115 protein-coding genes and 2 pseudogenes (1 of these 117 only partly in view) are annotated in these 110208 nt (G+C 70.7%); 59 read left to right on the top strand and 58 right to left on the bottom strand.

All coding sequences use genetic code 11. The features are described from left to right. The 4 genes from BSB02_RS14920 to BSB02_RS14905 form a co-directional block, all read left to right on the top strand. Nucleotides 1-412, top strand: the 3' portion of a protein-coding gene (locus tag BSB02_RS14920) for a glycosyltransferase family 4 protein (protein WP_084959393.1). 827 nt of this gene lie to the left of the window's left edge; only the last 412 of its 1239 coding nucleotides appear in the window; the start codon falls outside the window, past its left edge; it ends in the stop codon at nt 410-412. A gap of 13 nt (nt 413-425) precedes the next feature. Next, a complete protein-coding gene (locus BSB02_RS14915) occupies nt 426-1142 on the top strand; it encodes a class I SAM-dependent methyltransferase (RefSeq protein ID WP_143590672.1) in 717 nt (238 codons plus the stop codon). Next, a complete protein-coding gene (locus BSB02_RS14910; protein ID WP_084959392.1) occupies nt 1139-2179 on the top strand; it encodes a prenyltransferase/squalene oxidase repeat-containing protein in 1041 nt (346 codons plus the stop codon). The genes BSB02_RS14915 and BSB02_RS14910 overlap by 4 nt, the downstream gene beginning before the upstream one ends. Nucleotides 2180-2311: 132 nt before the next feature. Next, on the top strand, nt 2312-3367 hold the full coding sequence (locus BSB02_RS14905) for a DUF1702 family protein (protein ID WP_143590669.1): 1056 nt from the start codon (nt 2312-2314) through the stop codon (nt 3365-3367). Here the strand turns inward: BSB02_RS14905 and BSB02_RS14900 are convergent. Further along, nucleotides 3334-3951, bottom strand: a complete 618-nt coding sequence (locus tag BSB02_RS14900) for a class I SAM-dependent methyltransferase (protein ID WP_420855857.1) — start codon at nt 3949-3951, stop codon at nt 3334-3336. The two genes, BSB02_RS14905 and BSB02_RS14900, sit on opposite strands and share 34 nt — an antisense overlap. A 61-nt stretch (nt 3952-4012) precedes the next feature. On the opposite strand from BSB02_RS14900, the gene BSB02_RS14895 reads away from it, so the two are divergent. The 4 genes from BSB02_RS14895 (at nt 4013) to BSB02_RS14880 (ending at nt 6051) form a co-directional block, all read left to right on the top strand. Beyond that, a complete protein-coding gene (locus BSB02_RS14895) occupies nt 4013-4456 on the top strand; it encodes a pyridoxamine 5'-phosphate oxidase family protein (RefSeq protein WP_084959389.1) in 444 nt (147 codons plus the stop codon). Then, on the top strand, nt 4453-4644 hold the full coding sequence (locus tag BSB02_RS14890) for a ferredoxin (RefSeq protein ID WP_084959388.1): 192 nt from the start codon (nt 4453-4455) through the stop codon (nt 4642-4644). The genes BSB02_RS14895 and BSB02_RS14890 overlap by 4 nt, the downstream gene beginning before the upstream one ends. 8 nt (nt 4645-4652) lie before the next feature. Beyond that, nucleotides 4653-5738, top strand: coding sequence for a Zn-dependent alcohol dehydrogenase (locus BSB02_RS14885; RefSeq protein WP_084959387.1), 1086 nt, complete (start codon nt 4653-4655; stop codon nt 5736-5738). Nucleotides 5739-5832: 94 nt separating this feature from the next. Next, the gene (locus tag BSB02_RS14880; protein WP_084959386.1) at nt 5833-6051 is read left to right on the top strand and encodes a DUF2191 domain-containing protein; all 219 of its coding nucleotides are present in this window, start codon (nt 5833-5835) and stop codon (nt 6049-6051) included. A 55-nt stretch (nt 6052-6106) separates the two neighbouring features. Here the strand turns inward: BSB02_RS14880 and BSB02_RS14875 are convergent, their stop codons facing one another. After that, nucleotides 6107-6655 (bottom strand): DinB family protein, encoded by a 549-nt coding sequence (locus BSB02_RS14875; RefSeq protein WP_084959385.1) that lies wholly within the window; start codon nt 6653-6655, stop codon nt 6107-6109. Between the two features lie 63 nt (nt 6656-6718). On the opposite strand from BSB02_RS14875, the gene BSB02_RS14870 reads away from it, so the two are divergent. Then, nucleotides 6719-6931, top strand: coding sequence for a hypothetical protein (locus tag BSB02_RS14870; RefSeq protein ID WP_084959384.1), 213 nt, complete (start codon nt 6719-6721; stop codon nt 6929-6931). Next, a complete protein-coding gene (locus BSB02_RS14865; protein ID WP_084959383.1) occupies nt 6928-7362 on the top strand; it encodes a PIN domain-containing protein in 435 nt (144 codons plus the stop codon). Before BSB02_RS14870 ends, BSB02_RS14865 begins: the two co-directional genes overlap by 4 nt. 6 nt (nt 7363-7368) lie before the next feature. Here the strand turns inward: BSB02_RS14865 and BSB02_RS14860 are convergent, their stop codons facing one another. The 9 genes from BSB02_RS14860 to BSB02_RS14820 all read right to left on the bottom strand — a co-directional run bounded on the left by BSB02_RS14860 (nt 7369) and on the right by BSB02_RS14820 (nt 20580). Then, nucleotides 7369-8376 (bottom strand): sugar phosphate isomerase/epimerase family protein, encoded by a 1008-nt coding sequence (locus tag BSB02_RS14860; RefSeq protein ID WP_084959429.1) that lies wholly within the window; start codon nt 8374-8376, stop codon nt 7369-7371. Nucleotides 8377-8609: 233 nt separating this feature from the next. Further along, the gene (locus BSB02_RS14855) at nt 8610-10619 is read right to left on the bottom strand and encodes a ThuA domain-containing protein (protein WP_084959382.1); all 2010 of its coding nucleotides are present in this window, start codon (nt 10617-10619) and stop codon (nt 8610-8612) included. Then, on the bottom strand, nt 10616-13381 hold the full coding sequence (locus BSB02_RS14850) for a PQQ-dependent sugar dehydrogenase (protein ID WP_084959381.1): 2766 nt from the start codon (nt 13379-13381) through the stop codon (nt 10616-10618). Before BSB02_RS14850 ends, BSB02_RS14855 begins: the two co-directional genes overlap by 4 nt. A gap of 229 nt (nt 13382-13610) precedes the next feature. Continuing rightward, on the bottom strand, nt 13611-14759 hold the full coding sequence (locus BSB02_RS14845; protein WP_084959380.1) for a Gfo/Idh/MocA family protein: 1149 nt from the start codon (nt 14757-14759) through the stop codon (nt 13611-13613). Further along, complete coding sequence (locus tag BSB02_RS14840) at nt 14756-15817, bottom strand: ABC transporter substrate-binding protein (protein WP_084959379.1); 1062 nt, start codon at nt 15815-15817, stop codon at nt 14756-14758. The genes BSB02_RS14845 and BSB02_RS14840 overlap by 4 nt, the downstream gene beginning before the upstream one ends. After that, on the bottom strand, nt 15814-16827 hold the full coding sequence (locus tag BSB02_RS14835; protein ID WP_084959378.1) for an ABC transporter permease: 1014 nt from the start codon (nt 16825-16827) through the stop codon (nt 15814-15816). The genes BSB02_RS14840 and BSB02_RS14835 overlap by 4 nt, the downstream gene beginning before the upstream one ends. After that, nucleotides 16824-18323 carry a sugar ABC transporter ATP-binding protein gene (locus BSB02_RS14830; RefSeq protein WP_206184698.1) on the bottom strand — a complete coding sequence of 500 codons (1500 nt, stop codon included), beginning with the start codon at nt 18321-18323 and terminating at the stop codon, nt 16824-16826. The genes BSB02_RS14835 and BSB02_RS14830 overlap by 4 nt, the downstream gene beginning before the upstream one ends. Nucleotides 18324-18333: 10 nt before the next feature. Next, nucleotides 18334-19512, bottom strand: coding sequence for an ROK family transcriptional regulator (locus BSB02_RS14825; RefSeq protein ID WP_084959377.1), 1179 nt, complete (start codon nt 19510-19512; stop codon nt 18334-18336). Nucleotides 19513-19707: 195 nt separating this feature from the next. After that, nucleotides 19708-20580, bottom strand: coding sequence for an SDR family oxidoreductase (locus tag BSB02_RS14820; RefSeq protein WP_084959376.1), 873 nt, complete (start codon nt 20578-20580; stop codon nt 19708-19710). Between the two features lie 155 nt (nt 20581-20735). Here BSB02_RS14820 and BSB02_RS14815 point away from each other — a divergent pair, with 155 nt between their 5' ends. Next, on the top strand, nt 20736-21782 hold the full coding sequence (locus tag BSB02_RS14815; protein ID WP_084959375.1) for an NAD(P)H-dependent amine dehydrogenase family protein: 1047 nt from the start codon (nt 20736-20738) through the stop codon (nt 21780-21782). A gap of 3 nt (nt 21783-21785) precedes the next feature. Here BSB02_RS14815 and BSB02_RS14810 read toward each other — a convergent pair whose 3' ends face one another. From BSB02_RS14810 to BSB02_RS14780, 7 genes are all read right to left on the bottom strand, one after another. Next, the gene (locus tag BSB02_RS14810) at nt 21786-22277 is read right to left on the bottom strand and encodes a flavin reductase family protein (protein ID WP_084959374.1); all 492 of its coding nucleotides are present in this window, start codon (nt 22275-22277) and stop codon (nt 21786-21788) included. Then, nucleotides 22274-22780 carry an NADPH-dependent FMN reductase gene (locus BSB02_RS14805; protein ID WP_084959373.1) on the bottom strand — a complete coding sequence of 169 codons (507 nt, stop codon included), beginning with the start codon at nt 22778-22780 and terminating at the stop codon, nt 22274-22276. The genes BSB02_RS14810 and BSB02_RS14805 overlap by 4 nt, the downstream gene beginning before the upstream one ends. Beyond that, nucleotides 22777-24072, bottom strand: a complete 1296-nt coding sequence (locus BSB02_RS14800; protein ID WP_084959372.1) for an LLM class flavin-dependent oxidoreductase — start codon at nt 24070-24072, stop codon at nt 22777-22779. The genes BSB02_RS14805 and BSB02_RS14800 overlap by 4 nt, the downstream gene beginning before the upstream one ends. 2 nt (nt 24073-24074) lie before the next feature. Beyond that, on the bottom strand, nt 24075-24824 hold the full coding sequence (locus tag BSB02_RS14795; RefSeq protein WP_240506423.1) for an ABC transporter permease: 750 nt from the start codon (nt 24822-24824) through the stop codon (nt 24075-24077). Between the two features lie 197 nt (nt 24825-25021). Next, entirely contained in the window at nt 25022-25792 is a 771-nt protein-coding gene (locus BSB02_RS14790) for an ABC transporter ATP-binding protein (protein WP_084959370.1), read from the bottom strand. Further along, entirely contained in the window at nt 25789-26793 is a 1005-nt protein-coding gene (locus tag BSB02_RS14785) for an ABC transporter substrate-binding protein (RefSeq protein ID WP_240506422.1), read from the bottom strand. Before BSB02_RS14785 ends, BSB02_RS14790 begins: the two co-directional genes overlap by 4 nt. A 165-nt stretch (nt 26794-26958) precedes the next feature. Then, nucleotides 26959-28017 (bottom strand): MBL fold metallo-hydrolase, encoded by a 1059-nt coding sequence (locus BSB02_RS14780; RefSeq protein ID WP_084959368.1) that lies wholly within the window; start codon nt 28015-28017, stop codon nt 26959-26961. Nucleotides 28018-28212: 195 nt separating this feature from the next. Here BSB02_RS14780 and BSB02_RS14775 point away from each other — a divergent pair, with 195 nt between their 5' ends. Continuing rightward, nucleotides 28213-29307, top strand: coding sequence for a sensor histidine kinase (locus BSB02_RS14775; RefSeq protein ID WP_084959367.1), 1095 nt, complete (start codon nt 28213-28215; stop codon nt 29305-29307). 13 nt (nt 29308-29320) lie between these two features. Continuing rightward, on the top strand, nt 29321-29950 hold the full coding sequence (locus BSB02_RS14770; RefSeq protein ID WP_084959366.1) for a response regulator transcription factor: 630 nt from the start codon (nt 29321-29323) through the stop codon (nt 29948-29950). On the opposite strand, the gene BSB02_RS14765 is transcribed toward BSB02_RS14770, so the two are convergent. The 4 genes and pseudogenes from BSB02_RS14765 to BSB02_RS14750 all read right to left on the bottom strand — a co-directional run bounded on the left by BSB02_RS14765 (nt 29909) and on the right by BSB02_RS14750 (nt 31816). Further along, the gene (locus BSB02_RS14765; protein WP_084959365.1) at nt 29909-30484 is read right to left on the bottom strand and encodes a hypothetical protein; all 576 of its coding nucleotides are present in this window, start codon (nt 30482-30484) and stop codon (nt 29909-29911) included. The genes BSB02_RS14770 and BSB02_RS14765 overlap by 42 nt on opposite strands. A 28-nt stretch (nt 30485-30512) precedes the next feature. Then, nucleotides 30513-30722, bottom strand: a pseudogene (locus BSB02_RS43515) (MFS transporter); the annotation flags it as partial. A gap of 89 nt (nt 30723-30811) precedes the next feature. Beyond that, nucleotides 30812-31369, bottom strand: a complete 558-nt coding sequence (locus tag BSB02_RS14755) for a winged helix-turn-helix domain-containing protein (RefSeq protein ID WP_084959364.1) — start codon at nt 31367-31369, stop codon at nt 30812-30814. A 48-nt stretch (nt 31370-31417) separates the two neighbouring features. Beyond that, nucleotides 31418-31816: a hypothetical protein gene (locus tag BSB02_RS14750; RefSeq protein ID WP_143590667.1), complete on the bottom strand. Its 399-nt coding sequence runs from the start codon at nt 31814-31816 to the stop codon at nt 31418-31420. A 20-nt stretch (nt 31817-31836) separates the two neighbouring features. Here BSB02_RS14750 and BSB02_RS14745 point away from each other — a divergent pair, with 20 nt between their 5' ends. From BSB02_RS14745 to BSB02_RS14730, 5 genes are all read left to right on the top strand, one after another. Continuing rightward, nucleotides 31837-32487 (top strand): B3/B4 domain-containing protein, encoded by a 651-nt coding sequence (locus tag BSB02_RS14745; protein WP_084959362.1) that lies wholly within the window; start codon nt 31837-31839, stop codon nt 32485-32487. Nucleotides 32488-32671: 184 nt separating this feature from the next. Beyond that, nucleotides 32672-36349 (top strand): multifunctional oxoglutarate decarboxylase/oxoglutarate dehydrogenase thiamine pyrophosphate-binding subunit/dihydrolipoyllysine-residue succinyltransferase subunit, encoded by a 3678-nt coding sequence (locus tag BSB02_RS14740; protein ID WP_084959361.1) that lies wholly within the window; start codon nt 32672-32674, stop codon nt 36347-36349. A 115-nt stretch (nt 36350-36464) separates the two neighbouring features. After that, entirely contained in the window at nt 36465-36641 is a 177-nt protein-coding gene (locus BSB02_RS41085) for a DUF6104 family protein (protein ID WP_169729392.1), read from the top strand. Nucleotides 36642-36748: 107 nt separating this feature from the next. Beyond that, the gene (locus tag BSB02_RS14735) at nt 36749-37552 is read left to right on the top strand and encodes a DUF4097 family beta strand repeat-containing protein (RefSeq protein ID WP_084959360.1); all 804 of its coding nucleotides are present in this window, start codon (nt 36749-36751) and stop codon (nt 37550-37552) included. Next, nucleotides 37549-38238 (top strand): PadR family transcriptional regulator, encoded by a 690-nt coding sequence (locus BSB02_RS14730; RefSeq protein WP_084959359.1) that lies wholly within the window; start codon nt 37549-37551, stop codon nt 38236-38238. The genes BSB02_RS14735 and BSB02_RS14730 overlap by 4 nt, the downstream gene beginning before the upstream one ends. Before the next feature lie 28 nt (nt 38239-38266). Here the strand turns inward: BSB02_RS14730 and BSB02_RS14725 are convergent, their stop codons facing one another. From BSB02_RS14725 to BSB02_RS14700, 6 genes are all read right to left on the bottom strand, one after another. Beyond that, nucleotides 38267-39094, bottom strand: coding sequence for an oxygenase MpaB family protein (locus tag BSB02_RS14725; RefSeq protein WP_084959358.1), 828 nt, complete (start codon nt 39092-39094; stop codon nt 38267-38269). 68 nt (nt 39095-39162) lie between these two features. Continuing rightward, nucleotides 39163-40125, bottom strand: coding sequence for a zinc-binding dehydrogenase (locus tag BSB02_RS14720; protein ID WP_084959357.1), 963 nt, complete (start codon nt 40123-40125; stop codon nt 39163-39165). Nucleotides 40126-40134: 9 nt separating this feature from the next. Next, nucleotides 40135-41004, bottom strand: coding sequence for a hypothetical protein (locus tag BSB02_RS14715; protein ID WP_084959356.1), 870 nt, complete (start codon nt 41002-41004; stop codon nt 40135-40137). 24 nt (nt 41005-41028) lie between these two features. Next, entirely contained in the window at nt 41029-41457 is a 429-nt protein-coding gene (locus tag BSB02_RS14710; RefSeq protein WP_084959355.1) for a type II toxin-antitoxin system VapC family toxin, read from the bottom strand. Next, nucleotides 41444-41740 (bottom strand): ribbon-helix-helix protein, CopG family, encoded by a 297-nt coding sequence (locus BSB02_RS14705; protein ID WP_158088631.1) that lies wholly within the window; start codon nt 41738-41740, stop codon nt 41444-41446. Before BSB02_RS14705 ends, BSB02_RS14710 begins: the two co-directional genes overlap by 14 nt. Nucleotides 41741-41821: 81 nt before the next feature. Then, nucleotides 41822-43267: an acetyl-CoA synthetase gene (locus BSB02_RS14700; protein ID WP_084959353.1), complete on the bottom strand. Its 1446-nt coding sequence runs from the start codon at nt 43265-43267 to the stop codon at nt 41822-41824. Between the two features lie 285 nt (nt 43268-43552). On the opposite strand from BSB02_RS14700, the gene BSB02_RS14695 reads away from it, so the two are divergent. From BSB02_RS14695 to BSB02_RS14675, 5 genes are all read left to right on the top strand, one after another. Further along, nucleotides 43553-44656 carry a trypsin-like serine peptidase gene (locus BSB02_RS14695; RefSeq protein WP_084959352.1) on the top strand — a complete coding sequence of 368 codons (1104 nt, stop codon included), beginning with the start codon at nt 43553-43555 and terminating at the stop codon, nt 44654-44656. Nucleotides 44657-44838: 182 nt separating this feature from the next. Then, nucleotides 44839-45903 carry a trypsin-like serine peptidase gene (locus tag BSB02_RS14690; protein ID WP_084959351.1) on the top strand — a complete coding sequence of 355 codons (1065 nt, stop codon included), beginning with the start codon at nt 44839-44841 and terminating at the stop codon, nt 45901-45903. 86 nt (nt 45904-45989) lie between these two features. After that, nucleotides 45990-47198 carry a trypsin-like serine peptidase gene (locus BSB02_RS14685; RefSeq protein ID WP_084959350.1) on the top strand — a complete coding sequence of 403 codons (1209 nt, stop codon included), beginning with the start codon at nt 45990-45992 and terminating at the stop codon, nt 47196-47198. 363 nt (nt 47199-47561) lie between these two features. Further along, nucleotides 47562-49061: a trypsin-like serine peptidase gene (locus BSB02_RS14680; protein ID WP_084959349.1), complete on the top strand. Its 1500-nt coding sequence runs from the start codon at nt 47562-47564 to the stop codon at nt 49059-49061. 420 nt (nt 49062-49481) lie between these two features. Next, nucleotides 49482-50972: a trypsin-like serine peptidase gene (locus tag BSB02_RS14675; RefSeq protein WP_084959348.1), complete on the top strand. Its 1491-nt coding sequence runs from the start codon at nt 49482-49484 to the stop codon at nt 50970-50972. A 239-nt stretch (nt 50973-51211) separates the two neighbouring features. Here the strand turns inward: BSB02_RS14675 and BSB02_RS14670 are convergent, their stop codons facing one another. Further along, nucleotides 51212-52594 (bottom strand): NsdA family TPR-like regulatory protein, encoded by a 1383-nt coding sequence (locus BSB02_RS14670; protein ID WP_084959347.1) that lies wholly within the window; start codon nt 52592-52594, stop codon nt 51212-51214. A gap of 131 nt (nt 52595-52725) precedes the next feature. On the opposite strand from BSB02_RS14670, the gene BSB02_RS14665 reads away from it, so the two are divergent. Beyond that, on the top strand, nt 52726-53349 hold the full coding sequence (locus BSB02_RS14665; RefSeq protein WP_084959427.1) for a Uma2 family endonuclease: 624 nt from the start codon (nt 52726-52728) through the stop codon (nt 53347-53349). A gap of 87 nt (nt 53350-53436) precedes the next feature. On the opposite strand, the gene BSB02_RS14660 is transcribed toward BSB02_RS14665, so the two are convergent. After that, nucleotides 53437-54615, bottom strand: a complete 1179-nt coding sequence (locus tag BSB02_RS14660; protein ID WP_084959346.1) for an NAD(P)-dependent malic enzyme — start codon at nt 54613-54615, stop codon at nt 53437-53439. Between the two features lie 207 nt (nt 54616-54822). Here BSB02_RS14660 and BSB02_RS14655 point away from each other — a divergent pair, with 207 nt between their 5' ends. The 4 genes from BSB02_RS14655 to BSB02_RS14640 are packed head-to-tail and all read left to right on the top strand — an operon-like array spanning nt 54823 to nt 57714. Continuing rightward, nucleotides 54823-55671, top strand: coding sequence for an ABC transporter substrate-binding protein (locus BSB02_RS14655; RefSeq protein WP_240506420.1), 849 nt, complete (start codon nt 54823-54825; stop codon nt 55669-55671). After that, nucleotides 55668-56498 carry an amino acid ABC transporter permease gene (locus BSB02_RS14650; protein ID WP_084959344.1) on the top strand — a complete coding sequence of 277 codons (831 nt, stop codon included), beginning with the start codon at nt 55668-55670 and terminating at the stop codon, nt 56496-56498. The genes BSB02_RS14655 and BSB02_RS14650 overlap by 4 nt, the downstream gene beginning before the upstream one ends. Then, nucleotides 56495-57241, top strand: coding sequence for an amino acid ABC transporter ATP-binding protein (locus tag BSB02_RS14645; RefSeq protein WP_084959343.1), 747 nt, complete (start codon nt 56495-56497; stop codon nt 57239-57241). The genes BSB02_RS14650 and BSB02_RS14645 overlap by 4 nt, the downstream gene beginning before the upstream one ends. Nucleotides 57242-57300: 59 nt before the next feature. Continuing rightward, entirely contained in the window at nt 57301-57714 is a 414-nt protein-coding gene (locus tag BSB02_RS14640) for a CGNR zinc finger domain-containing protein (RefSeq protein ID WP_084959342.1), read from the top strand. A gap of 9 nt (nt 57715-57723) precedes the next feature. Here BSB02_RS14640 and BSB02_RS14635 read toward each other — a convergent pair whose 3' ends face one another. Further along, nucleotides 57724-58029: a S24 family peptidase gene (locus BSB02_RS14635; RefSeq protein WP_084959341.1), complete on the bottom strand. Its 306-nt coding sequence runs from the start codon at nt 58027-58029 to the stop codon at nt 57724-57726. 48 nt (nt 58030-58077) lie between these two features. Here BSB02_RS14635 and sodN point away from each other — a divergent pair, with 48 nt between their 5' ends. From sodN to BSB02_RS14620, 3 genes are all read left to right on the top strand, one after another. Beyond that, complete coding sequence (gene sodN / locus BSB02_RS14630; protein WP_084959340.1) at nt 58078-58479, top strand: superoxide dismutase, Ni; 402 nt, start codon at nt 58078-58080, stop codon at nt 58477-58479. A 152-nt stretch (nt 58480-58631) separates the two neighbouring features. Further along, nucleotides 58632-59069 (top strand): ATP-binding protein, encoded by a 438-nt coding sequence (locus BSB02_RS14625; protein WP_084959339.1) that lies wholly within the window; start codon nt 58632-58634, stop codon nt 59067-59069. Between the two features lie 17 nt (nt 59070-59086). Continuing rightward, nucleotides 59087-59866 carry an RNA polymerase sigma factor SigF gene (locus tag BSB02_RS14620; RefSeq protein WP_206184696.1) on the top strand — a complete coding sequence of 260 codons (780 nt, stop codon included), beginning with the start codon at nt 59087-59089 and terminating at the stop codon, nt 59864-59866. Nucleotides 59867-59875: 9 nt separating this feature from the next. On the opposite strand, the gene BSB02_RS14615 is transcribed toward BSB02_RS14620, so the two are convergent. After that, nucleotides 59876-60238 (bottom strand): hypothetical protein, encoded by a 363-nt coding sequence (locus tag BSB02_RS14615; protein WP_240506419.1) that lies wholly within the window; start codon nt 60236-60238, stop codon nt 59876-59878. A gap of 359 nt (nt 60239-60597) precedes the next feature. On the opposite strand from BSB02_RS14615, the gene BSB02_RS39595 reads away from it, so the two are divergent. From BSB02_RS39595 to BSB02_RS14595, 5 genes are all read left to right on the top strand, one after another. Beyond that, nucleotides 60598-61692: a hypothetical protein gene (locus tag BSB02_RS39595; RefSeq protein WP_143590665.1), complete on the top strand. Its 1095-nt coding sequence runs from the start codon at nt 60598-60600 to the stop codon at nt 61690-61692. Continuing rightward, nucleotides 61689-61943, top strand: a complete 255-nt coding sequence (locus BSB02_RS41445; protein WP_206184695.1) for a hypothetical protein — start codon at nt 61689-61691, stop codon at nt 61941-61943. The genes BSB02_RS39595 and BSB02_RS41445 overlap by 4 nt, the downstream gene beginning before the upstream one ends. After that, complete coding sequence (locus BSB02_RS14605; protein WP_206184694.1) at nt 61940-62512, top strand: hypothetical protein; 573 nt, start codon at nt 61940-61942, stop codon at nt 62510-62512. The genes BSB02_RS41445 and BSB02_RS14605 overlap by 4 nt, the downstream gene beginning before the upstream one ends. 28 nt (nt 62513-62540) lie before the next feature. Continuing rightward, the gene (locus BSB02_RS14600; RefSeq protein ID WP_084959336.1) at nt 62541-63476 is read left to right on the top strand and encodes a diacylglycerol/lipid kinase family protein; all 936 of its coding nucleotides are present in this window, start codon (nt 62541-62543) and stop codon (nt 63474-63476) included. Between the two features lie 279 nt (nt 63477-63755). Then, nucleotides 63756-64010 (top strand): WhiB family transcriptional regulator, encoded by a 255-nt coding sequence (locus BSB02_RS14595; protein WP_084959335.1) that lies wholly within the window; start codon nt 63756-63758, stop codon nt 64008-64010. Between the two features lie 179 nt (nt 64011-64189). Here the strand turns inward: BSB02_RS14595 and BSB02_RS14590 are convergent, their stop codons facing one another. Next, nucleotides 64190-65674, bottom strand: a complete 1485-nt coding sequence (locus BSB02_RS14590; protein ID WP_084959334.1) for a PAS domain-containing sensor histidine kinase — start codon at nt 65672-65674, stop codon at nt 64190-64192. Nucleotides 65675-65727: 53 nt separating this feature from the next. Between BSB02_RS14590 and BSB02_RS14585 the strand changes: the two genes are divergently transcribed. Genes BSB02_RS14585 through bioB form a run of 4 tightly spaced genes read left to right on the top strand, consistent with a single transcriptional unit; the run spans nt 65728 to nt 69357 of the window. After that, nucleotides 65728-66870 carry an 8-amino-7-oxononanoate synthase gene (locus BSB02_RS14585; RefSeq protein WP_084959333.1) on the top strand — a complete coding sequence of 381 codons (1143 nt, stop codon included), beginning with the start codon at nt 65728-65730 and terminating at the stop codon, nt 66868-66870. Continuing rightward, nucleotides 66867-67586, top strand: a complete 720-nt coding sequence (locus BSB02_RS14580) for a GntR family transcriptional regulator (protein ID WP_084959332.1) — start codon at nt 66867-66869, stop codon at nt 67584-67586. Before BSB02_RS14585 ends, BSB02_RS14580 begins: the two co-directional genes overlap by 4 nt. A gap of 33 nt (nt 67587-67619) precedes the next feature. Then, nucleotides 67620-68336 (top strand): dethiobiotin synthase, encoded by a 717-nt coding sequence (gene bioD, locus BSB02_RS14575; protein ID WP_084959331.1) that lies wholly within the window; start codon nt 67620-67622, stop codon nt 68334-68336. Nucleotides 68337-68361: 25 nt separating this feature from the next. Next, nucleotides 68362-69357 (top strand): biotin synthase BioB, encoded by a 996-nt coding sequence (bioB, locus tag BSB02_RS14570; RefSeq protein WP_206184693.1) that lies wholly within the window; start codon nt 68362-68364, stop codon nt 69355-69357. Here the strand turns inward: bioB and BSB02_RS14565 are convergent. Then, nucleotides 69354-69926 (bottom strand): hypothetical protein, encoded by a 573-nt coding sequence (locus BSB02_RS14565; RefSeq protein ID WP_084959329.1) that lies wholly within the window; start codon nt 69924-69926, stop codon nt 69354-69356. The genes bioB and BSB02_RS14565 overlap by 4 nt on opposite strands. 59 nt (nt 69927-69985) lie before the next feature. On the opposite strand from BSB02_RS14565, the gene BSB02_RS40570 reads away from it, so the two are divergent. Next, entirely contained in the window at nt 69986-70954 is a 969-nt protein-coding gene (locus BSB02_RS40570; protein ID WP_084959328.1) for a thermonuclease family protein, read from the top strand. Nucleotides 70955-70987: 33 nt separating this feature from the next. Next, a complete protein-coding gene (locus tag BSB02_RS14555) occupies nt 70988-72634 on the top strand; it encodes an acetolactate synthase (protein WP_084959327.1) in 1647 nt (548 codons plus the stop codon). On the opposite strand, the gene BSB02_RS14550 is transcribed toward BSB02_RS14555, so the two are convergent. Genes BSB02_RS14550 through BSB02_RS14535 form a run of 4 tightly spaced genes read right to left on the bottom strand, consistent with a single transcriptional unit; the run spans nt 72631 to nt 77338 of the window. Beyond that, nucleotides 72631-74076: a glycoside hydrolase family 32 protein gene (locus tag BSB02_RS14550; protein WP_206184692.1), complete on the bottom strand. Its 1446-nt coding sequence runs from the start codon at nt 74074-74076 to the stop codon at nt 72631-72633. The genes BSB02_RS14555 and BSB02_RS14550 overlap by 4 nt on opposite strands. A 28-nt stretch (nt 74077-74104) precedes the next feature. Continuing rightward, nucleotides 74105-75016, bottom strand: coding sequence for a carbohydrate ABC transporter permease (locus BSB02_RS14545; RefSeq protein WP_084959326.1), 912 nt, complete (start codon nt 75014-75016; stop codon nt 74105-74107). Continuing rightward, nucleotides 75013-75996, bottom strand: coding sequence for a carbohydrate ABC transporter permease (locus BSB02_RS14540; protein WP_084959325.1), 984 nt, complete (start codon nt 75994-75996; stop codon nt 75013-75015). The genes BSB02_RS14545 and BSB02_RS14540 overlap by 4 nt, the downstream gene beginning before the upstream one ends. A gap of 16 nt (nt 75997-76012) precedes the next feature. Further along, nucleotides 76013-77338 carry an ABC transporter substrate-binding protein gene (locus BSB02_RS14535; RefSeq protein WP_084959324.1) on the bottom strand — a complete coding sequence of 442 codons (1326 nt, stop codon included), beginning with the start codon at nt 77336-77338 and terminating at the stop codon, nt 76013-76015. A gap of 122 nt (nt 77339-77460) precedes the next feature. Here BSB02_RS14535 and BSB02_RS43510 point away from each other — a divergent pair. The 3 genes and pseudogenes from BSB02_RS43510 to BSB02_RS14520 all read left to right on the top strand — a co-directional run. Continuing rightward, nucleotides 77461-77601 (top strand): annotated as a pseudogene (locus BSB02_RS43510) (LacI family DNA-binding transcriptional regulator); the annotation flags it as partial. 206 nt (nt 77602-77807) lie between these two features. Continuing rightward, entirely contained in the window at nt 77808-78545 is a 738-nt protein-coding gene (locus BSB02_RS41440) for a LacI family DNA-binding transcriptional regulator (protein ID WP_158088629.1), read from the top strand. 110 nt (nt 78546-78655) lie between these two features. Further along, a complete protein-coding gene (locus BSB02_RS14520) occupies nt 78656-80830 on the top strand; it encodes an alpha-galactosidase (RefSeq protein WP_084959321.1) in 2175 nt (724 codons plus the stop codon). Here the strand turns inward: BSB02_RS14520 and BSB02_RS14515 are convergent. From BSB02_RS14515 to BSB02_RS14500, 5 genes are all read right to left on the bottom strand, one after another. Next, complete coding sequence (locus BSB02_RS14515; protein WP_084959320.1) at nt 80825-81760, bottom strand: PDR/VanB family oxidoreductase; 936 nt, start codon at nt 81758-81760, stop codon at nt 80825-80827. The genes BSB02_RS14520 and BSB02_RS14515 overlap by 6 nt on opposite strands. Further along, the gene (locus BSB02_RS41080; RefSeq protein WP_169729391.1) at nt 81757-81909 is read right to left on the bottom strand and encodes a hypothetical protein; all 153 of its coding nucleotides are present in this window, start codon (nt 81907-81909) and stop codon (nt 81757-81759) included. Before BSB02_RS41080 ends, BSB02_RS14515 begins: the two co-directional genes overlap by 4 nt. Beyond that, entirely contained in the window at nt 81906-82931 is a 1026-nt protein-coding gene (locus tag BSB02_RS14510; RefSeq protein WP_084959319.1) for an aromatic ring-hydroxylating dioxygenase subunit alpha, read from the bottom strand. Before BSB02_RS14510 ends, BSB02_RS41080 begins: the two co-directional genes overlap by 4 nt. A 72-nt stretch (nt 82932-83003) precedes the next feature. Then, nucleotides 83004-83816 carry an IclR family transcriptional regulator gene (locus BSB02_RS14505; RefSeq protein ID WP_084959318.1) on the bottom strand — a complete coding sequence of 271 codons (813 nt, stop codon included), beginning with the start codon at nt 83814-83816 and terminating at the stop codon, nt 83004-83006. Between the two features lie 22 nt (nt 83817-83838). Then, nucleotides 83839-84267, bottom strand: a complete 429-nt coding sequence (locus tag BSB02_RS14500) for a MarR family winged helix-turn-helix transcriptional regulator (protein ID WP_084959317.1) — start codon at nt 84265-84267, stop codon at nt 83839-83841. 112 nt (nt 84268-84379) lie between these two features. Between BSB02_RS14500 and BSB02_RS14495 the strand changes: the two genes are divergently transcribed. Beyond that, the gene (locus BSB02_RS14495; RefSeq protein ID WP_084959424.1) at nt 84380-85834 is read left to right on the top strand and encodes an aldehyde dehydrogenase family protein; all 1455 of its coding nucleotides are present in this window, start codon (nt 84380-84382) and stop codon (nt 85832-85834) included. 11 nt (nt 85835-85845) lie between these two features. Further along, on the top strand, nt 85846-86952 hold the full coding sequence (locus BSB02_RS14490) for an NAD(P)-dependent alcohol dehydrogenase (RefSeq protein ID WP_084959316.1): 1107 nt from the start codon (nt 85846-85848) through the stop codon (nt 86950-86952). A gap of 1 nt (nt 86953) precedes the next feature. On the opposite strand, the gene BSB02_RS14480 is transcribed toward BSB02_RS14490, so the two are convergent. Continuing rightward, on the bottom strand, nt 86954-88435 hold the full coding sequence (locus BSB02_RS14480) for a serine/threonine-protein kinase (RefSeq protein WP_240506418.1): 1482 nt from the start codon (nt 88433-88435) through the stop codon (nt 86954-86956). A gap of 234 nt (nt 88436-88669) precedes the next feature. Beyond that, nucleotides 88670-88849, bottom strand: coding sequence for a biotin synthase auxiliary protein BsaP (gene bsaP / locus BSB02_RS43870; RefSeq protein WP_084959314.1), 180 nt, complete (start codon nt 88847-88849; stop codon nt 88670-88672). Between bsaP and BSB02_RS14470 the strand changes: the two genes are divergently transcribed. Further along, a complete protein-coding gene (locus tag BSB02_RS14470; protein WP_084959313.1) occupies nt 88848-89231 on the top strand; it encodes a thioesterase family protein in 384 nt (127 codons plus the stop codon). The genes bsaP and BSB02_RS14470 overlap by 2 nt on opposite strands. Here the strand turns inward: BSB02_RS14470 and BSB02_RS14465 are convergent. From BSB02_RS14465 to BSB02_RS14440, 6 genes are all read right to left on the bottom strand, one after another. After that, entirely contained in the window at nt 89221-89433 is a 213-nt protein-coding gene (locus BSB02_RS14465; RefSeq protein ID WP_084959312.1) for a biotin/lipoyl-binding carrier protein, read from the bottom strand. The two genes, BSB02_RS14470 and BSB02_RS14465, sit on opposite strands and share 11 nt — an antisense overlap. 38 nt (nt 89434-89471) lie before the next feature. Beyond that, on the bottom strand, nt 89472-90860 hold the full coding sequence (locus tag BSB02_RS14460) for an acetyl-CoA carboxylase biotin carboxylase subunit (RefSeq protein WP_420855854.1): 1389 nt from the start codon (nt 90858-90860) through the stop codon (nt 89472-89474). 100 nt (nt 90861-90960) lie between these two features. Then, a complete protein-coding gene (locus BSB02_RS14455; protein ID WP_084959310.1) occupies nt 90961-92226 on the bottom strand; it encodes an HD-GYP domain-containing protein in 1266 nt (421 codons plus the stop codon). Next, nucleotides 92223-93548 carry an HD-GYP domain-containing protein gene (locus BSB02_RS14450; protein WP_084959309.1) on the bottom strand — a complete coding sequence of 442 codons (1326 nt, stop codon included), beginning with the start codon at nt 93546-93548 and terminating at the stop codon, nt 92223-92225. The genes BSB02_RS14455 and BSB02_RS14450 overlap by 4 nt, the downstream gene beginning before the upstream one ends. A gap of 235 nt (nt 93549-93783) precedes the next feature. Beyond that, nucleotides 93784-94047: a mycothiol system anti-sigma-R factor gene (rsrA, locus tag BSB02_RS14445; protein ID WP_084959308.1), complete on the bottom strand. Its 264-nt coding sequence runs from the start codon at nt 94045-94047 to the stop codon at nt 93784-93786. Continuing rightward, nucleotides 94044-94649, bottom strand: a complete 606-nt coding sequence (locus tag BSB02_RS14440) for a sigma-70 family RNA polymerase sigma factor (RefSeq protein WP_084959307.1) — start codon at nt 94647-94649, stop codon at nt 94044-94046. The genes rsrA and BSB02_RS14440 overlap by 4 nt, the downstream gene beginning before the upstream one ends. A gap of 211 nt (nt 94650-94860) precedes the next feature. Here BSB02_RS14440 and BSB02_RS14435 point away from each other — a divergent pair, with 211 nt between their 5' ends. Then, complete coding sequence (locus BSB02_RS14435; RefSeq protein ID WP_084959306.1) at nt 94861-95592, top strand: class I SAM-dependent methyltransferase; 732 nt, start codon at nt 94861-94863, stop codon at nt 95590-95592. Between the two features lie 16 nt (nt 95593-95608). Here BSB02_RS14435 and BSB02_RS14430 read toward each other — a convergent pair whose 3' ends face one another. Next, on the bottom strand, nt 95609-95941 hold the full coding sequence (locus tag BSB02_RS14430; protein ID WP_084959305.1) for a TraR/DksA family transcriptional regulator: 333 nt from the start codon (nt 95939-95941) through the stop codon (nt 95609-95611). A 158-nt stretch (nt 95942-96099) separates the two neighbouring features. Further along, entirely contained in the window at nt 96100-96846 is a 747-nt protein-coding gene (locus tag BSB02_RS14425; protein ID WP_084959304.1) for an SOS response-associated peptidase, read from the bottom strand. Nucleotides 96847-96941: 95 nt separating this feature from the next. On the opposite strand from BSB02_RS14425, the gene BSB02_RS14420 reads away from it, so the two are divergent. From BSB02_RS14420 to rsgA, 3 genes are read left to right on the top strand one after another with little or no spacing between them, the layout of a single operon-like run. Further along, nucleotides 96942-97592 (top strand): Uma2 family endonuclease, encoded by a 651-nt coding sequence (locus tag BSB02_RS14420; protein ID WP_084959303.1) that lies wholly within the window; start codon nt 96942-96944, stop codon nt 97590-97592. A 54-nt stretch (nt 97593-97646) separates the two neighbouring features. Continuing rightward, entirely contained in the window at nt 97647-98903 is a 1257-nt protein-coding gene (gene aroA, locus BSB02_RS14415) for a 3-phosphoshikimate 1-carboxyvinyltransferase (protein WP_084959302.1), read from the top strand. A gap of 1 nt (nt 98904) precedes the next feature. Then, nucleotides 98905-99921 carry a ribosome small subunit-dependent GTPase A gene (rsgA, locus tag BSB02_RS14410; protein ID WP_084959423.1) on the top strand — a complete coding sequence of 339 codons (1017 nt, stop codon included), beginning with the start codon at nt 98905-98907 and terminating at the stop codon, nt 99919-99921. A 351-nt stretch (nt 99922-100272) separates the two neighbouring features. Here rsgA and BSB02_RS14405 read toward each other — a convergent pair whose 3' ends face one another. Continuing rightward, the gene (locus BSB02_RS14405; RefSeq protein WP_084959301.1) at nt 100273-100728 is read right to left on the bottom strand and encodes a DUF4442 domain-containing protein; all 456 of its coding nucleotides are present in this window, start codon (nt 100726-100728) and stop codon (nt 100273-100275) included. A gap of 77 nt (nt 100729-100805) precedes the next feature. Here BSB02_RS14405 and hisN point away from each other — a divergent pair, with 77 nt between their 5' ends. Further along, nucleotides 100806-101600 carry a histidinol-phosphatase gene (gene hisN, locus BSB02_RS14400; RefSeq protein WP_084959300.1) on the top strand — a complete coding sequence of 265 codons (795 nt, stop codon included), beginning with the start codon at nt 100806-100808 and terminating at the stop codon, nt 101598-101600. Here the strand turns inward: hisN and BSB02_RS14395 are convergent. Beyond that, nucleotides 101578-102330: a fructosamine kinase family protein gene (locus BSB02_RS14395; RefSeq protein WP_084959299.1), complete on the bottom strand. Its 753-nt coding sequence runs from the start codon at nt 102328-102330 to the stop codon at nt 101578-101580. The genes hisN and BSB02_RS14395 overlap by 23 nt on opposite strands. Then, nucleotides 102327-102791: a low molecular weight protein-tyrosine-phosphatase gene (locus BSB02_RS14390; RefSeq protein ID WP_084959298.1), complete on the bottom strand. Its 465-nt coding sequence runs from the start codon at nt 102789-102791 to the stop codon at nt 102327-102329. Before BSB02_RS14390 ends, BSB02_RS14395 begins: the two co-directional genes overlap by 4 nt. Nucleotides 102792-102957: 166 nt before the next feature. On the opposite strand from BSB02_RS14390, the gene BSB02_RS14385 reads away from it, so the two are divergent. The 5 genes from BSB02_RS14385 to BSB02_RS14365 are packed head-to-tail and all read left to right on the top strand — an operon-like array spanning nt 102958 to nt 107319. Then, a complete protein-coding gene (locus BSB02_RS14385; RefSeq protein WP_206184690.1) occupies nt 102958-103962 on the top strand; it encodes a PstS family phosphate ABC transporter substrate-binding protein in 1005 nt (334 codons plus the stop codon). Continuing rightward, on the top strand, nt 103959-104903 hold the full coding sequence (gene pstC / locus BSB02_RS14380) for a phosphate ABC transporter permease subunit PstC (protein ID WP_084959296.1): 945 nt from the start codon (nt 103959-103961) through the stop codon (nt 104901-104903). Before BSB02_RS14385 ends, pstC begins: the two co-directional genes overlap by 4 nt. Then, nucleotides 104903-105793 carry a phosphate ABC transporter permease PstA gene (gene pstA, locus BSB02_RS14375; protein ID WP_084959295.1) on the top strand — a complete coding sequence of 297 codons (891 nt, stop codon included), beginning with the start codon at nt 104903-104905 and terminating at the stop codon, nt 105791-105793. The genes pstC and pstA overlap by 1 nt, the downstream gene beginning before the upstream one ends. Before the next feature lie 30 nt (nt 105794-105823). Continuing rightward, nucleotides 105824-106651 carry a phosphate ABC transporter ATP-binding protein PstB gene (gene pstB / locus BSB02_RS14370; RefSeq protein ID WP_084959294.1) on the top strand — a complete coding sequence of 276 codons (828 nt, stop codon included), beginning with the start codon at nt 105824-105826 and terminating at the stop codon, nt 106649-106651. Further along, nucleotides 106651-107319 carry a response regulator transcription factor gene (locus BSB02_RS14365; RefSeq protein ID WP_084959293.1) on the top strand — a complete coding sequence of 223 codons (669 nt, stop codon included), beginning with the start codon at nt 106651-106653 and terminating at the stop codon, nt 107317-107319. Before pstB ends, BSB02_RS14365 begins: the two co-directional genes overlap by 1 nt. On the opposite strand, the gene BSB02_RS14360 is transcribed toward BSB02_RS14365, so the two are convergent. Next, nucleotides 107294-108301 carry a serine hydrolase gene (locus tag BSB02_RS14360; protein ID WP_240506416.1) on the bottom strand — a complete coding sequence of 336 codons (1008 nt, stop codon included), beginning with the start codon at nt 108299-108301 and terminating at the stop codon, nt 107294-107296. The genes BSB02_RS14365 and BSB02_RS14360 overlap by 26 nt on opposite strands. Before the next feature lie 289 nt (nt 108302-108590). Further along, nucleotides 108591-109478 carry a phenylalanine 4-monooxygenase gene (locus tag BSB02_RS14355; protein ID WP_084959292.1) on the bottom strand — a complete coding sequence of 296 codons (888 nt, stop codon included), beginning with the start codon at nt 109476-109478 and terminating at the stop codon, nt 108591-108593. Nucleotides 109479-109599: 121 nt separating this feature from the next. Here BSB02_RS14355 and BSB02_RS14350 point away from each other — a divergent pair, with 121 nt between their 5' ends. Continuing rightward, a complete protein-coding gene (locus BSB02_RS14350) occupies nt 109600-110064 on the top strand; it encodes an Lrp/AsnC family transcriptional regulator (RefSeq protein WP_084959291.1) in 465 nt (154 codons plus the stop codon). Nucleotides 110065-110208 lie beyond the last annotated feature (144 nt).

Genomic DNA, 110208 nt, shown 5'->3' with positions numbered 1-110208 from the left:
CGAGAAGCTGGTGCAGGAGCTGTCGCTGGGCGAGCGGGTGCGGTTCGTGCACGGGATCTCGGACGAGGAGCTGGGCGAGCTCATCGCCACCTCGGAGATCTCGGTGGTGCCGTCGCTGTACGAGGGGTTCTCGTTGCCGGCCGTGGAGCACATGGCCTGCGGGACGCCGCTGGTGGCGAGCCGGACGGGCGCGCTGCCGGAGGTGGTCGGCGACGCGGCGATCCAGGTGACGCCGGGCGACGCGGAGGAGCTGGCGGCGGTGCTGCGGCGGCTGCACGACTCGCCGGAGGAGCGCGCCAGGGTCGGCAAGGCGGGCTACGACCGGGTCATGGAGCGCTACACGTGGCACGTGGTGGCCAGGCGCACGGTCGAGGCCTACCAGGAAGCCATCGCACGGTGGCAGGCACAGTGAGGGAGACCGGTAAGTGCTGACTGTCGACTTCGACCTGCTGTCCGTCGGCCCGGGCATGCGCGTGCTCGACCTGGGCTGCGGCGGCGGGCGGCACGCCTTCGAGGTGCTGCGGCGCGGCGCCGACGTGGTGGCCTTCGACATGGACCAGGCCGAGCTCGACAACGTCAAGGCGATGTTCCTGGCCATGGAGGAGGCCGGGGAGGTGCCGCGGGGCGCCACGGGCGAGACCGTCCACGGCGACGCCCTGGCGATGCCGTTCGAGGACGCCAGCTTCGACCGGGTGATCGCCGCCGAGATCCTGGAGCACATCCCCGACGACATGGCCGCGATGCGCGAGCTGTACCGGGTGCTCAAGCCGGGCGCGACGGCGGCGGTGACGGTGCCGAGCTTCCTGCCCGAGCGGATCTGCTGGGCGCTGGACGAGGCCTACCACACCGCGCCCGGCGGCCACGTCAGGATCTACACGCTCGCCGAGCTGCGGGCCAAGCTCAAGGCCACCGGCTTCCTGATCGGCCCGCACCACCACGCCCACGGGCTGCACTCGCCGTACTGGTGGATCAAGTGCGCGGTCGGCGTCAACGACGACGACCACCCGCTCGCCAAGGCCTACCACCAGTTGCTGGTCTGGGACATCATGAAGCGCCCCGCCGTGACGAGGATCGCCGAGTCGCTGCTGAACCCGCTGATCGGCAAGAGCGTGGTGCTGTACGTCAGGAAGCCAAAGGCGTGATCACGCGGGAGCAGGTCGTCCAGACCGCCGTCAGCATCGCGGCGATCCAGCAGGCCGACGGCGGCGTGCCGTGGCCGGAGGGGCACGTGGACGCCTGGAACCACATCGAGTGCCTCATGGCCATGTCCGTGGCCGGGCTCACCGAGGAGGTACGGCGCGGCTACGAGTGGCTGGCCAGGCACCAGCGCCCCGACGGCTCCTGGCCGTCGAAGGTCAGGGACGGCCGGGCGGTCGAGCGCAACGGCGAGTCCAACCACGCCGCCTACCTGGCCGTGGGCGTCTGGCACGAGCTGCTGGTCACCGGCGACGACGGCTTCGCCGCGAGCATGTGGCCGATGGTCAAGAAGGCGCTCGACTACGTGGTCGGCCTGCAGACCGAGCGCGGCGAGATCGTCTGGGAGCGCGACGCGGCGGGCCGGGCGGCCGACTACGCGCTGCTCACCGGCTGCTCCTCCATCCACCAGGGCCTGCGCTGCGGCGTGCTGCTGGCCGAGCACCTGGAGGACTCCCAGCCGCACTGGGAGCTGGCCGCCGACCGGCTGGCGCACGCGGTGGCCGCCCACCCCGAGGCGTTCGCCGACAAGAGCCGCTTCTCGATGGACTGGTACTACCCCGTGCTGGGCGGCGCGGTGCGCGGCCCGGAGGCGTTCGAGCTGCTCAACCGGGAGTGGACCACGTTCGTGGTGCCGGGGCTGGGCGTCCGCTGCGTGTCCGACCAGCCGTGGGTCACCGGCGCGGAGACGTGCGAGCTGGTGCTGGCGCTGGACGCCATCGGCGACCGCGGGCGCGCCCGGCTGCTGTTCGCCGAGGTCCAGCACCTGCGGCACGAGGACGGCTCCTACTGGACCGGCTGGCAGTTCGCCAACCGCAGGCACTTCCCGCACGAGCGCTCCGGCTACACCGCGGCCGCCGTCGTGCTCGCCGCCGACGCGCTGCTGGAGCTGACCCCCGCCTCGGGCATCTTCCGCGCCGCGGCGGCGCCCGCCGTACCGGCCGCCGACCCCTACGCCTGCGGCTGCACCCCCGCCCGGACCTGAGCGCAAGCCGCTTTGCGGTTTCTTTGCGCGCCGCGCCCGGAGTGCCGTCCACGTGGCCGCGCGTGCCGTGAGTAGGTTCTTCAGCGGCCGCAAACGTGCGTCTTCGGGGGAACAGTGGGCGCAAGATTGCTCTTGGACCATGTCAGGACCGAACCGGCGCCGGTGGCCCGGCGCGGGGCGCGAGGTCGCCACCGCATCTCCGGCGGGCGCCGGCTGCGAGGGCTCGGGGTCATGCTGACCGCGGCCGTGACGGCCCATCTGGCGCCGCACGAGACCACCCCGCCGGCCGTGGGCAGCGCAGGCGGCGCCGATCCGGCCGATCGCCGCTCCCGCCGCCCGCGCCGGCCCGCGCCGGACGTGCTGGAGGCGGCGGAGAAGTCCTTCGCCCGCGGCTTCGCCGCCGCCCTGTCGCGCACGCTGGACCGGCTGGAGGCCGTGCCCGCCGACCAGCTGGGGTTCGCCTGCGAGGGGGCCGCCGCCGCGAGCGCGATCCTCGACCAGATCACGCTGTCGCGGGGGCGGCGCCTCCAGGCGCTGCTCGCCGGCCCCGCCGTACGGCATTCGCACGCCGTCTACCTCGGCGCCGGGCGGGCCTACGCGCGGCTGCGCCTGCGTTCGGGATGGTCCAGGCTCCATCCGCTGCAGCGGTGGGCGGCGCTGGACGGGCTGGGCTTCCAGCTGGCCCTCACGCACCGCGCGGAGGAGCCGCGGTTGCGCTCACGCGCCGAGCGGGCCGTCGCCGACCAGGGGCTGGGCCGTTTCCTGTGGCACGAGGCGGGCGCCTCCCCTGACGCGGTCGCCGCCCGCATCGCGGCCTTCCCCGCGGCCCGGCGCGGCGACCTGTGGAGCGGGGTGGGGTACGCGGCCACCGTCGTGGGCGGCGCCGACGCCGCCGACCTGTCGGCGCTGTCCCTGCGCGCCCGCGCCGACGGCTTCCGCATCCGGCTCGCCCAGGGGAGCGCGTTCGCCGCCGCCGCGGCCCTGCGCTCCGGCCACCTGCCCCGCGCGACCGCGCAGGCCGTGCCCGTGCTGGCCGGGATCGAGCCGGAGGACGCGGCGGCGCGGGTGGACCGCGCGCTCATCGCGCTGGGGCACGACCCGCACGCCTGCCACGACTACCTGGCCTGGCAGTCGCACACCAGGCGGGCGCTGGGTCAGACCCTCTCCAGCACCCGCAGCGACCCCTGAACCCGGACCTCCTTGAACTGTCCCGACTCCAGCGCCCGCAGGTACACCCGGTAGGGCGCCTGGCCGCCGTCGCGCGGGTCGGGATAGATGTCGTGGAAGGCCAGCGCGCCCCCGGCCATGACGTGCGGCGCCCAGCCCTCGTAGTCGCGCGTCACGGGCTCCTCCGAGTGCCCGCCGTCGATGAACAGCATGGCCAGCGGCGTGTTCCACAGCCTCGCCACCTGCTCGGAACGGCCGACGACGGCGATGACCTCCTCCTCCAGCCCGGCGGCGGCGATCGTGGCGCGGAAGGTCGGCAGGGAGTCCATCTTGCCGAAGCGCGGGTCCATGAGCGTCGGGTCGTGGTGCTCCCAGCCCGGCTGGATCTCCTCCGAGCCGCGGTGGTGGTCCACCGTGACCACCACGGACCCGACCTGCCGCGCCGCCGCACCCAGGTAGATCGCGGACTTGCCGCAGTACGTGCCGATCTCGCAGAGCGGGCCGCGGGAGCCGTACCGCAGAGCCGTCTCGTACAGCGCGAGACCCTCCTCCGGCGGCATGAACCCCTTGGCCCGCTCGGCGGCCCGCCGCAGATCAGCCGGCATCTCAGTCATGGAACAGAACAATACTCTTGAACCGGGTTCTGGAACCTGTTCTACTTGGCTCGTGAATCAGCGCGCCCGCATCGCGATGTCTCCCGACGAGGTCGCAGCCTTCCTCGCCGGCTCGCGCAAGCTCCAGCTCGCGACCATCAACCCCGACGGCACGCCGCACCTGGTCACCATGTTCTACGCCCTGGTCGACGGCAGGATCGGCTTCTGGACCTACGGCAAGGCCCAGAAGGCGCGCAACATCGAGCGCGACCCCCGGGTCAGCTGCCTGGTGGAGGCTGGGGAGGATTACGACGAGCTGCGGGGCGTGCTGGTGTACGGCGTGGCCAAGCGGGTCGGCGCGACCCTCGATCTCGGCATGGAGGTCGCCAGGCGCATGACGCCCGGCGTGCCCGACGAGCTGCTCCGGCCGTACGTGGAGCAGACCGGGAGAAAGCGGGTCGCCTATGTGGTGGAGCCCACGAAGGTGGTCTCATGGGACCACAGGAGGCTGACATGAAGATCAAAGTGGACTACCTGGTGTGTGAGGCCAACGCCGTCTGCATGGGCCTCGTGCCCGAGGTCTTCGAGGTGGACGAGGAGGACCAGCTGCACGTGCTGCTCCCCGAGCCGCCGCCCGAGATGCTCGACCGCGTCCGCCACGCGGTGCGGTCCTGTCCGAAAGCCGCCCTCTCACTGGAGGAGTGATCCCCCGTATGCGTGCTGCGCTCGTCCACGCCGCAGGCGACGACAAGCTCGACATCCGTGACGACGTCACGCTGACCCCTCTGGGACCGACCGACGTCCGCGTGCGCATCAAGGCGACCGGCGTCTGCCACTCCGACCTGTCGGCCATGAGCGGGGTGCTGCCGCAGCCGATGCCGCTCGTCCCCGGGCACGAGGGCGCGGGCGAGGTGGTGGAGGTGGGCGACCACGTTACCTCCGTGCAGCCGGGCGACCACGTCATCGTCAACTGGCGCCCCTCCTGCCAGCAGTGCGACCTGTGCCTGGGCGGCCAGCCGTACCTGTGCATGAAGTACGTGGTGGAGTCCTTCAGCACGGCGCGGCTGCGCTTCGACGGCGACAAGCAGGCCTTCGGCATGGCCGGGTGCGGCACGTGGGCCGAGGAGACCGTCCTGCCGTGGCAGGGCGCGATCAAGATCGACCCCGACATCCCCTACGAGGTCGCGGCACTGATCGGCTGTGGCATCACCACGGGCGTCGGCGCCGCGATCAACACGGCGCGGATCAAGCCCGGCTCCACGGTGGCGGTCATCGGCTGCGGCGGCGTGGGCCTGTCGGTCATCCAGGGCGCGCGGATCTCCGGCGCCCGCGTGATCCTCGCGGTCGACCCGCTGGAGTCCAAGCACGCGCCGGCCAAGAAGGTGGGCGCGACCCACGCGGTCACGCCCGACCAGCTCATGGAAGCGATCGGCGAGCTCACCGGGGGTAGCGGGTTCGACTACGGCTTCGAGGTGGTCGGCAAGGCCGCGACGATCCAGACCGCCTGGCAGGTCACCCGGCAGGGCGGCACCGTGGTCGTCGTGGGCGCGGGTGCGATGGACGACATGGTGCAGATCTCCGCCTTCAGCCTGCTGTTCGAGGGCAAGAAGCTGCTGTCGAGCCTGTACGGCGAGGCCGACGTGCGGCACGACTTCCCCTACTTCGCCAAGCTGTGGAAGTCCGGCCAGCTGGACCTGGAGTCGATGATCAGCGCGCGGATCAAGCTGACCGACCTGAACGAGGCGGTGGCCGCCCTGCGCGGCGGCGAGGTGGCGCGGCAGATCGTGATCATGGACTGACACGTCCGTGCGCCAAGAGGGCCGGGGAGTTCCCCGGCCCCTTTTTGGCGTCAGGCAGTGTTTGCTGATGGCAGACGATGCATGAGGGGGTGCCATGGCGAGAATCGTCGTCGACCTGGATGAGCGCATGCTGGCCCTCGCGCAGCGCCGGCTCGGCACGAAGACCAGGCGAGACACGATCAACCGGGCTCTGGCCATCGCGGCGTCGACGAGCGCCGATGACCGCGCGCGAGGTTTGGCCTGGCTTCAGGACAACGCCGAGTCCATCCTCGACTTCGAGGTCCTGGAAGAGCGCGAGCGTCCCGGCCGGTGACCTGTCTCGCGGACACCCCGCCGCCGGATCGGCGATCCCTGGCCTCGCTGACCGGTCAGCGGCGCAGGTAGAGGTCGCGCAGCAGGGCTATCTCGGCGCCGTGGTGGATGACCTCACGGTTGATGTGGAGCACCAGCGCCGCCATGGGGTGGTCGGCGAACGCTCCCTCCGCCGGGCCGACCGGCCTGGCCAGGTCGTCGGCCGACAGCGAGCGCACGCCGGAGGTCCAGTGCGCGTAGCCGGCGTCGAGCTGGGCGAGCGCCTCCTTCGCCGTGCCGGCGTAGCGCTGCTTGTCGTAGTCGGTCTCGGGCGCGCCGAAGTGGCGGTGGGAGCGGGTGCCGAAGATGCCGACGATGATGTGGCCCAGGCGCCAGGCGATCGTGGTGACGGGCGGGGGCGCCGGCTCCGGCCATTCGTACTCGATCACGTAGTCGCCCGAGCCGTGGGCCTTGGCCGGGTCGGCCTCCTCGCGCCGCCGCACGTTCCAGCAGCCCGGGACGGGCTCCCAGAAATACTCCTCGTCGGTCAGGCCGTCGAGGCGCGGGCGCAGGTGGTTGGTCCAGTGCCAGTCGAGCTGGTCGAGCAGCTGGGCGGTCCAGTCCATGAACCATGTCTAGCGCAGGGCACCGACAGAATCACGGATGATGCCGCCGGTATACTCGCAGGTATGACCATGACGACGATCAAGGTGCCCAAGGCGGTCCGCGATCGCCTCCACCGCCTGGCCGCCGCCGACGGGCTGACCCTGGCCCAGGAGATCGAAAAGCTCATCGACCAGCATGCCCCACCCCCCAAGCCCACAGTCGGCGGCTTCCGGAGCGGAAGGCCCCTGTCGGCCGAGGAGATCGATGCCGAGCTTGCGGAAGGCTTCGGCGCATGAGCGCTGTCATCGTGGACACCAGTGCGATCCTGGCGCTCTTCGATGAGGACTACGCCGAGCACGCCACGCTGGCCGGTCTGATCGCCACCGCAGCCGGGCCGTTCGTGGTCTCGCCCTTCGTCCTCGCCGAGGCGGACTACATGCTTCACTCGCGACTGGGCCCGGCCGCGGCCAGGCGGTTCGCGGCGGATGTCGTGGCCGAGGCTTACGAGTTGCCGGAGTGGACGCCCTTCGACCATGCAGCCGCGCTCGCCGTGTCGGATCAATTCTCCACCGACAAGGACTACCTCGGCCTGGCGGACGCCTCCAACGTGATTCTCGCCGATCGTTACCGGACCACCTCGATCGCCACCCTCGATCAGCGGCATTTCCGCACCTTGCGACCGCTGTGGGGAGCCAGTCACTTCACTGTGCTCCCCTACGACGGCTGATGGTGGTCAGTCGCCGGCGAAGGCGGCGTCGAAGGCCGCGGTGGGCGGGGTGATGGCGTTCAGCCGGCGGATGTAGGCCAGGGCCTCCGGCGCGCCGTCGAGCCGGTCCATCCCGGCGTCCTCCCACTCGATGGAGATGGGCCCGGAGTAGCCGATGGAGTTCAGCGCGCGGAAGCAGTCCTCCCACGGCACGTCGCCGCGGCCGGTGGACACGAAGTCCCAGCCCCGGCGCAGGTCTGCCCACGGCAGATGGGACGACAGCCGCCCGCGCCGCCCGTCGCCGACCCGGACCTTGGTGTCCTTGCAGTCCACGTGGTAGATCCGGTCGGCGAAGTCGAGGATGAACCCGACCGGGTCCAGGTCCTGCCAGACCATGTGGGAGGGGTCCCAGTTGAGGCCGAAGGCCTGCCGGTGGTCGATCGCCTCCAGCGTGCGCTTGGTGGTCACGTAGTCGTAGGCGATCTCGCTGGGGTGCACCTCGTGCGCGAACCGCACCCCGACCTCGTCGAACACGTCGAGGATCGGGTTCCAGCGGTCGGCGAAGTCCTGGTAGCCGGCCTCGATCATCGAGGCGGGCACCGGCGGGAACATCGCCACGGTGTGCCAGATGGACGAGCCGGTGAAGCCCACGACGGTGTCGACGCCCAGCAGGGCCGCGGCGCGCGCGGTGTTCTTCATCTCCTCGGCCGCGGCCTGCCGTACCTCCTCCGGATCGCCGGAGCCCCAGATGCGCGCCGGGAGGATGGCCTTGTGCCGCTCGTCGATGGGGTGGTCGCAGACGGCCTGGCCGACCAGGTGATTGGAGATCGCCCAGACGTTCAGGCCGTGCTTTTCCAGCTGGGCCTTCTTGGCCGGGACGTAGGAGGGGTCGGCCAGCGCCTGGGAGACGTCGAAGTGGTCGCCCCAGCAGGCGATCTCCAGCCCGTCGTAGCCCCACTCGGCGGCCAGCCGGCACACCTCGTCGAACGGCAGGTCGGCCCACTGGCCGGTGAAGAGAGTGATCGGACGGGTCATCGTCATACCTCCGTGCATGAGCTGACATGCCGGGGTGAGGGAGAAACCGGCCAACATCGAAAAGGCGGGCACGTGCGGGAACGGGTCTGCGCCCCCCGGTTCCCTGCCGTCGATGGCATCGTAGATGGCAACCTGCCCGAAGGGAAGCAGCCGCGGCCCGGGTGGCACTCGCCGCGCCCGCCGCCTCGGCGTGACGGCGGGCGGGTCGACCGGGCCGCGGCCATGAGCGGGTCCTAGGACAGGGCCCACCTCTGGTTGGCGCCGCCGTGGCAGTCCCAGACGATCAGCTGGGTCCCGTCGGCGCTGGAGCCGCCGGAGGCGTCCAGGCACTTCCCGAGGGCCCGGATCGTCCCGTCACCGGGCAGCGTCCACTTCTGCGCGTTGGTGCCGTTGCACGTGTAGAGCTGCACGAGCGTGCCGTTGGCGCTGGATGCGCCCTTGACGTCCATGCACTTGCCGAGCGCCCTGATCGTGCCGTCGCCCGGCCGGCTCCACTGCTGCGCGCCCGTGCCGTTGCACGTCCACAGCTGGATCTTGGTGCCGTCGGCGGTGTTCCCACCGCTGACGTCCACGCACTTGCCGCCCACCCCGGTGATCGGCCCGGCGCCGGATTTCACCAGCGTGAAGTCGTCGACGTCGAACAGGCCGGACCCGCTGCCGGTGAACACCAGGTACAGCTCGCCGCTGCCGCCGGAGGCCAGCGTGGTGGACACGTCCCGGTAGCTCTCCCAGCCGCCGGTGTTGGGGACGGCGACCGAGCCCAGCAGCGTGCCGGTGGGCGAGCCGCGCCGTACCTCGATCGTGCCGCCGGGTCCGCCGGAGGCCACGCGGGCGGTGAAGCCGGTCACCCCGGCCAGGTCCAGCCCGGCGTAGGAGGCCCAGTCGCCCGGGTCCACGTAGCCGAGGACCAGGCCGCCGTGCGCGGTGGCGTGCGGGTAGGTCGCCACGCCGGAGGCGGCGGTCCACGCCTCCGCCTGGACGGCGCCGCCGAGCTCCTTGATCCGCACGTTGCGGAAGGACACCTCGTCGCCGTCGCCGTGGTTCTGCAGGCCGATGTGGCCCTGGCGCAGGGATCGCGCCGGGTCGGTGTTCGTGAAGTCGTTGACCTTCACGCCGTTGAGGAACACCTGCAGCCGCTCGCCCTCCACCAGCAGCTCGAAGGTGTTCCACTCCCCCGGCGGGTTGAGCGCCGCGTCCCTGGCGGCGGTGTCCGGGGCCTTGAACCCGTAGACCGCGCCGGTGGTCTTGTCGGGCGTGTCGGTGGCGTCGATCTGCACCTCGTAGCCGTTGTTCACCGCCGACCACGGGTCGCTGGAAGCCGGGAAGCCGACGAAGACGCCGGAGTTGTCGTCGCCGGCGAGCCTCCAGTCCAGCTTGAGCGAGTAGGAGCCGAACTCCCTGGCCGAGTACCAGTGCAGCCCCAGCCCGCCGTAGGAGGTCAGCGTCCCGTCGGAGGAGGTGAAGCCCCCGGGACCGGCCTGCGACCAGCCCGAGCCCATGAGCGAGGCGTAGCCGTTCTCGGGCCGGCAGTCGGCCTTGGCCTGCCCGGCCGCGTAGCGGATGCCGCCGAGCAGGTGGGCGCGGAAGGCCGGGTCGGCATAGGAGGCAGCCGTGTGCCCGCCGCCGGTGTAGAAGGCCCGCCCGCCCTGGTACGGCCGGCACCAGGCGATCGGATGGTCGCCCATGTCGCCGCCGGAGTAGGTGGATTCGTCCAGCGAGGCCAGCACGTGGACGTTCGGCCGGGGGTTGGCCCGGTAGTTGTACCACTCGTCGGTGCGCGTCCAGGCCGAGGGCAGGTGGGCGGTCGCCGGGTGGGCCCGGTCCTCGACCTTGACCGTGGCCTGCTGGATGGCCGGGTGGCTGCGGAAGTAGGCGCCGACCAGCTCGCCGTAGAAGGGCCAGCCGTACTCGGTGTCGGCGGCGGCGTGGACGCCGACGAACCCGCCGCCGCCCTTGATGTAGCTCTCGAACGCGGCCTGCTGGGCGGCGTCCAGCACGTCGCCGGTGGTGTTGAGGAACACCACGGCCGCGTGGCCCGACAGCGACGACGGCCAGGTCTCGGTGGCGGTCACGGTGAACCCGTGTGCCGCGCCGAGGTCCTTGATCGCCTGGATGCCCGCGGGGATGGAGTCGTGCCGGAACCCCGCGGTCTTGGAGAACACCAGCACGGAGAAGGGGGCCGCCTGCGCCGGGAGCGCCAGGCCGCCGAGGGCGAGGAGGAGGGCGAGAAGGCCGCGGATCATGACACGCTCCACTTCTGGTTGGCGCCGCCGTGGCAGTCCCAGACGATCAGCTGGGTCCCGTCGGCGCTGGAGCCGCCGGAGGCGTCCAGGCACTTGCCGAGGACTCGGAGGGTGCCGTCGCCGGGCAGCGTCCACTTCTGCGCGTTGGTGCCGTTGCACGTGTACAGCTGCACCACGGTGCCGTTGGCGCTGTTCGCGCCCTTGACGTCCATGCACTTGCCGAGCGCCCTGATGCTGCCGTCGCCCGGGCGGCTCCACTGCTGCGCGCCCGTGCCGTTGCACGTCCACAGCTGGATCTTCGTCCCATCGGCCGTGTTCGCGCCGCTGACGTCCACGCACTTGCCGCCCACCCCGGTGATCGGCCCGGCGCCGGAGAAGGTGAGGTCGTCGACGTCGAACAGCGCGCCCGAGCCGCCCTTGAACGCCAGCACCAGCGTGGTCGTCCCGGCCGGGGCGCCCGACAGCGGCGCGGTGACGGTGGTGAACGTCTCCCAGCCGCCGGTCACCGGCACCGTCGCGCTGCCCAGCAGCGTGCCGGTGGCCGAGCCCGCGCGGACCTCGATCGTGCCGCCCGCGCCGGCCGAGGACACCCGGAAGGCCGCCGATGAGGCGTTCGCCAGCACGTAGGGGTGGAAGGAGATCCAGTCGCCGTTGTCGATGTAGCCGACCGTCTTGCCGCCGTGCGCCGGGGCGTGGTCGACGACCTGCACGCCGGAGGAGGCGCCGAAGTGCTCGGCCTGCCGGGTGCGCGGCTGGGTGATGGCCTGGGCGGTGGTCTTCAGCCCGCCCTTGTCGGTGTACTCGGCGGTCCACACGCCGAAGATGTTGGCGTTGGGGTCGTGCTCGCCGTCCACGGGCGTGGTGATCGAGCCGGCGCAGCCGTACTTCTCGGCCAGGCCGTGGCCGTGGCTGTCGTGGCCGAGCGCGTAGGTCATCTTGACCTTGGCGCAGTCGATCGTGCCGTCCTCGGGGTCGGTGACGGTGACCTGGTACTGCACGGTGTCGCCGAAGGAGAACAGCTGGCCGTCCTTCGGCATGGTGATCGTCACCTTGGGCGCGGTGTTGCCGACGGTGATCGTGACGCTGGCCGTACCGGAAGCGCCCTGCGGGTCCTTGACGGTCAGCGTGGCGGTGTAGGAGCCGTTGGCGGTGTAGGTGTGGGAGGGGTTGGCGGCGGTGGAGGTGGCGCCGTCGCCGAAGGCCCAGGAGTAGGTGAGCGCGCCGCCCTCGGGGTCGGAGGAGCCGGCCGAGGAGAACGACACGGTCAGCGGGGCCTGGCCGGAGGTCGGTGTGGCGGCCGCCACGGCGGTGGGGGCGCGGTTGCCCGAGCCGATGTGCTCGATGCGGTACAGCGCGGAGTTCTCGTCGCCGTTGAAGTAGCCGGTGCCGTAGTCCAGCACGTACAGCGCGCCGTCGGGGCCGAAGGCCAGGTCCATGACCTGGGTTCCCGACCACGGGAAGCTGTTGATCGCGCCGGTGGCGGTGTCGATGTGCTTGATCCAGCGGCGGCCGAACTCCCCGGCGAAGAAGTGCCCGTCGTAGGTCTGCGGGAACTTGACCGGCGAGGTCAGCGCGGCGTCGTAGCGGTAGACCGGGCCGCCCATGGGCGATTCCGAGCCGCAGCCGAACTCCGGCACCGAGCAGTCGTCGTACTTGATCCACGCCGCCTTGGCGGCCGGGAGCCTGCTCTGCCCGGTGTTGCGCGGGGAGGCGTTTGTCGGCCCGCCCGCGCAGTCGAACTTCGCGCCGGAGGTCCCGGTGGCGAAGTCGTAGTCGTTGTAGGTCTCGGCGGTGGTGTTGCCGCCGGTGCAGTACGGCCAGCCGTAGAAGCCGGGGCCGGTGATCTTGTTGAACTCGACCTGCCCGGCCGGGCCGCGGGTGGCGCTGGCGGCGGCCGCGTCGGGACCGTAGTCGCCCAGGTAGACCGTGCCGGTGGCCTTGTCGACCGACATGCGGAAGGGGTTGCGGAAGCCCATGGCGTAGATCTCCGGGCGGGTGTTCGGCGTGCCGGGCGCGAACATGTTGCCACTGGGGATCGAGTAGGAGCCGTCGGCGTTCACCTTGATCCGCAGGATCTTGCCGCGCAGGTCGTTGGTGTTGGCGGAGGTGCGCTGCGCGTCGAAGGCGGGGTTGCGGTTGGCCCGCTCGTCGATGGGGGTGTAGCCGTCGGAGGCGAAGGGGTTGGTGTCGTCGCCGGTGGTCAGGTAGAGGTTCCCGGCGGCGTCGAAGTCGATGTCGCCGCCGACGTGGCAGCAGATGCCGCGGTCGGCCGGCACGTCGAGGATCTTCTTCTCGCTGGCCGGGTCGAGCGTGCCGTCGGTTTTGAGGACGAACCGCGACAGCCGGTTGACGCCCTGCCAGGCGGAGAAGTCGGTGCCGTTCGCGGGGGCGTCGCCGGACGGGGTGGACAGCGGCGGCGCGTAGTAGAGGTAGATGAACCGGTTGGTCGCGAAGCCGGGGTCGACCCCGACGCTCTGTAATCCCTCCTCGTCGTGGGTGTACACGGCGAGCTTCCCCGCCACCTTGGTGTTGCCGGCGGCGTCGGTGAGCCGCAGGGTGCCGTCGCGCGCGGTGTGCAGCACCGAGCGGTCGGGCAGCACGGCGAGCCCCATCGGCTCGCCCATCTCGGCGACGCCCTTGGCGAGCGTGACCTGCTGGAAGTCCGCCGCCGGCGCTGCCGCGGCGGCGGTGGGCGCGGCGGCCAGGCCGGACACCGCGAGCAGGACCGCCGAGGCCGCGAGCGGCCATCGAGACCTGAGCATGCTCGTTCCTCCTTGACTGGCATGGGTGGCCAGGCAAGGCGCGCGCCGTCGCGCCGGAGCCTTGTGAAGTTGTGCGTTGGGGGGTGGACCGGCCCCGGTCCGGTGCCACGCGCACCGAGGCCGACGGACGTCGGGGAAGGACACCGATTTCCGGCGCCGGCCGCCCGCTCCCCGCGGGGCGCAACCGCGGCGGATCCCTCACACGGGCGGGCCGCGCCGGAGACCGGGGTCAGATCTCAGTCCAGCGGCTCTCCTCACTCGCGCTGCGTTCGACGGCGGCCAGCACCTTCTGCACCTGCAGCCCGTCGGCGAAGGATGGGCTGGGGTCGGCGCCGGTGGCGACCGCCTCCAGGAAGTCGCGGATCTCGTGGGTGAAGGTGTGCTCGTAGCCCAGCCCGTGGCCCGGCGGCCACCAGGCGCCCACGTAGGGGTGGTCGGGCTCGGTGACCAGGATCCGGGTGAAGCCCTCGCCCTGGTCGACCCACAGCTCGTTCATCGCTTCGAAGTCGAAGGCCAGGCTGCCGAGCGAGCCGTTGACCTCGATGCGCAGGGCGTTCTTGCGGCCGGTGGCGAAGCGGGTGGCCTCGAAGGAGGCCAGCGCGCCCTCGCTCATCCGCCCGATGAACAGCGCGGCGTCGTCGACGGTGACCGGCCCCTTCTCGGCGGTACGGCTGCCGCCGAGCCCTTCTGAGCTCTCGGCGAGCGGCCGTTCCTTGACGAAGGTCTCGGTCAGCCCGGACACCCCGACCAGGCGCTGACCGGTGACGAACTGGGCGGTGTCGATGATGTGCGCGCCGATGTCGCCCAGCGCGCCCGAGCCCGCCTTGTCCTTCTGCAGCCGCCACACCAGCGGGAAGTCCGGGTCGACGATCCAGTCCTGCAGGTACTGGGCCCGCACGTGCCGGATGACGCCGAGCCGGCCGTCGGCCACGAGCCTTCGGGCCAGCGCGATGGCCGGGACGCGCCGGTAGTTGAAGGCCACCATGCTCTTGGCCCCCGAGGCGGCCGCGGCCTTGGCTGCCGCTTCGGCCATGGCCTCGGCCTCGGCCACGGTGTTGGCCAGCGGCTTCTCGCACAGCACGTGCTTGCCGGCCTCCAGCGCGGCGATCGCGATCTCGGCGTGCGAGTCCCCCGGCGTGCAGATGTCGACGATCTGCACGTCGTCCCGCGCGACCAGCTCCCGCCAGTCGGTCTCGGCCGCCTTCCAGCCGAGCCGGGCGGCAGCGGCGGCGGTCTTGTCCTTCGACCGGCCCGCGAGCGCCGCCATGACGGGCGTGACGGGCAGGTCGAAGAACGCCGACACGTTGCGCCACGCCTGGGAGTGCACCCTCCCCATGAAGGCGTAGCCCACCATGCCGACCCCGATGGTTTGCGTCATGATTCGAACCCCAGAGGCAGGTACTCGGCGACGTTGTCCTTGGTGATGGTCTCCGAAGCCAGCGTGATCGACTGCGGGACCTGGTTCTCCACCAGGTCACTCATGCCCTTGCCCTGGGCGATCAACCGCGCCAGCTTGATGGCCGAGGAGGCCATGGTGGGACTGTAGGTCACGGTGGCCTCCAGCACGCTGGAGCCGCTCTGGATCTCGCGCATCGCGTTCGCCGATCCCGCGCCGCCGACCATGAAGAACTCGTTGCGCCCCGACTCCTTGATCGCGGCGAGCACGCCCACGCCCTGGTCGTCGTCGTGGTTCCACAGCGCGTCGATCTTCTTGTGGGCCTGCAGCAGGTTGGTGGCCACCTGGTTGCCGGTCTCGACGGTGAACTTGGCGTCCTGCTTGGCGGTGACGCTGAAGCCGTAGGTCTTCAGCGCGTCCTCGAAGCCCTTGCTGCGCTCCTGGGTCAGCGGAAGGGTGGCGATGCCCTGGATCTCCACGATCACCGGGTTGGTGACGCCCTTGTCCTTGAGCTTCTTGCCGATGTAGTGCCCGGCGGCCACGCCCATGCCGTAGTTGTCGCCGCCGACCCAGGTGCGGTAGGAGAGCTTGTCGGGGAAGATCCGGTCCAGGTTGACCACGGGGATCCCCGCGTCCATGGCCCGCCGCGCCACCTGGTTGAGCTGCTCGCCGTCGTTGGGCAGCAGCACCAGCACGTTGACCTTCTGCTGGATGAGCGAGTCGACCGCGGAGATCTGCTGGTTGATGTCGTTGGTCGGCTCGACCGGCTTGAAGTCCACATCCGAGTACTGCTTGGCCGTCGTCTCGGCGTTCTTGGCGATCGCCGCGATCCAGCCGTGGTCGGCGGCGGGGGCGGAGAAGCCGATGCTGACCCGCTGGCCGGGCGCGTCGTTGCCGCCGGTGGCGGCGGGGGCGGGCGCCGGCGACTGGGCGGCCGGCTGCTGCTGGGGCTCGTTGCTCGTGCAGGCCGACACCAGGGCCCCGGCGCCCAGGGCGACTCCGCCGACGAGGAAACCCCTGCGCGCGACGTTCTGCGTCATAGTGATCTCTCCTTGAGGTTCCGCCGCTGGAGAAGGACGGCGACGACGATGATCAGGCCCTTGGCCACGAGCTGGTCGCTGGTGTTGAGCCCGTTGAGGATGAACAGGTTGGTGATCAGCGTGAAGACGAACAGGCCGAGGATCGAGCCGACGATCGAGCCGCGGCCGCCGGACAGCAGCGTGCCGCCGATGATGACGGCCGCGATCGCGTCCAGCTCGTACAGGTCGCCGTGGGTGGAGGAGCCGGTGGTGGTGCGGGCCATGATGATGATCGCAGCGATGCCGCAGCACAGGCCCGACAGCGCGTACAGCAGCATGGTGTGGCGCCGCACGTCGATGCCCGCCAGCCGGGCGGCCTCGGGGTTGCCGCCCACGGCGAAGGTGCGCCGGCCGAACGTGGTGCGGTTCAGCACCACCCAGCCGATCACGACCACGGCGGCGAAGATGTAGACCAGCAGCGGGATGCCCAGCACGCGGGTGGTCGACAGCTCCACAATCGCGGAGTTCTCCGGCCGGATGAGCTGCGTCTTGCGGTCCGACATGCGCTGCGCCAGGCCCCTGGCCGCCACCAGCATGGCCAGCGTCGCGATGAACGGCACCAGCCTGCCGTACGCGATCAGCAGGCCGTTGACCAGCCCGGCGCCGGTGCCGACCAGCAGCGCGCACAGCGCCATCACCCAGGGACCGTAGGACTGGGTGGCCAGCGTGGTCGCCCACACCGAGGCCAGCGCCATGATGGCGCCGACGGACAGGTCGATGCCGCCGCCGATGATCACGAACGTCATGCCGACCGTGATCACGCCGATAGTCGAGGCCAGCGCGAGGATGTTCACCAGGTTGGAGTAGCTGGCGAAGTTCTCCGGCCTGGTGACCAGGCCCACGATGCACAGCAGGACCAGGGCGGCGACCAGGCCGAGATGCTGCATCCCGGCCAGCGAGCCGTTGGCCGATCGCAGCCACCCGGTGGGCCCGAGCGGTTTGGCGGTGTTCGCCGTACGCGGCTCGCTCATGACACCGCGCTCCCTTCCATGATCATGTCGAGTACGGCGTGCTCGTCCAGCTCGGTGGCGTCACCCTCGTGGATGACGTGACCCTCGCGGATGACGAGCACGCGGTCGGCCAGGCCCAGCACCTCCGGCACCTCGCTGGAGACGAGCAGGACCGCGATCCCCTCGTCGGCCAGCCGCCGGATCACCCCGTACAGCTCGGCTCTCGCCCCGACGTCCACGCCCCGGGTCGGCTCGTCCAGCAGCAGCAGCTTGCGCTCGTTGAGCAGCCACCGGGCCAGCACCGCCTTCTGCTGGTTGCCGCCGGACAGCGTCTTGATCGGCCGTTCCGGATCGGGGGGCCGGATGTCGAGCGTCCGCACCAGTTCCCTGGCGTCGGCGCGCTCCCGTGCCCGGTCCAGCCAGCCCGCCTTGGCGTAGCGGGTCAAGCTGCCGAGCGTGATGTTGGAGGTCACGCTCTGGTCCAGCAGGAGCGCCTGGGCCTTGCGCTCCTCGGGGGCCAGGCCCATGCCCATCTGCACGGTCCGGCGGGTGCCGCCCCGGCCGACGGGCCTGCCTTGCAGCAGCACGCGCCCGGTGTGGGGGCGCGCGCCGTACACGGCCTCCAGGATCTCCGAACGGCCCGAGCCCACCAGGCCCGCCAGCCCGACGATCTCCCCGGCCCGCACCGAGAACGACACGTCGTGGAACACGCCCGGCGAGCCGAGGTTCTCCACGCGCAGCACCTCCTCGCCGAAGGTGCGCGGGCCGCGCGGCGGGAAGACGTACTCCACGTTCCTGCCGGTCATCAGCGACACGATCCGCGAGGTCGGCGTCTCCTTGGCGGGCAGGCCGACGGCGACCGCGCGGCCGTCCTTCAGCACCGTCACCCGGTCGCCGATCTCGCGGATCTCCTCCAGGCGGTGGGAGATGTAGACCACGGCCACGCCCTGGGCGGTCAGCTCGCGGATGATGCGAAACAGGTTGGCCACCTCGTCGTGGGCCAGCGCCGCCGACGGCTCGTCCATGACGATCAGCCGCGCGTCGTGCGACAGCGCCCTGGCCATCGACACGACCTGCTTGGCGGCCGGGGACAGGCGGCCCACCTCGGTGGTCGGCCTGATCTCCGGATGGCCCAGCCGGCCCAGCACCTCGCGGGCCGCCCGGTTGGCGCTCGCGCGGCGCAGGAAGCCCCAGCGGGCGTGCTCGTGACCGAGGAAGATGTTCTCGGCCACGCTGAGCCCGTCGACGAGGTCGAGCTCCTGATAGATCGTGGACAGGCCGAGGCGGAGCGCGTCCACGGGGCTCGCGGGCCGTACCTCCCTGCCCTGGAACGTGATCGTCCCGGCGTCCGGCGAGTGCACCCCGGCGAGGATCTTGATCAGCGTGGACTTGCCCGCGCCGTTCTGGCCCAGCAGGCAGTGCACCTCGCCCGCGCGGACCTCCAGGTCCACGCCGTCCAGCGCCCTGACTCCGGGAAACTCCTTGACGATGCCCCGCATGACCAGCAGTTCCGTCATGGCGTGCGTCCTATGCGTTGACGATGCGGTTGATGTTGTCGGGTGATAGGTAGTGCTCGATGGCGAGGATCCCGGCGCCCAGTGCCGCCGCGTCCTCGCCCACCCGGCTCGGCACGATGTCCAGGTGGTGGGTGGCCAGCGGCAGGGAGCGCCGGTAGACGGTCTCCCTGATGCCCGCGAGCAGGTGCTCGTGGACCCTGGCCAGCACGCCGCCGATGACGATGACTTCGGGGTTGAAGAAGTTGACCAGGCTCGCCAGCACCTCGCCGATGAGCCGGCCCGCCTCTCTGACCAGGCGCAGCGCCTGGGTGTTGCCGCTTTGCACGAGCGCGACGACGTCGGCGCCCGACTCGGCGGAAAAGCCGAGGTCGGTCAGCTGCCGGGCGAGGGCGGCGCCCCCGGCGACCGCCTCCAGGCAGGCGCTGTTGCCGCACCGGCAGCCCATGTGGTCGTGGCCGCTGACCCGGATGTGGCCGATGTCGCCGGCCGAGCCCTGGGCCCCGCGGTGCAGCCGGCCGTCGGCGACGACGCCGCAGCCGATGCCGGTGCCGACCTTGACGAACAGCAGGTACCTGCGCTGCGGGAAGGCGTTGCGGTGCTCCCCCAGCGCCATGACGTTGACGTCGTTGTCCACCAGCACGGTCGTGCCGGAGAAGAACTCGGGGATCGGGTAGTCGTTCCAGCCCGGCATTATCGGCGGGTTGTTCGGCCGTCCCGTGGCGAACTCCACGGGCCCGGGCACGCCGATGCCCATGGCCTTGAGGGCCGCGCGGGAGCGCCCCGCCTGCAGGAGCAGGGCGTTGACGCGCTCCTCGACGTGGCCGAGGACGACCTCGGGGCCCTCGGCGACGTGCAGCGGGTCCTCGGCCGAGGCCAGCACCCGGCCCGTCAGGTCCATCACCGCGATCCTGCAGTGCGTGGCGCCCAGGTCGACGCCGGCCACCGCGCTGTTGTCGGTGTGCAGGCGCAGCTGGCGGGGCGGCCGGCCGCCCGTCGACTCACCGGTGACCGTCTCCTGCACCAGGCCGCACTCGATCAGGGCGTCCACGCGCTGGGAGATCGTCGATCTGGCCAGGCCGGTCAGCCGTGCCAGATCTGACCGGGTCGTGGCGGAACCGGCGCTGATCAGCGTCAGAACATCGCCCGGGGAGCCGCCCAACGGCCGCTCCTCGCCCGGTGTGAGGGTCATGCGGCGACAATAAGGTCGATCTTTGGCGTAAGCAAGATACTTTTCTTGAGATTTGCTGAGACTTCCGTCGATTTCCGAACAAAGGTGCTCTGGTGGCTCTCCTGCCACATGACGAAGGGCCGGTACGGCATGCCGTACCGGCCCTGTCGCGCCCCTGTCGCGCCTCTGTCGCGCCCTGGAGAGCTCTCCGGGGAGCTACAGCATCGCCTTCATCGAGTCCTGCGCCGTCAGCACGTACGGCTGCTCGGCCATGATCGCCTCCCAGTTGGCCGCGATCCCCTCGGGGTCGATCGAGTCGCTCTTCCAGCCCGGCCCCTCGGCCACGAACACCCGGGCGACCCGGCCGCCGCCGACGCTGAACACCTCGCCCGACGCCTCGCACGTGTCGTGGCACAGGTAGGCCACCAGCGCGCTGACCCGCTCCGGGGTGAACTTCGCCTCGAACTCCGCCGGCAGCAGCGACTCCGTCATGCGCGTCCACGCGATGGGCGCGATCGCGTTGGCCTTGATGCCGTTGCGCGCCCCCTCGATGGCCAGCGTCTTGGTCAGCCCGACGAGCCCCATCTTGGCCGTGGAGTAGTTGGCCTGGCCGAAGTTGCCGAACAGCCCCGCCGGGCTGGAGGTGTTGACGATGCGCCCGTAGCCCTGCTGCTTGAGGTGCGGATAGGCCGCCTGCGTGACGAGGAACGAGCCGCGCACGTGCACCGCGATCACCGCGTCGAACTCCTCGGCCGTCATCTTCCCGAACGACTTGTCGCGCAGGATGCCGGCGTTGTTGACGACGATGTCGACGCGGCCGAACGAGTCGAGCGCGGTCTGCACGATGGCGCGGGCGCCCTCGGGGGTGGCGACGTTGTCGGTGTTCGCGACGGCCTCGCCGCCGTTCTTCTTGATCAGCTCGGCGACCTCGGTGGCCGGTCCGGTCGAGGCGCCGGTCCCGTCGAGCGCGCCGCCGAGGTCGTTGACGACCACCCTGGCGCCCCGCTCGGCCAGCAACAGCGCGTGCGACCTGCCCAGACCGTGTCCCGCGCCGGTGACGATCGCGACCTTGTCATCGAACCGCAACATGCGACCCTCCGCCCTTCTCGAAAGAGAACAACATTCTAGTACGGGCCCTGATCGTCGCGGATAGTGATCGGACGAGTGAATTTCTGCTAGAGTTCTGGGCTCCCAAAGGGCGAGGACGCCTGCGGGCTCGCCCTTCCCCACGGGCAGGAGGTGCCATGCCCTTCCGCGTGGTTCAGTGGGCGACCGGAGCCGTCGGGCGCTACGCCCTGCGGAGTGTGCTGGCCAAGGCGGATCTGGAGCTGGCCGGGGTCCTTGTCTACGACCCCGACAAGGTCGGGGTCGACGCCGGCGAGCTGGTCGGGCTCCCCGCCGTGGGCGTCCCCTGCACCGACGACGTCGAGCGCATCCTCGACCTGCCGGCCGACTGCGTGCTCCACATGCCGCTGCCGGCCGCGTACTTCGGCGACGACCCGTCGGCCGACGTCGAGACCATCTGCTCGCTGCTCGCCGCGGGCAAGAACGTCATCACCACCACGGGCTTCGTCTACCCCAGGGCGTACGGCCCGGGCCTGGTCGAGCGCATCGAGACGGCCTGCGCGAAGGGCGGCTCCTCGCTGCACGGCACGGGCGTCAACCCGGGCTTCATGAGCGACTACTTACCTCTGGCGCTGACCGGGCTGTCCAGCCGCGTGGACCACATCTACGTGCGGGAGTCCTCCGACTTCCGCGGGCACCCCTCCCGCCAGATCGTCGTCGACCTGATCGGCTTCACCCGCTCGGCCAAGGACTACTCCTCCTCGATCCGGCCCTATCGCGCCTTCCAGCGGGCGCTGTTCGCGGAAAGCGTCCAGCTGGTGGCCGACGCGCTGGGCATCCGGCTGGACGAGGTCGAGGAGAGCGACGAGTTCGAGCTCGCCTCCGAGGAGTTCGCGATCGCCGCCGGGCTGGTGCGCGAGGGCACGGTCTCCGCCTCCCGGTGGGTGTTCTCCGGGCTGGTGCGCGGGCGGCCGTTCATGACGGTGGAGTGCGTGTACAAGGCCGACGCCACCCGGGTCGGCCGCTGGGCCGAGCCCGGGTTCACCATCCACATCGAGGGCGTGCCCGAGATGACCGTCTCCGTGGAGGAGGTCTCCCACGGGCTGGCGGCGGCGGCCGCGCACGCGGTGAACTCCATCCCCGCCGTCGTCACGGCCGCCCCGGGCATCCGCACGCTCCTGGACCTGCCGCTGCCGACCGGCCGCGGAGCCGTGCGCCTCGCCTGAGCCCTACCGGCTCGCCTCGAACCGCCCGTACCGGCCGCGGTGGTACAGCAGCGGCCGGGCCGGATGCACCGTCACGTCCGCCACCGCCCCGACGACCAGGACGTGGTCGCCTATGTCGTGGGTGGCGTGCAGGTGACAGACCACGTGCGCGGCCACGCCGTCCAGCAGCGGCGTGCCGTACGGGCCAGGCCGCCAGCGGGTGGAGCCGCCGAAGCGGTCGACGCCGCGCCGGGCGAAGCGGGTGGCCAGGTCCGCCTGGTCGGCGGCCAGCACGTTGACCGCGAAGTGGTCGGCCAGCCGCAGCCAGGGCCAGGTGGCAGACCCCCGGTCGATGGAGAAGCTGACCAGCGGCGGGTCGAGGCTGGCCGAGGAGAACGACGTCGCGGTCAGCCCGACCGGCACGCCCTCCGGCAGCGCGGTGACGACCACCACCCCGGCGGCGTGCTGGGCCAGCGCTCCGCGGAAGCGGTCGGCGTCGACGGTGGTCAGCGTCATCGCAGCACCCCCGTCCTGATCTGGGGCGCCACCTGGCGCGCCCACGCCGCCGGCACCTCCGCGTCCTCCAGCTGCGACTCCAGCAGCGCCAGGCCGGGCGTGGGCACGTGCGCGCCCAGCTCGACCAGCAGCGGGCGGAAGTGGGCCTCCACCGCCATCGCGTGCCGGGGGTCGCCCATGACCAGGAGGGGAAGCGCGCTCTGCCCGGCCAGCGCCCGCGGCGGCAGCCGGTCCAGGAACGCCTTCAGCAGGCCCGTGTAGGTGGCCTTGTAGGTGGGGCTGGCGTAGACCGCGACGCTCGCGCCGGCGACCAGCTCCAGCGCGATCTCCAGCCCGGCGTGCGCGCCCGGGGCGAGCAGCACGGGCGCCAGCGCGGACAGGTCGACGACGTCGCGCGGCCCCTCGTGGCCCAGCTCCGCGACGAGCGCGCCGGTCGCCAGCAGCGCGGCCCGCAGGGTGCGCGATCCGGCGCGCGGGTTGCCCACCACGGTGACGACGCTCATGCGGCCCTCCCCCGGCCGGCGGGCTCGAGCCCGTAGTGCCCGCGCAGGGTGCGGGCCTCGTACTCCTTGCGGAACAGCCCGCGGATCTGCAGCTCGGGGACCACGTGGTCGACGAAGTCCTCCAGCCCGCCGGGCAGCAGCGGCGGCATCACGTTGAAGCCGTCGGCCGCGCCGTTCTCGTACCACTCCTGCAGCTGGCCGGCGATCTGCTCGGGCGTCCCGGCCACCACGCGGTGCCCCCGGCCGCCCGCCAGCCGCCTGATCAGCTGGCGGATCGTCAGCCTCTCGCGCCGGGCCAGGTCGAGCACGAGCTTCTGGCGGCTCTGCTGGCCGTCCGGGTTGGGCTCGACGTCCGGCAGGGGCCCGTCGAGCGGCTCGCCGGACAGGTCGACGCCGAGGATGCCCGACAGCTGCCGCACGCCGTACTCCGGAATGATCAGCTCCTCCAGCTCCCGCTCCAGGCGCAGCGCCTCCCGCTCGGTGGAGCCGACGATGGGCGAGATCCCCGGCAGGATCTTCAGCTCGTACGGCTCGCGCCCGTAGGCGGGCAGGCGGCGCTTGAGGTCGGCGTAGAACTCCTGCGCGTCCGCCAGGGTCTGCTGGGCGGTGAAGACCGCCTCGGCGAACCGCGCGGCGAACTCCTTGCCGTCCTCCGACGAGCCGGCCTGCACCAGCAGCGGCCGGCCCTGCGGGGAGCGCTGGACGTTGAGCGGCCCCTGGACCTTGAAGTGCGTCCCGAGGTGGTCGAGCGGCCTGATCTTGCTCGCGTCGGCGTAGACGCCGCCGGCCCGGTCGGCCAGGACCGCGCCGGGCGCCCAGCTGTCCCACAACCCCAGCGCCACCTCCAGGAACTCCTCGGCCCGGTGGTAGCGGGTGCTGTGGGCGGGGCGCCGGACGCCGAAGTTGGCGGCTTCCGCCTCGGTGGCGGAGGTGACGATGTTCCACCCGGCCCGGCCGCCGCTGATGTGGTCCAGCGAGGCGAACTTGCGCGCCACGTGGAAGGGCTCGTTGTAGGTGGTGGAGACGGTGGCGATGAGCCCGATGCGCTCGGTCGCCGTGGCCAGGGCGCTGAGCAGGGTCAGCGGTTCGAGGCCGCCGAGGGCGTTGTGCCGGACGTCGCCCCACAGGGCCAGGCCGTCGGCCAGGAAGACCGAGTCGAGCTTGCCGCGCTCGGCGGTCTGGGCGAGCTGCTGGTAGTGGCGTATGTCGGTGACGCGCCGGGGTTCGGTCCGCGGGTGCCGCCAGGCCGCCTCGTGGTGGCCGACGCCCATGAGGAAGGCGTTGAGGTGCATCGTCACGTCGTCCTCCAGGTCGAAAAGCGGCGCTCCAGGCGCACCAGGGACAGGTTGAACAGCAGGCCCAGCACCGAGATCGTGATGATCGCGGCGTACATGTCGGTGACGCGGAAGTTCAGCTGGGCGTAGTTGATGAGGTAGCCCAGCCCGGCCTTGGCGCCCACCATCTCGGCGGCGATGAGCACGAGGATCGAGTAGGCGCCGGCCAGGCGGATCCCGGTGAACACGGTCGGGACGGCGGCCGGGAGGATCACCTTCTGGAACAGGCGGGCGGCGTTGAGGCCCATGGACCTCGCCGACTTGACCAGGAGCGGGTCCACGTTCCTGACGCCCGCGATGGTGTTGAGGAGGATCGGCCAGGAGCAGGCGTACAGGATGATCGCCACCTTGGACGTCTCGCCCAGGCCGAGGATCAGCACGAACACCGGCAGCAGGGCCAGGGCCGCGGTGTTGCGGAACAGCTCCAGGACGGGGTTGAGGAACCCGGCCAGCGGGCGGTACCAGCCGATCAGCAGGCCGAGGGGGATGGCGGTGGCGATCGCCAGGGCGAACCCGGTGAGGGAGCGCAGGAGGCTGGCCTGGGTGTGGTCGAGGAGCTGGCCGGTGCGCAGGAGGTCGTACCAGGCGGTGAGCACCTCGGTGAGGGGCGGGAGGAAGACGGGGTTGACCGCGCCCAGCCTCGGCAGCGTCTCCCAGACGGCCGCCAGGAGAACGATCGCGGCCGAGGCGCGGAACGCCCTTCTCGCCACGGCTGTCACCGGCTTGCCGCCGTTCGCAGGCGCCGGGCTCCGCCGTACCCCTCCTCGCCGACCCGGCGCAGAAGGGTCCGCACCGNGGGCCCGCCCGGGGGGGGGGGCCCCCCGCCACATCGGCGGGCGGTGAGGAGGCGTCCCATGGGTCGGCGTCGAGGGCCGAGGCGGACAGGCCGGACGACGTGGCAGAGGGTCTAGCCAACGGGGATCGCCTCCTCGCGCAGCAGGGTCCAGATCTCGTGGCGGTATTCGCCGAAGCGGGGGTCGGCGCGGAGGTCGCCCTCGCGCGAGTCGAACGAGACGTCCAGCACGGTCCTGATGCGCCCGGGTCCCGCCGACATGACCGCGACGCGCTGGCCCAGGTAGACCGCCTCGTCGATGCCGTGCGTGATGAAGACGACCGTCTTGCCGGTCGCCTCCCAGATGCGCAGCAGCTCCTCCTGGAGCGACTCCCGGGTCTGCGCGTCGAGGGCGGCGAACGGCTCGTCCATGAGCAGGATGTCCGGGTCGAACGCCAGGCTGCGCGCGATGGCCACCCGCTGGCGCATGCCGCCGGACAGCTCGTGCGGGTAGCGCGCCTCGAAGTCCCGCAGGCCCACCAGGTCGAGGTAGTGCCGGGCCAGCTCCCGGCGTTCGGTGCGCGGCACGCCCTTGGCCTCGAGCCCGAACTCCACGTTGGCCAGTGCCGTACGCCAGGGGAGCAGGGCGTACTGCTGGAAGACGATGCCCCGGTCGAGCCCCGGGCCCTCGACCGGGGCGCCGTCGATCAGGATCTCGCCGCTCGTGGGCTCGGTCAGCCCGCTGAGCAGGTCCAGGAGCGTGGACTTGCCGCAGCCGCTGGGGCCCACGAGGGTGAGGAACTCCCCTTCGCGCACGTCGAGCGTGACGCCGGACAGGGCGGGGAAGGTGTGGTCTGAGTCGCGGACGGGGAACTCCTTGCCGACGTCGCGGAACTGGATCTTCATCGTCCTGCCCCCAGCGGGTTGTAGGCGTTGGTGTAGAGGTCGGCGGCCTTGACCCGACCGGCCGGGATCTCGCCCTCGCGTTCCAGCCAGTCGATCCACCGCTGGAAGTCCGCCTCGGCGATGACGCCGCCGGGCGCCGTGACGCCGTAGCCGCGCCAGTAGCCGACCGCCGTGGCGTCCTCGCTGCGGCCGCGCTTGGCGATGATCTGCTTGAACCGCGCGACCACCTCCTCGCGGGGGCGGGTCTGGCTCCACTGGAGGGCCTTGGCGACGGCCTCGACGAACTTCCTGGTGGTGTTCGGGTTCTTGGCGATGAACTCCTCTGTGAGGACGTAGGACCCGGCGGAGAACTCGCCGAGCAGGTCGATGTCCTTGAACAGCGGCCGGAGGCCGCCGCGTCCGAGGGCCTTGTCGCGCAGGATGCCGCCGAGCTGGGCGACGTCGATCTGCTTTTGCCGCAGCGCCTGCTCGGTGTTGACCGGCGGCAGCACCACGAGCTCGACCTGCTTGACCTCCTCGGGGCCGAGGCCGCCGCGCTTGAGGTACTCCTTGAGGACGGCCTCGGCGTGCGCGCCGAGGGTGTTCATGCCGACCTTCTTGCCGATCAGGTCGCGCGCCGAGCTGATCGGGCTGTCCGACAGCACGTAGAAGCCCTGGAAGGCGTCCTTGTCGCTGCCGTAGTAGCTGACGACCGCCTTGATCGGGGCCCTGCGGGCGGCGAGCTTGACGATCGCGCCGTTGAAGGCCCCGCCGAAGTCGGTCTGGCCGGTGGCCGCGGCCTGGATGTCCTGCGGCCCGCTGATGGTGTTGCCGATCCACTTCAGCTTGACGGGGGCGAGGTAGCCGAGGTCCTCGGCCAGCTCGGGGAGGGTGACGGCGCCGACGCTGCCCTGGTAGCGCAGCACCTGGGTCTCGGAGGCGGCGCCCTGGGCGGTGCCGCAGGACACCGCGCCGGAGGACGCGAGGAGGAGCAGGACAAGCGGAATTGCCCGTTTGATCACGATTTATCCCTATCTAGGAGTTGAAAGACCGAGAAATCGTGATCAGTGACACTGCGCGCTCGCGACGCGGCAGTAGTCGACGTGCGCGCGCCGGGTCAGGACCTGGCTGCTCATGCCCTCGACGCTACGGAAGCCGAGGACCAAAGTCAATATTTCCTACAGGATTTACATGGAATGCCAGAGGTCCGGCTCCCCCGGCACGCGCCGCACCCGCCCCCTCGCCTCCAGCCAGGCCAGGTGCGCGAGCGTCTCGTTGTTGGCCGCCCGCCGCATGAACGCCGGGATCGACTCCCACGGCCGCGACCAGGTCAGCCGGGTGGCGACGGCCCAGCAGGTCACCCCGTCCCCGGCGCGCACCACCTCCTCGATCTCCGCCAGCCGCCGCTCGTGGTGCGCCATCACGTGGTCGACGCGCTCGGCCAGCTCCAGGAAGCGGTACTCGTGCGCGGGCAGCACCTCCTCGACGTCGAACCCGCGCACGGCGGCCAGGGAGTCGAGGTAGTCGGCGAGCGGGTTGGGGCCGCTCTGCGGGTGCACGGCCACCATCGGCGTGATCTTCGCCAGCACGTGGTCGCCCGAGAACAGCAGGCGGCGCTCGGCGGAGACGAAGCACAGGTGACCGGGCGAGTGGCCGGGCGTCCACACCGCGCGCAGGTCCCAGCCGTCCAGCCCCACGGGGTCGCCGTGCTCCAGCAGGCGGTCGGGGCGGGCCGTGGAGACCATGTGCCTGATCATCATCGAGGCCCCGGCCAGCTCCTCCAGGGTCAGCAGGGGAACCCCGCACCGGACCAGCAGCGCCCGCTCCCGCGCGATCAGCGATTCGATGAACTCGTCGTCGTAGCGGTCGCGCAGCAGGGCGGCGTCCGCCGGGTGGAGGGCGATCCAGGCGCCCGACTCCTCCCGGATGCGCCCGGCCAGGCCGTAGTGGTCGGGATGGATGTGCGTGACGAGCACGCCCTTGACGTCGGCCATGCCGTACCCGGCGACCCCGAGCCCCTCGGCGAGCGCCCGGTAGGCCTCGTCGGTGTTCCACCCGGCGTCGACGACGGCGACCCCGTCCGGCAGCTCCAGGGCGTAGACGAGCACGTAACGCAGCGGGTTGACGGGAATCGGCACCGGGATGGACCACAGGCCGGGCCGTACCTTCTCCACCTCGGGGAGCACGCCGCCCTGCCAGGCCGCCCGCTGCGCCTCGTTCGCCGCCGTCACCGCAAACTTCGCCATGCTACAGAACGATATTCTAATCCGGGCGGGTGCGAACCACACGGGTCCCGCATGCGCCACCCGGCGGCACGCTGGGCCCATGACAACCGCGACCGCGCACCACACGCACCTTCGCCGCCGGCCCGCCGTGGCCGGGATCGACCTCATGCCCGGCGCCGCACCGCTCCTGCCGTGACGCCTACAGTGACCCCTACGATGACCGGCACACCCGACTCCCGCCTGCGGGCGGCCAGGATCGCGACGCTGGCCACGCTCGGCATGGGCGTGGCCGTCAGCCTCGTCATGCCCGCCCTCGGCGCCCTGCGCGAGCCGCGGCCGCTGTGGATCGCGCTGGGCCTGGCCGCGATCGCGGCCTTCGCGGCCGCGCAGGCGGGCGTCCTGTACGCCGCGGTCACCCCGTCGCTGGGCCAGGCGACGCACCGCCGCCTGGTGGCCGCCTTCGCCGCCGCCTCGGTGCTCACCGTCCCGCTGGCCGCCCCGCTCGGCGGCGCCGCCTGGCAGACCTGGGCCTGGATCGGCGCCTCGATCATCGGCACCGCGCCGCTGCTGGCCGGCCGGGCGCTCACGCTGGCCGTCATCCCGGCGACCGTTCTGGTCTCGTACGGCACCGCCGCCTGGTCGGGCGCCTCCCCGCTGCGCGCCGTCCTGATCACGGTGACGGTCGGCCTGTCCTTCGTCGCGCTGGGCGGCCTGCACGTGTGGCTCTGGCAGCTGCTGCTGGAGGCCAGGGAGGGCAGGGACGCCCAGGCCCGGCTGGCGGCGGCCGAGGAGCGGCTGCGGTTCGCCCGCGACGTGCACGACCTGCTCGGCCACGACCTGTCGGTGATCGCGCTCAAGGCCGAGCTGGTCGAGCGGCTGCCGCCGGAGCAGGCCAGGGCGGAGGCGGCCGACCTGCGCAGGCTGGCCGCCGAGACGCTCACCCACCTGCGCCAGGCGATCGACGGCTACCGCAGGACCGACCTGCGCGCCGAGCTGGCCTCCGTCGAGCGCGTCCTGCGTGCCTCCGGCGTGCGGTGCACGGTCAGCGCGCCCGACGGCGAGCTGCCGCAGCAGCTCGCGCCCATGCTGCGCGAGGCGAGCACGAACATCCTGCGCCACAGCGCCGCCAGCTGGTGCAGGATCGAGGTGACGCCGCGCGGCATGACCGTGGCCAACGACGGGGCCGGAGCCGGCGAGCCGGACCCGCACAGCTCCGGGCTGCGCGGCCTGGCCGACCGCCTCGCCGAGCACGGCGGCACGCTGCGCACACGGGTGGACGGCGACGTGTTCACGCTCGAGGTGGCGCTGTGACAGAGGTGGCGCTGTGACAGGGGATGCGGGCGGGGCCGCGATCAGGGTCCTGCTGGCCGACGACCAGGAGCTGATCCGGCACGCCCTGGCCGCCCTGCTCGGCCTGGAGCCCGGCCTGGAGGTCGTGGCCCAGGCCGCCGACGGGCGGGCCGCCGTGGACCGGGCGCTCGCCCACCGGCCGGACGTCGCCGTGGTCGACCTCGACATGCCCGCCCTCGACGGGCTCGCGGTGAGCGCCGAGCTGGCCCGGTCGCTGCCGTCGTGCGCGGTCGTGATCCTGACCGGGTACGGCAGGCCGCCCCTGCTCAAGCGGGCCCTCGACGCGGGCGCCAAGGCGTTCCTGCCCAAGGGCTCGCCCGGCGGCACGCTGGCCGACGTCATCCGGCGGGTCCACGCGGGCGGCCGCTACGTCGACCCGGCGCTGGCCGCCGACGCGCTCACGATGCCGGAGTGCCCGCTCACGCCCCGGGAGCTGGAGGTGCTCCGGCTGGCCGAGGTCGACACGCCGGTGGCGGTGATCGCCCGGCGCACCCACCTGTCCAACGGCACCGTGCGCAACTACCTGGCCGCGATCGTCGCCAAGCTCGGCGTGACCGGCCGGTCAGAGGCGTTCCGCCTGGCGCGGGAGCAGGGCTGGCTGTAGGGCGGGAAGACGGAGGAACAGCAGCGCCGAGGCCAGGGCGAGCCCGGCGACCAGCGCCCAGGCCGGGCCCACGCCGTACACGGCGGCCGGCAGCCCGATGGCGAAGTTGGAGACGCCGCCGCCGAGCTGGAGTGACAGGGAGCCGACGGACGTCACCGTGGTCCGCTGGGCGGCGGTGACCGACTTGTGGGTCAGCTCCTGGCGGAGCAGGCCGGTGACGCCGCCGCCCGCGTACAGCAGCACGTAGGCGCCTCCCGCCGTGGCCAGGCCCGCGACGCCCAGCGCCGACACCACGGCGAAGGCCGTCGTGCCCAGCTCCGCCGTACCGGTCAGGGCCGCCAGCCGGCCGGGGGTCAGCAGCTCGACGGAGTTCAGCACGACGCCGGCGACCATCGCCGACAGCATGAGATGGCGTAGCAGGGCCGAGCCGGTCGCCAGCCGGAGCCCGGCGGCCACCGTGCCGGGCACCTCGCGCAGCACGGTGCCGAGGGAGCGGCGGCCGTGCGGCGGCTCGGGCAGCGCGAAGAGCACCACGACCAGGAGCGCGGCCGACCGCCAGCAGCGGCACGCTGAGCACGAACGCCCAGAAGGTCGTGGCCAAGGCCATGGCGAGCATCCCCAGGGTGCTGAAGGCGGCCGAGCAGGCCAGCACGCTGCGGCGCCCGATCACGTCGGCCAGGCCGCCGGTGGGCAGCTCAAGGGTGAGGGTCAGGACCGAGAAGGCGGTGAACACCACGCCGATCTGGGCCAGGCCCAGCCCTCGCTCGCCCATGAGCAGGACCATCGGCGCGATCATCAGCGCGGCGGGCAGCCAGCCGAGGAAGCACACCAGCGCGTAGCGGCGGCGGGCCGACCACGGCGTCACAGGACGGCCTTCCTGGGGTAGGCCGCGATGAAGACGTACACGTCCTCGGCGTCCGGCGAGTCGCCGTACCGCTGCTCCATCTCGGCCATCAGCGCCCGGAACCGCGCGAGGAGCTCCGCCCGCCCCTCGGCGGTGAGCCTGATCATGTCGTCGCCGTTGCCGACGGCCGCCGTCCACTCGGCGGGCCAGTCGGCCTCGTCGTACTCCCGCATCGCCCTGGCGAGGATCTCCAGCTGCCGCTCCCGCATCATCCGGTTCGCGTCGCGGCCCTCGGCGGTGGCCGACAGCTCGCGGCTGTTCCAGGTGGTGAAGCGGTGGCGGGCGCGCCAGCGGCGCTCGCGGGCGTCGCCGGAGGGCGCCTCCTCGATGAAGCCGTACTTGGCCAGCTCCCGCAGGTGGTAGCTCGTCGAGCCGGAGCTCTCGCCGACCTTGCGGGCGAGCTGGCTGGCCGTCGCGGGGCCGTCGGCGCGCAGCAGGCCGAGCAGCCTGACGCGCAGCGGGTGCGCGACGGCCTTCAGCACCCGGGGGTCGGTGACGACGTACTCGTGCTCCATGAGGTCACGATAGATCGCAAAGAAATATTTGCAAAGAAGTTTTTGCGGTCAGGCGCTCGCGACCGCGACCACGATGATCACGAGCATGAACAGCAGGCACACCAGGGCGACCACGCCCAGGGCGATGGTCCAGCCGATGCCCGGCCACGGTTGCGGCGCCGGCCCCAGCGCCCCGGCGTTGAAGACGGTCAGCGGCGCGTGGTACTCCAGCTCGACCGTCCCGCCCGGCTGGAGCCACAGCGGCTCGCGCACCAGCCCCATGCGGCCGATCCAGGGGACGTAGACCTCCAGGAGGTGCTGCCCGGGGACCACCGGGATGACGTTGCGGCCCCACCTGACCGGGACCGGCTGACCGTTGATCGACAGGCGCGGGGTGATGATGGCCAGCGAGAAGGCCAGCCAGTGGTGTCTGATGTCGATGACCAACCAGGACTGCGGAGGGTTCATGGGCCGATAGCCTGCCAAACATGCTGGACGACATTCGAGTGGACGAGGCGGTCTTCGAGCTGAGGCCGGACTTCGCGGTGCTGGCCATGGCCGCGTACGGCGTGCGCAACGGCCCGACGGACGACCGCTCGCGCGCCTGGCTGGCCGAGGCGGCGCGGCATGCCGTACCGGCCGATCACGAGCGGCTGGAGGCGTGGCGGGAGGCCTACCGGGCCTTCGGCGCCAAGCCGTCGCGGACCCGCCCCTCGGTGGACGCCCTCACGCGCAGGCTGCCGCTGCCGGAGATCAACCTGGTGGTCGACGCCTACAACGCGGTCAGCGTCAGGCACGTCCTGCCGATCGGCGGCGAGGACCTGGCCCACTACAAGGGCGCGGCGCGGCTGGTGCGGGCGACCGGCGAGGAGGCCTCGGAGGAGGCGCTCGGCGCGCCGGAGCCCGGCGAGGTGATCTGGCGCGACGACGTCGGCGTGACCTGCCGCCGGTGGAACTGGCGCCAGGTGGTCCGCACCCGGATCACCGAGGAGACGGCCGACGCGCTGTTCCTGCTGGAGCGGCTGGAGCCGATGTCGCTGGAGGAGCTGAAGGCCGCCGGGGAGGAGCTTGCTGAGCACTTGACGGAGCTGTCGCCGGATGTCCGCATCGTCACCAGAGTGATCACTGCGGCAAGTTGATATCCAAAGGTGACAATCTGCACCCCACCCGAATTGACTAGGTCGGCGCCACCCCTTTGGATCGTCCTGAGGGGGTCAGTCAGGGCTGCCCCGCCCGGCGCGCACATTCGGCCAGCTCGGGCGAGTAGCCTTGTACAGGTTCTCTAACATCAACGCCGATCTGCGGAAGAGGGCGATTTCCGCCGTGTCGTCTGAGTCGTCGCGGACAAACCCGCTGGCAAGCTTCGGTCAGAACGAGTGGCTTGTCGACGAGCTGTACCAGAAGTACCTGCAGGATCCCGAGTCGGTGGACAAGGCCTGGTGGAACTTCTTTGCCGACTACAACCCTGATTACGGACCGGGCCGAACCCCGGTGAGAGAGGCGGCCAACGGCGCCACCGCGCCCGCGCCCGCTCCCCCCGCGACACCCGCCAAGCCGATGGACGGCAAGCCGGCCGCCAAGCCGGCGGACGCGGCACCGGTGGCGGACAAGCCCAAGCAGCCCGCCACGCCGCTGCCGCCGGGCGCGCAGGAGGTCAAGCTGCGCGGCGCCGCCGCCCGCACGGCGCTCAACATGGAGGCGTCGCTGGCGGTCCCCACCGCCACGAGCGTCCGCGCCATCCCGGCCAAGCTGCTCATCGACAACCGCATCGTGATCAACAATCACCTGAAGCGGGGACGCGGCGGCAAGGTCTCCTTCACGCACCTGATCGGCTTCGCCGTCGTCAAGGCGCTGCGGGCGATGCCGGAGATGAACTACTCCTACGCCGAGGTCGACGGCAAGCCGACGCTGGTCAAGCCCGAGCACGTGAACCTGGGCCTGGCGATCGACGTGCAGAAGGAGAACGGCGAGCGCCAGCTGCTCGTGCCCTCCATCAAGGCGGCCGAGCAGATGGACTTCCGCCAGTTCTGGATGGCGTACGAGGACATCGTCCGCAAGGCCCGCGGCGGCAAGCTCACCATCGAGGACTTCCAGGGCACCTCGATCTCCCTGACCAACCCCGGCACGATCGGCACCGTCCACTCCGTCCCGCGCCTGATGCCCGGCCAGGGCACCATCATCGGCGTCGGCGCGATGGAGTACCCGGCGGAGTACCAGGGCGCCTCGCCCGACACGCTCGCGCGCCTGGCCGTCTCCAAGGTGATGACCCTCACCAGCACCTACGACCACCGGATCATCCAGGGCGCCCAGTCGGGCGACTTCCTGCGCCAGATCCACCGGCTGCTGCTGGGCGAGGACGGCTTCTACGACGAGATCTTCGAGTCGCTGCGCATCCCCTACGAGCCGGTCCGCTGGACCCAGGACGTCTCGGTCTCCCACGACGAGGACGTGGCCAAGCCGGCCCGGGTGATCGAGCTCATCCACGCCTACCGGGTGCGCGGCCACCTCATGGCCGAGACCGACCCGCTGGAGTACAAGCAGCGCAAGCACCCCGACCTCGACATCCAGTCCCACGGGCTGACGCTGTGGGATCTGGAGCGCGAGTTCGCCACCGGCGGCTTCGGCGGCAAGCCGCTGATGAAGCTGCGCGAGATCCTCGGCGTGCTGCGCGACTCCTACTGCCGCACGGTCGGCATCGAGTACATGCACATCCAGAACCCCGAGGAGCGGGCCTGGATCCAGGCGCGGGTGGAAAAGCCCCACGCCAAGCCCGACCGCGACGAGCAGCTGCACATCCTGTCGCGGCTCAACACCGCCGAGGCGTTCGAGACCTTCCTGCAGACCAAGTACGTCGGCCAGAAGCGCTTCTCCCTGGAGGGCGGCGAGTCGCTGATCCCGCTGCTCGACTCGGTGATCGACGCCGCGGCGGCCGACGAGCTCGACGAGGTCGTCATCGGCATGGCCCACCGCGGCCGGCTCAACGTGCTGGCCAACATCGTGGGCAAGTCCTACGGCCAGATCTTCGGCGAGTTCGAGGGCAACATCGACCCGCGCACCGCCCACGGCTCGGGTGACGTGAAGTACCACCTGGGCGCCACCGGCGAGTTCACCGGCCGCAGCGGCAAGACCATCACCACCTCGGTGGTGGCCAACCCCTCCCACCTGGAGGCGGTCGACCCGGTCCTGGAGGGCGTCGTGCGCGCCAAGCAGGACCTGCTGGAGCGCGGCGAGGAGGGCTTCTCCGTGCTGCCGGTCCTCGTCCACGGCGACGCCGCCTTCGCCGGGCAGGGCGTGGTGGCCGAGACGCTCAACCTGTCGCAGCTGCGCGGCTACCGCACCGGCGGCACCGTCCACATCGTGGTCAACAACCAGGTCGGCTTCACGACCTCGCCGGCCTCGTCCCGGTCGAGCGTCTACGCCACCGACGTGGCCCGGATGATCCAGGCGCCGATCTTCCACGTCAACGGCGACGACCCCGAGGCCGTCGTCCGGGTGGGCCGCCTGGCCTTCGAGTACCGGCAGGCGTTCCGCAAGGACGTCGTGATCGACATGATCTGCTACCGGCGCCGCGGCCACAACGAGGGCGACAACCCGGCCTTCACCCAGCCGCTGATGTACGACCTCATCGACGCCAAGCGCTCCACCCGCAAGCTCTACACCGAGGCCCTGATCGGCCGCGGCGACATCACGGTCGAGGAGGCCGAGTCGGCGCTGCGCGACTACCAGGCCAAGCTGGAGCAGGCCTTCACCGAGGTGCGCGAGGCGGCCAAGAAGCACGAGAGCTCCGGCGACCTGCGCGTGCCGCCGACCGAGGTCGTCAAGTGGTCGCACGCCGACACGCCCACGGCGATCACCGACGAGACGCTCAAGCGGGTCGTCGACACCCAGCTCAACATGCCCGAGGGCTTCACGGTCCACCCGCGCCTGGCGCCGGTGCTCCAGCGCCGCGGCCAGATGGTCGAGCAGGACCAGATCGACTGGGCGATGGGCGAGACGATCGCGTTCGGCTCGCTGCTCATCGACGGCCACCCGGTGCGCCTGGTCGGCCAGGACTCCCGCCGCGGCACCTTCACCCAGCGCCACGCCGTGCTCGTGGACCGGGTGACGGGCGAGGAGCATACCCCGCTCAAGGCCTTCAACCAGGGCACCACGAAGTTCTACGTCTACGACTCGCTGCTGAGCGAGTTCGCGGCGCTGGGCTTCGAGTACGGCTACAGCGTCGTCCGGCCCGACGCGCTGGTGTGCTGGGAGGCGCAGTTCGGCGACTTCGTCAACGGCGCCCAGACGATCATCGACGAGTTCATCTCGTCGGGCGAGCAGAAGTGGGGCCAGAAGTCCGGCGTCGTGCTGCTGCTGCCGCACGGCTACGAGGGCCAGGGGCCCGACCACTCCTCGGGCCGCATCGAGCGGTTCCTGCAGATCTGCGCGCTGGACAACATGACCGTCGCGCAGCCGACCACCCCGGCCAACTACTTCCACCTGCTGCGCTGGCAGGTGCACTCCGGCCGGCACAAGCCGCTGGTCGTCTTCACGCCCAAGTCGCTGCTGCGGCACAAGCTGGCCACGTCGAAGGCGTCGGAGTTCACCTCGGGCGTCTTCCAGCCGGTCCTGGGCGACACGACGGTCGACCCGTCGGGCGTCCGCCGGGTGATCCTGGTGTCCGGCAAGCTCTACTACGACCTGGTCCAGCGTCGGGAGAAGGACGGGCGCACCGACACCGCGATCGTCCGTCTCGAGCGGCTCTACCCGTTCCCGGAGGAGGAGCTGGGCGCCGAGCTGTCGCGCTACGGGTCGGACGTGGAGCTCATCTGGGCGCAGGACGAGCCGGTCAACATGGGGCCGTGGCCGTACCTGTCGCTGAAGCTGGCCGAGAACCCCGGCCTGTTCGGCGGGCGCAGGCCGCGCCGCGTCTCGCGCACGCCCAACAGCTCCCCGGCCGTCGGCTCGCACGCCGCCCACGAGCAGGAGCTGGAGGAGATCCTGCAGCAGCTCTTCGCCTGACGCTTCGCTCTTCAGGAGGCCTGACGCTTCGCTCTTCAGGAGAGCTGAGCCGTCGACGCCGCAGCGCCCCGTCCGCCCGGCGGGGCGCTGTCGTTTCCGCACTAAAGTGAACGCCATGTACTTCACCGATCGGGGAATCGAGGAGCTCGTCGAGCGCCGTGGCGGGGAAGAGGTCTCGCTGACCTGGCTGGGCGAGCGGCTGCGGGAGTTCGTCGACCTCAACCCGGAGTTCGAGACGCCCATCGACCGGCTGGCGACCTGGCTGGCCCGGCTGGACGACGAGGACGAGTGAGGACACGAGCCAGAGCGGCGGCCCCGCCGTACCGCTCGCGATACATCTTGAAATCCCCGAAGACGCGACATATCGTGTCTACGAGACCGATTCGCCGGGGGTGGGGCATGCCGCAGTGGGCGATCGACGGGCCGGAGAAGCTGACGTTCGGCGACGTGCGGACGCTCAACGTCCGCACGGTGTCGGGCAGGCTCGATGTGCTGGCCAGCGACGGGCCGCCGGTGCTGGAGGTCACCGACATGAACGCCGGGCCGCTGATCGTGACGCACGACGAGGCCGACGGCACGCTCACGGTCACCTACAAGGACCTCAGCTGGGAGGGCCTGCTGTCCTGGCTCGCCGGGCCGCGCAAGCGGCGCTGCGAGCTGGCCATCGCCGTCCCGCGCACCTGCGCGGTCAACGCCGGCGTGGTGACCGCCTCGGCGACGGTCGCGGGGTTCGAGCGGCGGACGCGGGTGCGCAGCGTGTCGGGCGAGATCGTGCTCGACGGCGTGAGCGGCGACGTGCACGCCGAGGCCGTCTCCGGCTCCGTCGAGAGCCGGGCCATGGAGGGCGACCTGTCGTTCAAGAGCGTCTCGGGAGACCTGACGGTCGCGGGCGGCACGCCGCGCCGGCTGCGCGCCAACACCGTGTCGGGCCGGATCACGGCCGACCTGGTGCTGCGCCCCACCAGCCACGTGACGATCAACACGGTTTCCGGCGACGTCCTGGTACGGCTCCCGCACAACGTGGACACCGACGTGAAGGTGCGCTCGACGTCGGGACAGCTCGACTGCGCCTTCGACGGCCTGCGGGAGCGCTTCGCCCCGGGCATGAGGTCGCTGACCGGGCGGCTGGGCGACGGCATGGCCGCCCTGTCCGCCACGACCGTCTCCGGACAGGTCGCGCTGCTCAGGGGGGAGAGGCGATGAGCCCTGTCTTCGGGCACGGCCGGCTGCGGCTGTACTTGCTCAAGCTGCTGGAGGAGAGCCCCAGGCACGGCTATGAGGTCATCAGGCTGCTGCAGGACCGCTTCCTGGGCGTCTACTCCCCCTCGCCGGGCACGATCTACCCCCGCCTGGCCAGGCTGGAGGAGGAGGGCCTGGTCACCCACGAGGTGATCGACGGCAAGAAGGTGTTCTCGCTCACCGACGAGGGCCGCGCCGAGCTGAACGCGCGGCTGGACGAGCTGGCCGACCTGGAGCAGGAGATCACCGAGTCTGTGCAGGACATCGCGCGCGAGGTGAAGGAGGACGTGCGCGCCACGGTCCGGTCGCTGCGCGAGGAGCTGACCCACATGGCCAAGAACGTCCGCTCCGGGCAGCGGCCCGACTTCCGCCGCGTGCAGTCCGACTGGATGGACCACGCGCAGCGCTGGCAGGAGGAGGGCGAGCGCTGGAGCGGCGAGTGGCGCAGCATCTGGTCGCAGGTGTGGTCCACGTGGGGCGGCGCCACCGAGAACCGCGCCGAGCTCGACGCCGAGCTGGGTGAGATGCTGGCCGACTTCGTCGAGCGGGTCCGCCGCGACGCCTCGGAGGGGCGCCTGACCCGCCACTCGCTGGAGGAGGCGCGCAAGGCGTTGGACAAGGCCGCGGCGAAGATCCGCGACGCCCTTTAGGCGTTCAGGCATTTAGCCGTTCAGGCGTTCAGGCGGCCGACGCCCGGGCCTGGGCGGCCTGCCGGGCGCGGTAGGCGAGCGGCAGGTACCGCAGCCGCTCGGGCAGCCGCGGCGTGACGGCGGCGACCGTCCGCCCGACCGCGCGCAGCAGCCGCTCCTGCCGGGCCGTCCACCGCAGCCCGAGCTTGTCCCGTACGGCGGGCGGCAGCGTCCCCACGGTGACGAAGTAGTTGAACTCCCCGGCCCCCATCCCCACGGGCCGCCACAGCAGGCGCAGCGGCCGGGGCAGGGCGGGCGGCACGGGGGTGTCCCGCATGGTCGCCAGCACGTCGAACGCGGTCGGGTGGGGTTCGAGCCGCTCGGCGACCATCCGGTCGAAGTAGGCCCGGAACGCCTCAATGCTGTCCGGCACCTGCCTGCCGGGCACCTGCAGGATGCGGCCGAGCTTCTTGAACTCCTCATACAGCCGGCGCTCTTCCTGGGCGGAGTACGGCTCGGCGAAGATCCGCCGCAGCGTGAGGAAGCGCTCGAACAACGTCAGGTGGACCCAGGCCCACGCCTCGCCGTTGAGCGCGTGGTAGCCGCGGCCCCGCTCGTCCACCCCGGAGATGGGCCGGTGCAGCTCGCGCAGCCGCTCCCCCTCGCGCGGGCCGTCGGAGTACACCCACTTCTGGATGGAGGCCAGCGTGCGGTCCAGCCGCCCCCACGGGTCGCGCTTGTAGTCGGAGTGCTCCGCCACCGCCGCGCCGACGGCGGGGTGCATCGTCTGCAGGACCAGGGCGCTGCCCGCGACGAGGAGGTTGCGGTACTCGCCGGCGACGTCCCACTGCATCGAGCCCGGGCCGAAGGTCTCCATGGCCTCGCCTCCTGGGTGATACATCCTCACTTTCTTTGTATCACCCGTACGGCGCGGCGGGTAAGTCCCTACTTATCGAGGGTGAAGACGATCTTCCCGAACAACTCGCCCTCGGCCATGGCGGCGAAGCCGTCGCGCGCCTGGGTCAGCGGCAGCGTCCGGTCGATGAGCGGGCGCACGCCCGTCTGCTCCAGGAACACCGCCAGCCGCTGGAGCTGGTCGCGGGTCCCCATGGTGGAGCCGATCACCGACAGCTGCAGGAAGAAGACGCGGTTGAGGTCGGCGGGCGGCACGGCCCCGCTGGTCGCGCCGGAGACGACGATCCGGCCGCCGGGCCGCAGCGACTTCAGCGAGTGGTCCCAGGTGGCCTGGCCCACGGTCTCCATCACCGCGTCGACGCGCTCCGGCAGCCGCGCCCCGGGCTCGAAGGCCCGGTCGGCGCCCAGCTGGAGGGCCCGCTCACGCTTCTCGGGCGACCGCGAGGTCACCCACACGCGGTAGCCGCCCGCCCGGCCCAGCGCGATGAGCGCCGTGGCCACGCCGCCGCCCGCGCCCTGGACCAGCACGGTCGAGCCGGGCTGCAGGCCGGCCTTGTCGAACAGCATGCGGTACGCGGTCAGCCACGCCGTGGGCAGGCAGGCCGCCTCCTCGAAGCTGAGCGCCGCCGGCTTGGGCACGAGGTTGCGCCTGGGCACGGCCACCCGCTCGGCGAAGGTGCCGTCGTGGACCTCCGACAGCAGGCTGCGGCGCGGGTCGAGCGTCTCGTCCGGCCCCTCGCCGATGACGGAGTGCACGATCACCTCGTTGCCGTCCTCGTCGACGCCGGCCGCGTCGCACCCGAGCACGATCGGCAACCGGTCCTGGCGGATGCCCACGCCCTTGAGCGTCCACAGGTCGTGGTGGTTGAGCGCGGCGGCCCTGACCGAGACGGTCGTCCACCCCTCGGGGGCCTTGGGGTCGGGGTGCTCGCCCAGGGTCAGCCCGGCGAGCGGGTTGTCGGGATCGGTCTGTGTGGCGGTTACGGCGAACATGGCCGCACCCTACTCGAGCCTGATCCTGAGGCCCTTGACCGCCTTGCCGACGAACTCCTCCGGGCCCGTGACGCCGATGTACACCCCGTCGCGGCACGCATGGCCGGCGGCGCTGACGGGCTCGGCCAGGACCGGGGGCTCCCGGATCGGCCGGGAGCAGCTCGGCACCGGCATGAGCACCACCATGCGGTCGGCGCTGGTGCCGAACCACAGCTGCGGCCCGGCCGCCTCCCCCGGCCCGGCCAGCCGCAGCGGCCGCCGCGCCGACAGCACCAGGTAGCCGTCGCCGGTGACGCGCCCCCTGAGGTTGCGGGCCCACGCCATGCGCTGCTCGAAGGTCAGGCCCAGCGGCCGGTCGTACAGCGCCAGCCGCCACGGGCCGAACGCGAACAGCAGCACCTGGCCGCCCTCGCCGCCCGCCTGCCTGGGCCACAGCGTGACGTTGCCGGTCATGCTCCTGATCGGCCGGCCGCCCTTGGTCACCTCGACCTCGCCCCCATACGGCGCGACCAGCTGCCGGAACTCCGGCTCATCGCCCTCCAGCCAGCCGCCCTGGGCGGGCCGCACGCCCAGCCGGTCCAGCCGCAGCTCGGCCGGGTAGCGGACGGTGGCGCGCCGCCCGTCGGGGAAGACGACGTCGATGAGGTGCGTGCGTCCCTTCACACGCACCTTGGGGGTGAGGATGTTCGGCTCGGCGGTGACGGTGGTGAGCGAGCCGATCGGCTGCGGCACCGGCTCGGGCATCTCGGGCGGCGCGTCGTCGCTGGCCACCAGTCCCACGACCGGGACGGCGACCAGCACCGCCAGGACCACGATGCCGATCACACGCTTCCGGCCCCGCGTGCCCGCCTCGATGACGTCGTCGAACTGCTCGCCCACGCCGGCCCGCCTCTCAGGGCCAGTTCAGTTGAGCGGGTGCCGCCAGCGCAAGCCCTCGAAGCGCGCGAAGTCCTTGTCCAGGGTCACGAATTCGCAACCGTGCTCGATGGCCAGCGCCGCGAGGTAGGCGTCGGGAACGAGGTTGCCCTTCGCGTTGACTTCGCGGCAAAGGCGCGTGAAGATCCCCCAGTGCCGCTCGGTCGCATGGACTACGACGGCATGCCGCTGGTTTCGCACCGTCGCCGCGAACTTCAGCGCCGCCTCCAGAGGATCGGGATTCCGGTAGACCCGCGGATTGGTCACCAGGCGCACGAACCCGTTGAGCGCGAAGTCGCTGACGGCGTAGGCGCGATCTCCGGTCACCATCTCGGTGACGATCTCGCGGCACCGCGCGTGTTCCTCCGCGTCGCGCCGGAAGGCGTTGACCAGGACGTTGGTGTCAGGCAGAAGCATCTGGCAGCTCCAGCCCGAAACGCTCGTGATCGTCCAGGTCCCACACGATGTGCTCGAGCTTGTCGCCACGAGCGAGGCGGGCGGCCACGTAGGGCGTGTATCCCGGCTCCGCGTCAGAGATGGGAAGCTCCACGCGCGGCCGTTGCGCCGCCTCCGCGGAGCGGTTGAGCAGCTGCCTCAAGGCATCCTCCACCACAGAGTTGAGACTTCGTCCTTGCCTGGCCGCATGCGCCTTCGCCTCGTTGAGCAACGCCTCGTCGATCCGCACCGTGGTCCTACGCATGACTCCAGCGTCGGCCAGTGACATAAAAATGTCAAGCACAGATAGTAGCGGACCCGTCACATCATCGCACAGGTTTTCTCATTACCAAGTCGTGACGTTGACCTTACCGTCCGTGACCAGCCGCACCCGTTGTCCGACGAGCTCCCGCCCCATGGCGTCCGCCATCAGGTCCGCCTGCCGTACCAGAGCATGAGCACGCGCCCCGCCCGGCAGGTCCACCACGACGATCCCCCGCTCCGGCCGCCCCTCCCGGTCGTGCGCCACCGTGTACCCGGCCACCGTCGCCTCCCCCTCGTAGCGGTCCACGAGGGGCACGGCGTCGGCCGCGAAGACCGGGGCGGCGTCGCCGAGCCGGCCGCCCGGCTCGCTCGACCACACCGCGTAGGCGTGCTTGGTCAGGTGCATGCCGACCGACGTGACCAGCCCGTGCCCGCCGTCGCGCAGCAGCGCCGCCATCGTCGCCGTCGAGTGCAGCACGTAGCAGCTGGAGGGCCCTCCGGCGTACGGCAGGCCGCCGGTGACGGTGAGCCCGCGCCGGTCCAGCGGGTCCAAGCCGATCGCGTCGCACGCCTGGCGGATCGCGACGGCGAAGCAGCTGTAGACGTCCAGCGCGTGCATGTCGTCCAGCCCGAGCCCCGCTCGCTTGAAGGCGGCCTCGGCGGCCGCGGCGATCGCCCGGCTGCTCCCCAGCGCCGGACGGGCCGCCACCTCCCAGGTGTCCTCGGCGTACGCCCACCCGCGCAGGTAGATCCGCTGCTCCCGCGGCACCCTCAGGCGGTCGGCCAGCCCCTCGCTGGCCAGGACCAGCGCCGCCGCCTGGTCGACCTCGATGACCGCGATGGTGTTCCTGGTGTACGGCCAGCCGACGAAGCGGTTGCGCGGCCCGGGGGTGACCAGTTCCTCGGCCGTCATGGCCGTGCGGCGCCAGGCGTGCCGGTTGGCGGCGGCCACCTCGGTCATCGGCGCCATGATGCGGCCGCGCTCGGCCGTCTCCTCCCCGATGGCCTGCCCCGAGGCGGCCCGGCGGGCGGTCTCCATGATCGCGTAGGTGTGCGCGGGCAGGAACAGCTCGTGCGCCAGCTCGGCCGGGTGGGGCGGGCGCTCCCAGCCGTAGGGCGGCTTGGGGTTCGCGGGATGGCTCCAGGGCACGTGCTCGCCCCTGTGGCGGTAGGTCCGGCGGGTGGCGAGCGCCTCGGCCCCCACGACCAGCGCCGCCTCCATCTCCCCCGCCGCGATCGCCCGCGCCGCCTCGCCGACGAGCAGCTGCGGCGCCGTACCGCTGACCTTGGAGTAGACCCGGTGGCGCGGGTCGGCGCCCAGCCGCTCGGCCAGGCGGCCGACCGGCGCGTCGTACTGCCAGGAGTCGCAGTGGACGACCTGGATCGAGTCCAGGCGGGCCGGTGGCAGGCGCGCCTCGCGGGCCGCCCGGCGGGCGACGCGCTCCCACAGGTCGAGCGGTTCCGGACCGGGCTGGTCGCGGACGGTCAGCTGGGCCGCGCCGATGAGACAGGGAGTGCGAGGGTCCATGCCGCCATCTAAGCAGAACAATCTTCCGGTGATAAGCGAGTGATTTCTGAAACCCCTGTTGCCGCTGTGCGGCCGGTGATTTATCCCACGCCCCTGCCAGCGGAAATACCATTTCGATATACATTCCCTTTTGTTATTTCAATAACAGAATGGAACCGTCCCAGACTTTTTCACGTCGTTTCGTGGATTGCCGCTTGCGCCCTTCGTTAGCGTCTCGCTCGTTTTCCTGGCCCATCCGGGGCGACAGTTCCCCGCTCTGGGCCGCCGAGAACTGGAAGGAGCTCCATGTACCCCCGAGCAAGACGCATCGCGATCCCCCTCGCCGGCCTGGCGGCGGCCGCCGGCGGGCTGGTCGCCGTGCCCGCCGCGAACGCCGCGGCGGACGACGACGTCGTCTCACGCAACGCCAGGACCACCGTCGAGCAGACGGTGACGTTCTGGACGCCCGAGCGGCTGCGCGCGGCCACCAACGCCGACGACGGCCTGACCTCCAGGGGCTCGTCCGGCTCGGCCGGGCGGCCCGACGGCCCTCCCGGCTCCGTCCCGCCGATCGGCCAGGAGGGCGGCAAGTCCGCCAAGGCCAAGCACGTCAACCTGCCCAACACGGTCGGCCGCGTCTTCTTCATCGACGGCGCCGGCAAGCCGCGCTACTGCTCGGCCACCTCGGTCCAGGGCAAGTACCGCAACCTCGTGGCCACCTCGGCCCACTGCGTCTACGACGTCAAGCACAACCAGTTCATGGACAAGTGGGTGTTCATCCCGTCCTACTGGGACGGCGACCACTGGTGGGAGGGCAAGGCCCCCTACGGCATCTACGCCGCCAAGACGTTCAACGCGCACGACGACTTCGTGGTGAAGGAGGACTTCGACTACGACTACGCCTTCGTCAACGTCTACAACGGCTACAAACTCGAATGGAAGAAGGTCGGCGGCAAGTGGACCGTCGAGCGCAAGCTCGTCGGCCGGCTCGGTGACAACGTCGGCGGCCAGGGCTTCACCTGGAACCGCAGCACCAAGGCGACCGTCTTCTCCTTCGGCTACCCGGCCGGGGAGCACCCCGACGGCGACAAGCCGTACAGCGGCCGGACCATGAAGTGGTGCTACGGCAAGACCGCGCCGATGCCGGCCGCGCCGAAGTACCGCATCGAGGAGCACGTGGGCTTCAAGTGCGCCTTCACCTCCGGCGCGAGCGGCGGCCCGATGCTCTACAACTACCGCAACTCCTCGCGGACCGGCTACCTGTACGGCGTCAACAGCGTCGCCTGGGACACCGACGGCAACGACCGCTACGACCACATCTCCTCGCCGTACTTCAACGGCGACACCTACAAGGTCTACAAGGCCGCGGCCAACCGGTGGACCGGCAACCCGCCGGCGCCGACGCCGTAGCTCCTTTCCCCGGGTCCGGGCCTTTCGGGGCCCGGACCCCCTTTGACGGCGTTTTTACCTTCCGTACGGCACGCTGATCAGATCACGGTCGCAGGTCTTCGTGTAACGAATCCCGATCCGAGCTGCACGACACGAGTTGATCTGGAAAAATCTCCCCTTACGGCGCGAAGGAAGGCAATTTCATGATCCCCCGGCTCAGGCGTCTCGCGGCGACCGCCATCGGCGGCGCGCTGCTGACGTTGCCTGCGCTCACGGGGGCCGCCATGGCCGCGCCGAGCGACGTGCTGACCGTCGACATGGCCAAGACCGAGGCCCAGATGAAGGCGGTCGCGGAGTACTGGAAGCCGGACCGGCTCAAGCGGGCCGAGAGCTCCGCCCCGGCCACGCCCGGCTCGCGGCCGAGCCCTGAGCCGAGCACCTCCGCCGGGTCGCAGAACGTCAGCCTCGCCGTGCCGCGCACGTCGGCGCGCGAGGTCGCCCCGGCGCTCCCGAAGGGCGGCTCGGAGGCGCGGACCTTCGGCAAGGTCTTCTTCCGCTTCGGCGACAAGGAGTACTGGTGCTCGGCCACCTCCGTGGCCGCCAAGAACCGCAGCGTCGTGGCCACCGCCGCGCACTGCGCCTACGACGTGCGCCAGCTCAAGCCGGCCGACTACTGGATCTTCGTGCCCAACCCCGGCCCCGACGGCTCCACCCCCGACGGCATCTACGTGGGCGCCTCGCTGAGCATCCACCAGGACTGGTCCGGCGCGGCCGACTACGACTACGACTACGCCTTCGTCACCGTCCACGAAGGCATCAAGTGGGAGCTCAAGGGCGGGCAGCTCACCATGACGCCCAAGGGCAGGCTCCAGGACAACGTCGGCGGCCAGGGCATCTCGGTCCTCAAGCGCTCGGCCAACTCCGTCCACGCCTTCGGCTACCCCGCCGGCCCGCAGCCCGACGGCAGCCGCCCCTTCGACGGGCGCAAGCTGGCCCAGTGCGCCGGCCGCACCTCCTGGGTCAAGGCCCCGGGGCTGGCCCTGCAGTACGGCCTGCAGGTGCCCAAGTGCGACTTCACCGCCGGCGCCAGCGGCGGGCCGTGGCTGCTGGGCTACGACGCGGCCAAGAAGCTCGGCCGGCTCAACGGCGTCAACAGCCTGACGTGGAACCGCGACGCCAAGGGCTCCTACGACGCGGTGTCCTCGCCGTACTTCAACGCCGACACCTTCCTGATCTACCAGTACGCCGCCGGCTCCGACGCGCGCTGAACCGATCACCCCACTCCCAAGATCACAGTAGTTTACGGGTGTCCGTCTTTACCGAACCTTGGGATTTGCTCACCGTGAAGACTGTGATGAAGCCTGTCAGGCGTGTCCTGGTCCCGGCGCTCGGCGGGGCCGCCGTGCTGGGACTCGCGGCCACCGGCCTCGCCGCTCCGGCCCACGCCGCGGGCGGCGTTACGGGCAGCGTCGCGGGCGGCCTCGCGCGCAGGGTCGCCGACGAGCCGATGGCGCGCGACGCCGGCCAGGCGGCCTCCGTCGCCGCCTTCTGGCTGGCCGCGAACGGCGCCGCCCTGCGGGCCGCCTCGGCGTACCGCTGGGACGCCGGGCAGGCCGGGAAGGTCGTCGCCAAGGGCGGCCCGTCCGCCGACGGCGGCCCGGGCGCCGTCGCCCCCCGCGGGGAGGAGCGCAGGCCGCTCGGCCGCGTCCAGAACGTGAACCTGCCCAAGACCATCGGCAAGGTCTTCTTCCTCGACGCCGCGGGCCGCCACCGCTGGTGCTCGGCCACCGCGGTCCAGTCCGGCTACCGCAACCTGGTCGTCACCGCGGGCCACTGCGTCTACGACACCGGCGGCCGCGACGTCATGGACAAGTGGATCTTCGTGCCGGGCTACTACGAGGGCAAGGCGCCCTTCGGCGTCTACGTCGGCAAGCAGGCGTTCACCCACGACGACTTCGTCGCCTACGAGGACCACGACCGCGACTACGCCTTCGTGACCGTCCACAACGGCATCCACTTCGACCGGATCGAGCAGGTGGACCGGCGGGAGTATGAGCGGTTCGCCGGGCCCAGGTGGAGCCGCGGCGGGCGGTACTTCGTGGCCTTGTCCAAGGACGCCGGACGGCTGGGCGACAACGTCGGCGGCCAGGGGCTGGCCTGGAACCAGGCGGCCGGGAGGGTGGTCAGGACCTTCGGCTACCCGGCGGCTCCGCACCCGGACGGCGACAAGCCGTACGCGGGGCTGACGCCCAAGTACTGCTACGGCAAGACCACGGGCAAGGCGCTGGGGGCCTCCTGGCTCAGGATCGAGGAGCACGTCGGGCTGAAGTGCGCGGTGACGCCCGGCTACGACGGCGGGCCCTGGCTGACGAGGTACGGCAACGCCCGGCGGCTGGGCTACGTCAACGGGGTGACCAGCACGTTCGCCGACCAGGACGGCAACGGGCGGATCGACATGGTCACCTCGCCGTACTTCGACGGGGAGACGGCGGCGGTGTACGAGGCGGCCAAGAGCGTGTGGTCGGGGAGGATCGTGGGCCCCAACGGGGAGCTGTATGAGTAGGCCCCTGCCCTGCCAGGAGAGGATCAAGGCCGACTTAGACGGAGCAGAGGCGCGTTTGGTGCCATGCGATGAGTGTGATTTGAGTCACAGAACAGGCGATCACTGACTGTGTACCCTCACTCACATCTCTCGTGACACAACCGTGACTTTCACCCTCTGTTCAGTGAAAACGTCATCCCTCTCACTGCCGACACTTTCTCTTCTGACAGATTACAGAAAGGTCACGGCGGTAAGGGCGGCTTCCCGATCATGAGAAAGGGCTGCCACCTGCAAAGATCCCCCAGGTATGTTCCTTGCTGTCCCTTTACTGACGCCTGAGGCGCATGTGACCGCGTCTCACGACAGAGCAAGGAGCAACCTCCCTTGAAGCGCATCCTCATCCCGGCCGGTGGCACCGTCATGGCTACCGGCCTGCTCGCCGCCGGCCTCGCCGGTACGGCCCAGGCCGCCCCGGACGTCGCCTCCGACCCGCTGGCGAAGAGCGCGGCGGTCGCCAAGGAGATCGCCGAGTTCTGGACCGAGTCGAACGGTGCCGCTCTCAAGGCCGCCACCGCCTCGAACGTCTGGGACAACGGCGACGTCACCCGCCTGAAGACCGCCGGCGGCTACACCCCCGACAGCAAGCCCGGCCTCATCGGCGCCCCCAAGGCCAACAAGTCGGTCAAGGTTCACAACGTGAACCTGCCGAAGACGATCGGCAAGGTCTTCTTCGTCAACGCCAAGGGCGAGAAGAAGTGGTGCTCGGCCACGTCGATCCAGTCGAAGTACGGCAACCTGGTCGCCACCGCGGGCCACTGCGTCTACGACCCGGCCCACAACACCGACGTCATGTCGAAGTGGGTGTTCGTGCCCGGCTACTACCAGGGCAAGACCCCGTGGGGCATCTACGTCGGTAAGCAGGCGTTCACGCACTACGACTTCGACGTGTACGAGGACTACGACCGCGACTACGCGTTCGTGACGGTCTACAACGGCATCAAGTTCTCGGACGCCACTCCCAAGCAGGTGCCGTTCTCGGAGTTCAAGAAGTTCGAGGGGATCAAGTTCGACAAGCAGGTCGAGATCTCCGAGGCCGAGTACACCAAGTGCAAGCTCGACCCGCACACCACGGACTTCTGCGACGTCAAGCCCGGAACGAATGACGAGCTCGCCGGCCCGAACCACCCCGAGGCCGTGGTGGACAAGGTCGAGGTCAAGAAGGAGACCTACGAGGCCGCCAAGGTCGGCAAGGGCCAGGGTTACAAGTTCGGCCCGCCCGTCACCGAGCACGTGACCAAGGACCAGTACGACAAGTACGAGGGCCCCGGCGAGAAGAAGGTCGACGAGGCGGGCAATTACACCATCACGCACTACTACGTGCAGAAGTGGTACAAGCCCGGCACCAAGACCAAGTACTACCGGACGCTCTTCTACATCGTCGACCTCAAGGCGCTCGACGCCGGCCGCCTGGCCACCAACGTGGGCGCCCAGGGCTTCGCCTGGAACCAGCCCACCGGCAAGTACCACCGCGTCTTCGGCTACCCGTCCCTGCCGCACCCCGACGGCAACAAGCCCTACACGGGCGTGACGCCGAAGTGGTGCTACGGCAAGACCTCCTCGAAGACCGTGGTCGCCCCGGCCAAGAAGATCGAGGAGCACGTCGCGCTCCGGTGCGCCATGACCGAGGGCGCCGACGGCGGTCCCTGGCTGTACCGCTACAGCAACGCCAAGCGCCTCGGCTACGTCAACGGTGTCACGAGCACGTTCGCCGACCAGGACGGCAACAACCGCATCGACACCATCACCTCGCCGTACTTCGACGGTGAGACGGCTGCTGTGTACCGCGCGGCGGCCAACGTCTGGTCCGGCAAGATCGCCGGCTGACGCCAGCTCTCTCTCCATCCCTCTCACACCGAAGGGGCCCGGTTCTCACCGGGCCCCTTCGGGCGTTCTGGGTGGTTTTTTGCTGGCCTTTGGACGCGTCGGAGGCCGATCTGGTGCCATCGGATGAATGTGATGTGTATCACACTCGAGCGTCACGCATCGTCACGGGTTCGCTGCAGTCACACTGGCACCACTGACACCATCCTTATGGTGATCAGCCCAAACGCCGCCCTTGCCTCCTTAGCCACGTAGGCACTCTGCGCCCATTTAAACATCACGAAACGGTCACGCTCCGACATGCCCCACCTTTTCCTGCCGAAGCGGCTTCCTGTTTCCAAGATCCGCGCTGTATGTTTCGTGGCATCCCTTTACTGACGCATGGGACGCAAGAGGCGTTCCACGACAGCGCAAGGAGTTACCTTGAAGCGCATCCTCCTCCCGGCCGGTGGCGCCCTGCTCGCCTCCGGCCTTCTGGCGGCCGGCCTGGCCAGCACGGCTCAGGCCTCCGGTGTCGTCGACACCAAGCCGCTGACTCCGAGCAGCAAGGTCGCTGAGGCGATCGAGTTCTGGTCCAAGGCGGAGGGCGCGGCCATGAAGGCCGCGACCGTCTACCGCTACGACTACAAGGAAGTCAACAAGCTCGTCCAGAAGGGCGGCTTCACCACCGACACCAAGCCCGGCCTGGTCGGCGCCCCCAAGCCGTCGGCCTCCAAGGTCCACAACGTCAACATCCCGAAGACGATCGGCAAGGTCTTCTTCGTTGACGCCAAGGGCGACCTGCGCTGGTGCTCGGCGACCTCCATCCAGTCGAACTACAAGAACCTCGTCGCCACCGCCGGTCACTGTGTCTACGACACGGCCGGCAACAAGGAAGTCCTCGACAAGTGGGTCTTCGTGCCCATGGCGTACCAGGGCAAGGCCCCGCTCGGCATCTACGTCGGCAAGCAGGCCTACGTCCACTACGACTTCGCCACCTACGAGGACTTCGACCGCGACTACGCGTTCGTGACCGTCTACGACGGCATCGGCGTGGGCCCCGGCACCCACAAGCAGGTCTCCTTCGAGGAGTTCAAGAAGTACCAGGGGATCAAGTACGACAAGCAGGTCGAGATTTCCCGGGACGAGTACCTGAAGTGCAAGCTCGACCCGGCGACCACCGACTTCTGCGACGTCGTCCCCGGCTCCAGCGACGAGGAGGCCGGCCCCGAGCACCCCGGTGCTGTGGTGGACAAGGTCGAGGTTTCCAAGGCCGTCTACGACGCCGCCAAGATCGGCAAGGGACAGGGTTACAAGTTCGGTGAGCCCATCACCGAGTACGTGACCAAGGCTCAGTACGACGCCTACCGGGGCCCGGGCGAGAAGAAGGTTGACGCTGTCGGCAACTACACCATCACGCACTACTACGTGCAGAAGTGGTACGTCCCCGGCAAGGCGACCAAGTACGTCAAGACGATCTTCTTCATCGTCGAGGGCATCGGCAAGAACGTCGGCAAGCTGGGTGACAACGCGGGCATGCAGGGCTTCGCGTGGAACCAGCCCACCGGCAAGTACGTGCGCGTCTTCGGCTACCCGGGCATCGAGCACCCCGACGGCAACAAGCCCTACACGGGCAACACGCCGAAGTGGTGCTACGGCAAGACCAGCGCCAAGGCGAACGTGATCTCGGCCCTCAAGGCCGAGGAGCTCGTCTCCCTGAAGTGCGCCTTCACCCCGGGCGCCAACGGCGGCCCCTGGCTGTACAAGTACAGCAACGCTCAGCGTCTCGGCTACGTCAACGGTGTCACCACCGCTGCGTTCGGCGACGTTGACGGCAACAACCGCTACGACACGATCTTCTCGCCGTACTTCGACGGTGAGACGGCGACTGTCTACAAGGCGGCCATCAACAACTGGTCGGGCCCGGCTTCCTGAGCCTCCCCACCAGCGGGATGAGGGTCCAAACCTCATCCTGACCCAGCACCACCCGAGGGGGCTCGGCTTCCGCCGAGCCCCCTCGGCCTTTTCCAAGCTTTCCCCGGCGACCCTCCCCAAGGTCACCCATAGACCCCCAGGGGACTCCTTCAGTAAAGGGATCGCAGTGAAGGGAAGAAGGTCCGGTCTTGGCAGAGAGGGCCGGACCTTCGCTTATGCCATAGACCAAACCAGCGGCGTCACACCGGGACGGACTCCGTTGCCTGTTCCGCGACCTGTTCGGTGAGTTCCCGCACCGGCCGCTCCTCCCGGTACGGCTCCAGCCGCCTGCGCACATCCGCCGCATATGTCCGCGTCCGAGCCGAGTGCAGCTCCCCCGCCAGCGCGAAGGCGTCGGCGGCAGCCGTACAGGCCTCCTCCAGCTCCCCACAGGCCACCAGGCCCGCCGACAGCAGCGACAGGTTGAACATCCGCCCCCGGACGTAACGCCCGTCCATGTCCAGCGACCGCCGCGCGAACGACACGCACCGGGCCCCGTCGCCCAGGTCCCTAAAGCAGTGCGCGAACTTCGCCGCTAGATACGCCTCGTCGAAGTACCCCAGCCACTCCGGCTCTTCGCCCACCACACGGGCGGTAAAGGCGTCCTCGGCCTCGTTCAGCGCCGCCCCGCAGGCCCGGGCGTCGCCCAGCCCCGCATGCGCGTGAGCCTCCAGCACGCACGCCGCGGCCACCAACGTCCCGTGTCCCGAACGGCTCGCGGACAGGTGCGCGGCCCTGGCCAGGTCCAGCGCGTGCGCCGGCTGGCCCATGTAGATCGCCTGGTGCGCCATCCCCGCGAGGATCTCGCTGCCCAGCGCGTGGTCGTCGGCGCCGCGGGCCAGCCGCAGCGCCTGGATGAAGTACCGCTGGGCCAGCCCGTGGTGCTCCATGTCGTAGGCCATCCACCCGGCCAGCCGCGTCAGCTCCGCGGCGGCGCCCGCGAGCGCGCGGCCGGTGGCCTCGCCGTAGGAGCCGTCACGCAGCAAGGGAGCGACGGCGGAGTCGAGGTACTTCACGACGGAGGAGCGGACGCGGCCGCTGCCGAAGCGGTTGTCGAGTTCGCCGAAGGAGCGCGTGACCTCGTGAATGGCGGCGATGTCGGCCTTGCCGACCTTGCGGCCGCCGCCGCCGGTCGGGCGGCTGTCCGGGGGCCTGTCGGGGGGCGAGGTGAGCCACCGCACGGCCCCCACCGAGCCCGCTCCGATGGCGAAGGTCGAGTCCAGCAGGAACCTGCGCCGCTCGACGTCCGCCCGCCACAGTGTGGTCACCGTCGCTACCCCCTCCCGCCATGTGTGCGTGAACTCCTGCCCGAGATGGAGGGGCGCAGTGATGGCCGGCATGCCGAAGTCCTCGGGACACACCGGCCGGCCGAGGCGCATCGCGAAGATCTCCGCCAGCAGGGCGGGGACGGGGTCGCGCGGGCGTTGGCCGCCGATCCAGCGCAGGACGGAGCTGTGGTCGTACTTCAGGCCCGGGATGCCCCGGGCGGCGCCCAGGTCGTTGAGGCGCCTGGCGAGCCCCTTGTGCGACAGGCCCGCGTCGGCGATGAACTGCCTGAGCTGGTGGTTGGGCTCGCGTTCCATCGCTCTCCTCGATGAGCCCTGACAGAGCGTCTCCGTTATAGCACAATGGGTAATCGATGTTTCGACTAACGGTAAAAGCCGATCCCCCTGTCCTAGGCTGGAACAGCCATTCCATGACCGTGGAGACGCCCATGACCGAGCCGTCTAACGACTGGTTCCGTGACTACAGGCCGCAGACGTGCTTGCTGACCGCTGAGGACTACGACAACCTCGACGAGGAGGTCTGCAGACGCATCGAGGTCATCGACGGCTTCATCATCTCGTGCGAGGCGCCGAGCCGAGACCACCAGAGAGCGGTGCGCCGGTTGGCCGATCTCGTGGAGAAGCACGCGCGGGCCGCGATGGCCCATGGCCACCCGTGCCTGGAAGTCGACTTCGATGTCGATCTGCGACTGCGGGACGTTCCTCTCTTCAACCTGCGTCCGGACGTCGTTCTCTACCGTTGCCTGGACCGCGGCAGAAACGAGCGGCTCAAGGCCGAACACGCACTTCTGGTCATCGAGGTCGTGTCGCCCTCATCCGAGACCAGGGACACCACGGACAAGGTGGGCGAGTACGCCAAGGCAGGCATCCCGAACTACTGGATCGTCTGGCTCGACACCACCGGGATCTCGACAATCGAGCGCTACCGCCTCGAGCGCGTGTCGAGGACCTACAAGCACATCGGCACGTTCATGAAGGACGAGGCGGGCGAGCCGCCCCTCATCACGAACCCCATCCCGATCACCATCGACTGGGACCAGCTGGAGTTCTGACGCGAACAAGCCGGCCGGCTCCGCCGTACAAGCTGATCGCGTACGGCGGAGCCGACCGGACGACTACGGGACTGCCGGATTACCGGATTACCTGCGCGCCACGCCGTCCAGGCGCGCCTGGGCGGCCACCGCCTCGGAGACCGCGGGCGCCACCCGGACGTCGAACGGGCTGGGGATGACGTAGTCGGCCGACAGTTCGTCGCCCACGACGGCGGCCAGCGCGTTCGCCGCCGCCACCTTCATGTTCTCGGTGATCTGCCGGGCCCGGACGTCCAGCGCGCCGCGGAAGACGCCAGGGAACGCCAGCACGTTGTTGATCTGGTTTGGGAAGTCCGAGCGGCCGGTGGCCACCACCGCGGCGTGCTTGCGCGCGGCCGACGGGTGGATCTCCGGCTCGGGGTTGGACAGCGCGAAGACGATCGCGTCGGGCGCCATGGAGGCGATCGCCTCCTCCGAGACGGTGGCGCCGGACAGGCCGATGAAGACGTCCGCGCCGGCCAGGGCCTGCTCGGTGGAGCCGGTGAAGCCCGCCTGGTTGGTGTCGCGGGCGAGCGCCTCCTTGAAGCCGTTCATCCCCTCGCGGCCGGAGTGGAGGATGCCCTTGGAGTCGGAGACCGCGATGTCGCCGATGCCGGCTTCGAGGAGGATGCGCGTGACCGCGACGCCCGAGGCGCCCGCGCCCGCGACGACCGCGCGCAGGTCGGCCAGGGAGCGGCCGGTGAGGCGGGCGGCGTTCTTGAGCGCGGCCAGCGTCACGATGGCGGTGCCGTGCTGGTCGTCGTGGAAGACCGGGATGTCGAGCCGCTCCCGGAGCCGGGCCTCGACCTCGAAGCAGCGGGGGGCGCTGATGTCCTCGAGGTTGATGCCGCCGAAGGACGGCGCGAGCCGTACCACGGTCTCCACCAGCTCGTCGACGTCGGTGCAGTCAAGGCAGATGGGGACGGAGTCGACGCCGGCGAACTGCTTGAACAGCAGCGCCTTGCCCTCCATGACGGGCATGGCGGCGGCGGGTCCGATGTCGCCGAGCCCTAGCACAGCGGTGCCGTCGGAGACGACCGCCACCACATTCGAGACCCAGGTGTAATCGTTGACGAGCTCCGGCGACTCGGCGATGGCCGTGCAGACACGGGCCACCCCGGGGGTGTAGGCGAGGGACAGGTCGTCCGCGTCGCGGACGGGGACGGTCGACCTCGTCTCCAGCTTGCCGCCCCTGTGCAGGGCAAACGCCGGATCGAGATCGAGAGTTTCAAGGGAGGTGACAGCCACAGCGACCCCTGTAGATCTTCGGACGGAAGGGACCTACGACGATGGAGGTGGTCGTCTCGCGAACAGGACGGGGGTCACCCGTTTCAGCATTGTGCCATACGGACAGAGACGGTTCCGTTGACACATTGTTAAATCCCCGGCGACAGACCGCTATCAGGACACGCCTAAACTGCTGAAATCCGCACGAAAAACACCTAGGAGGCCATCTTGAACCGCCGAACCATGGCCATCGGCACAGCGATCCTGACTGCCGCTCTGGCACTCACGGCGTGTGGCAGCCAGTCGTCGACCGGCGGCGGGTCGGACACCGCCCAGCAGGGACAGACCGCCGCGGGCGGCGCCAAGCTGGTCAAGCCTGGGAAGCTGACGACCTGCACGAACATCCCATACGAGCCGTTCCAGTTCAAGGACGCCAGCGGCAAGATCGTCGGCTTCGACGTGGACATCGTCGACCTCGTGGCCAAGAAGCTCGGCGTCACCCAGGAGATCGTGGACATCGACTTCGCGGTGATCAAGAGTGGCGCGGCGATGGCGTCCGGCAAGTGCGACGTCGCCGCGGCCGGCATGACGATCACCCCGGAGCGCCAGCAGAACATCACGTTCTCCGTGCCGTACTTCGACGCCACCCAGGCCCTGCTGGCCAAGAAGGGCACCGGCGCCAAGTCGCTGGAGGACGTCAAGGCCAAGGGCCTCAAGCTGGGCGCCCAGGCCAGCACCACCGGCCTGGACTACGTCAAGAAGCAGGGCTTCAACCCCAAGGAGTACGCCGACTCCGCCAAGGAGCTCCTCGCCCTGCAGTCCGGCCAGGAGGACGTCATCGTCCAGGACCTGCCGGTCGTGCTCACCTGGCTGAAGAAGCCGGAGATCGCCGAGAAGTTCGAGATGATCGCCAGCCTCGACACCGGTGAGCAGTACGGCATCGGCCTGAAGAAGAACGCCGACCCGGTCCTGCTCAAGACCATCAACGAGACGATCGAGCAGGCCAAGAAGGACGGCACCTACGACCAGATCTTCGTGAAGTGGTTCGGCAAGAAGCCCGGTGAGCTGGGTTCATGACCACGCCGAGCCCGACCGTGGCTGAGCCGGGTCCCGCCCGGCTCAGCCCGCGTAAGAAGCAGCGCATCATCAGGACCGTCCAGTACGTGGTGCTGGCCGCGGCCGCGATCTTCGTCGTCTTCTACGCGGACTGGTCCAGCCTGGCCGACAATTTCGCCAAGCCGGACGTCGCCGAGAAGGCGCTGCCCGATCTGTTCAGGATCGCCCTGAAGAACACGATCATCTACACGCTCGGCGGCTTCCTGCTGTCGTTCGTGTTCGGCCTGATCCTGGCCCTCATGCGGATCTCGCAGGTGCGCCCCTACCGGTGGATCGCGACGGTCTACATCGAGATCTTCCGCGGCCTGCCGGCGCTGGTGGTGTTCCTGATGATCACTTTCCTGCCGCTGGCGCTGCCCGGCTTCGAGGTGCCCGGCGGCACCTACGGCCAGGGCATCCTGGGCCTCGGGCTGATCGGCACCGCCTACCAGGCGGAGGTCTTCCGCGCGGGCCTGCAGGCCGTGCCGAAGGGGCAGACGGAGGCGGCCAGATCGCTGGGCATGTCGGCGGCCAGGGCGCAGTTCACGGTCGTCATCCCCCAGGCCGTCCGCATCGTCATCCCGCCGACGACCAACCAGCTGGTGGCCCTGCTCAAGGACTCCTCGCTGGTGCTGTTCCTGGGCGTGTCGGGCGAGTTCGTCGAGCTGGCGAAGTTCGGCAACGACCTGGCCTCCCAGTACTCCAACGCGACGCCCATCATGGTGGCCGGCCTGACGTACCTGATCGTCACGATCCCCCTCGGCTACCTGGCCACCAAGCTGGAAAGACGCAAGGGAGCCGGCCGATGACCCACGCCATCGAGGTCAGGGACCTGCACAAGTACTTCGGCGACAACGAGGTGCTCAAGGGCATCGACTTCACGGTCGAGCCGGGCCAGGTCGTCTGCGTCATCGGCCCCTCGGGGTCGGGCAAGTCGACCCTCCTGCGCTGCGTGAACCTCCTGGAGCAGCCGACCAAGGGCCAGGTCTTCGTGCACGGCCGCGAGCTGACCGACCCCGACGTCGACATCGACGCCGCGCGGCGCCACATCGGCATGGTGTTCCAGCAGTTCAACCTGTTCCCGCACATGACGGCGCTGCAGAACGTCATGATCGCCCAGCAGCGGGTGCTGAAGCGGAGCAGGAAGGAGGCCGAGGTCGTCGCCCGCGAGAACCTCGCCAAGGTCGGCGTGGGCGACAAGTGCGACTCCTATCCGGCGCAGCTGTCGGGCGGCCAGCAGCAGCGCGTGGCCATCGCCCGGGCGCTGGCCATGAACCCCGCGCTGATGCTGTTCGACGAGCCGACCTCGGCGCTGGACCCCGAGCTCGTGGGCGACGTGCTGACCGTCATGCGCAAGCTGGCGGAGGAGGGGATGACCATGCTGGTCGTCACCCACGAGATGGGCTTCGCCCGCGAGGTGGCCGACCGGGTGGTGTTCATGGACGGCGGCGTGATCGTGGAGGACGGGCCGCCCTCGCAGGTCATCGGCGCCCCGAAGCACGAACGCACCCGCACGTTCCTGCGCCGGGTCCTGCATCCCGAGGAGCGCTGACATCGCCGGTGGGTACGGCCGGGCCGTACCCACCGGCGCTCATCGGGTAATAGTTGCGTATGGAGCTCACCTCTTACGCCGAGCTGGCGGTCGAGCTGGTGAACGAGGGCGGCCACGAGGAGCTGGGCGCCGTTTTCGACGCGGCCGAGAAGGGCGCCGAGGAGGACGTGGTCGCGCGGCTCAACGCCCTGCTCGCCCACTCCCCCATGCGCCCCCACATCTCGGGGCACGACGGCGAGCGCTGGCACCTGCACCTGTCCGACGACCACGACAAGCTCGCCAAGGCCGTCATGGGCCTGGCGGTGCTGGTCACCATGCTCGGGCCCGACCGTCTCGGCCGCTGCCAGGCCGCGCCCTGCCGCAACGCCTTCATCGACGCCACGACCAACCGCTCGCGCCGTTACTGCTCCGAGCGCTGCGCCAGCCGCGCGAACGTGGCCGCCTACCGAGCCCGCCGCAAGGTCGCCCGCTGACGAACCCTCCTATCGCGCTCGCCCGCTCCGTCGCACGAGCGGCCAGTACCGCAGCACCACGCGCCCCACGACCTCGCTGACCGGCCCGAAGTCCCAGCTGTCGCGCCGCCCCGGCGCCCGCTGGTTGTCGCTCTCCAGCCACCAGCCGTCCTCGCCGCGCCACTGGGCCCGCTTGACGATCAGCCGGTCGGGGTCGCCGGGCAGCCGCGCCACGACGATGTCCCCGGGCCGGATCGCGGCGCCCCGCCGTACCAGCAACCAGTCCCCTGGATGCAGCGCGGGACGCATGGAGTCCCCTTCCACACGAACCCTCACGGGCCCAGAGTAAGGTCGTTACTGGACCAAGAGGAAAGGACCTTATCCATGCTCGGACGACTGTTGCGCCCCAAGCACGTGGTCTCGGCCCACTGCGACCTGCCCTGCGGCGTCTACGACCCGGCGCAGGCCCGCATCGAGGCGGAGTCGGTCAAGGCCATCATGGAGAAGTACAACGCCAACGAGGACCCGGTCTTCCGCACCCGCGCGCTGATCATCAAGGAGCAGCGCGCCGAGCTCGTCAAGCACCACCTGTGGGTGCTCTGGACCGACTACTTCAAGCCCAACCACCTCGAGCAGTACCCGCAGCTGCACCAGCTGTTCTGGGAGGCCACCAAGCTGGCCGGCGCCGCCGGCGGCAAGGGCCAGGTCGACGTGGCCAAGGCGGACGAGCTGCTCGCCAAGATCGACGAGATTGCCAAGATCTTCTGGGAGACCAAGGCCGCGTAGCGGCACAAACCGGCCCCGGGTGGTGTTTACCACTCGGGGCTTTTCCGCTCCTGGCGCGTCTCGTTCCGCCAACGACACCCCAGGGGCGGTAAGTTGCAGTCAGCGTCACCTATACGGCGCCACCCGAGACGGGCGCCGCAGCGAGGAGGAACGTGACCGAGGACACCACGACGCGCGTGGAGGGCAGTGGGGACAGCCCTGGCGCGATCCGCGACGTAGTCAGCGCGAGGCTGCCCGCGGCGAGCGCCTACCTGTCCGTGCTGCGCATGATCACCGCGGGTCTGGCCGCCCGGCTGGATTTCACCCTCGACGAGATCGAGGACCTGCGCATCGCCGTCGACGAGGCGTGCGCGATGCTGCTCAACGAGGCCGTGCCGGGCACCGACCTGCTGGCCGAGTTCGAGCTGGCCGGGCAGGAGATGCAGGTGCGAGTGGAGGTGGCCACCGTGGGGGCGACTGCACCCAAGCGCGACGACTTCGCCTGGATGGTCCTGACCGCGCTCGCCGACGACGTGGACGCGGTGACCGACTCCCCCGACCGCATGGCGATCGTCCTGCGTAAGCGCCGAGGCACGGCGAGGCCGGCGTGACGGAAAGGACTGGAGCCATGGCCACGAGCGAGCCCGCCGTGCCCGACCGGGTGCGCGCCCGCATGCTGTTCGCCGAGCTGGCCGAGCTGGGCCCCGACGAGCCCCGTCGCCAGCGCATCCGCGACGAGCTGGTGGAGCTGCACCTTCCCCTGGTCGAATACCTGGCGCGCCGGTTCCGCAACCGCGGCGAATGGCTCGACGACCTCACCCAGGTCGCCACCATCGGCCTCATCAAGTCGATCGACCGCTTCGACCTCAACCGCGGCGTGGAGTTCTCCACCTACGCGACGCCGACCATCGTCGGCGAGATCAAGCGGCACTTCCGCGACAAGGGCTGGGCGGTGCGCGTCCCGCGCCGCCTGCAGGAGCTCAAGCTCTCCCTGACCAAGGCCATCAGCGACCTGTCCCAGCGCGAGGGCCGGGCGCCCACGGTCGCCGAGCTGGCCGCGTACCTGAAGATGACCGAGGAGGAGGTGCTCGAGGGCCTGGAGTCGGCCAACGCCTACTCCACCGTGTCGCTCGACGCGCCCGACTCCGGCGACGACGACGCCCCGGCCGTGTCCGACTCGCTCGGCATCGTGGACGAGTCGCTGGAGGGCGTCGAATACCGGGAGTCGCTCAAGCCGCTGCTCGAACGGCTGCCGCCACGCGAGAAGCGCATCCTGCTGCTGCGCTTCTTCGGCAACATGACGCAGTCGCAGATCGCCAACGAGCTGGGCATCTCCCAGATGCACGTCTCCCGCCTGCTGGCGCGGACCCTGGCGCAGCTGCGCGAGGGGCTCACGGCGGAGGACTGACCCCCGGGGTCACTCGCCGTAGAGGGCCCGGGTCGTCGGCGGCGCCAGCAGGGCGACCAGTCCCACGAGGGCCGCCGCCACGATCGGCACGCCCACCGCGGGCCACTCCAGCAGCACCGTGCCGCCCACGGGGATCAGGAAGATCTGCGCCAGCACGCCCGGCGTCCTCCCCCACCGCTGGGCCTTCAGCAGCCCGCCCCACGCCACCCACAGCAGGCCCGCGCCGATGCCGAGCCCGAACACCGCCTCGGCGAGCGCGGCGGTGACCTCCCGCACCTGCCCGGTCACCGTGCTCACGGCCAGCCACACGCCCAGACCGGCCGCGACCAGCCCCTCCAGGGCGACCACCACCGCCGCAACCACCAAGCTCACCGGACGCTCCACGCCCGCAACGATATCTCTTCTTTCTTCCTGTACGGCGGAGCCGGGTTGCGCCCACCCGCCGCACTGGGCCGGGCCCTGTCCAGGGTGACGCTCACCGGGTGTGCATGGCCGGCCGCCGTTACGGCGTCTTCTTGGGCGATCGCCGTGGTTCCCACCCTGGGCGCTGTCCTCGTTGCGCCGGGCTCCGCCGTACCCCTTCCCGCTGCGACGGCGTCCCCTCGAAGTGGCACCGTGGTCAATCGTCGAGCGAGTCACCGATAACGCGACATACACCCCGCAATGAGCACACAGAACGCAATATTCCGAGTACCCAGCGTCAGAATGTTCCGCGTATTAAGGTGTTCCACGTGAAGCGGAACCCTACCAGCAGCGGAACACGCCTGCTGTACGACATGGAGACGTTCCTCCGGTCCACATTGCCAGACGACTGGCAGGTCGGTCTGGTTGTTCGTCCCGACGCCTTTGACGGGATCATCGAACTCACAGCGCCCGACGGAACACATGCGCGCCTCCTCGTCGCAACAAAGACCGCTGTCCAGCCTCGGGATGTTCCCTCGTTGCACGCGACGATGGAGCGCCGGCTTCCGAGCTTGCCCCCGCTGGAATGTGATCAAGGTGTTGTTCTCGCAGCGCCGTACCTTTCGCCCCGCGTGCGGGAAGTCCTCGCCGAGCTGGGGCTCGGGTGGTTCGACAGCACGGGCAACGTGCGGATGCGGCTGAGCCGGCCAGCACTCTTCCTTGATCGTCAAGGCGCTGATCGCGACCCGTTCGCCGTTCCCGGGGAAAGACGCCTGCGGTCGCTTCGCGGCCCAGGAGCGGCCCGCGTGGTCCGCGCCCTGATGGATGGGCGCGGACCCATCGGCGTGCGTGCTCTTGCCCAACGGGCCCAGGTTGGCGTGGCCACCAGCTCACGGGTGCTCGAACTGCTGACCAAGGAAATCCTGATCACCCGAGGAACCGATGGATCCGTCCAGGGCGTGCGGAAACGAGCGCTTCTCCGCCATTGGACGCGGGTCTACGGTCTAACGCGGTCCAACGCGGTGACGCCGTCGGTCGCCCTCCGCGGGCTCAACAGAACTCTGGCAGACCTGCGCCACTATCAAGGCCGCTACTCCCTGACCGGCAGCGCGGCAAGCCGGGCGTACTTGCCGGCCTCCCTCGCCCCCATCACGCCGCTCACCGTCCTGGCGATCTTCGTGGACGATCCGTTTGCCCTCTCACGAGAGCTCCGCCTGCGGCCGACCGAAGCCGGCGCCAACGTGCTCTTGGTCGAACCCTTCGATGAGGTCGTCCATGCGAACTCCGTCATCCGTGACGGGCTCAGGTACGCAAGTCCGAGTCAAACAGCGGCCGACCTCCTCACCGGCCCTGGACGATCCGCAGAAGAGGCAGAGCAGCTCTTGGATGTTCTGGCCGCAGACGATGAGGAGTGGGCACGATGAGGGCTGATTCGGCACCTGCTGAGTATGTTCTGGCCCGCTCGGTCCTCCTCGACGCACTGGCGGCCCTCGGCCCGCACATCGACGCGGTCGTCCTGGTCGGCGCCCAGGCTGTCTACCTTCACACCGGAGATGCGGACATCGCCGTGGCACCCACGACTACCGACGCCGACATCGCGTTGGCGCCCGACAAGCTGCGTGACGAACCCCTGTTGGAGGAAGCGCTGCGAGCCGCGGGTTCAGACCTGGGGTGAATCCCGGCACCTGGCACGGCAGGCTGGGCGTCGCCGTGGATCTGATGGTTCCCGACGCTCTCAGCGGGAGTGGTGGACGCCGCGGCGCCCGCATCCCCGTCCATGGAAACCGCGTCGCACGCCGCACGACCGGACTGGAAGCAGCTGTCATCGACAACAGCGAGCACACCGTCACCGGTCTGGCAGACGACGACGGACGCTCTTTCACCATCCGTGTCGCCGGCCCCGCAGCGCTCCTCGTGGCCAAGACGATCAAGATTGACGAACGGCTCCGGCAACCCGAGCGCTTGAGCCCCAAGGACAGCCTGGATGTTCTCCGGCTCCTTCAGAGTGTGGAGACCAACACGCTGGCGTTGCAGCTGACCCGACTCGCCGAGGAGCCTCTGTGCTCGGAAACCACACGCCAGGCGATCAGATCACTGCGGTCACACGGCACCAGCCCCGCCGGGCCGTACGCCACCATGGCCGCACAAGCGGCAGGGCCCTTGGCGGATCCGGATACGATCGCCGCCACCTTGGCGTTCCTGATCGAAGACCTGATGCTTGCCGTGGGTTCGCAGTGCCATTAGGCGGCAGCCGCCGACTACTCTGGGCGATATGCGGGCAATGCTCCTGGTCAATCCCAAAGCGACCACTACCAACTCTCGAACGAGGGACGTGCTGATCAGGGCGCTCGGGGCGGCCGTGGAGCTGACGGTTGAGCAGACCGGCTACCGAGGGCACGCGGCCACGCTGGCCGGCAAGGCCCACGCCAAGGGCTACGACCTCGTGGTCGTGCTGGGCGGCGACGGGACCATCAACGAGACGGCCAACGGCCTGCTGAACCCCGTGAACGGCGGCGGGCGGCCCATGCTCGCGGTCATCCCGGGCGGCAGCGCCAACGTGTTCGCCCGCGCGCTCGGCCTGCCCAACGACCCGGTCGAGGCCACCGGGATGGTGCTGGAGGCGCTGCAGGAGGACAGGACCAGGACGATCGGGCTGGGCCAGGCGTCGTGGGAGGGACGGCACCGCTACTTCACCTTCTGCGCGGGCCTGGGCTACGACGCCGAGGTGGTGCGGGCGGTCGAGGGCATGCGCGGCAACGGGCGCAAGGCCACGCCGGCCCGGTACGTCATGACGGCGGTGCGGCGCTACTTCCAGACCGACAGGCGGCATCCGGCCATGACGCTCACGGGCCCCGGCATCCCCACGGCCGAGGGGGTGTTCATGGCGATCGTGTCCAACACCTCCCCCTGGACCTACGTGGGGCCCAAGCCGGTGCTGCCGACGCCGTGGGCGAGCTTCGAGACCGGCTTGGACCTGCTGGCCCTGCGGCGGCTGGGCCTGCCGGCCGTGCTGTCGCTCGTGCGGCAGCTGCTCCAGGAGCGCGACACCTGGCCGAAGGGCCGTCACCTGGTTCAGCTGCACGACGAGGCGGAGTTCACGCTGGCCGCCGAGCGGCCCGTGGCCTTCCAGCTCGACGGCGACTACCTGGGGGAGCTCGAGTCCGTAACGTTCCGGTCTATCCCGAATGCGTTACAAATAGTGGTCTAAGTGGTTACATTCCGTCATTGTGTGACGTATTTTACAGCCATATCCGCCAAAACATCGCCGCTACCCCCTTGCGTGCACTGAGCGTGGCTGAAAGGCTCAACAGTGACGTCGGAACGTAGGACCTTTGAACGAAACCCCCAAGGGTCCGCCCCCGACGATCAAGGAACAAGCCCGGATCACCAGATTCGGGTGCCTGTTCGCACTCGTTAGTGAAAGTCTTCACAAAGTAGTGGCCGCACGGAGTCAAACCATCGACTCCATCTACTAAGGAGTGGACGCATGGACTGGCGCCACCGAGCCGCCTGCCGTGACGTGGACCCGGAGCTGTTCTTCCCCATCGGCAACACCGGACCCGCTCTGCTGCAGATCGAGGAGGCCAAGCAGGTCTGCCGTTCCTGCTCGGTCACCGAGGCGTGCCTGCAGTGGGCGCTGGAGTCCGGGCAGGACGCCGGCGTCTGGGGCGGCCTGAGCGAGGACGAGCGCCGGGCACTCAAGCGCCGCACGGCCCGGGCCCGCGCCCGCGCCAGCTTCTGACCGCACCGGCCGCGCTCGCGCCGACCCCCTGAGCGCCACCTCGCAGCGTCCTCGTCGGTTCCTGAGCGCACCGGCCGCGTCCACGTCGGATCCTGAGCGCACCCGCCGCTGAACGCCACCCCGCCGCGACCCGCGGCCCCGCCGTACGGTCACCCGACCCCGACCCCGAGCCGAGCCGGTCAGGCGGCCGGCAGCGGGATCGACAGGGTGACCGCGGTTCCCCCGCCCTCCCGCGGCTCGATCGTCAGCCGTCCCGACAGCTCGCCCTCCACCAGCGTCCGCACGATCTGCAGCCCCAGGCTCGTGCTGCTGTCGAGGTCGAAGTCCGCCGGCAGACCCCGGCCGTCGTCCCGCACGGACACCGTCAACCGCTCGCGGCGCGGCTCCCGTCCCGCGGGCGCGAACTCCGAGGTCACCACCACCTCCAGCCGCCTGGGACGCCCGTGCTGGAGGGCGTTCTGCAACAGCTCGGTCAGGGCCATCGCCAGCGGGGTGGCGATCAGCGACGGCAGCACCCCGAAGCTGCCCACGCGGCGCGGCGTCACCGCGGCCTCGGGCGCCGACACCTCGCCCGCCATCGCGATCACGCGGTCGGCGATGTCGTCGAAGTCGACGAACTCCTCGGGTGCGTGCGAGAGCGTCTCGTGCACGATCGCGATCGACCCGACGCGCCGGACCGCCTCCTCCAGCGCCTCGCGCCCCTCCGGGACCCGCAGCCGCCGGGCCTGGAGGCGCAGCAGCGCGGCCACCGTCTGGAGGTTGTTCTTCACGCGGTGGTGGATCTCGCGGATCGTGGCGTCCTTGGTCATCAGCTCGCGCTCGCGCCGCCGCAGCTCGGTCACGTCGCGCAGGAGCACCAGGGCGCCGATGCGCCCGCCGCCCACGATCAGCGGGATCGCGCGCAGCTGCACGATGGTCCCGCCCGACTCGACCTCGGTCTCCTTGGCCGCGCGGCCGCTGGCCACGATCATGAGGTCCTCGTTGATCGGCTCGTCGGAGTAGCACAGCTGGGCCGTCAGCCGCCCGAGCTCGGCCCCGACGAGGTCGGCGTGCAGGCCCAGGCGGCGGTAGGCCGACAGGGCGTTGGGCGAGGCGTAGGTGACCCGCCCGGCGCGGTCCAGGCGCAGCAGCCCGTCGCCGACGCGCGGCGAGCGCACCAGGATCGGCGGCTCACCGGCGAACGGGAAGCGCCCCTCGGCGACCATCTGCGCCAGGTCGGAGGCGCTCTGCAGGTAGGTGAGCTCCAGCCGGGACGGCGTGCGCGCCGACGACAGGTTGGTCGAGCGCTGGATGACGCCCAGCCAGCGGCCTTCGGCGTGCCGTACCGGGATGGTCTCCTCCCGCACCGGCACGCCCGTCGACCAGTCGGGGTCGCCCTCCCGGCAGATGCGGCGCTCCCGCCAGGCCGTGTCGATGAGGTGGCGCTCGCCCTGCTTGACGACCGTGCCGACGACGTCGTCGTGGTAGACCGTCGGGCCCGTCGTGGGGCGCATCTGGGCGACGGCCACCCAGCCGGCCTCGCCCGGCAGCGGCGCCCACAGGATCAGGTCGGCGAAGGACAGGTCGGCCAGCAGCTGCCAGTCGGAGACCAGCGTGTGGAGCCACTCGATGTCGGAGGCGTCGAGTGCGGTGTGGCGGACCGCGAGGTCGCTGAGCGTGGGCACGAGTGCATCATGCGTGTTGCCGCCCCGTATCTCCAAACTGGCAAGATGCGCACATGCTCGACAGACTCCGTACGGCTGCCGCCGCCCGCCGCGAGGCCGGCCTGACGCGCACGCTGTGGCCTCGCACGCCGGACTTCGACGGCCTGCTGGATCTGGCCTCCAACGACTACCTGGGCCTGGCCCGCGACCCGCGGCTCATTGAGGCGGCCGTGGAGGCCACGCGGGTGTGGGGCACGGGCTCGACCGGCTCGCGGCTGGTGACCGGGTCCACTCGGTTGCACGAGCGGCTGGAGGAGTCGCTGGCGGACTTCTGCGGGGCGGATCGGGCGCTGGTGTTCTCCTCCGGGTACCTGGCCAACCTGGCGGCGGTCGCCACGCTGGGCCGGGGGGCGCTGGTGGTGTCCGACGCGGGCAACCACGCCTCCATCGTCGACGCCTGCCGCCTGGCCCGCTCGCGGGTGGTCGTGACGCCGCACAAAGACGTCGAGGCCGTCGAGAAGGCTCTGGCCGGCCGTGAGGAGGAGCACGCCGTCGTCGTGACCGACGCCGTCTTCTCCGTCGACGGCGACCTGGCGCCCGTCGCGGAGCTGTCGGAGGCGGCGGTACGGCACGGCGCCATGCTCGTGGTGGACGAGGCCCACGCGCTCGGCGTCGTCGGCGAACATGGCCGCGGCGCGGTGCACTCAACCGGGCTATTTCGGGAATCTCACATTGTGAGAACCCTCACACTGTCCAAATCGCTCGGGTCCCAGGGCGGGGCGGTCCTCGGCGCGCCGGAGGTGATCGAAACATTGATCGACACGGGACGCTCCTTCATCTTCGACACCGGCCTGGCGCCGGGCCCGGTGGCGGCGGCACTCGCGGCCGTCGATATCCTTCGGAACCAGCCCGAACTGCCCGGATTCGCCCGTGCCAGGGCGAGCGAGCTGGCCGCGACGGCACGCGAGCTCGGCCTGGAGACGAGCGAGCCGGCGGGTGCGGTGGTCCCCGTGGTGCTCGGCCCTCCCGAGGCCGCGCTGCGGGCGTCCGCCACCTGCGCGCAGCACGGAGTGCGCGTCGGATGCTTCCGTCCGCCTTCGGTGCCCGTCGGCCGCTCTTGCCTGCGGTTGACCGCGCGGGCCAATCTGAGTTCCGATGATCTCGCGGTGATCAGACACGCCCTCACCGCCGTGGCAGAGAGCAAGGTGAGCGCGTGACGGAAGAAAACCCCCGAGTTCCGAAGTACTACGACGTCAAGCGGAACCTGCTGGAGCTGACGAAGTCGCTGCCGGCGGGGGCGTCGTTGCCGCCCGAGCGGACGCTCGCCGTCCGGTTCGAGACCTCCCGCACCACCGTGCGGCAGGCGCTGTCGGAACTGGTGGTCGAGGGGCGGCTCATCCGCATCCAGGGCAAGGGCACCTTCGTCGCCCAGCCCAAGGTCGCCCAGGTGCTGCAGCTCAGCTCCTACATCGGCGACCTGCGCAACGCCGGGCTGGAGCCGGACACGAAGATCCTGGAGATCGGGTACATCTCGGCGGATGAGACGCTGGCGCGGCGGCTGGCCATCAACCCGGGCGGGCGGGTGCTGCGCATCCACCGGCTGCGGCTGGCCAACGGGGAGCCGGTCTCGATCGACACCACCCACCTGTCGGCCCGGCGCTTCCCCCGGCTGCGCAAGGAGCTCGAGGTGCACTCCGGGTTGTATGAGACCCTGCACAACGCCTACAACGTGCGGCTGACGGACGCCGAGGAGATCATCGAGACGGTGCTGGCGACACCGTACGACGCGCAGATGCTCGGTGTCGACGTGGGGCTGCCGATGTTGCTGCTGACCCGGCACGCCTTCGACGCGGAGGGCAACCCGGTGGAGTGGGCGCAGTCGCTGTATCGAGGGGACCGGTACAAGTTCGTCACGCGGCTGCGCCGGCCGTAGGCCGCTCCCGCAGAGGGGCCTACCCTTACCCCCATGAGCGTCCTGGTGGTCACCGGAACCGACACCGGTGTGGGCAAGACGGTCGTCACGGCCGCCGTGGCCGCGTTGGCGAGGCAGCGCGGTGCGACGGTGGCCGTGGTGAAGCCCGGCCAGACCGGCGTCCTGCCCGGCGAGCCCGGCGACATGGACGAGGTGGTGCGCCTGGCGGGCGTCACCACGACGTTCGAGCTGGCGCGCTTCCCCGACCCGCTGTCGCCCGCGGCGGCGGCGCGCCGGGCGGGCCTTCCGCCCGTGTCGCTGCGGCACGCGGCCGCCCGGATCCGCGAGCTCGCCGAGTCCCACCGCCTGGTCCTGGTCGAGGGCGCGGGCGGCCTGCTGGTCCGCTACGACGAGGAGGGCGCCACCATCGCCGACCTCGCCCGCGACCTGGGCGCCCAGGTGCTGGTCGTCGTCCGGCCGGGCCTGGGCACGCTCAACCACACAGCGCTGACCCTGGAGGCGCTGGCCCACCGCGGCCTCGACCTGGCGGGCGTGGTGATCGGCTCCTGGCCGCGCGAGCCCGGCCTGGCCGAGCGGTGCAACGTGGCCGACCTGGAGATGCTGGCCGCCCGGCCGCTCGCCGGCGCCCTCCCGGCCGGCGCGGCCCGCGCCGAGGGCTTCGCCTCGATCGCCAGGACCGGCCTGGCCCCCGTCCTGGGCGGCTCGTTCGACCCCGCCGCCTTCCGCCGTACCTTCACTGTCGCCCCCTGAACCCCCGCCCCTAAGCTTGTCCCCCGTGACGGACATCCTGGAGATCGCCCGCGCCCAGGTCCTCGAGCGGGGCGTCGGCCTCGACCTCGACCAGGCGCTGGAGTGCCTGCGCCTGCCCGACGACCGGCTGCCCGAGCTGCTCGCCCTCGCCCACGAGGTGCGGATGGCCTGGTGCGGCCCCGAGGTGGAGGTCGAGGGAATCGTCTCGCTGAAGACGGGCGGCTGCCCGGAGGACTGCCACTTCTGCTCGCAGTCCGGCCAGTTCTCCTCGCCGGTGCGGGCGGTCTGGCTCGACATCGACGAGCTGGTCAAGGCCGCCAAGGAGACCGCCGAGACGGGCGCGACGGAGTTCTGCATCGTCGCCGCCGTGCGCGGCCCCGACCGCAGGCTCATGGACCAGGTACGGCGGGGCGTGGCGGCCATCAAGGAGGCCGTCGAGATCAACATCGCCTGCTCCCTGGGCATGCTCACCCAGGAGCAGGTCGACGAGCTGGCCGGGATGGGCGTGCACCGCTACAACCACAACCTCGAGACCGCCCGTTCCCACTTCCCCAACGTCGTGACCACCCACACGTGGGAGGAGCGCTGGGACACCTGCCTGATGGTCAGGAAGGCCGGGATGGAGCTGTGCTGCGGCGGCATCATCGGCATGGGCGAGAGCCTCGAACAGCGCGCCGAGTTCGCCGCCCAGCTGGGCGAGCTGGAGCCCGACGAGGTGCCGCTGAACTTCCTCAACCCCCGCCCCGGCACGCCGTTCGCCCACTACCCGCTGGTGGAGGGCAAGGAGGCGCTGAAGACCATCGCCGCCTTCCGGCTGGCGCTGCCGCGCACGATCCTCCGGTACGCCGGAGGCCGCGAGCTGACGCTCGGCGACCTGGGCACCCGCGAGGGCATGCTCGGCGGCATCAACGCCATCATCGTCGGCAACTACCTGACCACGCTGGGCCGTTCCCCCGCCGAGGACCTGGCGCTGCTCGACGACCTCAAGATGCCGATCAAGGCGCTGTCGCAGACGCTCTAGCAGCCGGCCTGGGGCAGCGCGCACACCTTGCCGGCCATCTGGTTCGCCCAGCGCAGCACGTTCTTGAACTGCTTGGCCGGCAGCCGCCTGGTCGGCACGGCCGTCTCGGCGTAGAGGAAGACGACGGCGCCCTTCCTGGCCACCACGGCCACCTGGCCGCCCTCGAAGTAGCGGCTGCCCGACCGCAGGGCCTCGTCGCCCAGCTTCAGCGGCTTGCTGAAGTTGAGCGCCCGGTTGTGGCCCTTGCCGATGTCGGCGCACTTCTTGAGGTCGGCGCGCAGCCGGTTCATGGCCTGCCTGGCCTGGCCGGCGTCGCGGTAGACGACGAGCTGTTCGGCTTTGCCGTACACCTCGTCGGTGAAGCCGACGGTGCGGGCGGCCACCCGGGCGGCCTCGTCCGCGCGCTTGCGCCAGCAGGGGTTCACCAGCAGCGGCCTGCGGACGTCGCCGGAGACCTGCCAGCTCTGCCACTCCTTCCTGGGTCCCTTGGCGGCCTTCTCGAACAGCAGGAAGTCCTGCGGGATCACCGGCGCCAGCAAGGTCACGGCGACGGCGGCATTCGTCAACATCGTCATCATGCTTGAGGTAGACGCGGGACGCGGGCCGCCGGTTCGGTGATGATGCAGGTATGGCGAAGGCGATCGAACAGCCCGTTCCCGGGATCACGGTGGGACACGGGCTGCTGGCCCGCTCCGGCGGCGCGGTGCAACCGCTCGACAAGGTCGTGCACGACGGTGACACGATCAACATCGCGGCCGACGGCAACTTCGGCGTCCGCATGCTCGGCGTGGACGCCCCCGAGGTCAGCTTCGAGCTGCCCAGGCATCCCGACTTCCCCGACGACCCGAAGGGGTTCGCGAAGATCGGCCACCCGGCGTGGACCCGGTTCCTGACCGACCCGTTCGCCGCCGGCTACCCCGAGCTGACCCTGCGTGCCGCGCTGCGCGACCACATGCTGACCAAGGTGGGCCCGGAGGCCGGTCCCAACCACGCGCACCACGCCGCCCCGGCGACCCAGGCGCTCAAGGACATGATCCAGGGCGACATCGCCGAGCAGGGGCTCACCGGGGAGACGTTCAAGCTGCGGCTGGCGTTCGCGCACGAGATCCTCGACCGGTACGGCAGGCTGCTGTGCTACGTCAACCGGGAACAGCGGCAAAGGCCCCGGCCCGACCCCTACAACGAGCGGCTGCTGGCGGCCGGGCACGTCGTGCCGTACTTCATCTGGCCCAACGTCGACCCCTTCGTCCGCCAGGAGGGGCGCGTGGCCGACGCGGTGCCCGCGCCGGGAAGCGCGCATGCCGTCGCCGAGGCGGGCGCGCTGGGCCGGGCGCGGCAGGCCGTGCGCAAGGCGCGGCAGGAGGGGCTGGGGCTGTGGAACCACGCGGGCCCGCTCGCCGTCCTGCCCTTCGAGCTGCGCTTCCTGGCCCAGCGGCGGGCTCCCGATCGCTACGTGATGGACCTGTCGGACGACGCCCGCGAGCTGCTGCACCCGCAGAGCTACTTCCGCATCCCGCATCCGGAGGACCGGCTGTTCGTCAACGCCGAGCACGCTCCGCTGTTCCGGGAGAAGGGCTGGTCCGTCCCGCCACTGTAGTTTCATTCGGTAACCGGCTGGTAGGTTCCGGGCATGGAGTCCGCGAAGCACGCAGGCGACGCCGCGGTCGCCGTCTCGAAGGCCTATGGCGTCCAGACCATGTTCACCCTGTCCGGCGGCCACGTCTTCCCGCTGTATGACGGCGCGGTGCACGAGGACATGCGCATCCTCGACGTGCGCCACGAGCAGAGCGCCGTCTTCGCGGCCGAGGCGACCGCCAGGCTGACCAGGAAGGCCGGGCTCGCCGTGCTGACGGCCGGTCCGGGCATCACCAACGGCGTGAGCGGCATCGCCACCGCGCACTTCAACGGCTCGCCGGTCGTGGTGATGGGCGGGCGCGCGCCGCAGTCCCGCTGGGGCAGCGGCGCCCTGCAGGAGCTGGACCATCCGCCGCTGCTGGAGCCGATCACCAAGCTGGCCTTCACCTCCTCCGGCGCCGACGCCGTCGGCCAGGACGTGGAGCTGGCCTTCCGCACCGCGCTCGCGCCCCACCGCGGCCCGGTGTTCGTCGACTTCCACATGGACCACCTGTTCGCGCCCGCCGCCGGGCACGCCGCCGAGCCGCTGACGCCCTCGCCGCTGGAGCCCGACCCCGACGCGGTGGCGCGGATCGCCCGGCTGCTGGCCGAGGCCGAGCGGCCGGTGCTGGTGCTCGGCTCGGACGTGTGGATGGACCGCGCCGAGGAGGCCGCCCGCGACTTCGCCGAGGCCTGGCGGCTGCCGGTGATCCCCAACGGCCAGGGCCGCGGCGTCCTGCCCGCCGGTCACGAGCTGCTGGTCACCCGGGCCCGCGGCATCGCCTTCGGCCAGGCCGACCTGGTGATCGTGGTCGGCACGCCGCTGGACTTCCGCCTGGCCTACGGCTGGTTCGGCGGCAAGGAGGGGGCGCCTCTGGCCCGCGTCGTGCACATCGCCGACGCGCCGTCGCAGCTTGCGACCCACATGCAGCCCGCCGCGTCCGCCTCGGGCGACCTGTCGCTGGTCTTCTGGAGCCTGGGCGCGGCCTGCGGCGACGCGGGCGTCAAGCCCACCCGCTACGCCGACTGGGTGACGCGCCTGTCCGAGGCCGCGGCGGCGGCGATCGCGCAGGACGCCGAGCTGCTGGCCGCCGAGTCCGACCCCATCCACCCGATGCGCATCTACGGCGAGCTGGCCAAGGTGCTGGCCGACGACGCCGTGGTCATCGGCGACGGCGGCGACTTCGTCTCCTACGCGGGCAAGTACGTCGAGCCCAAGCGCCCCGGCAACTGGCTCGACCCCGGCCCCTACGGCTGCCTCGGCACCGGCCTGGGCTACTCCATCGCCGCCCGCGTGGCCCGCCCGTCCTCCCAGGTGGTGCTGCTGCTCGGCGACGGCGCGGCGGGGTTCTCGCTGATGGACGTCGACACCCTGGTACGGCACCGCCTGCCGGTGGTGATGATCTGCGGCAACAACGGCATCTGGGGGCTGGAGAAGCACCCGATGCGGATGCTGTACGGCTACGACGTGGCCGCGGAGCTGCAGCCGCACTGCCGCTACGACCAGGTCGTCACCGCGCTCGGCGGGGGCGGCGAGCTGGTCACCAAGCCGTCGGAGATCGCTCCCGCGCTGCGCCGGGCGTTCGACTCCGGCGTGCCGTACATGGTGAACATCGCGACGGACCCGGAGATCGCCTACCCGCGCACCACGACGGGCGTCTAGGCACCGTGCGGACCGGGTGAGCGGACGTCACGCCGAGCCGGCCGGAGAGGCTGGACGACCAGCGAGACCAGTGACGCGGTCCCGCCCACGGCCGACAGGCCGAGGGCCCGGCGCTCGGGGAAGAAGAGGTCGGTGATGACGGTCCGCCCGTCGTCGCTGAAGACCTCCACCGAGCACGCGTCCACGTAGGCGGTGAACCGGATCCTGCCGTCCCGGAGCACGGCCGTGCCCCCGTGGCGGCCGGCCGTGACGGGGCCGGGTCCGCGCTCGGCGAACAGCTCTCCCGTCCGCGCGTCGTATCCGATCACGATGGCGCCGTCCCCGAGGACGAGCCCTGCGCGCTCGGCCGTACCCGGCTCGAACTCCGCGGTCACCTCCAGCGCGCCCTCGTCCAGGTGGCCGAGCAGCGGCACGTCGCCCCTCACTTCGAGATCGCCGAACGTGAACGGCTCGCCCGCGCGCAGGTCGCGAACCGCCGCGACGGGGCGCTGCGCCAGCCAGGTCCGCCCGCCGGCGGTGACGAGCGACAGCTCGCGGGAGAGGGTCATGGCGCCGCGCCAGGGATGGGTGGGGATGGCCGCGGCGTCACCCCAGTTGGCCATCCAGCCGATCAGGCAGCGCCGTCCCTCCGGCGTGCCCTCCCAGGTGGCGGCGGCGTAGAAGTCGCGGCCGACATCGGCCCAGGAGCCCGAGGCGTCCTCCGGCGTGAAGGTCACGCCGTCGAAGTCGCCGACGAAGTACTGCACGCCGGAGCCTCCGGCGGGGCCGCCCGGGTTGACGCTGACCAGCATCACCCACCTGGATCCCCCGCCCTCGAGGGGCAGCCGGAACAGGTCCGGCATCTCCCACTCGCCCAGCGTCGCCCCGGCGGGGCCGAAGTCGCTGAGCCAGGTCCACGCCTTCAGGTCGGCGGACCGGTACAGGGCGATCCGCCGCTCGGAGCACCGCGCGATCGCCATGATCCAGTAGCCGCCCTCGGCGTACCAGAACACCTTCGGATCGCGGAAGTCCTTGGAACCGATGTCGAGGACCGGATTGCCGCGGTAGCGGGTCCAGGTCCGGCCACGGTCGGCGCTGGAGGCGAGCGCCTGCGTCTGGACGCCGGTCCGCTGGCAGCTCGCGGTGTAGACGGCGACCGCGGCGGACCTGCCGAAGCCCGCGGTGCCGTGCTCGTCGATCACGACGCTGCCCGAGAAGACGTGCTCGTCCTCGGTCGCCGGGATGGCCGTGCCGAGTTCCTCCCAGTGCACCAGGTCGGGGCTGACCGCGTGGCCCCACGACATGTTGCCCCACTGATCGCCTTCAGGGTTGTACTGGTAGAACAGGTGATATTCGCCGTCGTGCCAGACCAGCCCATTGGGATCGTTCATCCAGTTGCGCGCGGGCGTGTAGTGGATCTGCGGGCGGTACGGCTCGCGCCGGGGCAGGGAGCGGTGGGACAAGAACTCTCCTCGAACGGTGGAAACGTGGTCAGCCCTTCACGGACCCGGCCGTGAGGCCGCGCACGAAGAACCTTTGCAGCGACAGGAAGAACAGGACGGGCACGACCATCGACACCAGACCGCCGGCCGTGACCAGCTGCCATCCCTGGCCCTGCTGGCCGATGAGGGCCTTGACCGCCACCGTGATCGGCTGGTTCTCCCCCGGCCCGACGAAGACCAGCGCCACCAGCAGGTCGTTCCACACCCACAGGAACTGGAAGATGGCGAAGGAGGCCAGGGCCGGCACGGACATCGGCATGATGACGCGCCAGAACGTCGTGAAGTGGCTCGCGCCGTCGATCCTCGCCGACTCGAGCACCGACCTGGGCAGGGTCGCCATGTAGTTGCGCAGGATGTAGATCGCCAGGGACATGCCGAACCCGATGTGGGCCAGCCAGGCGGCCGGGAACGTCCCGGTGAGACGCAGGTCGCCGTACAGCTGCAGCACCGGGACGAGCGCCACGTAGTTGGGCACGACCAGCAGGCTGACGATCAGGATGAACAGCGCGTTGCGCCCCGGGAAGCTCATGAACGCGAACGCGTAGGCCGCGAACGCCGCGATGAGGAGCGGGATGAACGTGGCGGGCAGCGCGATGGCGAAGCTGTTGACGAACGCCTCGTCGAGGTTGGCCTGGGCGATGACCTCGCCGTAGGCGTCGGTGGTCAGGCGGGCCAGGGAGGCGGGGTCGGTGAGGACCGTCCACCAGCCGCTGGTGTTCGCGTCGTCCTTGGTCCGGAAGGACGTGACGAGCAGGCCGACGGTGGGGAGCAGCCACAGCGTGCAGACGAACGCCATCGTGATCTTGGCGATCACGGTGGCCTCGCCCCGGGTGCGCGCCGGGCGCCGCGCCGCCTTCCGGTGCAGGGCGGGACGTGTCTCGGATCGGGTGGCGACGCTCATCGTCCCGCCTCCTCGGCGCGGAACTGCCGCACCTGGTAGATCATGATGGGCACGATGGCGATCATCAGCATGACCACGATCGCCGCCGCCCGCCCGTTGTGGAAGTTCGTGAACAGCTCGTTGAAGAACTGCACGCCGATGACGTTGGTGTCGAAGTCGCCGTTGGTCATGACGTAGACGATGTCGAAGAGCTTCATGACGCCGATCGTCACCGTGACGAAGACCGTGATGATCGTCCCGCGGATCTGCGGGACGATCACCTTGCGGAAGATGTGGAACTCGCCGGCCCCGTCGATCCTGGCCGCCTCCAGGGTCTCGGCGGGCACGCTCTTGATGGCCGCCGACAGCAGCACCATGGCGAACCCGACCTGTGCCCACAGCAGCATCACCATGAGCTCGAGGCTGTTGAACTTGAACTGGCTGATCTGGAGCCAGTTGACCGGCTCCATGCCCAGGCCCGTCACGATCGCGTTCTGCAGGCCGATCTGGGGCTCTCCCGGCGGGTTGGCCGCGTAGACGAAGCGCCAGATGGTGCCCGCGCCCACGGCGGAGATGGCCATGGGCATGAAGACGGCCGTCTTGGCCAGCTTCTCGGCGCGCGGTTTGAGCCGGTCGGCGAGGACGGCGATGCCGAGCCCGAGACCGATGGTGGCCGCGGGCACGATGACGATCCACAGGAGCGTGTTGACCAGGGTGGAGCGGAATCCCGGCGATCCCAGGAGCGAGGTGTAGTTCTCCACCCCGACGTAGGCGGTGCTGTCGGCGTTCGCGAAGCTGTAGTTGACCGTCTGGATCGCCGGGTAGATCAGGTACAGGCAGATCGCGAGGAAGGCCGGGCCGATGTAGAGGTACGGCTTGAGCCACGCCTCCCATCGGCCCGGCAACAGCTCCGCCAGCCGGTTGAGGACCCAGAACAGCAGCAGTGCGCCGCCCACTCCCGCGACGACGGCCAGGATGGCGTTGATCGTCTTGACCAGCATGGCGTTGCTCCCAGGGTCAGTTGGCCGGCCAGCTCGCGTCGATGGACTTCAGCGCCTCGTCGGTGGTCTGCTGGCCGCTGATCCAGGAGGTCATGGCCTTCCAGAACGTCCCGGAGCCGACCGCTCCGGGCATCGCGTCGGACCCGTCGAAGGCGAACGAGGTCGAGCCGTAGGCGATCTCAGCGATGTCCCGGATGGTCTTCGACGGGTAGTGGGAGACGTCGAAGTCCTTGTGCGGGGACAGCCACGCCCCGGTCTTGGCCCCGGCCGCGCCGAAGTCCTTGGTGCTCATGTACTGCAGGACCTTCTTGGCGGCCTCGTTGTCCTTGCTGAACAGGCCCGCCAGGTCGCCGCCGCCCTCCACCGGGTTGTCCCCGCCGGCGGTGGCCGGGGGGAATCCGAAGACGCCGAGACGGTTGTCGATGTCGGCCAGCACGTCGTCGGGGAAGAAGCCCTTGGCCGCGACGAAGTTGCCCTGCTTGAACAGGTAGCAGCCGGGCGGGTTGCGGAACATGGGGTTGCCCGCCGTGCCGAAGGCGTTGCTGGAGATGGACTTGCGCCCGCCGAGCACGTTGCCCTCGGTGAAGGCGATCTTCTCGAAGGTGCCGGCGGCCTGCCGTACCAGCGGGGAGTCGAAGGGGATCTTGTGCTCGACCCACTGGTTGTACTTGTCGATGCCTCCGTACTTGAGCACCAGCTCCTCGATCCAGTCGGTGGCGGGCCAGCCGGTGGCCGGGCCCGACTCGATGCCCAGGCACCAGGGGATCTTCCCATCGGCCTTGATCTTGTCGGTGAGCTGGAGAAGCTCGGGGATGGATTTCGGGATCGGGTAGCCGGCCGACTCGAACGCCTGCTTGGGGTAGAAGACGAGGCTCTTGACGTTCATGCTGACCATGAGCCCGTAGAGCTTGCCGTCATGGGTGCCGGCCTCCAGCGTCCCGGCCGACATGCTGCTTTTCAGCGTCGGCAGGTCGAGGATGCCGTCCAGCGGGGCGAGTCGTCCCTTGGCGGCGAGGTCCTTCATGATGCCCGGCTGCGGGAACAGCGCGATGTCGGGCAGGTTGTTGCCCTGTACCCGGGTGACGATGAGCTGGTTGAAGTTGTCGGCGGGCGACCACTTGATCGTGATGCCCTGCTGCTTGGCGTACGGCTCCAGCGACACCTTCAGGGCCTCCAGGCCGTCGCCGGTGAGACCGGTCATGATCTCCACGGTCTTGTCGCCGCTGCCGCCGTCGCGGCCCGCACTGCTCGCCGTCGAGCCGCCGTCGTTGAGGCAACCGCTCGCGAGCAGCACGGCCGCCGTGGCGGGCACCAACGTCGTGATGAGTTTCGTCCGTCGCATCTGTGACTCCTTGTACTGCCGCGGGGGCTCGACGACGGGCTAGTATTGACGCGCGTCAAAAAGTGACGCGCGTCAAAGATAGAAATAGTCCGCGTGACATCTGAACCACCAGGCGGTTACAGATGCGTAACGTTCATCCCCGATTGGTCTCCACCCGACATCCGCAGGACACTTGGCACATGGTCACCAGAGCCGACGTCGCCCGCCTCGCCGGAGTCTCCACCGGCACCGTCTCCCACGTGATCGCGGGCGCCCCCTCCATCCGCCCGGAGACCCGCCAGCGGGTCCTCGCCGCGATGGAGCAGCTCGGCTACACACCCAACGCCATGGCGAGTGCCTTGGCCGGTGGCCGCAGCCGGATCATCGCCATCGTCTTCCCCTCCGAGCCGCGCACGATCGTCGGGACGGACATGGAATACATCCTGGCCGCCACCGAGGCCGCCAGGAAGCGCGGCTTCCACGTCGTGCTGTGGACCTCCGGCTGTGGACCTCCGGCTCGCGCGACCTGGACGGGCTGCGCCAGCTGGCCAGGACCGGGCTGGTCGCGGGGTTCCTGCTCATGCAGGTCGCCCTCTCCGACCAGCGGGTGCGGCTGCTCACCTCGGCCGGGATCCCCGTCGGGCTGATCGGGCGCACCCGCAGCCCCGACCGCCTGCCCTACGCGGACGCGGACTTCGACCAGATCGCCGGCCTGGTGATCGACCACTTCGCCGAGCTCGGGCACCGGTCGATCGGCATGCTGAACGCGCCGTACGAGCGCGGCACCCGCGGCATCGGCGCGGCGGTGCGCTTCGCCGACGCCGTCCGCAAGACGTGCGCCGAGCGCGGGCTCGAGTGCGCCATCGTGGCCGGCGAGCACACCATCGCGGCCGGAAGGGCGGCGCTCCGCTCACTCCTGGAGACCGCGCCGCACACCACGGCCGTCATCTCCTACAACTGGGAGGCCACCCTGGGTGCGATGCGGGAGGCGCGCGCGCTCGGCCGCCCGATACCCGAGCGGCTGTCCCTGGTCTTGTGCTCCAACGGCGAGCCGGAGTGGACCGACCCGCAGCTGACCTCGGCCACCCCGCCCGCCCGGGAGATCGCGGCCGCCGCGGTGGAGGCGCTCATCGACCATCTCACCGCCCCCGACGCCCCGCCCGCGCAGCGGCTGGTGCCCAGCGTGCTGGTGGCACGGCAAAGCACCGCGCCCGCGGTCCGGCCCTGACCGTCCCGCCCGCCGGGGGCACGGCTCCCCCGGCTCGCACCCGTGGAACACGCGAAACCGCACCACCGAACCGCCTTGTTCAGACTTGCCCTTTCCGAAGAGGGAGCTTCATGACACCCGAGAAGACCGCCCGCGCGAACCCGGAGCCGCGCCTGCTGCACCTGCGTGAGGCAGGCGTCAGCCTGCTGATCGACCTCGGCGGCGAGGGGTTGCCGCGTGTCTTGCACTGGGGTGACGATCTCGGCGACCTGTCCTCCGAGCAGCTCGCCGAGCTCGCGCTGGCCGGCGTGCCCCCGGTGGTCTCCAACACGCTGGATGAGCCCATGTCCGTCGCGGTGCTGCCCGAGCCGGGGACCGGCTGGCCCGGGCTGCCCGGCCTGCGCGGCCACCGGGACGGCCGGGACTGGTCGCCGCTGTTCACCGTGACGTCTGTGGAGGCCGGCGACGGCGACGAGGACCGGCTGGTGCGGGTGCGGGCCGAGGACGCGACCGCCCGGCTGGCCCTTGTGCTGGACATCGGCCTGACCAGGGCCGGCCTGGTCAAGATGCGCGCCGCCGTCGGCAACCTGCACGAGGCCGAGCCGTACACCCTGGACGGGCTCGTGCTCGCGCTGCCGGTGCCCTCCCACGCCGCCGAACTGCTCGACCTGACCGGGCGGCACCTGCGCGAGCGGTCGCCGCAGCGCCAGCCGTTCACCGTGGGCGCCCGGGTGCGCGAGAACCGCCGCGGCCGCACCGGCGCCGACGCGACCCTCATGCTCACCGCCGGCGTTCCGGGCTTCGGCTTCCGCTCCGGCGAGGTCTGGTCCGTGCACGTGGCCTGGAGCGGCGACCACACCACCTTCGCCGAGCGGCTGCCCGACGGCCGGGCCGTGCTGGGCGGCGGCGAGCTGCTGCTCCCCGGCGAGGTACGGCTGGCGCCCGGCGAGGAGTACACCGGCCCCTGGCTGTACGCGGCGCACGGCCACGGCCTGGACGCGGTGTCGGAGCGGTTCCACCGCGAGCTGCGCGCCCGCCCCCACCATCCCGCCGGCCCGCGCCCGGTCGTGCTCAACACCTGGGAGGCCGTGTACTTCGACCACGACCTGGACAAGCTGCGCCGGCTCGCGGATCTGGGCGCGAAGGCGGGCGTGGAGCGGTTCGTGCTCGACGACGGGTGGTTCCGGGGGCGGCGCGACGACCACGCCGGGCTCGGCGACTGGTACGTCGACGAGACCGTCTGGCCCTCGGGCCTGTGGCCCCTCGTGGAGCACGTGCGAGCGCTCGGCATGCAGTTCGGCCTGTGGGTCGAGCCCGAGATGGTCAACCCGGACTCCGCTCTCGCCCGCGCCCACCCCGACTGGATCATGTCGACCGGCGGGCGCACGCCACCGGAGGCCAGGCACCAGCAGGTGCTCGACCTGGTGCACCCGGAGGCGTACGCCTACGTGCTCAATCGCCTGGACAGCCTGGTCGGCGAGTACGGCATCGACTACCTCAAGTGGGACCACAACCGGGACCTCGTCGACGCCGGCCACAGCCCGTACGGCGAGGCCGCCGTCCACCGCCAGGTGCTCGCGGTCTACCGGATGATGGACGAGCTGCGCCGCCGCCACCCCGGCCTGGAGATCGAGTCCTGCTCCTCCGGCGGATGCCGCGTGGACCTCGGCATCCTCCAGCGCACCGACCGGGTGTGGGCCAGCGACTGCATCGACGCGCTCGAACGCCAGTCGATCCAGCGCTGGACCCAGCTGCTGCTGCCGCCCGAGCTGATCGGGTCGCACGTCGGCGCGCCGTACGCCCACACCACCGGACGCCGCCACGGCCTGGCCTTCCGCGCAGGAACGGCGCTGTTCGGGCACTTCGGCATCGAGTGGGACCTCACCGGAGCCTCCGCGGCAGAGCTGGAGGAGCTGGCGCGCTGGATCTCGCTCTACAAGAGCGTCCGCGACCTGCTGCACACCGGACGCACCGTGCGGGCCGACCATCCGGATCCCGCGCTGTGGGTGCACGGCGTGGTGGCCGAGAACGGCTCCGAGGCGATCTTCGCCCTGGTCGCCATGGCCACCCCCGTCACCGCACCGCCCGGCCGCGTGCGGCTGCCCGGACTCGATCCCGACGCGGTGTATCGGGTGGAACCCCTCCCGCCCGCCGGCACGCCCGCGGGAGTCAACAGCGTCCTCCCGGCGTGGCTGACCGCGGGCCGCGTGCACCTCCCGGGGAGGGTGCTGGGCCGGGTGGGGATCCAGGCGCCCGACCTGTATCCCGAACACCTCCTGCTGCTCCGGCTGACCAGGACGTCATAGGTCCAGGACCAGCCGGGAGCTCGACGCGCGGGAGACGCAGATCAGCATCGTGTCGCCGGCCTCCCGCTCCTCCTGGGTGAGCAGCGAGTCCCGGTGGTCGGGCACGCCGTCCAGCACGCCGGTCTCGCAGGTCCCGCAGGTGCCCTCCCGGCAGGACGACAGGACCGGCACCCCGGCCTCCTCGACGACCGACAGCACCGATCGCCCGGGCGGCACGCGCAGCGTCAGCCCGGAGCGGGCCAGCTCGATCTCGAACTCCTCCCCGGGACCCGGCTCCGCGCCGTCCCTGGGGGCGAAGCGTTCCACGCGCAGGCTGCCGGGCGGCCATCCCGCGCACCGCGCCTCCACGGCGTCCAGCAGGGGCGCCGGGCCGCAGCAGTAGACGAGCGTGCCGGAGGACGGCTCGCCGAGCCAGCGGTCGAGGTCGAGCAGGCCCGTCTCGTCCTGCGGGCAGAGCTCGGCCCGGGGGTCGGCGGCCAGCCGTTCCCTGAAGGCCATCGACGCCCGGGTCCGCCCGCCGTACAGCAGCCGCCACGCCGCGCCGAGCCGCTCGGCCTCGGCCAGCATCGGCAGGATCGGCGTGATCCCGATGCCGCCCGCGATGAAGAGGTACCGCTTGGCCGGGACCAGCTCGAAGGTGTTGCGCGGCCCCCGCGCGTCGACCTTGTCGCCCACGGCCAGCCGCTCGTGGACGTGGCGGGAGCCGCCCCGGCTCGCCGGCTCGCGCAGCACGGCGATCTCGTAGGCGTACCGGTCGGCGGGGTCGCCGCACAGGGAGTACTGGCGCACCAGGCCGGGCCCCAGGACCAGGTCGAGGTGCGCACCCGGCGTCCAGGGCGGCAGCGGGCCACCGCCGGCGGCGCGCAGCGTCAGGTGCGCCACCCCCTCGGCGGCGGTCCGCTTGGCCGCCACCACCAACGTGATCGTCATGGAGAGTCCTTCGCGTGCTCGGGGTGGTCCAGGAGCAGGGCCCAGATCTCCACCGGGTCCTCGGCGTGCCGTACGGCGCCGCAGTGGCACACGCCGGTCAGCACGTCGGAGCCGGGAGTCCACTCCACCCTCAGCCGTGTCGCGGTCATGGCGTCTCGATCATCCGCTTGAGCAGGCGGCGGGCGGCCAGCCCGCCCGTGTCGATGTTGATGCTGAGCTCCTGGTAGCCCTCCGGCTCGGTGGCGATGACCCGCTCCAGCAGGTCGAGCGCGCGCACGTCCTGGAGCACGACGGTGCGGTTGCTCTCGGCCAGGAACGCGCTGACCTCCTCGTCGTCGCGGGCGAAGTCGCGGGAGACCATCCAGAAGTCGTGCGTGCTGGTCTCGGTCTCGGGCGTGATCGCGTAGACGATCTCGGCGTGGCAGGCGCGGCTGTCGTCGCCGTCGGGTCCGGGCGCCACGCCGGTGGGGGCGATGCGGCTGTGGAGCAGGTACAGGCACGGCGGGTGGTACTCGATGTCCTGCCAGCGGTCGATGCGGCCCTCGATGCCGGTGGAGCGGGCGTAGAAGGGCGGGCACTCGGCGTCGGTCATGCGCCGGCTGACGTAGACGACCCCGGCCTTCTCGTCCACCTCGGTGGTGATGGGCGTCTGCGCCACCTCCGGGGTGCCGATGTAGCCACCGTGCAGGTAGGTCTCGTGCGACAGATCCATCAGGTTGTCCACGAGCAGCTCGTAGCGGGCGGCCAGCGGCTCCATGCCGCGCACGGTGGTCCAGTCGGGGGAGGCCAGCCAGGGCGCCCGCGGGACGGCGGCCGGGTCGGCGGCGTTCGCGTCGCCGATCCACACCCACACGAGCGTGTCCTGCTCGACGACGGGATAGACGGGGATGCGGGCGGTGCGGGGGATGCGGGCCTGGCCCGGTACGGCGACGCACCGGCCGTCCGGGGCGTAGGTGAAGCCGTGGTAGCCGCACACGACCGTGTCGCCGTCCCTGCTGCCCTCCGACAGCGGGTAGCGGCGGTGGACGCAGCGGTCGGACAGCGCGGCGACCCGCCCGGCGGCGGTGCGGTAGAACAGGATCGGCTCGCCGCAGATCGTCCTGGCGAGCAGGCCGTCGCCGACCTCCTCGCCGTAGGCGGCGACGTACCACTGGTTGCGCGGGAACGGCATGGCCGGGCTCCTCGGCGGACGGGGAACGGGAATGCCCCGACTTTCGCCAATGGGCCGACGGCCGGGCCACGCTCATTCCGTTGGATGGAATGGCTGTCCGGGCGGGAGCCTGCGGAGGGTGGGGGGAACGCGGATCGCCCTGGGCGCGCCGAGCGCCCGCGAGATGCCCCGCGCGGCGGCCAGGACCGCCGGGATCAGCGGCTGCGCGGCCCGCTCCCGCGACGGGACGACCACCGACACGGCCGCCACCGCCCTGTCGCCGGGCCCGAACACCGGCGCGGCCACCGACAGCGCCACCAGCTCGACCTGCCCGTCGCTGATGGCCACCCCGGTGCGCCGCACCTCGGCGAGGGCCCGGCGCAGCTCGTCGGGCGCGCAGATCGTCTTGGGGGTCAGGCGGGCCTTGGGCGCGGCGATGGCACGTTCCTGCAGCTCGTGGTCGGCGTGCGCGAGCAGCGCCAGCCCCACCCCGGTGGCGTGGGCGGGGAAGCGCCCGCCGACCCGGGTGAAGACGTGGACCGCGTCCCTGCCGGAGATGCGCTCGACGAAGACGACCTCCAGCCCGTCCAGGACGGCGAGCTGGACGTTCTCGTGCGTGGCCTCGTAGAGGTCCTCCAGGAACGGCATGGCCGCCTCACGCAATCCGAGCCCGCGCGGGGCCAGGGCGGCCACCTCCCACAGGCGCAGCCCGATCCGGTAGACGCCGCGCCCGCCGCGTTCCAGCGCGCCCCAGCGGGTCAGCTCGGTGACGAGCCGGTGGGCGGTGGCGGGCGGCAGGCCCGCGCGCCGGGCGATCTCGGCCAGCGGCAGGGCGGGCCGGTCCGGCGTGAAGGCGTCGAGGATGCCGAGGACCCTCCGCGTCACGGACGGGCGGCGCTGCTGCATGCCTCACTCCCAACCCGGTCGCTCAGGACAGTGCCCTCCACGCCTTGGTGAGCGCCTCCCGCAGCACCTTCACCTGGGCGGCGGTCAGCCCCCCGACCATGCGTTCCTCGAGCTCGCGGACCGGGGCCTCGAAACGGGCGAGCACGTCGCGTCCCGCGTCGGTCAGCAGGATGAGCAGCTCCCTGCGGTTGCGCGGATTGCGCTCCCTGCGGATGAGCCCCCGGTCCTCCAGCGCCCGCACCATGTCGGCCATCGACTGCGCCGTGACGAAGGAGAGGCGTGCCAGCTCGGCCGCGCACAACCCGTCGTGCCGCTCCAGGACGCTGAGCGCGGTGTACTGCTGGGCCGTGATGCCCGCCGGCCGGAGCAGCGCGTCCAGGTGCGACCTGACCACCAGCTCCACCCGCTTGACCATGTAGAGCAGAGACGGGCCCGACGCGGAAGTCGCCATCACGTTCCCCACTCCGGAGCATTGACAGGAATCCTGATTGTAACGACACTTCGCTTTATCAGGTTTCCTGATGATAGATCGCCGGATTCCCCAGGTGAAGGGACGGCTCGGCATGGGCGACCACAAAATCGAGGACGGCCTGCTGTTCATCGGCGGGCGGTGGCGCGAATCGGCGGGCGGTGGTCGCGCGGACGTCGTCGACCCCTCCACCGGCCGGGTGGCCGCCACCGTGGCCGATGCCGACGCCTCCGACGTCGACGCCGCCGTCGGAGCCGCCCGCGAGGCGTTCGACAGGGGACCGTGGGCCGCGACGAGCGGCCGGGAGCGGGCCCGCGTACTGCGCAGGGTGGCCGACCTCGTCAGGGAACACGCCGACGAGCTCACCCGGCTGGAGAGCCTGGACGTCGGCAAGCCGGTCACGCTGTGCCGCGCGGTCGACGTCGAGACGACGGCCGAGCAGTACGAGTACTACGCCGGCCTGGCGCAGACCCTGGACGGCGCCACCCGGGGGACCCCTCTGAACGCCCTGGCCTACACCCGCCGCGAACCGCTGGGCGTGGTGGCCGCGATCACGCCGTTCAACTTCCCGCTCATCCTGTCGGGCTCCAAGCTGGCGCCGGCGCTCGCGGCCGGGAACACCGTGGTGCACAAGCCGTCGGAGGACACACCGCTGAGCGCCCTGTTCATGGCCCGGCTGTTCCAGGAGGCCGGCGTCCCGGACGGCGTGGTCAACGTCGTCACGGGCATGGGCGCGAAGGCCGGGAAGGCCCTGCTGGAGCACCCGGGCATCGACAAGATCGCCTTCACCGGCTCCACGGCCGTCGGGCGGCACGCCGCGAGCGTCGCGGGCGCGGCGCTCAAGCCGGTCACCATGGAACTCGGCGGCAACGCCGCCCACCTCGTCTTCGAGGACGCCGACCTGGACAAGGCCATCGGCGCGATCATCAAGGCGTTCGTCTTCAACACCGGCCAGTTCTGCATGGCCGGGCCACGGCTGCTGGTCGCCCGGCCGCTCTACGAGACGATCCTCGGCATCCTCGCCCAGGCCGTTCCCGGCGTCCCGGTCGGCGACCCCCGCGACCCAGGCACCGTCGTGGGACCGATGGCCGCCGACCGGCACGTCAAGAAGGTCGAGGAGTACGTCGAACAGGCCCGCCGGGAGGGCGGCCGAATCGTGTGCGGCGGCGAGCGGCTCGACCTGAACGGCGGCTACTACTACCGGCCCACCGTCATCGCCGACCTGGCCGCCGGCTCCCGGGTCGTCCAGGAGGAGATCTTCGGCCCGGTCCTCACCGTTCAGCCGTTCGACTCCGAGGACGAGGCCGTCGAGATGGCCAACGCCACGCCGTACGGACTGGCGGCGGGGATCCAGACCGCCGACGTGGCCCGCGCGCACCGGGTGGCGGCCAGGCTCCAGGCCGGGATCGTCTGGGTCAACGACTGGGCGATGCTCGATCCCGCCGTGCCGTTCGGAGGTGTCAAGGACTCCGGCTACGGACGGGAGTACGGGCCGGAGGCCCTCGCCTCGTACACCAGGACCAAGTCCGTCGTCGTCTCACTGGACTGAAGGAGCGCGTCATGAGCACACCGACCCGGGCCGCCGTCGTCGAATCGGCCGGCGCGCCGTTCACCCTGACCGAGGTCGAACTCGACGAGCCAAGGCCGGACGAGGCGGTCGTCCGCATGGTGGCCGCGGGCCTGTGCCACACCGACCTGGGCGTGGCCGCGGGCGCGCTGCCGTTCCCGCTGCCCGGCGTGCTCGGCCACGAGGGGGCGGGCGTCGTGGAGGCGGTCGGATCGGCGATCACCGACATCGCGCCCGGCGACCACGTCGTGCTGTCGTTCACCTCCTGCGGCCACTGCCGCGACTGCCGGGGAGGCCATCCCGCCTACTGCGCCGCCTGGCTGCCGTTGAACCTCATCGGGGGCCGCCGCGCCGACGGCAACGCCACGATCAGCCGCGACGGCGTCCCGCTGGGCGGCCACTTCTTCGGGCAGTCCTCCCTCGCCGTACGGGCCCTGGTGGACCGGCGCAGCATGGTGAAGGTCGACCCCGCCGTGCCGCTGGAGTCCGTCGCGCCCCTGGGCTGCGGGGTCCAGACCGGGGCGGGCGCGATCTGGAACGTGCTGCGGCCGGAGCCGGGCAGCTGCGTCGCGGTCCTGGGCGCGGGCGCCGTCGGGCTGTCGGCCGTCATGGCCGCAGCGCTCACGCCCGCGACGACGATCGTCGCCGTCGACAGGATCGGCGAACGCCTGCGGCTGGCCCGCGAGGTCGGCGCGACCCACACGGTCGACGTCGGGGAGGCCGACGTGACCGAGGCGATCCTCGACCTCACCGGCGGGCGGGGAGCCGACGGCGTCGTGGACACCACAGGCAGCGTCGCCGTGGTGCGCAAGGGCGCCGACGCCCTCGCGCCGCGCGGCACGCTCGTGCTGGTCGGCGCGCCGCCGTTCGGCACGGAGGTCGCCCTGGACGTCAACGCCATGCTCCCCGGCCGCCGGGTGACGGGCCTGACCCTGGGCGACGGCGAGCCGCAGACATTCATCCCCGCCCTGGTCCGGCTCGTGCGCGACGGCCGCCTGCCGGTGGACAGGCTGATCTTCCACTACGCGTTCAACGACATCGCCCTGGCCGCCGAGCACATGGCCGCCGGAAAGGCCGTCAAGCCGGTGATCGTTTTCTAGCCTAGGGGGTCTTGGTCGGCGACGGGCTCGTGGACGGCGACGGGCTGACCGAGCAGGCGATGTCCTCGATCACGGTCAGCGTGATCTTCTTGTCGATCGGGTGGAGGGTGCCCACTTCGGGCTCCACCGCGCCGATCTTCACGCAGCCCTTCCAGTCGGGGTCGTGGTCCTTGAAGGTGTTGACCTGCTTGAAGCCCGCCTTCCTGAGCAGTTCCTGGGCCGCGGCCGGGGTCAGGTGGTAGACCGGCGGGATCTTCTTGCGCTGCACCGTCGGCGTGGTGGTCGGCTTGGTGGGCGAGACCGTGGGCTTGGTGGGCTCGGTCTTCGTGGGCTCGGACGTCGAAGGCTCCTGCGACGGTTCGGGATCCTCCATGGAGGGCCGGACCGTGGGCTTGGTCTCCGAGGGCCGCGTCTGGTGGTTCCTGGTAGGCGACTTGGGGGGTTTCGAGATGGAGGACGTCTTGCCGACGGCGCCGACGTTGGTCGACGTGGGTGTGGGCGTGGGATTGAGGATCTCGCCGCCGGTGATGGCGAACGCGCCCGCGCCCACCCCGAGGACGGCCACGACGGCGATGCCCGCCACCAGGCCGCCCTTGCTGCTGCGGGCCTTGGACGCGCGGCGGCCGCGCCGTGACGGAGCGGCCTCCAGCGTGGTGTTCTCGGGCCGGGGCGGCGGCTCGGGACGGGCCATCGTGGCGCCCGTGGTGACCGGCTCCAGGTCGCCCAGGTGGGCCGCGCCGATCGCGACCTGGCGGGCGGCGGTGCTCATCGCGGCGGCGCTGGGGAAGCGCGCCGCGGGGTCCTTCGACAGCGCCCGCTCCACCAGCGCCCGCACTGGGGCCGGAATGTCGGGCGGCAGCGGCGGCGGGGTCTCGCGGATGTGCTTGAGCGCGATCGTGACGGCGCTGTCCCCGTCGAAGGGCCGCACCCCGGCCAGGCACTCGTAGGCCACCACGCCGAGCGCGTAGATGTCGACGGCGGGCGTCACGGGCATGCCCTCGGCCTGCTCGGGCGCGCAGTAGGCGGCGGTGCCCAGCACCATGCCCGCGTCGGTGAGGCGGCTGCCCGCATCCGCCCGGGCGATGCCGAAGTCGGTGAGCACGAGCGTGCCGTCGCGCTGGACCAGCAGGTTGCCCGGCTTGACGTCGCGGTGGACGATGCCCTGGTCGTGGACGGCCTGCAGGGCCGAGGCGGCCTGGGCGACGAGTTCCATGGCGGACTCGGGGGCGATGCGGCCCAGCCGGGTGAGCAGGCGGTCGAGCGGCTCGCCGTCGACGAACTTCATCACCAGGTAGACGTTGTCCCCGCTGACGCCGTAGTCGTAGACGTCGACGACGCCCGGGTGGTTGACGGTGGCCATCGCGCGGGCCTCGGCCTGGAAGCGCGCGACGAAGCCGGGATCGGTCGTGCGGCCAGGGAGCAGCACCTTCACGGCGACGGTGCGCGCCAGGACGATGTCCTCCCCGCGCCAGACCTCGCCCATGCCACCGGCGCCTATGCGGGTGTCGAGCCGATACCTTCCCGCAAGCGTCGTACCTTGGCCAGCCATCTCTCCCCCGTTGCCCCTGCCTCTCCTAACTCGCCAACCCCAACACAACGGACTCGCGTCGAGGCGACGCAGAAGTCAGGGTTTACGGACTTTACCTCACCAGCATCACAAGAATCATCACAAGCTCGGATAAACCCTACCGTGCTGGCCTGCGCCCGATCGGAGAAATCACTGAAGGAGGCCGTGCTCGGCGCACCGCGCCGACCAGGACGTCGGGGTCACCTGCACGACGAGGCGGCGACGGCAGTGCGGGCAGTACCGCGGCGGCTCCATCGCCCGCGCCCGCGCGCACGCCGCGTGATCATCCTCCGCGGGGCCGCCGCAGTGATCGCAGTAGGCTGAGGTCATGACGCTCGCTCCCGGTCTTCGCGCCTCGCTCCTCATCATGGTCGAGCGGGAGGATACCGCCCAGAAGGTCGGCAGCGGCGACGTGCCCGTGCTGGCCACGCCCCGCCTCCTGGCGCTGGCGGAGCGGGCGACGGTCGAGGCCCTGCGCGACCGCCTCGAACCCGGGCAGACCTCGGTCGGCACCCGCGTGGAGCTGGAGCACCTCGCCGCCAGCCCGCTCGGCGCCCACGTCGAGGTCGACGTCGAGCTGACCCGGGTCGACGGCCGGCGGCTGGTCTTCGGCTTCCAGGCGCGCGAGCGGGGCAGGGTCGTCGGCCGCGGCACCGTCGAGCGCGTGGTCGTCGACCGCGAGAAGTTTCTGGCGAGGATCGCTAGTCGATGACGGCGATGAGGTCGCCCTCCTGGACCACGTCGCCCTCGGCCACCTTCAGCTGGGCCACCACGCCGTCGTCCTCGGCCAGGACCGGGATCTCCATCTTCATCGACTCCAGGATGACCAGCGTGTCGCCCTCGGAGACGCTGTCGCCCTCGCTCACGACGACCTTCCACACGTTGGCCACCATCTCGGCCCGGACTTCCGCCATCTGTGCTCCCCTTTCCAGAACCAACAATGACACGCGGGTCAGGCCCGCATGCGGCCGACCAGGCCCGTGTCGTACTCGCCGCTGACAAACTCCGCATTCTCCAGCAGTTCAGCGCAGAACGGCAGGTTGTTCTTCGGGCCCTCGACGACGAACGCCTGGACCGCCTCGCGCGCCCGCCGCAGCGCCTCGGCGCGGCTGTCGCCGTACACGACGAGCTTGGCCATGAGCGGGTCGTAGAACGGCGTGACGGTCGTGCCGCTCTCGTAGCCGGAGTCCACCCGCACGCCCTCGCCCTCGGGTTCCTTCCACGTCGTGATGGCGCCGGGGCCGGGGAGGAACCGCTTGGGGTCCTCGGCGTAGACGCGGAACTCGATGGCGTGCCCCCTGGGCTCCACCGTGACCTCGGGCGTCTCCCCGGCGGCGATCCGCAGCTGCAGCTCCACCAGGTCCAGGCCGGTGACCATCTCGGTGACCGGGTGCTCGACCTGGAGGCGGGTGTTCATCTCCAGGAAGACGAAGTCCTGCTTGTCGGCGTCGACCAGGCACTCGACCGTTCCCGCGCCGAGGTAGCCGACCGCCTCGCCGGCGCGGACCGCGGCGGCCAGCATCCGCTCGCGCAGCTCGGGGGTGATGCCGGGCGAGGGGGACTCCTCCACGACCTTCTGGTGGCGGCGCTGCACCGAGCAGTCCCGCTCGCCCAGGGCCAGCACGCGCCCGTCGGGCAGGCCCAGGATCTGCACCTCCACGTGCCTGGCACGCTCGATGTAGCGCTCCAGCAGGATCGCGGGCGCCGCGAGCGCGTCGCCCTCGCCGCCCGCCGCCGCGGCGCCGGCGAACCGCGCCGCCGCCCTGGCCGCCTGTTCGAACGCCTTGGCCAGCCCGGCCTCGTCGTGCGCCACGCCCATGCCGATGCCGCCACCGCCGCCGGCCGCCTTCACCATGACCGGGTAGCCGATCTCCTGTGCCGCCGCGAGCGCCTGGGCCAGGTCGGTCACCGGCTCCCTCGTGCCCGCGGCCACCGGGACGCCGGCCTGCTCCATGAGGTTGCGCGCGTTGATCTTGTCGCCCATCCGCTCGATCGCCTCGGGCGCCGGGCCGATCCACGTCAGGCCCGCCTCGGCGACGGCACGGGCGAAGGCGGCGTTCTCGGAGAGGAAGCCGTAGCCGGGGTGGATCGCCCTCGCGCCCGTGGACCGCGCCGCCTCCAGGACCTTGGCGACGTCGAGGTAGCTCTGGGCGGGGTTGGCGGGGCCCAGCAGGACGGCCTCGTCGGCCTCGCGGACGAACGGCAGGCCGGCGTCGGCCTCGGAGTGCACCGCGATGGCGCGCAGGCCCAGCCGCTGGACGGTGCGGATGACGCGCCGGGCGATCTCTCCGCGGTTGGCGATCAGGACGGGTCCAAGCGTCTCACTAAGCACGCCGACCACATTACGGCCCGCCGCATGGGTTGCCTTTTCCTCGCAGACCACCGATCCGGAGGATGCGATCTGTAGGAATCCCACAATGCGGGGCATGCGCGCGAGAGCGTCACAACCGGTGCAACGGCGTCAGGCGATCCACGACCCGGGCGAGCGCCTCGATGACCGCCGGGTCGTAGTCGGTGCCCACCCCCAGCCGGATGCGTTCGAGCGCGGCATGGGCGCGGTCGCGGTCGGTCGACCCGCCCACCAGGTCGTCGTAGGCGTTGCAGGCCTTGATGACGCGGCTGGACAGCGGCGGGTCCTCGGCCACCGAGTCGCACTGGCGGCGCACCAGCTCGGCCACCCAGTCCAGCACCCCCGTCTGCTTGATGACCGCCGCGCCCAGCTCCGCGATGCGCCGCGCCTGCTGCGGGTCCGTCAGCACCGTCGCCCCGCTGGGAATCGGGTCGCGCAACGACAGCTGCCCGATGTCGTGCATCAGCGCCGCGTACTCCAGGTCCAGCAGCTCCGGCTCGGCCATGCCCAGCTCGCGGCCGACGGCCACGGCCAGCTTGCTGACCCGCCGCGAGTGCCCCGGCTCGACGTAGCCGCCGACCTCCGTCACCCGCGACAGCGCGCGGACCGTCTGCAGGTACGTGGCCCGGATCCCCGCGTACTTGCGGAAGGCCACCTGCGTGACCAGCAGCGGAGCCGCGAAGACGAGCAACGCGACCATGTCCATGCTGTGCGCGGCCAGCGCCAGCAGCACGCCGGACGCCGCCACCGCCGCGCCCAGCGGGAAGGCCATGTTGATCTCGTCGCGCACCGCGACGCGGAAGGCCGTGCGCACCTGCTCGGCCCGCAGTGCCGCGGCGACCAGCACGTCGGCCAGCAGCGTCACGGCGATGAGCACCACCATGACGCCCAGGGCCGGCCACCAGGTCGGATCGAGCGAATGGGTGGTCGCGTAGAGGGTGTCGGCCAGCGGCCGGAACGCGAAGGCCAGCATGGCGCCGACAAGCAGCCGCCGGGCGACGGCGTCCAGGCGCGGCGGGCGGCCGACGGCCAGGTGGGGCAGCGCCCCGGCGATCATCCCGGCCGAGATCACCGCCACCACCTGGAAGGCGTCGTGCGTGAGCGGCTCGTCGCTCATGTCCAGCAGCAGCGTGTACCCCAGGGCGGCCGCCGCGCCGATGGGCGCCACCTCCCGATTGCCCGGCATGGTGAGCCTGGCCAGCTCGCCCACGGCGATGAGCGCGCCGAAGCCGATGGCCACCTCCGGCTGGACGAGCCCGACGGCGGCGGTGTGCGCCACCCCGGCCACGGCCAGCAGCCCGGCCGCCGCGATGAGCAGCAGCTGGCCGGAGTCCAGTCCGCGCAGGGTGGGGTTCATCCGCCGCTGAGCACCTCGATCGGCATCGTCGGGTCGTCGTGGTCCTTGGCCGCGGTCTCGGTCGCCTCGTCCGGCACGGTGACGACGCGGCTGGGCGGCTGCCAGGGCCGGCGCTCCAGCGCCCTGACGAACGCGTCGACCATCGCCGGGTCGAAGTGGGTGCCCGCGCACTTGCGCAGCTCCTCGACCGCCTCGGCGACGGGCCGGGCGCCGCGGTAGGAGCGGACCGACGTCATGGAGTCGAAGGCGTCGGCCACGGCGATGATGCGGGCGAACTCGGGGATCTCCGAGCCGGCCAGCCCCATCGGGTAGCCCTTGCCGTCGTGCCGCTCGTGGTGGTGCATGATCCCCTCGAACGCCTCGTCGAGGAAGTCGATGCCGCGCACGATCTCCAGGCCGCGCATCGGGTGCAGCTGGATGGCCGCGAACTCCTCCTCGGTCAGCGGCCCGTCCTTCTGCAGCACCTTGGTGGGCACGCCCAGCTTGCCGACGTCGTGCAGCATCCCCGCGTAGCGGATGGCGCGCAGCCGCTCGGCGCCCATGCCGATCTCCTGGGCGATCATCGTGGAGGCCAGGGACACGCGGGTGCAGTGGCCGCGGGTGTAGTAGTCCTTGGTCTCCACCGCCTGGCACAGCGCGGCGATGGTGGCGTCGTAGGAGCGCTGCTGCGCGTGGTACTGGCCGAAGGCCCAGCGGGCGACGAACAGCGGCAGCAGCACCAGCACCGCGGAGATCGACTGCACGGTCGCCCACAGCCCCGCCACCAGCAGCCCGAAGGTGCCGTAGCCCAGGTAGGACAGCAGGAACTGGCCCATGCCGCGCAGCGGCACCTCGCCCCGGGTGGCCAGCTTCACCATGGTGAGCGTCAGCAGGATGTTCAGCGGGACGAACACCGCGGTGGCCGCCGCGTAGGGGCCGATCAGCCGGTCGAACTCGTCGACCTCCGGCACGCCCGACACGCCGCCGAACTGTTCGTAGACCCATCCCGCCGCATACCCGCAGACGGCGAACTGCGCCCCGTTGAACAGGCGCTTGACCAGCGGCAGGCCGGGCCGTACCGAGAACACCGCCGTCAGCCCCACCAGGGCCGCGCCCTCGGCGCCCACCAGCACCACCGCGGCCAGCGACGCGGAGAAGCTCACCGACACCGCGAACTGCTCCACGTTCAGCAGCGTCGGCATGGACTCGCACACCAGGAACAGCAGGCCCAGCACGAGCAGGACGTCCCAGGCGGCGGGCACGTCGGAGCGTGCGATCAAGACGGTGGCCGCCGTCAGGACGGCGACCAGATAGACCCTTGCGGGCCACGGCAGTTCGCGCATGGCGGCCCCCCGGAACGGATCAGGTCCAGGAGACCCCTGGCGGCACGAGGCTTCCGCCGTTCGCCAGCGCGACGAGCACCGCGAGCGCGATCAGCCACGCTGCGACACCTTTCACCTTCCACAACATGTGTGTCACGGTACAGAAAGGGCTCGGCGCAAGCAGGCCGACGCGGGAATCGCAAGCAAAGCGTAATCAAGCCACTACCAGTGGCGACCCGCCGACCGCCCGGCGTGGTCAGGACAGCTCGGCGCGGACCTGTTTGATGCGTTCGAGGACCTTCTCGCGCAGCTCGGCCGGCGCCGGGTCGCAGCCGCAGTGCTTGGCCACCAGGGCCTTGATGGCCTTGTCGAGGTCGTACTCCTTCAGGCAGGGGCTGCACTCCTCCAGGTGCTGCCTGATGTCGAAGGAGTCGTGCTCGTCGAGCTCGCCGTCGAGGTAGGCGTAGACCTTGTCGAGGACCTCGCGACAGTCCTTGTCGTGCGGGTCGCCACAGCTCATTTGGATCCCTCCGCCGGGACGAGACCGCGCTCGCGGGCGTAGTCTTCCAGGAGCGTCCGCAGCTGCCTGCGGCCGCGGTGGAGCCGCGACATCACCGTGCCGATGGGCGTGCCCATGATGTCGGCGATCTCCTTGTACGGGAATCCCTCCACGTCTGCCAGGTAGACCGCGATGCGGAACTCCTCGGGCAGTTCGGCCAGTGCCTGCTTGATGTCGCCGTCGGGCAGGTGCTCCAGCGCCTCCACCTCGGCCGACTTCAGGCCGCTGGAGGTGTGGGACTCGGCGCGCGCCAGCTGCCAGTCCTCGATCTCCTCGGTGCCGGACTGCTTGGGTTCGCGCTGCTTCTTGCGGTAGCTGTTGATGAAGGTGTTGGTCAGGATGCGATACAGCCAGGCCTTGAGGTTCGTCCCCTCCTGGAACTGGTGGAAGGAGGCGAAGGCCTTGGCGAAGGTCTCCTGGACGAGGTCCTCCGCATCGGCCGGATGCCGAGTCATCCGGAGCGCGGCGGAGTAGAGCTGGTCGAGATACGGCATGACGTCGCGCTCGAACCGCTCACTGCGCTGCTCCAGAGTCTCCGCGCCTGTCGCGGACACCGGACCCACCCCCCTAAGATCACCGGTGGCCCGCCGAGGCGGAACACCGTACTCAGGGGAGGATACCTGTTCCCGTGGGTCGGCCAATGTGAGCATGCTCGTCGCAACACGCCCGCGCGCCGGTCTGTTCCCGGCAAGATGGGAAGTGACGAACGACCCGGTGCGGGGAAAACCTATACGTACCGGCAGGTAGCCATTTCCTTAACCCCAGGAGTCGCGTGTGCTGCCCATTCCGGCCGAGGAGCTGAACGGCTCAGGGACGCTCGGGCCGTACTGGACCTTCTACCGCGCAGTCGCCGCCGAACAGCTCCATCGGTGGCTGCCCGACAGCCCCTCGGTGGTCCTCGACCTGTCCGGCGGCCGCGGCCGCTGGTCCAGCCAGGCCGCCAGGGCCGGGCACCGCGTGATCGAGGTGCTGGACTTCCGCCGGTCCGAACGCCGGCTGCAGGACACGCGGGTGTGCCAGGTCCGCGCCGACGACCTGTCGTTCCTGCCGGACGAGTGCGTCGACGCGGTGGTGGCCGAGGAACGCGCGATGTCGATCGAGCTGATGACCGAGTCGGCGATGGCGGACGTGGCGCGCGTGCTCAAGCCGGGCGGGCGGGCGCTGGTATGCGTCGACTCGCTGGTGCTGGGCATGGCGATCCTGGCCGAGCAGGGCCGCTGGGACCACCTGCGGGTCTCCGGCGAGGTCATGCTCGTGCCGTGGCCCGACGGCAGCATCACCCGCTGCTTCAGCAGCACGCAGCTGCGGGAGCTGCTGAAGGGCGCCGGGCTGGAGGTGGACTGGGTACGGCCGCGCACCGTGCTGTCGCCCTCGACGGTGGACCACGTCCTGGCCTCCGACGCCAGGGCGCTGGCCTGGCTGGTGCGCACCGAGCTCAGCGCCAACCCGGACGACGACGACACCGTCGGCATCCACCTGGTGGCCAGCGCGACCAAGAAGCCCTAGCGGCTCGGGGCGGGGGTCAGCGGCGCTTTTCGAGCTTGGCCTGGCAGTTCACGCACCTGGCCGCCTCTGGGCGGGCCTCCAGCCTGCCCTCCGGCACGGGCCTGTGGCAGTCGACGCACTTGCCGTACGACCCCTCCTCGATGCGCTTGAGCGCGTCGAGCACCGCGCGGCGGTGCGACGTGGCGACGCTCAGCATGGCCTGGGCCCGGTCGGCGTCGGTCAGATCGGAGCCCGCGTCGGCCGCCGACCTCTCCCGTACGGCCACCGGGTCTCCGCTCAGCACCGCGATGGATCGGTCGATGTCGGCGAGCATGCTCTCCAGTCGCTCACGAGCGGTCGTGACGTCCACGAGTCCGCACCTCCGGGTGGGTAGGTGGGGGGCAGCCTGGAGGCGAGACTCCCCGGCAGTCCCGCCCGGCGCAGTTAGGGGGCATTTGTCGGCGGTGACGCACAGTCATCGCTTTTTCTCACCGGATGCCCACTTGACGACCTTCTTACACCGCCTGTTTAGAAAAGCGCCACCTCTTCTTCGGGCGGAAGCGGCTTGATGAGCTCAGGGCCGTTGTTGCGCACGTTGTTGACGTCCGTCGATACCGGATAGGCCACCAGCCGCTCGGAGCCGGCGGGCACCAGCAGCGTCCTGGCCTGCTGCGGGTCGGTCAGCTTGGGGTCCAGCCAATCGCCCCACCGCTCCGGCTCGATCATCATCGGCATGCGGTCGTGGATGCGCCCGGCCTCGTCCTGCGCCTGGGTGGTGATGACGGTGCACGTGACGAGCCACTTGAGCGGATCGTCGTCGTCGCGGGTGGGGTCCTTCCAGAACTCGTACAGCCCGGCCATGGCCATCAGCCCCCCGTCGGCCGGGTGGATGAAGTACGGCTGTTTCTTCTTCTTGTCTCCCTCGACCGGCATCCACTCGAAGAAGCCGTCGGCCGGGAGCAGGCACCGGCGCTTGGCGAATGCCTGGCGGAAGGACGGCTTCTCGGCCACGGTCTCCAGCCGGGCGTTGATCATCCTGGAGCCGATGGACGGGTCCTTCGCCCAGGGCGGCACCAGCCCCCACTTCACGATCTTGAGCTGCCTCACGGCGCGCTCGGCGTCCTTGGGCACGCGGCTCATCACCGCGTACACCTTCTTGGTGGGGGCGACGTTGTAGTCGGGCCCGAGCTCGATGTCCGGATCGGCGTCCTGCTCGACCCGGAACTCCTCAAGGAGCTCGTGCTTCTTTCTGGTTGAGGCGTATCGGCCGCACATATCACCACACTGCCACGTACGGCTTTCGCTCGCATGTGCGATCCGGCTGTGGGAAACTCTGAGTGCCGAAGAGGTCACGAAGGGATACGGAAACCATGGTCACCTCAGCTTCACGCAAGGCCCGCACCCGTCCCACACCGGCCCCCCAGCCGGAGGAGTCCTCTTCGTCCGTCGAAGCGCCCCCCGCCACTCAAGGCGAGGAGGAGCTGACGACGCTCCGCGAGATATACGACGAGCTGGTCGGCCGCACCAAGCTGCGAGCCGAGATCATTAACGGAAGGTTGATCGTGAGCCCCCTCGGCACCCCCGAACACCAAGACATCGCGCTGGCCTTGGGCGCGACCCTGCGTCCACATGCCATCAGCCGTGGCTGGAAGGCATACGCGGGTCTGGACATCGTCATGGACGGCACCCGTGAGCCATACGCGCCCGACTTTGTCATCGCTCCGCCTGATGCGCCCCGTTGGGGGGTCAGAGAGGTGTTCGCGAGCGGCGTGATCATGGTGGGAGAGGTTGTCTCCGACGGGAGCCAGACCCAGGACCGCGAGGAAAAGCGCATCGCCTATGCCGTAGCACGCATTCCCCTCTACCTCCTCGTTGACCCCATCGCCGCTCCGCCCACCGTTACGATCTTCAGCGATCCCAAGGACGGCGCCTACACCACCTCCACCGCCGTGACCATGGGCAAGCCCCTCCACATCCCCGACCCCGTCGACTTCTCCCTCGACACCTCGATCTTCCTCTGAGAGGTTGTCCACAGGCTGGAGCTGCGCCGTACCGGCTCCCAGTAGGCTTTGAGCATGTCCCTTCCGCTCTGGCCCGCGCCCACGGCGACCGCGCCGGTCTCCGCCACCGTCGCGCTGCCCGGCTCCAAGTCGGTCACCAACCGGGCGCTGCTGCTGGCCGCCCTCGCCGACGGTCCAGGCGTCGTACGGCAGGCGTTGCGCAGCCGCGACGCCGACCTGATGGTCCAGGCGCTCCGGGCGCTCGGCGCCGAGCTGGCCGAGGACGGCCCCGACTATCGCGTCACCCCCGGCCCCGTGCGCGGCGGCGCCCGCATCGACGTCGGCCTGGCCGGCACGGTGATGCGCTTCGTGCCCCCGATGGCCGCCCTCGCCGACGGCGAGGTGTTCTTCGACGGCGACCCTCAGGCCCGCAAGCGCCCGATGGGCCAGCTGCTCCACGCCCTGCGCTCGCTCGGCGCCCACGTCGACAACGACGCCCTGCCGTTCACCGTCCGCGGGCCGATCCAGGGCGGCGAGGTGACGATCGACGCCTCCGCCTCCTCCCAGCTGGTCTCCGGGCTGCTGCTGACGGCCGCCCGCTTCGACAAGGGCGTCACGATCAGGCACGACGGCCCGCCGGTGCCCTCGATGCCGCACATCGCGATGACGGTCCAGATGCTCAGGGCGGCCGGCGTCGAGGTCGACGACTCCACCCCCGACGTCTGGCGCGTCGAGCCCGGCCCGATCGCCGCCCGCGACCTGGTGGTCGAGCCCGACCTGTCCAACGCCGCGCCGTTCCTGGCCGCCGCGATGATCGCGGGCGGCACGGTGACGATCCCCGGCTGGCCGCAGGCGACCACCCAGCCCGGCGACGCGCTGCGCGACCTGCTCACCCGCATGGGCGCGACGGTCTCCCTCGACGAGCGCGGCCTGACCCTCACCGGCACGGGCGAGATCGAGGGCATCGACGCCGACCTGCGCGACGAGGCCGAGCTCACGCCCACCATCGCCGCGCTGGCCGCGCTGGCGCGCTCGGAGAGCCGCATCCGGGGCGTCGCGCACATCCGTGGCCACGAGACCGACCGGATCAAGGCCCTGGCCACCGAGATCAACCGGCTGGGCGGCGACGCCGAGGAGACCGGCGACGGCCTCGTCATCCGCCCGCGCCCGCTGCACGGCGGCGTCTTCCACAGCTACGACGACCACCGCATGGCCACCGCGGGCGCCGTGATCGGGCTCAGGGTGCCGGGTGTCGAGGTGGAGAACATCGCGACGACCAGCAAGACCCTTCCGGAGTTCGCCCGCATGTGGGCCGAGATGTTGGGGGACTGACCTGCGCCGCAGGGAGTACGACGAGGACGACGTCAGGGTCCGGCCGGGACGGGGCTCCCGGCCGCGGACCCGCATCCGTCCTGCGCACGAAAGCGCCGTCGAGGGGTTCGTGGTCGCGGTCGACCGCGGCCGCTACACCTGCCTGGTGTCCGGCGACGGCGGCGGACGGCGCGGCCGCCGCCAGGGCGAGCGCGACGTCGTCGCGATGAAGGCCCGCGAGCTGGGCCGCAAGGGCATCGTGGTCGGCGACCGGGTGGCGCTCGTGGGCGACACCTCCGGCAATCCCGACACGCTCGCCCGCATCGTCCGCGTCGAGGAGCGCCGCTCCATCCTGCGCCGGTCGGCCGACGACACCGACGACGGCGTCGAGCGTCCCATCGTGGCCAACGCCGACCAGCTGGTCATCGTCACGGCGCTGGCCGACCCGCCGCCCCGGCCGCGCATGATCGACCGCATGCTGGTGGCGGCCTTCGACGCCGAGATCGACTCCCTGCTGTGCCTGACCAAGTCCGACCTCGCGCCGCCGGACGAGATCGTGGCCCTCTACGCGCCGCTCGAGGTGCCCTATGTCGTCGTGCACAAGGGAGGTTCGCTCGACGAGCTGCGGGAGCACCTGGTGGACCGGATCAGCGTGCTGGTCGGGCATTCGGGCGTCGGGAAGTCCACGCTGGTCAACGCGCTCGTGCCGGATGCGAACCGGGCGGTGGCGCAGGTCAACGCCGTCACGGGGAGGGGGCGGCACACCTCGACGTCGGCGGTGGCGCTGCGCCTCCCGGAAGGCGGGTGGATCATCGACACGCCGGGGGTGCGCAGCTTCGGGCTGGCGCACATCTCAACCGAGACGGTCGTGGCGGCGTTCCCCGATCTGGTGGAGGGGACGGTGGAGTGCCCCAAGGGGTGCACGCATCTGGGCGAGGGATGCGCGTTGGACGCATGGGTCGAGGCGGGCCATGCCGACCGGGCGCGCCTGGACTCGCTGCGGCGGCTGCTGGCCAGCCGGGAGGGCGCCGAGGCTTGAGGCGGCTCGACCGGGGGTTTGCGGGCTTGCCGGCTTCCTAGCCTTCCGGCTTTTCCGGCTTCTGGCTTTTCTGGGCGACTCCAGGGGTGCTCCCTTCGCCGCCGCCGCCCTCGTGCCCCGCCGACCTCATGCAGGACCAAGGGGTGGTTAAAGGAGTAAGGGGCGGGCCGCCGTAGGCGTCGCAGGAGAACGGGCGCGCCTGGGCAACAGCGGACGGCCCATCCCCTACAGTAGCTCCACAAGCCTCCCCTGCAGCACCTCCCAACCCATCCTCTACCTGGTCCCGCATGAGGACGGGCGCACGCCTGGGCGACGGCGGCCGGCCACTCGCCCGGAGGTGCCCGGGAACCCTCAGCGGTTGGGCCGAAGCGTCCAGGTGACCGTCAGCTCCGACACCACGACACCCTCGGCGTTGCGCACCTCCACGACCACGTCGAACTCCGGCCGCTCCCCCGCGTCCAGCCGCCCCAGCACCGCGTCGCGCGACGCCAGCAGCTTCGCCTCCGCCACGACCTCGCCCTGGGCGACCTTGCGGAAGCGGATCGTCGCCGTCGTCGGCAGCGGTACGGCACGCGAGAGCTGGTCGCCGAACACCGACAGCACCGCCGCGCCCGAAGCCGACTCCGCCAGCGTGAACAGCGTTCCCGCGTGCGGCCCGCCGACGTGGTTGTGCAGCTCGGCCCGGTCCGGGAGGCGGCAGACCGCCACGCCGTTCTCGATCTTGTCGTAGACGATCCCGAGCGTGCGGACGAAGGGGACGGTCTCCTGGAGGAAGGCACCCATGTCGAAGTCCATGGCGAAAGACATGCGCACTATGCTACTGGCTGGTAGCCACAGCGGGCAGGCTAGGTGGCGACCGCCCACGCACGGTAGCGTGGCTCTTCGTGACGGGTTACAGCGACGATCTACGCCTCGCGCATGTCATGGCGGACGCAGCCGACGACATGACCTTGCGCCGCTTCAAGGCCGTCGACCTGAAGATCGAGACCAAGCCGGACCTGACCCCGGTCAGCGACGCCGACAGGACGGTCGAGGAGGCGATCAGAGGCACGCTGCGCCGGGCGAGGCCGCGTGACGCGATCGTCGGCGAGGAGTTCGGCTCCACCGGCTGGGGCGCGAGGTCGTGGATCATCGACCCCATCGACGGCACGAAGAACTACGTGCGCGGCGTCCCGGTCTGGGCGACGCTGATCGCGCTGGTGGAGCACGGCAGGGTCGTGGTGGGGCTGGTGTCCGCGCCCGCGCTGGGGCGGCGCTGGTGGGCGGCCAGGGACGGCGGCGCGTGGACGGGCAAGAGCCTGACCAAGGCGACCCGCATGCGCGTCTCGTCCGTCGGCAAACTCGAGGACGCCTCCTTCTCCTACTCCAGCTTCGCCGGCTGGGAGGCGCAGGGTCTGCTGGACAACTTCCTCGACCTCAACAGGTCATGTTGGCGCAGCCGCGCCTACGGCGACTTCTGGTCGCACATGATGGTCGCCGAGGGCGCCGTCGACATCTCGGCCGAGCCTGAGCTGTCCCCGTGGGACATCGCCGCGCTGACCGTCATCGTGGAGGAGGCGGGAGGCCGGTGGAGCGACCTGTCCGGCGGCAGGTCACTGGACGGCGGCAGCCTGGTGTGCACCAACGGCCTGCTCCACGAGGAGGTCCTGGCCAAGCTCACAGCGACAAGACTTTCCTGACCGCGCTCATCAGGCTGTCGCGGTAGGAGCCGCCGAAGAGCACCACATGCACCAGCAGGGGGTGCAGCTGGTGCAGCGGCACCCGCTCGCGCCACCCGTCCGCGAGCGGCGCCGCCTCGGCGTAGGCGCCGAGGATCCGGTCCAGGTACGGCGCGCCGAACAGCGCCAGCATGGCCAGATCGGTCTCCCGGTGGCCGCCGTGCGCGGCCGGGTCGATCAGCACGCATCGGCCGCCGGACCACAGCACGTTGCCGCTCCACAGGTCGCCGTGGATCCTCGCGGGCGGCTCGGCGGGGCCGGCGACCTCCGGGAAGCGCTCCACGGCCTGCTCGATCAGCCGCACGTCGCCGGCCGGCAGCCGCGCCTGCCGTACGAAAGGGAGCACCCGCTGGCGCGCGTAGAACTCGGGCCAGCAGTGCGACGGCGAGTTGTCCATGGGCAGCTCGGCGATGAAGCCCGGCCAGGGCGCGCCGAAGGCGTCGGCGCCGAGCAGGTGCGTGCGGGCCAGGTCGCGGCCGAAGCGCTCGGCCGCCTCCGGCGTGGGCGGCTCGGTGTCCACCCATTCCACGACGATGTGGTCCTCGCCCGCCTCCACGACGGTGGCCGCGATGTCGCCCAGCCACCGCAGCCCGGCCGCCTCGGAGGTGAACAACGGGGAAACGGGACCGGTCTTGACGAAGACGCGCCGCCCGTCCGGCAGGCCCTCGCGCCGGTGCGCCACCGGCCTCATGGGCGGCGCTGCTCGGCGATGTACTTGGCCAGCCCCTCCGAGGCCGCCTTCACCTGGCGCAGCACCTCCTCGAAGCCCTCCGGCCCGCCGTAGTAGGGGTCCGGCACCTCCGCCCCTTCCGGAGCATTCGGGTCAAAAGATCGAAAAAGCCGCACATTATCGGACATACGGCGAAGCGCCCGCAGGTTCTCGCTGTCCATCGCCAGCACCAGGTCGAACCGGTCGAACCAGTCCCTGGCGAACTGCCTGGCCCGGTGCGAGGACCCGTCGTACCCGTGGGCGGTCAGCACCGCGAGCGCCCGCTCGTCCATCGGCTCGCCGACGTGCCAGCCGCCGGTCCCGGCGCTCTCCACCACGACGTCGTCCAGCCCGTGGTCGGCCAGAGTACGGCGGAGCACCACCTCGGCCATGGGCGAGCGGCAGATGTTCCCCATGCACACCAAGCACACGCGATACGTCATGCGACCAGCATGCCGTACCCGGCCGGGCAGCTTGACGCGGTATTCACACGAGCCCGCACGCCTCTTCCGCCATCGGTCACAGCTCGTTTCATTTCCGTTCACTTTCCACTGGTTTGGTCTGTGTGTAACGAAACATGGGATCTCAACACGGAGAAGGACACATACCGTGACCAGTGGACAGCGCCGCCTCCTTGGTGTGGCGACGGCCGCCCTCGTCGTTTCCCTCTCGGCGGCCTGCGGCAGCGGCGGCGGGAACTCGACCGCCCAACAGTCCGGCGCTCCGGCCCAGTCCGCCGACGCGGGCGCGCAGCAGGAGCTGAGCGGCCAGATCAAGATCGACGGTTCCAGCACGGTCGGCCCGCTCATCCAGGTGGCCAGCGAGGCGTTCGGCGAGGAGCAGCCGAAGGTCCAGGTCCCGGTCGGCACCTCCGGCACCGGCGGCGGCTTCGAGAAGTTCTGCGCCGGCGAGACCGACATCTCCAACGCCTCCCGTCCGATCAAGGACGAGGAGAAGGCCGCGTGCGAGGCTAAGGGCATCAAGTTCGCCGAGCTGACCGTGGCCACCGACGCCCTGACCGTGGTCGTGCCCAAGGAGAACACCTGGGCCACCTGCCTGACCGTCGAGCAGCTGAAGAAGATGTGGGAGCCGGCGGCCGAGGGCAAGGTCAAGACCTGGAAGGACGTCGACCCCAAGTTCCCGGCCGAGGAGCTCAAGCTGTTCGGTCCCGGCACCGACTCCGGAACGTTCGACTACTTCACCGACGAGATCAACGGTGAGGAGGGCGCCAGCCGCAAGGACTACAGCCCCTCGGAGAACGACAACGACATCGTCACCGGCGTCGCCGGCGCCAAGGGCGGCCTGGGGTACTTCGGCTTCACCTACTACGAAGAGAACATGGACAAGCTCAAGGCCCTGGAGATCGACTCGGGCAAGGGCTGCGTCGCGCCGAGCGTGGAGAACGCGCAGAACGGCACCTACGTCCCGCTGTCGCGCCCGCTGTACATCTACCCGTCGACCACGGCGGTGAAGCGGCCCGAGGTGGCCGCCTTCCTCGACTACCTGGTCGGCAACATCGGCACGCTGGCCAAGGAGGCCAAGTTCATCCCGCTCAACGCCGAGCAGGAGGCCAAGCTCAAGAGCGACGTGGCCGCCCTGAAGACGGCCGGATGATGATGGCGCAGCACCGAGCGACCGCGCGGGGGAACGGAAGGTCCCTGGCGCGGTCGCGCCCGCGTTACGGAGAGCTGGTCGTCAAGGCGCTCCTGCTGGCCGCCGCGCTGCTGTCCATCGCGACGACCATCGGGATCGTCGGCGCCCTGCTCGAACCGACCATCGAGTTCTTCCAGGCCGTGAGCATCGGCGAGTTCTTCGGCTCCACCAGCTGGGGGCCGCTGTTCAACCCGCCGAGCTTCGGCGTGTGGCCGATCATCGTGGCGACCCTCGAGATCACGGTCATCGCGATCGTCGTGGCCGTGCCGCTGGGCCTGGCCTCGGCGATCTACCTGTCGGAGTACGCCACCCCGCGCGTCCGCAAGATCTTCAAGCCGGTGCTGGAGGTCCTCGCGGGCGTGCCGACGGTCGTGTTCGGCTTCTTCGCGCTGACCTTCGTCACGCCGCTGCTGAAGGACTGGTTCCCCTTCCTGAACCTGGAGGGCAAGAACGCCCTGGCGGCCGGGCTCATGGTGGGCGTGATGATCATCCCCATCGTCGCGTCCATGTCGGAGGACGCCATGTCGGCGGTGCCCAACTCGCTGCGGGAGGGCTCCTTCGCGCTGGGCGCCTCGAAGATGGTGACCTCGGTGCGCGTGGTCGTGCCCGCCGCGTTCTCCGGCATCATCGCGGCCGTCATCCTGGCGATCTCCCGGGCCGCGGGCGAGACGATGATCGTCGTCGTGGCGGCCGGCTCCCGGTCGATCTTCACCTTCAACCCCGCCAACGAGATGGCCACCATGGCCGCCTTCATCGCCCAGGCCGGGGCGGGCGACAACCCGGTCGGCTCGATCGGCTACAAGACCATCTTCGCCGTCGGGACGCTGCTGTTCCTCATGACCTTCGCGATGAACTGGTTCAGCGCCCGGATGGTGCAGAAGTACCGTGAGGTGTACGACTGATGGCTGTCCTGTCCACGCCGCGCTCCGCCGTACAGCTCGCGGGACAGGGACGCCCGCTCAAGGAGCACCTGTTCCGCCTCATGCTGCTGGCCAGCCTGCTGATCGCGCTCGGCGTCCTGGCCGTCCTGCTGGTGTACGTGGTCAACCGCGGCTGGCCGCGCCTGGACGCCCGGCTGTGGGAGAACTTCCCCTCCATCCGCCGGCCCGACAGCTCCGGCGTGCTGTCCGGCATCACCGGCACGGTCTGGGTGGTCGGCCTGACCGCGCTGTTCGCCCTGCCCACGGGCGTGCTCGCCGCGGTCTACCTGGAGGAGTACGCCGACAAGACCAAGTGGTACAACCGCCTGATCGAGCTGAACATCTCCAACCTGGCGGCGGTGCCCTCGATCGTCTACGGCATCCTCGGCCTCGGCATCATCTCCAGGACCATGGGCCTGGGCCCGTCCGTGCTGACCGGCGCGCTGACGCTGACGCTGCTGGTGCTGCCCATCGTGATCATCGCCTCGCGCGAGGCCATCAAGGCCGTGCCGCCCTCCATCCGCGAGGGCTCGCTGGCGCTGGGCGCCACCCAGTGGCAGACGATCTGGCGGCAGGTCCTGCCCGCCTCGGTGCCCGGCATCGCGACCGGCTCCATCCTCGCGCTGTCCCGCGCGATCGGCGAGGCCGCGCCGTTCATGCTGCTGGGCGCCGCGACCCTGGTCCGCTTCAACCCCGACGGCCTGGACAGCAGCTTCTCGGTGCTGCCCGTGCAGATCTACTACCTGATCGCCCAGTCGCGGCCCGAGTTCCACGTCATCGCGGCGGCGGCGATCGTGATCCTGCTGGCCATCCTGCTCCTGATGAACTCCGTCGCCATCTGGCTCAGAAACCGCTACCAGAAGCGGTGGTGAGGACCCACATTGTCTGAGATAGGAATCTCCATGCCGAACGTCAGCGTTCGCGGCCCCGAGGCGCCGCGCACCATCGAGGCGCTCGACCCGGTCTTCACCGTGTCGAATCTCAGCGTGTTCTACGGCGACTACGAGGCGGTCCGCAACGTCGACATGACGATCGGCAACCGTGAGATCACCGCCATGATCGGCCCCTCGGGCTGCGGCAAGTCCACGGTGCTGCGCTGCTTCAACCGGATGAACGACCTCATCCCGGGCGCACGCGCGGAAGGCAAGATCACCTACCACGGCGAGGACCTCTACGGCGACCACGTCGACCCCATCGAGGTACGGCGCCGCATCGGCATGGTCTTCCAGAAGCCCAACCCCTTCCCCAAGTCCATCTACGACAACATCGCCTACGGCCCCCGGGTCAACGGCATGAAGGGCAAGATGGACGACATCGTCGAGGACGCCCTCACCAAGGCGGCCCTGTGGGAGGAGGTCAAGGACAAGCTCAAGCAGAACGCCCTGAGCCTGTCCGGCGGCCAGCAGCAGCGCCTGTGCATCGCCCGCGCCATCGCGGTCAAGCCCGAGGTCATCCTCATGGACGAGCCCTGCTCCGCGCTCGACCCGATCGCCACCACCAAGATCGAAGACCTGATGCAGGAGCTCAAGCGCGACTACACCATCGTGATCGTCACGCACAACATGCAGCAGGCGGCGCGCGTGTCCGACCGCACGGCGTTCTTCACCGCCGAGGTCGACGAGCAGGGGGTACGGCACGGCCGCCTCGTCGAGTTCGACGAGACCAGCCGGATCTTCACCAACCCCTCCGACAAGCGCACCGAGGACTACATCACGGGGCGCTTCGGCTGATGGCCGCCGAGCTGCCCGTCCTGCTGGCGGCCGACCCCGACGAGAACGTCGTCAAGGAGCTGGCGACGGAGCTGGAACGCGAGGGCGTCTCGGTCGTGGGCGCGAGCGACGGCGCCCAGGCGCTGCTGCAGGCCGGGGCGCTGCAACCCGACGTGGTGCTGGTCTCGGCCACGCTGCCGGTCATCGGCGCCGTGGAGTTCGTCCGCGCGGTACGGCTCGCGCGAGCCGTACCGGTCCTGCTCGGCGTCGGCGAGGGGCACGCCGAGCAGGCCGTCGAGGCGCTCGCCGCCGGGGCGTCCGCGGTCGTGGCCAGGCCGTACCGCGTGCCTGAGCTGCTGCCGTTCATCCAGGCGGCGCCGCGCGTGCTGTGCGTCGGCGGCGTCGAGCTGGACGTCGTCGCCCACCAGGTCCGCGTCGACGGCCGCGCCGTCCACCTGCCGTTGCGCGAGTTCGAGCTGCTGCACTACCTGATGCGCAACGCCGACCGCACGGTGACGCGCGAGCAGATCATGCGCAACGTGTGGCACTCGACGGACAACGCTTCCACCAATACCATCGCCGTGCACGTCAAACGCCTGCGGGCCCGGCTGGGCGACGACGAGGACCGGCTCATCCAGACCGTGCGCGGCGTCGGCTACCGGCTCAGCAGGTCCGGAACCCGGACATGATGCGCCTGGCCACGCCCTCGACCGTGGCGATGCCGTGGTGGGCCTCGGCGCTGCCCTCGGTGAGGACCGCCACGGCGTAGCGCCCGGCGATGAGGCCGACGCTCACGACGGCCCACTTCTTGGTCGACACGCGCTTCAGCCAGCCGTTCTTCAGCGCCGTCTCCTCGCCTGCGCAGGCGGCGGCGCTGACGCCCCACCTCTGCTCGGGGATCACCTTGGTCATCAGGCGCTTGACCTGGTCGCGGTCCGCCGCGGCGAGCGGGCTCCGGGGTGAGTCGAGCGCGGCCATGAGGCGGATCTGGTCCTCGGCCGAGGTCCGGGTGATGCCCCAGCAGTACAGGTCGAGGCAGTCGCCCGCGACGCCCTGGGTGTGCTTGAGCCCCAGGCGCCTGCCCGCCTTGGTGAAGCCCGGCGCCCCGCCGATGCGCGTCCACAGGCGGTCGGCCGCCTCGTTGTCGCTGTGGCGGATCATGATGTCGGCGTCGTGCCTGGTCGCGTCGCTCAGCTTGGCCCAGGGGGTCTTGAGGAGCAGGGCCATGAGGATCTGGACCTTGGCGGTGCTCGCGGTGATCAGGCGCTGTCTGGGGTGGTAGCGGTACGTCCGGCCGGTGTCGAGGTCCTTGACCATGGCGGTGACGGGACCGGGGCGGCGCTTCAGGAAGGCGTCGAGGCGCGCGGTGATGCGGCGGGCGTCGACGGGCGGGGCGGCCGGCTTGGCGGTGGGGGTGGCCCGCATCGTGGCGGGCTCGGGGGAGGCGTTGGCCGGAGTGTGGGGTGGGGCGCTGCTCGGGGTGTGGGGTGGGACGCTGTCTGGGGTGTGGGGTGGGACGCTGTCTGGGGTGTGCGGCGAGGCGCCGGCATGTGGCGAGCCACGGCCGGCGGCGTCCGGGTCGCCCGGTGCGCCGGAGCGGGTGCAGCCGCTCGCGGCCAGGGCCGTCGCCAGCCCCACCGCGAGAACCCTGGCCACCGATGTCCTGACCACGCTCTCACCACCCACCACCGCGACTACCCCGTCGCGCCCCGCCGTTTCCTCAGGCGGGGCGCTTTGTCAGGGAACGCGCCTTTCGCAGGCGCACCCTTCGAGGAGAGACGCCCAGGAACACATCCCTTTGGTTCTTGGACGCGGCGGAGAACGGCGGAGTTCGGGCGGCCAGGCCCGCCGTACGGCGAAACGGACCGGCCAGGTCAGCCCTTCAGCGGCGGGACCGGAACGAACGGCGGGACCGGAACGAACGGCGGGATCGGATCGGACGGCGGGACCGGGGGGCGGCTCACGCCCTGTCGGCCACCAGCTTGGCGATCATGTCGTCGTCACAGGTCGCCCAGAAGCCGCCGACCACGTCCTCGAGGTGGGCGAGCGACTCGGCCCGGAACAGCACATCCTGATATTTCGTGATGTCGTACTGGGTGGTGCCCATGGCCGCGATGTCCAGCGGCCGGATGTCCATCCCCCTGAACTCCTCGATCTCCCCGTAGGAGGACAGGATGCCCGCGCCGTACGCCTTGAGCTCCCCGTCCTCGGCCATCACGCCGAACTCGAGCGTGAACCAGAAGACCTTGGACACGAACTCCAGCGCCTCCTCGCTCTCGACCCGCCGGGCGGCCTGTCCGGCGAGCCGGTAGAGCGCCGCGTACCGGTCGGACGCCAGCGCATTGGCGTGCCCGATGACCTCGTGGATGACGTCGGGCTCGGGCGTGTAGAACGGCACGGAGTGGTGGCGGATGTACTGGGTCGAGTGGAAGTACCCGTCGGCCAGCACGCCGTAGAACTCGCGCAGCGGCACCAGCCCGGCGGCGGGCAGATACCGGAACCCGGTCAGCGGGTGGAGCAGATCGCTGACCTCCTGCAGCTGCGGGATCCTGTCCTCCGGCAGCCCGAGCCGCTCGGCCGCGGCGAGGTACTCGGCCGTGGCGTACTTGCGGTGCTTGACCGCCAGCTCCCGCACCACGCTGGCCCAGACGCCGTGCTCCTGCTCGGTGTACTCGGCCTCGGGGATCGGCATGCCACGCTGGTAGTTCAGCGCCAGCGCAGCGATCGCGTTGCGCCGGGCGCGATACACCGGATCGGCGAACCCCGGGTGGGAGGCGGCCAGCTCGACCACGACGTCGCCCTCCTCGGTGGTAGACACCGGGGCGAAGTACTGCGCTTCCTCGAACATGCCTTAAATGACAGCAATTCTCCGAATCCCTGGCAAGAGCGCCCAGTTTCCCTGGTCGATACGCTTAGTTCCGCACGGCACAAGCCGCCAATGACTGGTCGAATCGCGCAGAGGTGAGCCCATGGACGCCCTCGACACCCGACTCCTGACGACCATGCGCGCCCATCCCCGCATCGGCCTCACGGAACTCGCACGCCTCCTCGGCGTCGCGCGTGGCACCGTCCAGGCTCGGGTCGAGAAGCTCACCGCGCGGGGGATCATCGCGGACTTCGGCCCCACCGTCGACGCCGCCCGCGCCGGGTATCCCATCCTCGCGTTCGTCTCGCTCCAGATCGCCCAGGGACGCCTGACGGAGGCGGTCGAGGCTCTGCGGGGAGTGCCGGAGATCCTGGAGGTCCATGGGACGAGCGGGCAGCACGACCTGCTGTGCCGGGTGGTGGCCCGGAGTACGGATCACCTTCAGGACGTGATCGCGGCGATTCTCGCTTCCCCGGCGGTCCAGCGCACGGACACCACCATCGCGCTGTCCACGCAGATCCCGTACCGTATCGAGCCTCTGCTGGACGCGGCCGTCCGCACCGGCTAAAAGCCAGAAATGACAAAAGGGGCCGCCCGGTCTGGGCAGCCCCCCTCACACAGAAAAAAAAAAGGGGGCCACCCCTCCGGGTAGCCCCCCTAACACAAGAAGGGGGGCCGCCCTGCCGGGCAGCCCCCCCTTTACTGTTTGTGC

It is taken from the genome of Thermoactinospora rubra, from assembly GCF_002093975.1.
In the GTDB taxonomy this organism is placed as follows: domain Bacteria; phylum Actinomycetota; class Actinomycetes; order Streptosporangiales; family Streptosporangiaceae; genus Nonomuraea; species Nonomuraea rubra_A.
Note: the sequence above shows the minus strand (reverse complement) of the source record. Positions and strands in the feature narration are given on the sequence as shown.

Coding starts and splice junctions, on each gene's coding strand:
- BSB02_RS14750 (WP_143590667.1), bottom strand. CDS start 31,816: ATGAACCCTCCGCAGTCCTGGTTGGTCATCGACATCAGACACCACTGG.
- BSB02_RS14425 (WP_084959304.1), bottom strand. CDS start 96,846: ATGTGCGGCCGATACGCCTCAACCAGAAAGAAGCACGAGCTCCTTGAG.
- BSB02_RS14790 (WP_084959370.1), bottom strand. CDS start 25,792: ATGAAGATCCAGTTCCGCGACGTCGGCAAGGAGTTCCCCGTCCGCGAC.
- BSB02_RS14420 (WP_084959303.1), top strand. CDS start 96,942: ATGGTCACCTCAGCTTCACGCAAGGCCCGCACCCGTCCCACACCGGCC.
- BSB02_RS14850 (WP_084959381.1), bottom strand. CDS start 13,381: ATGCTCAGGTCTCGATGGCCGCTCGCGGCCTCGGCGGTCCTGCTCGCG.
- BSB02_RS14505 (WP_084959318.1), bottom strand. CDS start 83,816: ATGCAGCAGCGCCGCCCGTCCGTGACGCGGAGGGTCCTCGGCATCCTC.
- BSB02_RS14365 (WP_084959293.1), top strand. CDS start 106,651: ATGGCCGCCGAGCTGCCCGTCCTGCTGGCGGCCGACCCCGACGAGAAC.
- BSB02_RS14515 (WP_084959320.1), bottom strand. CDS start 81,760: ATGACGATCACGTTGGTGGTGGCGGCCAAGCGGACCGCCGCCGAGGGG.
- BSB02_RS14535 (WP_084959324.1), bottom strand. CDS start 77,338: ATGCGACGGACGAAACTCATCACGACGTTGGTGCCCGCCACGGCGGCC.
- BSB02_RS14855 (WP_084959382.1), bottom strand. CDS start 10,619: ATGATCCGCGGCCTTCTCGCCCTCCTCCTCGCCCTCGGCGGCCTGGCG.
- BSB02_RS14780 (WP_084959368.1), bottom strand. CDS start 28,017: ATGGCGAAGTTTGCGGTGACGGCGGCGAACGAGGCGCAGCGGGCGGCC.
- bioD (WP_084959331.1), top strand. CDS start 67,620: ATGAGCGTCCTGGTGGTCACCGGAACCGACACCGGTGTGGGCAAGACG.
- BSB02_RS41445 (WP_206184695.1), top strand. CDS start 61,689: ATGAGGGCTGATTCGGCACCTGCTGAGTATGTTCTGGCCCGCTCGGTC.
- BSB02_RS14890 (WP_084959388.1), top strand. CDS start 4,453: ATGAAGATCAAAGTGGACTACCTGGTGTGTGAGGCCAACGCCGTCTGC.
- BSB02_RS14800 (WP_084959372.1), bottom strand. CDS start 24,072: ATGCACCTCAACGCCTTCCTCATGGGCGTCGGCCACCACGAGGCGGCC.
- BSB02_RS14805 (WP_084959373.1), bottom strand. CDS start 22,780: ATGAGCGTCGTCACCGTGGTGGGCAACCCGCGCGCCGGATCGCGCACC.
- BSB02_RS14540 (WP_084959325.1), bottom strand. CDS start 75,996: ATGCTGGTCAAGACGATCAACGCCATCCTGGCCGTCGTCGCGGGAGTG.
- BSB02_RS14880 (WP_084959386.1), top strand. CDS start 5,833: ATGGCGAGAATCGTCGTCGACCTGGATGAGCGCATGCTGGCCCTCGCG.
- BSB02_RS14670 (WP_084959347.1), bottom strand. CDS start 52,594: ATGGAACGCGAGCCCAACCACCAGCTCAGGCAGTTCATCGCCGACGCG.
- BSB02_RS14815 (WP_084959375.1), top strand. CDS start 20,736: ATGCCCTTCCGCGTGGTTCAGTGGGCGACCGGAGCCGTCGGGCGCTAC.
- BSB02_RS14665 (WP_084959427.1), top strand. CDS start 52,726: ATGACCGAGCCGTCTAACGACTGGTTCCGTGACTACAGGCCGCAGACG.
- BSB02_RS14830 (WP_206184698.1), bottom strand. CDS start 18,323: ATGACGGAACTGCTGGTCATGCGGGGCATCGTCAAGGAGTTTCCCGGA.
- BSB02_RS14645 (WP_084959343.1), top strand. CDS start 56,495: ATGACCCACGCCATCGAGGTCAGGGACCTGCACAAGTACTTCGGCGAC.
- BSB02_RS14495 (WP_084959424.1), top strand. CDS start 84,380: ATGGGCGACCACAAAATCGAGGACGGCCTGCTGTTCATCGGCGGGCGG.
- BSB02_RS14705 (WP_158088631.1), bottom strand. CDS start 41,740: ATGCGTAGGACCACGGTGCGGATCGACGAGGCGTTGCTCAACGAGGCG.
- BSB02_RS14355 (WP_084959292.1), bottom strand. CDS start 109,478: ATGTTCGAGGAAGCGCAGTACTTCGCCCCGGTGTCTACCACCGAGGAG.
- BSB02_RS14500 (WP_084959317.1), bottom strand. CDS start 84,267: ATGGCGACTTCCGCGTCGGGCCCGTCTCTGCTCTACATGGTCAAGCGG.
- BSB02_RS14735 (WP_084959360.1), top strand. CDS start 36,749: ATGCCGCAGTGGGCGATCGACGGGCCGGAGAAGCTGACGTTCGGCGAC.
- BSB02_RS14900 (WP_420855857.1), bottom strand. CDS start 3,951: ATGCCGGCTGATCTGCGGCGGGCCGCCGAGCGGGCCAAGGGGTTCATG.
- BSB02_RS14470 (WP_084959313.1), top strand. CDS start 88,848: ATGACGCTCGCTCCCGGTCTTCGCGCCTCGCTCCTCATCATGGTCGAG.
- BSB02_RS41080 (WP_169729391.1), bottom strand. CDS start 81,909: ATGACCGCGACACGGCTGAGGGTGGAGTGGACTCCCGGCTCCGACGTG.
- BSB02_RS14860 (WP_084959429.1), bottom strand. CDS start 8,376: ATGACCCGTCCGATCACTCTCTTCACCGGCCAGTGGGCCGACCTGCCG.
- BSB02_RS14730 (WP_084959359.1), top strand. CDS start 37,549: ATGAGCCCTGTCTTCGGGCACGGCCGGCTGCGGCTGTACTTGCTCAAG.
- BSB02_RS14350 (WP_084959291.1), top strand. CDS start 109,600: ATGGACGCCCTCGACACCCGACTCCTGACGACCATGCGCGCCCATCCC.
- BSB02_RS14600 (WP_084959336.1), top strand. CDS start 62,541: ATGCGGGCAATGCTCCTGGTCAATCCCAAAGCGACCACTACCAACTCT.
- BSB02_RS14405 (WP_084959301.1), bottom strand. CDS start 100,728: ATGTCTTTCGCCATGGACTTCGACATGGGTGCCTTCCTCCAGGAGACC.
- BSB02_RS14775 (WP_084959367.1), top strand. CDS start 28,213: ATGACCGGCACACCCGACTCCCGCCTGCGGGCGGCCAGGATCGCGACG.
- rsrA (WP_084959308.1), bottom strand. CDS start 94,047: ATGAGCTGTGGCGACCCGCACGACAAGGACTGTCGCGAGGTCCTCGAC.
- BSB02_RS14810 (WP_084959374.1), bottom strand. CDS start 22,277: ATGACGCTGACCACCGTCGACGCCGACCGCTTCCGCGGAGCGCTGGCC.
- BSB02_RS14690 (WP_084959351.1), top strand. CDS start 44,839: ATGATCCCCCGGCTCAGGCGTCTCGCGGCGACCGCCATCGGCGGCGCG.
- BSB02_RS14700 (WP_084959353.1), bottom strand. CDS start 43,267: ATGGACCCTCGCACTCCCTGTCTCATCGGCGCGGCCCAGCTGACCGTC.
- BSB02_RS14555 (WP_084959327.1), top strand. CDS start 70,988: ATGGAGTCCGCGAAGCACGCAGGCGACGCCGCGGTCGCCGTCTCGAAG.
- BSB02_RS14510 (WP_084959319.1), bottom strand. CDS start 82,931: ATGCCGTTCCCGCGCAACCAGTGGTACGTCGCCGCCTACGGCGAGGAG.
- BSB02_RS14465 (WP_084959312.1), bottom strand. CDS start 89,433: ATGGCGGAAGTCCGGGCCGAGATGGTGGCCAACGTGTGGAAGGTCGTC.
- BSB02_RS14710 (WP_084959355.1), bottom strand. CDS start 41,457: ATGCTTCTGCCTGACACCAACGTCCTGGTCAACGCCTTCCGGCGCGAC.
- BSB02_RS14620 (WP_206184696.1), top strand. CDS start 59,087: ATGGCCACGAGCGAGCCCGCCGTGCCCGACCGGGTGCGCGCCCGCATG.
- BSB02_RS14455 (WP_084959310.1), bottom strand. CDS start 92,226: ATGAACCCCACCCTGCGCGGACTGGACTCCGGCCAGCTGCTGCTCATC.
- BSB02_RS14640 (WP_084959342.1), top strand. CDS start 57,301: ATGGAGCTCACCTCTTACGCCGAGCTGGCGGTCGAGCTGGTGAACGAG.
- pstB (WP_084959294.1), top strand. CDS start 105,824: ATGCCGAACGTCAGCGTTCGCGGCCCCGAGGCGCCGCGCACCATCGAG.
- pstC (WP_084959296.1), top strand. CDS start 103,959: ATGATGATGGCGCAGCACCGAGCGACCGCGCGGGGGAACGGAAGGTCC.
- pstA (WP_084959295.1), top strand. CDS start 104,903: ATGGCTGTCCTGTCCACGCCGCGCTCCGCCGTACAGCTCGCGGGACAG.
- BSB02_RS14870 (WP_084959384.1), top strand. CDS start 6,719: ATGACCATGACGACGATCAAGGTGCCCAAGGCGGTCCGCGATCGCCTC.
- sodN (WP_084959340.1), top strand. CDS start 58,078: ATGCTCGGACGACTGTTGCGCCCCAAGCACGTGGTCTCGGCCCACTGC.
- BSB02_RS14725 (WP_084959358.1), bottom strand. CDS start 39,094: ATGGAGACCTTCGGCCCGGGCTCGATGCAGTGGGACGTCGCCGGCGAG.
- BSB02_RS14545 (WP_084959326.1), bottom strand. CDS start 75,016: ATGAGCGTCGCCACCCGATCCGAGACACGTCCCGCCCTGCACCGGAAG.
- BSB02_RS14695 (WP_084959352.1), top strand. CDS start 43,553: ATGTACCCCCGAGCAAGACGCATCGCGATCCCCCTCGCCGGCCTGGCG.
- BSB02_RS14720 (WP_084959357.1), bottom strand. CDS start 40,125: ATGTTCGCCGTAACCGCCACACAGACCGATCCCGACAACCCGCTCGCC.
- BSB02_RS14820 (WP_084959376.1), bottom strand. CDS start 20,580: ATGTTGCGGTTCGATGACAAGGTCGCGATCGTCACCGGCGCGGGACAC.
- BSB02_RS40570 (WP_084959328.1), top strand. CDS start 69,986: ATGGCGAAGGCGATCGAACAGCCCGTTCCCGGGATCACGGTGGGACAC.
- BSB02_RS14450 (WP_084959309.1), bottom strand. CDS start 93,548: ATGCGCGAACTGCCGTGGCCCGCAAGGGTCTATCTGGTCGCCGTCCTG.
- BSB02_RS14845 (WP_084959380.1), bottom strand. CDS start 14,759: ATGACGCAAACCATCGGGGTCGGCATGGTGGGCTACGCCTTCATGGGG.
- bsaP (WP_084959314.1), bottom strand. CDS start 88,849: ATGACCTCAGCCTACTGCGATCACTGCGGCGGCCCCGCGGAGGATGAT.
- BSB02_RS14685 (WP_084959350.1), top strand. CDS start 45,990: ATGAAGCCTGTCAGGCGTGTCCTGGTCCCGGCGCTCGGCGGGGCCGCC.
- BSB02_RS14835 (WP_084959378.1), bottom strand. CDS start 16,827: ATGAGCGAGCCGCGTACGGCGAACACCGCCAAACCGCTCGGGCCCACC.
- aroA (WP_084959302.1), top strand. CDS start 97,647: ATGTCCCTTCCGCTCTGGCCCGCGCCCACGGCGACCGCGCCGGTCTCC.
- BSB02_RS14745 (WP_084959362.1), top strand. CDS start 31,837: ATGCTGGACGACATTCGAGTGGACGAGGCGGTCTTCGAGCTGAGGCCG.
- BSB02_RS14865 (WP_084959383.1), top strand. CDS start 6,928: ATGAGCGCTGTCATCGTGGACACCAGTGCGATCCTGGCGCTCTTCGAT.
- BSB02_RS14875 (WP_084959385.1), bottom strand. CDS start 6,655: ATGGACTGGACCGCCCAGCTGCTCGACCAGCTCGACTGGCACTGGACC.
- BSB02_RS41085 (WP_169729392.1), top strand. CDS start 36,465: ATGTACTTCACCGATCGGGGAATCGAGGAGCTCGTCGAGCGCCGTGGC.
- BSB02_RS14885 (WP_084959387.1), top strand. CDS start 4,653: ATGCGTGCTGCGCTCGTCCACGCCGCAGGCGACGACAAGCTCGACATC.
- BSB02_RS14585 (WP_084959333.1), top strand. CDS start 65,728: ATGCTCGACAGACTCCGTACGGCTGCCGCCGCCCGCCGCGAGGCCGGC.
- BSB02_RS14595 (WP_084959335.1), top strand. CDS start 63,756: ATGGACTGGCGCCACCGAGCCGCCTGCCGTGACGTGGACCCGGAGCTG.
- BSB02_RS14825 (WP_084959377.1), bottom strand. CDS start 19,512: ATGACCCTCACACCGGGCGAGGAGCGGCCGTTGGGCGGCTCCCCGGGC.
- BSB02_RS14390 (WP_084959298.1), bottom strand. CDS start 102,791: ATGACGTATCGCGTGTGCTTGGTGTGCATGGGGAACATCTGCCGCTCG.
- BSB02_RS14755 (WP_084959364.1), bottom strand. CDS start 31,369: ATGGAGCACGAGTACGTCGTCACCGACCCCCGGGTGCTGAAGGCCGTC.
- BSB02_RS14840 (WP_084959379.1), bottom strand. CDS start 15,817: ATGACGCAGAACGTCGCGCGCAGGGGTTTCCTCGTCGGCGGAGTCGCC.
- BSB02_RS14650 (WP_084959344.1), top strand. CDS start 55,668: ATGACCACGCCGAGCCCGACCGTGGCTGAGCCGGGTCCCGCCCGGCTC.
- BSB02_RS14395 (WP_084959299.1), bottom strand. CDS start 102,330: ATGAGGCCGGTGGCGCACCGGCGCGAGGGCCTGCCGGACGGGCGGCGC.
- BSB02_RS14520 (WP_084959321.1), top strand. CDS start 78,656: ATGACACCCGAGAAGACCGCCCGCGCGAACCCGGAGCCGCGCCTGCTG.
- BSB02_RS14565 (WP_084959329.1), bottom strand. CDS start 69,926: ATGTTGACGAATGCCGCCGTCGCCGTGACCTTGCTGGCGCCGGTGATC.
- BSB02_RS14480 (WP_240506418.1), bottom strand. CDS start 88,435: ATGGGCGAGGTCTGGCGCGGGGAGGACATCGTCCTGGCGCGCACCGTC.
- BSB02_RS14490 (WP_084959316.1), top strand. CDS start 85,846: ATGAGCACACCGACCCGGGCCGCCGTCGTCGAATCGGCCGGCGCGCCG.